Origin of the sequence: Streptomyces dangxiongensis (assembly GCF_003675325.1) — a bacterium.
GTDB classification, from domain to species: domain Bacteria; phylum Actinomycetota; class Actinomycetes; order Streptomycetales; family Streptomycetaceae; genus Streptomyces; species Streptomyces dangxiongensis.
In genome coordinates this window covers 7,285,559-7,398,390 of the sequence record NZ_CP033073.1, presented here as the reverse complement: position 1 = coordinate 7,398,390, position 112,832 = coordinate 7,285,559, and the positions used below count along the sequence as shown (strand labels likewise).

Sequence of the window (112,832 nt, the reverse complement as noted above, 5' to 3'; positions counted from 1 at the left end):
CGACCTCCTGGTCGCGGTCCTGGACCGGCTCGCCGACGTCACGCGGGGCGCCGTCGACCAGCTCAGCGGCGGGGCGGGCGGCGACCTGGTGGAGCAGGCGCGCGAGCTGGACCAGGCGCTGGCCGACCTGCGCGCGGCCACCCAGCCGCTGACCCACCCGATCACCCCGCTGCGCTCCCGGCGGAACACCGCCCGGTACGTGGTCGCCCTGCTGGAGACCTGCGCGTACCACGGGCGTTCCCTGGCGGCCACCGCGGAGCTGCTGCCGACGCATCCGTCGATCGCGGCGGACCCGCGGCTGCGGGGGGCGTGCGGGCGGATCGTGCACAACATCGGGGTTATCGCCGCGCATGTGGGGGACCCGAGGTCCACGGCGGAGATGGAGACCGGCCCCAGCATCGCGTCGATGCTGGAGCCGGGCACCCTGCGACTCCCGCGCTACGGCCGGGTGACCGACCGGGTGCTGCGCCATCTCCAGCGTCTGGACGAGGCGGTCTCCGGCCTGGCGCGGCCGTTGGGCGTCGCCGGTGGTCCGGCGGCGCCGGGCAGGTGAGCCGTCACCGCGGTTCGCCGCCGGGACGGCGGTTGCCGAGCACCTCGTCGCGGACGCGGGCGCAGCTACGGCTGATGAGCCGGGAGACGTGCATCTGGGAGATGCCGAGCCGGTCGGCGATGCGGCTCTGCGTCATGTCCTCGAAGAACCGCATGTACAGGATGGCCCGCTCGCGCTCGGGCAGCCGGCGCAGCCCTTCCTTGGCGGCCTCGCGGTCGACGACGACGTCGTACGAGCTCTCCGTCGCGCCGAGGGTGTCGGCGAGGCTGTAGCCGTCCTCGGCGGCGGAGAGTTCGGCGTCCAGCGACAGGGTGCTGAAACTCTCCAGTGCCTCCATGCCCGCGGACACCTCTTCCTCGGTGAGGCCGGTGTGGGCGGCGATGCCGGCGACGGTGGGCTCGGGGCTGCCGGGGTTCTGGGTGAGTTCGCGCCGGGCCACCCGCACCCGGTTGCGCAGCTCCTGCACCCGGCGCGGCACCCTGAGGGCCCACATCCGGTCGCGGAAGTGCCGCTTCACCTCTCCGGTGATGGTCGGCACCGCGTAGCTCTCGAAAGCTCCGCGGGACGGGTCGAACCGGTCGATCGCCTTCACCAGGCCGAGCGCGGCCACCTGGCGCAGGTCCTCGACGGACTCCCCGCGGTCACGGAACCGGCCGGCGATGCGGTGGGCCATGGGGAGCCACGCGGTGACGAGTTCGTCCCGTACGGCGTCGCGCTCGGGGCCGTCGTCCAGTTCCGCCAGCCGGGTGAAGAGTTCCGCGGTCTCCGGGGCGTCGTCGTGGCTCCGCCGACCGGGCGCCGCGGAGGCACCGGTGGTGGCGGTCGTGCCGGGACGGCTTGTCGACATGTCGGTCAGCATGCGGAATCGCTCCTGAACGGGGTTTCAGGGCACTGCGCCGGAACCTGGTTCCGGATCCTGCCCGAACGGTGGTGTCAGGGGTTCCCGCGGGTGAGCCGCCGGCCCGCCGGAAGCGGGCCCGGGCGGCGGTCGTGATACCCGCCGGGCGCGCGCCTCCAGTCCGAAGCACGAGGTTCCGTCTGCCCCTCGCCCTCACGGGCAAACGCCGCTGAACGGAACTTCGGGAACCGCTTCAGTGCAGCGGCACGACGGCCGTGATGCGCTTGCCGCCGCGGGGCAGCCCCGCCACCCGGATGTCCCGGGCCAGCCGGCACACCAGGGACCAGCCGCGGCCGCCGGGAAGGGCGCGGTCCTGCCGGTCCGTACGGGTCACCGGGAACGCGTCGCTGCGGTCGCTCACCGAGACCCGGACGCCGCCGGGGTCCACGTCGACATCGAAGCCGGTGATGCCGCCGCCGTGCACCAGGGCGTTGGTGGCGAGTTCCGAGGTGACCAGGAGCGCGTCCGCCACCGCCCGCGGCGGACAGGACAGGGAACGGGCACGGCACCGTTCGGCCACCGCGCTCTCGACCGCTCTGCGGGCGTCGGCCGGCCTGCGCGGCAGTCGCCGGGGCGGTTCCGCCAGGGTGACGGAGGTACCGGTGTGACGCTTGTCGAGCATCCTTTTCCTCCCTGATCATGCCCGTTTCGCAGTTGTCGTTCCCTTTTCACCTGACCCTTCGGAGCGACGCCAAACACCCGTCGCACACCTGTCATCTCCGTGCGGTGCGTGGGTATCCGGTGGGCATGACGGATGTGGTGGACGCGGACGAGTTGTTGCGGCGGATCCGGCGGGGCCGGGACTGTGCTGCCGATGAGGAGCGGGCCTGGCGGGAGCGGGCCCAGGGCCTGACGGCCACGGATCCGGAGGGAGCGCGGGAGGCGGCGGTCCGGGCGGAGACGTACGCGGCGGTGCTGCGGGTGCTGGACGAGATCGTGAGTCCGGGCGCGGCCGCGGCGCGGGCGGACGAAGTGAAGCGGGTCACCTGACCTGGTTCCGGCGGGACAGCAGCACCCAAGATGGTTTATTATTCATACATACGTGATGCCGGAGCGGCGCGGAACCGTCCTTCCCCCTCTCCCCGCGTCACCGCATACGGCCCTGGCTGGCCTCCCCCGTCCAGCCAGGGCTTTTTGCTGCCCACGGCGGCGCGGGAACACGCGGATCCCCTCCCTTCGAGGTGCCCGGCGCGGCGCCAGCGGCTGAAATGGGCTTAGCGACATCATCCGAACCGCAACCGCCGCCGGCGAGGAGCCCCGCGTATGACCAAAGCGATCAAACTGCTCACCGCCCTCCCCCAGGCACAGCGCGAGCGACTGATGGAGCTGGCCGAGGAGGTCTCCTTCCCGGAGGACAGGCGCATCTTCGAGGCGGGCGGTACCGCCGACCGGTTCTGGGTGGTCCGTTCGGGCGCGGTCCATCTCGACCAGCAGGTGACCTCCCGGCAGCGGGTGACCGTGGCCACGCTCGGCGCGGGCGACATGCTCGGCTGGTCCTGGCTGTTCCCGCCGTACGAGTGGGACTTCGGGGCCGTGGCGTTCAGCAACGTGCGCGCCTACGAGTTCGACGGGCCGTCGGTGCTCGCGCTGTGCGTGGAGGATCCGCTGCTCGGGCTGTCGCTGGTGCGGACGGTGGCCGAGATCCTCGCCCACCGCCTGGAGACGACCCGCGGAAAGCTGATGGACCAGTACGCGATCCGCCGGCGGGGACCGCTGTAGCCGTCGGCGGTGACGGGGACCGCCGTGAGCGGCCGGCTGGGCGGCCGGCGTCAGACGCGGTAGCGGCGCAGGGCCGGGACCGCTGCCGTCAGCGCGAGCATCGCGACGACGACCAGCGCACCGCCGCCCGCGACGGCGGCCCGCGGGCCGAACGCCGAGCCGGCCGTGCCGTGCAGCACGTCGGCCAGGCGCGGGCCGCCCGCCACGACCACCGTGAACACCCCCTGCATCCGGCCGCGCATCTCGTCGGTCGCGGCGGACAGCAGAATGGCACCGCGGAACACCGTCGAGACCATGTCGGCGACCCCGGCCACGGCGAGGAAGGCCATGGCCACCCACAGGTTGCCGCTCAGCCCGAACCCGGCGATGGCCACGCCCCAGCCGACGACCGCGCCGATGACCATCCAGCCGTGCCGGCGGGCCCGGGAGAACACGCCGGAGAAGAGGCCGCCGAGCACCGCGCCGACCGGTATGCCGGCGAACAGCACACCGAGCGCGAGGCCCGAGCCGTACGAGCCGTACGTCTGCGCGGCCAGCTCGGGGAACAGGGCGCGGGGCATGCCGAGGACCATTGCGACGATGTCGGCGAGGAAGGACAGCAGCAGCACCTTGTGCCGGGCGATGTACCGGAACCCGGCCGCTATCTCGCGCACCCCGGCCCGGCGGGCGGCGGGTCCGCCCAGCGGCGGCAGCCCGGGCAGCCGGAAGACGGCCCGGACGGTCACGCACAGGGCCAGCGCGTCGACGAGGTACAGCGCGGGCAGTCCGATGACCGGGATCAGCGCGCCGGCGAGCAGCGGGCCCGCCACCAGCCCGGTCTGCATCACCGTGGAGCCGAGCGCGTTGGCGGCGGGCAGTTGCTCGATGGGGACGAGCCGGGCGATGGAGGCGCTGCGCGCCGGGGAGTTCAGTCCGAAGAACGCCTGTTGCAGCGCGAGCAGCACCATCAGGACCACGACCGAGTCTAGGCCGGTGACGGCCTGCGCCCAGAACAGCAGCGAGGTCACGGCGATGCCGGTGTTCGTGACCAGCAGCAGCTTGCGGCGGTCCACGGTGTCGGCGACCGCCCCGCCCCACAGCGCGAAGGCCACCATGGGCACGAGGCCCGCGAGGCTCGCGTAGCCGACCCAGGCGGAGGAGTGGGTGATGTCGTAGATCTGCTTGGGTACGGCGACGGCGGTGAGCTGGCTGCCGACGGCGGTGACGATGGTCGACGACCACAGGCGCCGGTAGGCGGGGATCCGCAGGGGGCGGGTGTCCATCGCCCAGCGGCGCCAGCCGCGCCGGGGCGGGGCGGGGGCCGCCGGCGCCTCGCGGTCGGTTCCGGTACTGCTCTCGCTGGTGTCCACGGGTGTCCTGGTTGCTCGTTACATCTTTCTGGCTTCGAGAGCCTGACTATTCCAGGAACTCCCGCGCACGCCGAACGAATTCGGCTCAGGAACCGGCGATCAGGGTCACACCCAGGACCAGCATCGTGACGGCGACCAGGCCGTCCAGCACCCGCCAGGCGCCCGGCCGGGCCAGGAACCGGCCGAGCAGCCGGGCCCCGAAGCCCAGGGAGGCGAACCAGCACACGCTGGCGAGTGCGGCACCGAGCCCGAACGTCCAGCGCAGCGGGCCGCGGTCGGCGGCGAGGGAGCCGAGCAGGAACACGGTGTCCAGGTAGACGTGCGGGTTCAGCCAGGTCATCGCCAGGCAGGTGAGCACCGCCCGGCGCCGCGAGCCGGCCGCCTCGCCCTCCGCCCGCAGCCCCGTCCCGGCCCTGAGCACCCGGCGGGCGGCCAGGGCGCCGTAGCAGAGCAGGAAGGCGCCGCCCACGATCCCCACCGCCCGCAGGGCGCCCGGCCAGGCCACCACGACCGCGCCGACCCCGCCGACCCCGAGCGCGATGAGCAGCGCGTCCGACAGGGCGCAGATGCCGACCACGGTGAGGACGGCGTCGCGGCGCACCCCCTGCCGCAGGACGAAGGCGTTCTGGGCACCGATGGCGACGATCAGGGAGAGGCCGGTGCCGAAGCCGGCGGCAGCGGCGGTCAGGGCGTGGTTCATGCCGTCGACGCTAGACAAGGCCCGGCTGCAAGTACAGCTAAAGATTCTTACGTATCCTTAGCTCCCATGATGAGTGAGCTGCCCCTGGAGCAGGTGCGCACCCTGCTGGCCGTGGTGGACGAGGGCACCTTCGACGCGGCCGCCGCCGCGCTGCACGTGACGCCGTCCGCGGTCAGCCAGCGGGTCAAGGCGCTGGAACAGCGCACCGGCCGGGTGCTGCTCCAGCGCACCAAGCCGGTGCGGCCCACGGAGTCCGGTGCGGTGCTGGTGCGGTTCGCCCGGCAGCTTGCCCGGCTGGAGCGGGACGCGTGGGGCGAGCTGGGGCTCAACGGCACCGGCGAGCCGACCCGGGTGTCCGTCGCGGTGAACGCCGACTCCCTGGCGACCTGGTTCCTGCCGGCGCTGTCCCGGGTCGCGGGCCTCTGCTACGAACTGCACCGGGAGGACGAGGACCACACGGCGGCGCTGCTCCGCGAGGGTCTGGTGATGGCGGCGGTGACCTCGTCCCCCGACCCGGTGCCCGGCTGCACGGTCCGGCCGCTCGGCCGGATGCGCTATCTGCCCGTGGCCGCCCCCGGGTTCGCCGCCACCCACCTGGCCGGGCGGCCCCTGACCGAGGCGCTCCCCCGGGTGCCCGTCGTGGTCTTCGACCGCAAGGACGACTTCCAGGACGGCTTCGTGCGCCGGCTCGGCCGCGGGTCCGCCGGTCCCCACCGGCACCTCGTGCCCACCTCCGAGGGGTTCCTGGACGCGGTCGCCGCGGGGCTCGGCTGGGGCATGATCCCGGAGGCGCAGGCCGGCCCGCTGCTGGAGCAGGGGCGACTGGCCGTGCTCGCCCCCGGCGAGTGGATGGACCTCGCGCTGTACTGGCAGCAGTGGAAGCTCGACTCGCCCGCGCTGGCGGCCCTGGCCGACGCGGTGACGGCCACCGCGGCCGAGGCGCTGCGCCACTGAGACGCTGAGACGCTGAGACACGGCGGCACCGCGGCACCGGATCGCTGAGCCACCGGAGCACCGACACACGGGGACACCGGAGCACCGGGACGCCGGAACATCCGGGCGCCTGGACACCGGGACACCAAGGCGCCGAGGAAATCCACGGGCGGTCATCTGGCGGGCGGGTGGGGCGCCGTGGCGGCACGGACGTGGTCCGGCGATGAGGAGACGGCCGTCGGGCGGCCCGCTTCCCCAGCCCCAACTCCCCTCCCCCGGAGCCTCCTTGGGCGGCCGACGGGCCGCCGCCCCCCGCGGTCCCGCCCGTTGACCACGCACGTCTCCCGGCGGGTCCCCGCGTGCCGCCCGGGCGGCCGGGACGCGTCTGTCGCCCGATCTTCTCCGGTTGTGCCGTTTCACGCCGTCGTGACCGGTCACCCGCATCCCAGCACACTTTCGACAGGCACGGACGACTCCGAGACGACCTCGACCCGAACCAGGAGACTTTGATGGACAACTGGCGCGACCATGCCGCGTGCCGTCAAGAGGACCCCGACCTGTTCTTCCCGATCGGCACGACCGGTCCGGCGCAGGTGCAGGCGCAGCAGGCCAAGGCGGTGTGCGGACACTGCCCGGTCCGGGAGCAGTGCCTCGGATGGGCACTGGACACCGACCAGAGCGTCGGCATCTGGGGTGGCACGACGGAGCTGGAACGCCGGGCGCTGCGCCGCCGCGCCCGCTCCCGGCCCCGCTCGGGGTGACCGGCGGTGACAGCGGGGGCCCGGCGGCCCCCGCAGCCGGGTCGGCGGCCTCGGTGGCCGGTCAGCGGCTCCCGCGGCGCAGGGTGCCCCACTCCCGCTCCTGCCGGGCCACCTCGGCCCTCGCCGCGTCGATCACGTCGCCCGCGATCCAGCTCAGCGGCTCGACATCGGCCACGAGCGGTTCGTTGTCAGGGCCCCCGGCCCGTCTCCCGGCCCGTCAGGACCCAGGGACGGACGCCGGGGCCCTTCTCGTGCGGCAGGTGCGCGTAGTCGTACAGGCGGCGCGCCACCCACAGCTCCCGGGAGCGGTCCTCCCACCAGGTCTCGACGTCGAGCGGGTTGGCGGACAGCCCGGGCATGGGCACGCCGGTCAGCTCGTCGGTGCTGGAAACGCGGTCGAGGTCGGTGGCGGGCCCCCTGGACCACCGCACGTACAGGCGCCGGCGCCGTTCCACCAGGGCGGGCCACCTCGGTGAGCGTGGCCAGGACCGGCAGGCCGTCCGCTGTGCTCATGGCATGACCTCCCTCGGCTGCGCGTGCGCGACCGGAGTACCCCTGGCGCTCGCCGAGAACCGGACCGGGGGCGTCCGGTCGTCAGGCCGCGTCGCCGGGCGGCGGCGCGCCGGGCAGCCGCAGGGTGAACACCGCGCCCGCGCCGTGCTCGCTCGCGGCCTCGGCCGTGCCGCCGTGCGCGGTGACCAGGTGGCGGACGATGGGCAGGCCGAGGCCGCTGCCGCCGGTGCGGCGGCTGCGGGACTTCTCCGCGCGCCAGAACCGGTCGAAGACGCGCGGCAGGTCCTCGGGCGGGATGCCGTGGCCGGTGTCGGTGACGGTGAGGACGACGTCGTCGCCGTCACGGCGGGCGGCCAGCGTGACGGTGCCGCCGACGGGAGTGTGCCGCAACGCGTTGGAGACCAGGTTCCCGAGCGCCTGCCGCATGCGTACCGGGTCGGCGTCCAGCCAGGCCGTGCCGTCGGTGTCGGTGCCGGTGCCGGCGCGCAGCCCGACCCCGGCGGCGCCGGCGGCGACCCGGTGCGCGGCGGCGACCTGGTCGAGCAGGTCACCGGCGCGCAGCGGCTCCCGGTGCAGGCGCAGCGTGCCGGCATCGGCGGCGGCGAGGTCCTGGAGGTCGTCGATGATCCGCTGGAGGACGAGCGCCTCCTCGTGCAGGGAGTCCAGCAGGCCCGGGTCGGGGTCCACGACCCCGTCGCGTACGACCTCCAGCCAGCCGCGGATGTTGGTGAGCGGGCTGCGCAGCTCGTGGGCGATGTCGCTGACCATCGCCCTGCGCTGGGCCTCCAGCCGCTCGCGGCGCTCCGTGAGGCCGTTGAAGGCCTCGGCGAGGATGCCGGTCTCGTCCCGGGTGGTCACCGGTACGCGCACGTGCAGCTCGGGCGGCTGCTGCGCGGCAAGGGTCAGCGCGCGCAGGGGCCGTACCAGGCGGACGGCGACGACGGCGGTCACGGCGACGGTGACGGCGAGGACCAGCCCGGCGACGCCCACCACCTTGGCCTTGTTGGCCGGCGACATGTCGAAGCGGGCCGGGTTCTGGTCGCCGATGCCGAGGAACAGTTCGGCCGCCGGGGCGGCGTAGGGCTCAAGCTGGGTGCGGCGGGCGGCGAGCACGCAGCGCTGGGCCGTCCGCGCGGCGGCGCCCTTGCCCTGTGCGGCGTACTCGGCGAGGAGGTAGCGGGTGCCGAAGGGGTCCTTGCCGCCGGGGTCGAAGGTGGGGAAGGGCCGGCCGCCGAGTTCGGGGGCCGCCTGTCGCAGGCAGGGCCGGGCGAGATCCGACAGCCTGTCCAGGGCCCGCTGTTCCGTGGGCGTGGGGGTGTTGAGCCGGCCGTCCTCGCACACCGACGCGTCGTATCCGGCAGGGTCGGTGCCGTCCCCGGCGGTGACCACCGGCCGCCCGCTCGCCGTGCGGGTGACGGCGGCCCGGCGGCCGTAGCGCTCGTAGCACCGCTCGCGTACGGCGGCCAGCGCGTCCAGTTTCGTCCGCTCCGCGGCCGGGAGCCGGTAGGGGCCCACCACGCGCGGGTCGATGCCGCTGAGCTGGGCGCCGGACTCGGTGTACGTGTCGGTGCGCAGCGGGTCCACGGTGGCGGCCGGCCGGGGCGGCAGCGGGGTGCCGCGGGGCGCGGAGTCCGCGACGAGGGTGCGGTCTGCGGTGGTGAGCGCGATCCGGCGGCCGGTCCGCGCGGCCAGCTCGTGGACGGTGTGCCGGACGCCCGCCCAGTCCGGGTGGGTGGCGGCGTAACCGCTGAGCCGGGCCAGGATGCGGTTGTCGGCGGCCAGGTCCTGGCCCTGCTCCTCCTTCAGCGCGCTCGTGGTGGTGGTCACGGCGAGCCAGGCGGTGGCGGCCACCGAGCAGACGGCGATCAGCGCGGAGCCGAACAGGAGCCGCACGAGAAGCCGCTTGCGCAACGGGATCCGGCGCGTCACGGGCACCCCCCACCCCCCGACGGCGTCACGTCCGGGCGCCGGTCAGCTTGTAGCCGACACCGAACACGGTCAGCAGGCGGGCCGGGCGGCGCGGGTCGGCCTCTGTCTTGCGGCGGAGGTTCATGATGTGCACGTCGACGGCCCGTTCGGTGGACGCCCGGTCGAAGCCTCGGGTGCAATGCAGCAGTTGGCGCCGGGTGAACACCCGCTCCGGCTCGCCGGCCATGGCCAGCAGGATCTGGAACTCGGCCGGCGTGCACTCCACCAGGGCGCCGTCGCAGCGCACCTCGTGCCGCACCGGGTCGACGCTGATCCCGGCGGCCCTCACGACGGGGTCCTCGCCCCGGGCGCCGTCGCCCCGGCCGCTGCGTCTGAGGACCGTACGGATACGGGCCATCAGCTCGCGCGGGCTGTACGGCTTGGTCATGTAGTCGTCGGCGCCGAGGTCGAGGCCGAGCAGCACGTCGTCCTCGGCGGAGCGGGCGGTGAGCATCACCACGGGGATGTCCGGGCCGGCGCCGCCGCGCAGCGCCCGGCAGACGCCGAAGCCGTCGACGACCGGCAGCATCAGGTCGAGGACGAGGAGGTCGGGCCGCAGCCGGCGGGCCGCGTCGAGCGCCGCCGCGCCGTCGTGCACCACCGTGGCGGTGTGCCCCTCGGCCAGCAGGGAGCGGCGGATGAGTTCGGCCTGTTTCTCGTCGTCCTCGGCGACCAGCACATGTGCGCACACGAGTTCGGAGTGTAGGCCGCTCAGCGGGCGAGCCAGTCGGCGTGGCCCATGACGACGACCGGATGCCGGTGCGTTTCGAGCGTGCGCAACAGGGTCTTCATATGGGCCTTGGCGACGCTGACGCAGCCGTGGGTGGGGCCGCCGTGGTCGACGTGCAGCCAGACACCGCCACCGCGTTCCGGGCCGAGGGGCCGGGTCCAGTCCAGCGGTGTGGTGCCGGGCCTGCGGTTGTAGTCGATGGCGATGACGTAGTCGAAGGAGCCCTCGAGCGGCTCGCCGCGGAAGCCGGTGCCGGGCGAGCGGAATCCGCCGGACCGGTGGTACGGGAGTCCGCTGCCGGGGTCCGGGAGCCGGCCGCCGGCGTCGGAGAGGGTGTAGACGCCGAGCGGGGAGCGCAGGTCGCCGGACATGTGGTGGGCGCTCCAGCCGTGCAGCGCGTTGTGGGCGGGCCAGGCGGGGCCCGACTGCCAGCCGTCGGGGGTGCGCTGGTGCAGGACGACGGTGCAGTGCGGGGAGTCGCTGCCGCGTCCGCTGACGACGACGGCCTGCCTACAGCGCGCGGGTATCTCCGCGGACCGTCCGGACCCGAGGCCGGGTATGCTCCGCGGGGCCGGCTGCGTGGACGTCGGGTGGGCGGGCGCCGGCGCCGGACGGCGGGACGGCGTCCGGCGCTCGGTCGCCTCGGCTCCGCCGCCGCAGCCGGTGAGCAGCAGCGGGGAGGCGAGGGCGGCGAGGGCGGATCTGCGTCGGATCATGGGTCGATCTTGCTCGCCGGTTGTGTGGAACTGGTCAGGTTTCAGGCGCTGTCCGGCTTGCCCGGCTCGTACAGCCAGGTGTGGAACAGTTGTTTGAGCTGCTTCCCCGAGGTCTGCTCGGCAAGCCTCACGAACTGTGCCGTCGTCCCGTGTCCCCCGCGGTGCCCGGTCGTCCAGGCGCGCAGGACGCGGCGGAAGTCCTTGTCGCCGACGGCCCGGCGCAGCTCGTGCAGCGCCATGGCGCCGCGGGCGTAGACGGGGGTGCCGAAGATGCGGGCGCCGCTGCCGGGGTCGCCGGGCGGGTAGGCCCACAGTCCGTCGCTCGCGGGGCGGGCGTAGAGGGCGTCGAAGGCCTGCTGGGCGCTGCGGCCGCCGTGCTGCTCGGTGTAGAGCCACTCGGCGTAGGTGGCGAAGCCCTCGTTGAGCCAGATGTCCTGCCAGGCGGTCAGCGAGACCGAGTCGCCGAACCACTGGTGGGCGTTCTCGTGGACGAGGGTGGCGAGGTCGGGTGCGGAGTCGTAGACGGGCCGGGTCTGGGTCTCCAGGGCGTAGCCGACGTCCGGGGCGTGGTCGACGATCGAGCCCGCGGCCCGGAACGGGTACGGCCCGAACAGCGTGCTCTCCCACTCCAGTACGGAGGGGAGTTCGCGCAGGACGGGTGCGGCGGCCCGCGCCTCCCGGGCGTCGACGGCGTTGTACACCTGGATGCCGTCGCGGGTGGTGTACCGCTCGATCTGGAACTTCCCGATGGTGGCGGTGGCCAGGTAGGCGGCCATGGGCCGGGTCTCGCGCCAGCGGAAGGTGGTCCGGCCGTGGGCGGTGCGCCGCCCGAGCAGGACGCCGTTGGCGACGGCGGTGCGTCCCTCGGGCACGGTGATCGTGAAGTCGTACGAGGACTTGTCCTTGGGGTGGTTGTCGGCCGGGAACCAGGTCATCGCGCCCTGCGGCTCGCCCGCGACGAACGCGCCGTCGTCGGTGGGGATCCAGCCGTCGGCCGAGCCGTCGGGATCGGTGACCGGCTCCGGGGTGCCGTGGTAGGCGACCGCGACGCGGAACTCCCGGCCCGGGCGCAGGGCGTGGCGCGGGGTGACGACGAGTTCCTGGCCGTCGCGCCGGAACGCCGCCGTGGCGCGGTCGACGGTGACGGAGGTGACCTTCAGGCCCTTCAGGTCGAGGTCGAAGCGGGTGAGCCGCTGGGTGGCGCGGGCGGTGAGGACGGCGGTGGCGTCCAGGCGGCGTGAGGTCGTGTCGTAGCGCAGCGTCAGGTCGTAATGGCGGACGTGGTATCCGCCGTTGCCGCTGAGCGGGAAGTAGGGGTCACCGGCGCCGGACGCGCCGGTGGTGCCCGGCGCGGCGGGTCCGGCGGCGCCGATGAGGGCCGCGACGGCGACGGGGACGGTGGCGAGGGCGGCGGTACGGCGGCGGGCGGGCTGTCTGCGCGGTGGCGTCACGTGCGTTCCTCCGGGGTGGCCGGTGATCGACTGGCCGCCAGACTAGGCGGGGCGGGGCCGCGGTCTCCCTCTTGTTCCGGTCAAGTCCTGCCGCTCCCCGGGTGAGGCCCGTCGGCCGGGCCGTGTCGCGTCGCCGCGCGGAGCATGCCGCTCCCCCGGGTGAGGCCCTTCGGCCGGTCCGTGTCGCGTCGCCGCGCGGTGGGCGGGGTGCGCCGCAGTACGCTCGCGGGACCGTCCGCGACCCGAGAGGGGCCCCAGCGTGAGCGTGCGCCTGCGCCGGATCTACGAACCGCCCGAGCCGGACGACGGCCTGCGCGTCCTGGTCGACCGGCTGTGGCCGCGCGGCCTCGCCAAGGACGCGGCGCGCGTCGACGAGTGGCCCAAGGCGCTCACCCCGTCCACCGAGCTGCGCCGCTGGTACCACGCCGGCGAGGGCGGGTACGAGGAGTTCCGCCGCCGGTACGAGGCGGAACTGGGGGCCCCGGAGGCCGCCGCGCTGCTCGACGGCCTCCGGGACTCGGCCCGCGGGGGACCTGTGACGCTGCTGACGGCGTCGAAGGCACCCGGGAAGAGCCACGCCCACGTCCTCCTGGACCTGTTGCGGAGCTGATGTTCAGGCCGTGAGCCCGGCGGCGTGCCGGCCCGCCGCCCGGCCCGAGAACAGGCAGCCGCCGAGGAAGGTGCCCTCCAGGGCGTTGTAGCCGTGGACGCCGCCCCCGCCGAACCCCGCCACCTCGCCCGCCGCGTACAGGCCCCCGATCGGTGTGCCGTCGGTGCCGAGGGCGCGGGAGTCGAGGTCGGTCTGGATGCCGCCGAGGGTCTTGCGGGTCAGGACGCGCAGCCGGACCCCGACGAGGGGGCCCGCGGCCGGGTCGAGGATGCGGTGCGGGGCGGCGACCCGGCCGAGCCGGTCGCCGATGTAGCGGCGGGCGTTGCGGATGCCCTGGACCTGGGCGTCCTTGCTGTAGGGGTTGGTGATCTGCAGGTCGCGGGCCTCGATCTGGCGGCGCACCTCGGCCGCGTCGAGCAGGTCCTCGCCGGTGAGCGCGTTCATCCTGGCGACCAGTTGCTCCAGGTTCCCCGCGGTGACGAAGTCGGCGCCGTGGTCGAGGAAGGCCCGCACGGGTCCGGGGGCGCCCTTGCCGAGCAGCCGGTCGCGCAGGACGGCCTTGCGGTCCTTGGCGGTGATGTCGGGGTTCTGCTCGGACCCGGAGAGCGCGAACTCCTTCTCGATGATCTTCCGGGTGAGGACGAACCAGGAGTGGTCGTACGCGGCGATGTCCTCGGTGGTGCGCAGGTGCCGGAGGGTGCCGAGGGTGTCGTAGCCGGGCAGGCAGGGGTCGGGCAGCCGGCGGCCGAGGGCGTCGAGCCAGACGGAGGAGGGGCCGGGCAGGATGCGGATGCCGTGGCCGGGCCAGATGGGGTCCCAGTTCTGCAGGCCCTCGGTGTAGTGCCACATGCGGTCGCGGTTCACGAGCCGTACGCCGGCCTCGGCGCTGATGTCGAGCATGCGGCCGTCGACGTAGGCGGGGACACCGGTGACCATCTCGGCGGGCGGTGTGCCGAGCCGCTCGGGCCAGTACCGGCGGATGATGTCGTGGTCGGCGCCGATGCCGCCGGTGGTGACGACGACGGCCTGGGCGGTCAGTTCGAAGTCGCCGGCCCGGTCGCGGCCGGAGGGGGCACCGCGCGGGGAGTCGTCGGGGGTGAGGACGGTGCCCCGCACTCCGCGGGCCGTGCCGCCCTCGATGAGCAGTTCGTCCACCCGGTGGCGGTGGTGGAAGGTGAGCAGCCCGTCCCGGGCGGCCTGCCGGGCGTGGCGCACGAAGGGCTCGACCACGCCGGTGCCGGTGCCCCAGGCGATGTGGAAGCGCGGTACGGAGTTGCCGTGGCCGTCCGCGCGCAGGTCGCCGCGCTCGGCCCAGCCGACGGTGGGCAGCAGCTCGATGCCGTGCCCCTGGAGCCAGGACCGCTTCTCGCCGGCCGCGAACTCGACGTAGGCGCGGGCCCAGCGTACGGCCCAGGTGTCCTCGTCCTCGAGCCGGTCGAAGCGAGCGCTGCCGTGCCAGTCGTTCCAGGCCAGGTCGAAGGAGTCCTTGATGCCGAGCCGGCGCTGCTCGGGCGAGTCGACGAGGAAGAGCCCGCCGAAGGACCAGAACGCCTGGCCGCCGAGGTTGGCGGCGTTCTCCTGGTCGACCAGGGCCACCCGGCGGCCCCGGCTGGTGAGTTCGTGTGCCGCGACCAGGCCGGCGAGGCCCGCTCCGACGACGATGACGTCCGCGTCCATGACGACTGTGTCCTTCCTTGCGGTGCTCGCAGCCGGTCCGTGCCGGTGTTCAAGCGGGGATGCGGCTGCCGTCCGTGAGCAGCGCGGTGAGGAGTTGCTTGAGCCAGGTCCGGGCGGCCTCGGCGTCCCGGTCCAGGAGAAGCTGGGTGGTGACCCCGTCGTAGGCGGCGACCACGGCGTGCGCTGCGCCGTCCACGTCACCCAGCACGGCGGGGAGTTCGGTGTGGCCCCGGGCCCGCAGGAGCCGGTCGGCGACGGCCCGCCGGAGCCGGGTGCGGTGGTCGAGGAGGGTCCTGGCGACCACCGGGTCCCGGGCCGCGTGCACCAGGAAGTCGGTCTTGACCAGCAGCCAGTCCACGTCGAGCAGCAGTACCTCGGTGACCCGGTCCACGGAGGCGGGGACATCGAGGTCGGGCCCGTCCTGGGCCAGCGCGTCGGCCACCTGGGAGGCGATGAGGTCGGCGCGTTCCCGGTAGAGGGCGAAGAACAGCTCGTCCAGGGTGGCGAAGTTCGAGTAGAAGGCGCCCCTGCTGTACCCGGCCGCCTCGCAGACCTCCTCGATGGCGACCCGCCCGAAGCCCTTGGCCGCGAACACCTGGAAGGCGGCGTCGAGCAGCCGGGCGCGGGTGCGGCCCCGGCGCCGGGTGACGCGGCGTCCGGACGTGTCGTTCTCCATGGGCGGCCCGCCTCCGTTCGATACGCGAATGTATCGGATACATCGATGTATCGAAAGGGGCCGGAGGCGGGCCGCCGCCGGGCCCGGATGATCACATGGGAACGTATTTTCGATTACGGAGTACGCTGGCAGCATGGCCACGCACCTCCAGGGCTCCCTGTTCGACCAGACCGACGAGCTGCGGCTCGGCCCGCTCGGCGGGCTGCGCCGGACCGAGCTGGACGCCGGCGCCTGGATCGACGTCCTGCCCGGCTGGCTGAGCGGGGCCGACACCCTGTTCGAGCGGCTGGCGGCGGACGTGCCCTGGCGGGCGGAGCGCCGCGCGATGTACGACCACGTGGTGGCCGTGCCCCGTCTGCTGGCCTTCTACGGAGCGGCGGACCCGCTCCCCCACCCGGTCCTGGACGAGGCCCGCGCCGCCCTGTCCCGGCACTACGCCGAGGAGCTGGGCGAGCCCTTCACCACCGCGGGGCTGTGCCTGTACCGCGACGGCCGGGACAGCGTGGCCTGGCACGGGGACCGGATCGGACGGGGTGCCCGCGAGGACACCATGGTGGCGATCCTCTCCGTCGGCGCGCCCCGGGACCTGCTGCTGCGCCCGGCCGGCGGAGGCGGCGGCACACTGCGGCGGCCCCTCGGCCACGGCGACCTCATCGTGATGGGCGGCTCCTGCCAGCGCACCTGGGAGCACTGCGTACCCAAGACCACCCGGGCCACGGGACCGCGCATCAGCATCCAGTTCCGGCCGCACGGGGTGCACTGACCTCCCCGGAGCCGGCCCCGCGCGCCCGGCCCTTCCGGTGCGGGGCGCGGCCCGGTCTGGTTGGCTGTCCCCGACGACCGCCGCTCAGGGCTCGGAGAGAACATGCGGGCAGACGTACGCCAAGTCGCCGAAGACACCTACCTGGTGCACGGCCACCACACCAACTGGGTCATCCTCAAGGACGGCGACGCCGTCACCCTGGTCGACACCGGGTACCCGGGGGACCGGCAGGGGCTGCTGGAGTCCCTCGCACAGGTGGGCAGTTCACCGGAGGCGGTCGCGGCCGTCCTGATCACCCACGCGCACAACGACCGCCTGGGTTCGGCCGAGCACCTGCGCACCACGCACGGCACGCCCGTCTATCTGCACCCCGCCGAAGTCCCGCACGCCCGGCGGGACTTCCTGCAACAGGCCACCATCGCCGACGTGGTCCGCAATGCCTGGCGGCCCGGCGTCCTGCCCTGGGCGGCGCACGTCGTCCGCGTCGGCGGCACGGAGCAGCACCCCGTCACCGCGCCCGAGCCGTTCCCGGCCGAGGGCCCGCTCGACCTGCCGGGCCGGCCGGTCCCGGTGCACACCCCCGGGCACACGGACGGCCACTGCGTCTACCACCTGCCGGGAGCGGGCATCGTGATCTCCGGGGACGCCCTGGTCAGCGGGCACGCCACCTCGCGGATCAAGGGCCCGCAGCTACTGCCGGACTTCTTCCACCACGAGCACGCCCGGGCGGTGGCCTCCCTGGACGTGATCGCCGCGCTCGACGGCGACATGCTGCTGCCCGGACACGGGCCCCTCCACCTCGGCCCGGTGCGGGCCGCCGCCGAGCAGGCCGGGGCACGCGCCTCGGGGAACAGGCGTACGGGGCCGTAAGGTTCGTGCCATGGCCTTGCAGATCAACGCCACGAACCCGGAGCACCCCGCGCTGCTGCTCGCCCTGCCCTGGGACACGCCCCTGGAGGAGTGGCCCGAGGAGTACCTCGTGCCACTCCCCCGCGGCATTTCCCGGCACGTCGTGCGCTACGCCCGCGCCGGCGACGAGGTGATCGCCGTCAAGGAACTGGCCGAACGGCCCGCGCTGCGCGAGTACGAGCTGCTGCGCGACCTGGACCGGCTCGGCATCCCCGCCGTCGACCCGCTGGCCGTCGTCACCGGGCGCACCGGCTGCTCGGGCGCCCCGCTGGAGTCCGTGCTGGTCACCCGGCACCTGCGCGGCTCGCTGCCGTACCGGTCGATGTTCGAGACGACCATGCGCCCGGCGACCATGCACCGGCTGATGGACGCCCTCGCCGTGCTGCTGGTGCGGCTGCATCTCGCCGGGTTCGCCTGGGGTGACTGCTCGCTGTCCAACACCCTGTTCCGGCGGGACGCCGGCGCCTACGCGGCCTACCTGGTCGACGCCGAGACCGGCGACCTGCACCCCCGGCTCAGCCCGGGGCAGCGGGAGTACGACCTCGACCTGGCCCGGGTCAACATCAGCGGCGAGCTGCTGGACCTGGAGGCGTCCGGCGCGCTCCACCCCTCCGTCGACCCGGTCGACTTCGGCCACGAGATCTGCACCCGCTACCAGGGTCTGTGGCGGGAGCTGACCCGCACCTCGGTGTACCCGGCGGGCAAGTACCACTACATCGAGCGCCGCATCCGCCGGCTGAACGACCTGGGCTTCGACGTGGCCGAGATGCAGATCGAGCACTCCTCCACCGGCGACACCGTCACCTTCGTGCCGAAGGTCGTCGACGCCGGTCACCACCAGCGGCAGTTGCTGCGGCTGACGGGGCTGGACGCCGAGGAGAACCAGGCGCGGCGGCTGCTGAACGACCTGGAGAGCTGGATGGCCACCCAGGACGACCACGCCCCGGCCGATCCCCTCGCCGCCCGCCCGGAGGTGCTGGCCCACCGCTGGGTGCGGGACGTCTTCCGGCCCACCGTGCGGGCGGTGCCGCCGGAGCTGCGCGGCTCCATGGACCCGGCCGAGATCTACCACGAACTCCTCGAACACCGCTGGTACCTGTCCGAGCGCGCCCAGCACGACATAGGCCTCGACACCGCAGTCGAGGACTACATCGACCGCGTGCTGCCCAGGGCCCGGGCCACGCTGGAGCCGACGGACCCCGAGTAGCCCGGTGGCTCAGGCGTGCGGGACCACGGCCACCGGGCAGTCCGCGTGGTGCAGCACGCCGTGCGCGACCGAGCCGATCCGGGCGCCGACGGCCGTACGGTGCGCCCGGCGCCCGACGACCACCAGTTGGGCCCGCCCGGTCAGCGACAGCAGGACATGGCCCGCGCTGCCCATCTCGACGTGCTCCGCCACGGGCACCTCGGGGAACCGCTCCCGCCACGGCTGGAGGGCCTCGGCCAGAGACTGCCTCTCGTACGGTTCGAGGCCGCCCGCGTCGTCGAGCAGCCTCAGCGAGCCGGGGCTGTAGGCGAACACCGGCGGCAGGGTCCACGCCCGGACGGCCCGGACGGTCGCACCGCGGGCCGCCGCCGTCTCGAAGGCGAACCGCAGCGCCGCCGCGCTGTCCTCGGGCGCGCCGTCCTGGCCGACCACGACGTCCCGCCCGGCGGCCTCGGCCGTGGTCTCGGCCTCCGCGCGCACCAGCACCACGGGCCGGGCCGCCTCCGCGATGACCTGCTGGCCGACCGAGCCGAGCAGGAAGCCGACCACGGGTCCGTGCCCGCGCGAGCCCAGCACCAGCATCTCGGCGTCGGCCGCCGCGCCGGCCAGCGCCTGAGCGGCCCCGTCCTCCACCACGTCGACGCTCACGGTCAGGTCCGGGTGCCGCCCGGCGGCGGCACGCACGGCCTGTGACACGCCCCGGGACACCCAGCCGTGCTGGGTGTCCCGGTCGGCGGCGGCGAGCGTCTCGGCGTAACGCCACGCGTGGACCACGCGCAGCGGCAGCCCCCGGCGGACGGCCTCCCGGGCCGCCCAGTCCAGCGCGGCCAGACTCTCCTCCGTACCGTCCACCCCTGCCGTGATCGGGCGTGTCATCCCTGGGCCTCCTCGTCGCCGGTCCTCGTGGTGCTGGTGCCCACTATCAGGCACGGGAGCGCACGGGCACGATGATCGCGTGGCCGGGCCGTCCGCCCCGCACCGGGTACGCCCCGTACACCTGAGCGGACCCGGGCGATCGAACATACGATGGCTTCGAACCGGTGCGGTGGTCCCCACGACACCGCCCCGTGGAACCGACACCCGGGGTGGGAGACGTATGGCACAGGCCGCCGACGCAGCGCGGACCGTCATCCTGACCGTGGACGACGACCCGGGGGTCTCCCGGGCCGTCGCCCGCGATCTCAGGCGGCGCTACGGCGCGTCGTACCGGATCGTCCGCGCCGAGTCCGGGGAGTCCGCGCTGGAGGCGCTGCGCGAGCTGAAGCTGCGCGGCGACCTGGTGGCCGTGATCCTGGCCGACTACCGGATGCCGCAGATGAACGGCATCGAGTTCCTGGAGCAGGCGCTCGACGTCTATCCGGGCGCGCGCCGCGTACTGCTGACCGCGTACGCCGACACCGACGCGGCGATCGACGCGATCAACGTGGTCGACCTGGACCACTACCTGCTCAAGCCGTGGGACCCGCCGGAGGAGAAGCTCTACCCCGTCCTGGACGACCTGCTGGAGGCCTGGCGCACCCGCGCCTACCGGCCGGTGCCCAGCACGAAGATCGTGGGCCACCGCTGGTCGGCGCGCTCCTCGGACGTGCGCGAGTTCCTGGCCCGCAACCAGGTGCCCTACCGCTGGTACTCGGTGGAGGAACCGGAGGGGCGGCGGCTGCTGGCGGCGGCCGGGCAGGACGGGCAGCGGCTCCCGCTGGTGATCACCCCGGACGGCAGCGCCCTGGTCGAGCCGGAGGCACCCGAACTGGCGGCGCGGGTGGGCCTGGCGACGACGCCGACGTCCGAGTTCTACGACCTCGTCGTGATCGGCGGCGGACCCGCCGGGCTCGGCGCCGCCGTGTACGGGGCGTCGGAGGGCCTGCGGACCGTGCTGGTGGAGCGGTCGGCGACCGGCGGGCAGGCGGGGCAGAGCTCCCGCATCGAGAACTACCTCGGCTTCCCCGACGGCGTCTCCGGCGCCCAGCTCACCGACCGGGCGCGGCGGCAGGCGGCCAGGTTCGGCGCCGAGATCCTGACCGCGCGCGAGGTGACCGGGCTGGAGGCCTGCGGCGCCGCGCGGGTCGTCCGGTTCGCGGACGGCTCGGCGATCGCCGCGCACAGCGTGATCCTGGCGACCGGGGTGCAGTACCGGCAGCTGGACGCCGCGGGCTGCACCGACCTCACCGGCTGCGGGGTGTTCTACGGCTCGGCGCTGACCGAGGCGGCCTCCTGCCAGGGCCAGGACGTGTACATCGTCGGCGGTGCCAACTCGGCGGGCCAGGCGGCGATGTACCTGTCCCGGGGCGCGAAGTCGGTGACGCTGCTGGTGCGCGGCCCGGACCTGTCGGCGTCCATGTCGTACTACCTGATCCAGCAGATCGGCGAGGCCCCGAACATCTCGGTGCGCTGCCACACGGTCGTCGAGGAGGCGCACGGCTCCGGCCGGCTGGAGCGGCTGACGCTGCGTCACATGGTGACCGGGGAGACCGAACAGGTCGACGCGCAGTGGATGTTCGTCTTCATCGGCGCCGCCCCGCTGACCGACTGGCTGGGCGAGGCGGTGCTGCGCGACGGGCGCGGCTTCATCCTGTCCGGCCCCGACCTGACCGCCGACGGACGCCCGCCGGCCGGCTGGGAGCTGGACCGGCCGCCGTACCACCTGGAGACCAGTGTTCCCGGCGTGTTCGTGGCGGGCGACGCCCGCGCCGAGTCCGCCAAGCGGGTCGCGTCCGCCGTCGGAGAGGGAGCCATGGCCGTGATGCTCGTCCACCGGTATCTGGAGCAGTCATGAGCGGGCAGGTCATGCCGTGCAGCCCGGGGGAGATCGGCTCGCTGTTCCTCTTCGAGAAGCTGAGTGGGCAGCAACTGGGCCGGCTGTGCGGCGCGGGACGGGTGGAGCTGTTCCAGGCCGGACCCGTGTACACCGAGGGCGACCCCGCCACCTGCTTCTTCGTGATGGTGGAGGGCACGGTCGTGCTGTCCCGCCGGGTCGGCGGCGACGACGTGGAGGTCACCCGGACCTCCCAGCCCGGGGTGTACGCGGGCGCGATGCAGGCCTACCTCGGCGACCGGGTGCCGCAGGTCTACAACAACTCGATGCGGGTGACGGAGCCGACCCGGTTCTTCGTGCTGCCGGCGGACCTCTTCGCGGAGGTGATGCGCGAGTGGTTCCCGATGGCCGTGCACCTGCTGGAGGGGCTGTTCTTCGGCTCGAAGAACACGCAGGCCATGATCGGGCAGCGGGAACGGCTGCTCGCCCTCGGCTCGTTGTCGGCCGGGCTCACGCACGAGCTGAACAACCCGGCGGCGGCGGCCGTGCGGGCCACCTCGGCCCTGCGGGAACGGGTCGCGAAGATGCGGCACAAGCTCGGCGTGATCGCCGGGGGGCCGTTCTCCCGTGACGTGCTGGCGAGCCTGATCGAGATCCAGGAGCGCACCGCCGAACGGGTGGCGAAGGCGCCGGTGCTCGGCCCGCTGGAGGCGTCCGACCGGGAGGACCGGCTCACCGACTGGCTGGCGGACCACGGCTTCGAGCAGGGCTGGCAGGTGGCGCCCACGTTCGTGCAGGCCGGACTCGACGTCGACTGGCTGGAGCAGGTCGCGGCGGCCGTCGACGAGGAGATCCTGCCCAACGCGGTCGGATGGCTGAACTACACCATCGAGACCGAGCTGTTGATGAGCGAGATCGAGGACTCCACCACCCGCGTCTCGCACCTGGTCGACGCGGCCAAGCAGTACGCGCAGTTGGACCGGGCGCCGTACCGCGAGGTGGATGTCCACGAACTCCTCGACAGCACGCTGCTGATGCTGTCCGGGAAGATCGGCCCGGGCATCGGGGTCGTCAAGGAGTACGACCGTACGCTCCCGCCGGTGCCGGCCTATCCGGCGGAGCTGAACCAGGTGTGGACGAACCTGATCGACAACGCCGTCTCGGCCGTCCGGAGCGCCGGCGGGGAGGGCACGCTGACCGTACGGACCGCGCTCGACCACGAGCGGCTGCTGGTGGAGTTCCGGGACACCGGGCCCGGCGTGCCAACGGAGATCAGGGACCGGATCTTCGACCCGTTCTTCACCACCAAGCCGGTCGGCGAGGGCACCGGGCTCGGCCTGGACATCTCCTGGCGGATCGTCGTCAACAAGCACCACGGCACCCTGCGGGTGGAGTCGGAGCCCGGCGACACCCGCTTCCAGGTGCTGCTGCCCCTGACCGCCGAGACGCACGACGAGGAGCAGGAATGAACGACGTCGAAGGAATCGACCCCCGGGTCCCGCCGAGCGGCACGGGCTGCGTGGAGTGCGAGGAGGCCGGCGGCTGGTGGTTCCACCTGCGCCGGTGCGCGCGGTGTGGCCACATCGGCTGCTGCGACGACTCCCCCGGCCGGCACGCCACCGCCCACTACCGGGAGACGGGTCACCCGGTGATCCGCAGCTTCGAGCCGGGCGAGGCCTGGTTCTGGAACTTCGCCACGGAGGAGCTGTACGGCTCCGGGCCCGAACTCGCTCCCCCGGCCGGCCACCCCGCCGACCAGCCGGCGCCCGGTCCGGCGGGCCGGGTCCCGGCGGACTGGGCGCAGACCCTGCGCTGAGCCGCCGCCCCCTGACGGCGCCGGGCCGTCCGCGCGGGGCGGGGAACACGGATGCCCCGCGCGGGGCGGGGCATCCGGTACTGCGGGGTGTGCTGCCGTCCGTCAGTGGCGGGCGGCCGGCGTGTTGGCGGCGGTGACGTTGACCGCCGACCACGACCTGTCCACCGTCTTGTACTCGGTGCTGTTCGCGCCGTACAGGTCCTTGGCCGCCTTCAGCGTCGCGAGGCGCGCCTGGTGGAAGTCGGTGTCGGAGACCATGTAGCGGGTGAGCGCACGGTAGTAGACGGCGGTCGCCTTGGTGCGGCCGATCCCCTTGACCGTGAGGTTGTGGTACGTCGGCGAGTTGTAGGCGACGCCGCCGATCGTCTTCTTGCCGCTGCCCTCGGCGAGGAGGTAGTAGGCGTGCGAGGAGACACCCGAACCGGCGTGCACCTCGGTGCCGTACACCTCCGGCTTCCAGTAGTCGATGGTGCCTTCGAGCTTGTCGAGCGACGGGTGGTCCAGGCGGCGCAGGAACTTCTGCGCGAGGCCCAGCTTCTCGCCGATCAGGTAATCCGGCGTGTCCTTCGTGTTCTTGGCGTAGAACTCGACGTTCGAGCCGAAGATGTCCGCGAGGGACTCGTTGAGCGAGCCGGGCTCGCCGTACTGGTTGCCGTACTTGTCGACGATCGTCGGCTGGAGGTTGGCGGTCGCCTCCACCACGCCGTGGGTCAGCTCGTGGCCGGTGACGTCGAGGACGACGAGCGGCTTCTTGAACATGTCGCCGTCGCCGTCGCCGTACAGCATGCAGTTGCAGGTCGGGTCCCAGAAGGCGTTGCCGACCTTCTTGCCCCAGTGGACCATCGCCTGGGCGGCCTTGCTGTTGTTGGCGATGCCCTTGCGCCCGAACGTGCCCTTGTAGAAGTCCAGCGTCTTGGTGATGCCGTACTGGGCGTCGGCGGCGGCGCTGACCCGGCTGGTGGTCTTGCCGTTGCCCCACACGTCGGTCGTGTTGGTGAACTTCGTGCCGGCGCTGAACTTCTCCGTCTCCGAGCCCTTGGCGTCCCGGGTCTCGGTGCCGTACCGGTTCGGGTCCTTGAGCTGGAAGTGGCCGCGCGAGGTCTGCGTGGTGGTGAGACCGACCGTGCCCACGAAGAGCGTCTTGCCGGGGCCCTTGGCGGCCGACGGGTAGTGCGTGACGCCGGAGGCGCCCGAGCCGAGCAGGCCGGACGCGCCGGAGGCGGAGCCGCTGCCGGTCACCGGGTCGGCGCTCTCGCCACGCTCGCGCAGGGTGTCGACCAGCTTCGGCGACAGGAACTCGTCCCGCACGGGCGTGTTGCTGCGCACCTTGCCGGTGACCGCGTCCACGACGACCGTGTGGGGGTTGCCCCCGGCGGTGACGGTGACCTGGTAGGCGAGCGCGGAGGCGCCGCCCCGGGCGTCCAGCACGAGCTGGACACCGCCCGCGTCGCCCTTGGCGGCCTCGGCGGCCTTGGCGGCGGCCTGGGCCGGGGTCAGCCTGGCCTCGGCGGCCGGCTTGACGGTGTGGTCGGCCGCGCGGGTCACGCCCGTGTAGCCGAGCCCCCGGTCGAGGTGGACGATGAGGTCGCCGCCGAGTACCGGCAGGCCGTCGTGCGTGCGGACGAAGCGGACGTGCCGGGCACCCTCCGGGTCGAGCAGGACGTCCTGGGCGTGCAGTGCGTCGCCCTTGGAGACGCCGGTCGCCGAGGCGTGCGTGAAGGCCGCTGTGCGCGCCGCCTCCACCACCACCGTGGCGTTCGAGGCGGCGGAGGCGGCGGTCCGCTCCACCCCCGTGGAGGGACCCGCGAAGGCCGTACCGGCCAGGCCCGTGGCAGCCGTCGTCACCGCGATGGCGATCGCCACGGAGCGTATGTGCGCTCTACGCAATCTGATCAGGGTTCCTTCGTTCGAAGGCGGCCGGGGTCACCAACCGCCTTGAGAAATGGCGCAGTTGGCGCCATAGGGACTCGTCTGACGCCCCCGGTGGACAACCCTGTCGGATCAGTCATGTGCACGTAAAGCCGGAATGATCCATTTCGCGAACTTCTATGGCAATCCTTTGCAAACGGGCGCCACAGAGTGATCGCCGGACCACCAACTGTGTGTCGACTGTGGAGACGTTGCCTCGATCCCCTAGGTTCCCAGGGCGGAATGTGACCGATATCGCATCAGGAACCGAACCGATGGGAGTGGGTACCGGATGGTCTCAGCAACGGTGGTCCGGGGAGCGGTCCTCGGGGCGGTCGCGCTGTCGCTCCTCGCGGTGCCGGCGCGGGCCGTGGCCGGGGAGCACGACACCCCGGCGGCAGCGGCGCTCCCGGCACCGGACACGGCGGGACTGGCCTCGGTGCTGCGGTCGGTGGTGGCCCAGGGCGCACCGGGCGCGCTGGCCCGGATCGACGACCACGGGCGGACGTACCGGGTCACGCACGGGGTCGCCGACCGGAGCAGCGCACGGGCCATCAGCACGGAGGACCGCTTCCGGGTCGGCAGCATCACCAAGACCTTCTCGGCCGTCGTCCTGCTCCAGCTCGTCGACGAGCACCGGCTCTCGCTCGACGCGCCGGTCAACCGGTACCTGCCGAAGCTGCTGCCCGACGACCGGATCACGGTCCGTCAGGTACTCGGCCACCGCAGCGGACTGTACGACTACACGAACGACATGTTCGCCCACAGCGTCTCCGGCTTCGAGGCGGTGCGGAACAAGGTCTTCACCTACCGCCAACTGGTCGCCCTCTCCCTGAAGAAGCCCCGCACCAACGCGCCGGGCGCCGCCTACGCGTACTCCAACACCAACTTCGTCGTCGCCGGCCTGCTCATCGAGAAGCTCACGGGACAGCCCGTGGCGACGGCCTACCGGAACCGCGTCATCGGGCCGCTGGGACTGGGCGACACGTTCTACGTCCACCCGAGCACGGCGATCCCGGGGCGGTACGCCCGCGGGTACCTCACCCCGGACACGGCGGGCGCCGCGCCGGTCGACGCGACCGCCCAGACCGTGTCCTGGGCGCAGAGCGCGGGTGCGGTCATCTCCAGCGCGCGGGACCTCGACACGTTCTACGGCGCGCTGCTCGGCGGGAAGCTGATGTCCGCCGCACGGCTCGCCGAGATGGAGCGGTTCACCCCGGTCAACAGCACGACGGCGTACGGGCTGGGGCTGCGGCGGCGGGACCTGTCCTGCGGGATCTCGGTGTACGGGCACACGGGAGCCGTGCAGGGGTACTACACCTACGCGTTCGCCACGAAGGACGGCGGGCGCAGCCTCACGGCGATGGCCGACACGTCGAACAACGGGAAGGTGCTCGACACGCTGGCGGGCGCCCTGGACTCGGCGTTCTGCGGCAAGGCGAGGACGGTCGAGCCGTAGGGGGCTCTTCCGTGGCCGAACCGGCACGTTCCGTGATCTTGGCGGAACGCTGCCGTCCGGGACACGATGCCCCCCATGAAGGGTGATCTTTTCTCCAGTCAGCATGTGGTGCAGCCGGCCGTCGAGCCGGGGATGTCCGTCGAGAACGCCAAGTGCCTCAGGTACGCGGTGAACGGCGAGATGTACGCCCGGCAGGGCGCCATGGTCGCCTACCGCGGCGGCCTGAAGTTCGAGCGCAAGGGGCAGGGCGTCGGCGGCATGCTCAAGCGTGCGGTCACCGGTGAGGGACTGCCCCTCATGGCGGTGCGCGGGCAGGGCGAGGCCTGGTTCGCGCACGAGGCGCAGAACTGTTTCATCGTCGAGGTGGAGGCCGGTGACCGGTTCACGGTCAACGGCCGCAACGTGCTGTGTTTCGACGCCTCGTTGTCGTACGAGATCAAGACGGTGAAGGGGTCGGGCATCGCCGGCGGCGGCCTGTTCAACAGCGTGTTCAGCGGACAGGGCCGGCTCGGCCTGGTCTGCGACGGCAACCCGCTGGTGATACCCGTGACCGCGCAGGCGCCGGTGTACGTCGACACGGACGCGGTGGTGGGCTGGACCGCGCACCTGGAGACCTCGCTGCACCGCTCGCAGTCGCTCGGCTCGATGCTGCGCGGCGGTTCGGGTGAGGCCGTGCAGCTTATGCTCCAGGGCGAGGGGTACGTGGTGGTACGGCCGAGCGAGCTGACGCCCCAGAAGGCACAGCAGCACTGAACCTTCACAAGTGAGCCGCGCCGCCAGGGCAACCCCCGACGCCGTACCGGCGTCTTGACCGGCAACAGACCGAGCCCCGGCCCCCTCGGGCCGGGGCACTTTTCCGAGACGCTATGCACACCGTGTATACACCCTGTGTATAGAAGGGTACGCATGTACGGCAAGGCTTTCGCCCCGGAGTACCAGGGCGCCCTGACCACCCTGTCCGTGAACTCCTCGCTGGTCGACGTGCTGGCCGAGGGCACCGAGCGGCTGCGCGAGGCCGAGCGGGCCGGACTGCCCGGCGAGGCGGCGCGCTGCGGGCTCGCCGTCGCCGAGGCGCACCGCCGGCTCGGCCATGTGCGGGACGCCGACCGGGCCTGGAAGGCGAGTTACCGCGCCGCCCGGGAGGCCGGCGACACCGCCGCGATGGCCTGGGCGCTGTGGAGCGGCGGCACTCTGGCCCGCCAGCGCGGGGCGTTCCCGCTGGCCCGGCGACTGCTGAAGCTCGCCGCCGACCTCGGCGAGCGCGGCGGGGACGTCGTCGTCCGCGGCTACTCGCTGGCCGGCCTCGCGGAGACCGGCCGCATCCAGGGCGACTACGCGGCGGTCGGCCGGCTGCACGAGCAACTGCTGGCCGAGGCGCGCAGCCGGGGAGAGGCCCGGCACACCGTGTGGGCGCTGGAGGGCATCGCCCAGATGCACCGCAACACCGGCGACCTCGACCGCGCGTACGCGCTGTTCGAGGAGGCGGCACAGATAGCCGGCCGGGCCGACGACCGGCGCGGGTACGCCTGGGCGCTGCGCGGACTCGCGGACGTCCTCTCCGTGCGTGACGGCGCCACCGCACGGGCCCTGGAGCTGCTGGCCGAGGCGGAGGCCACCTGCCGCGAGATGAACCTGTCCAGCGCGCTCGCCTACAACCACAAGATGCAGGGCAACGTCCTCTACCGCGCCGGGCGCCACGCCGAGGCCCGGGACCGCTACGAGCTGGCACTCGCGGAGTTCCGCACGATGAGCGAGCCGCGCGGCGAGGCGCTGTCCCGGCTCGGCCTGGCCAAGTCCCTCGCCCACCTCGGCCGCGACCGCGCCGAGACGGCCGCCGAACTCGCCGAGCTGGCCCGGACCCTGGAGCGCAGCGGGCTGCGGCACGCCCGGGAGACGGTGGCCCGGGCCCAGCGGGAGTTCGGCCTCGACGCGGAAGCCGCCCGGTGACGGCGCTCGGCTCGCCGGTGCAGGACCCGGCCCTGCTCACCCTCACCCGCTGCCGGAAGCTGGTACGGCCCGCGCTGGAGGACGCGGTGGGGCGGCTGCACCCGTGGATGGCCGAGATGGCCGCCTACTCCTTCGGCTGGTGCGAGGTCGGCGGGGCGCCCGCCGCCGCCCCGGGCGGCAAGGGCGTACGGCAGGCGCTGGCCGTGCTGGGCTCCGAGGCCGCGGGCGCCGACGGCCGGGCCGGGGTGCCCGCCGCGGTCGCGGTGGAGCTGGTGCACGTCTTCTCGCTGCTGCACGACGACATCATGGACGGGGACGCCGTCCGGCGTGGCCGCCCCACCGTGTGGCGGGCGTACGGCACGGGTCCGGCCGTACTGGCCGGCGACGCCCTGTTCGCGCTGGCGGTGGATGTCCTCGCCGCGGCCCCCGAGGGCCCCGGCGCGGTACGGCTGCTCTCGTCGGCCCTCGCCGATCTGGTGCGCGGGCAGGCCGACGACCTGCTGTTCGCCACCCGGCCGTGGACCGGGCCGGAACGGGTGACGGCCCCGGAGTACCGGGCGATGGCGGAGGGCAAGACCGGCGCGCTGCTGGGCTGTGCCGCCGCCCTGGGCGCCGCGCTCGCCGGGGCGCCCAGGGCCGCGGTCGGCGCCCTGGACCGGGCCGGGCGGCACCTCGGGGTCGCCTTCCAGTTGGTCGACGACGTGCTGGGCATCTGGGGCGATCCGGCCGTCACCGGGAAGCCGGTGGGCGGCGACCTGCGGGAGCGGAAGAAGACGTATCCGGTGCTGGCCGCGCTCGGTTCCCCGGCGGCCCGGCACCTGCCCGCGCTGCTGGACTCCCCCGGACGGGCCAAAGAGGCCGCCGCGCTGGTAGAGGCGGCGGGCGGCCGGGCGGCGGCCCTGGCCGAGGCCCGCGGCCACACGGCCGCCGCGCGGACGCTGCTCGCCGACGCGCCCCTGGCCGGCGGGGCCGCCCGGGACCTGGCACGGCTGCTGGACCTGTTGGCGGACCGCGCACGGTAACCACCATCCGATACGGCGTTGACCTGGGACGTCCCGACGGGCCAAGGTCCGTTCCGGCGCGGTTCCCGATCCGCGCCGGAAGGGTGGAGCACCGTGATCGGCATCTCGGACATCGAAGCCGCCGCGCAGCGGATCGCCGGACACATCGTCAGGACGCCGACGGTGGCGAGTCCCGGTCTCGGCGCGCTGCTCGGCGTCCCGGTCACCGCCAAGCTCGAACTGCTCCAGCGGACCGGCTCGTTCAAGGCCCGCGGGGCGACGGCCAAGCTGCTGTCGTTGAGCGCGGCGGAGCGCGCGGCGGGGGTGGTCGCCGTCAGCGGCGGCAACCACGGTGTCGCGCTCGCGGTGATGGCGGCGGCCCTCGACGTGAAGGCGACCGTGGTGATGCCGCGGACCGCGCCCGCGCGTTCCCTCGCGCTCGCCGAGGACGCCGGGGCGTCGGTCCGGCTCACCGACGGCATGGACAGTGCCTTCCAACTGGTGACGCGGTTGCGGGACGAGGGCCTCACCCTGGTCCATCCGTTCGACGACCCGGTGGTGATCGCCGGGCAGGGCACCGTGGGACTGGAACTGGCCGAGGACGCCGGGGAGCTGACGGACGTCGTCGTCAGCGTCGGCGGCGGTGGTCTGATCGCCGGGGTCGCGGCGGCCCTGCGCGACCGGCGGCCGGGAGTGCGGGTGTGGGGCGTGGAGACCGAGGGCGCGGAGGCGATGTCCGGCGCGCTGAAGGCCGGCGGACCGGTGCCGGTGCCGCTGTCCTCCCTGGTCACCACGCTGAGCGCGCCCTCGGTGGCGCAGTTGACGTACGACCATGTGTCCGCGCTCGTCGAGGACGTCCTGGTGGTCCCGGACCGGGACGCCGTGCGGGGCTGCCTGGACCTCGCCGACCACGCCAAGGTGTGGGCGGAGCCGGCCGCGGGATGTCTGCTGCCGGCGGCCCGGCAGGTGGCGGCGCGGGCCGGTGCCGGCGCCCGGATCGGGCTCGTGGTCTGCGGGGGCAACACGACCCCCCGGGAGATCCACGGCTGGGCGGAGCGGTTCGGCCTGCTGTGACACGGCTGCCGTGAGACGTGACGGCCGTTGCGACACCGTACGGGCCTTCGAACGCATGAATGAAAGGCGGGACGGGGGCGCGAATCGAGGATTCGCTGAACGCACCCCCGCGCGCCCCGCGTACCTCTGGGAAAGACGCGGCAGGGGCTTCAGCGAGGGATGACCATGGTCGAGGCGCACGTCTCCGCACACGAGTGGATCGCCGGGCGGTACCGGCTTCTGGAGGTCTTCGCCCGGGAGACGAACCGTCTGTGGTGGTACGCCGAGGACACGGCGGCCGGGCAGCCCCGCCTGGTGACGCAGACGGCCCTGCCGGAACCCGTCACCGAGGACACCGCGCGCCGCGTCACGGCCCGGGTCGTGCGCACCGGGGAGACCATGCGGCTGCTCTGCCCCGGCCAGGTCGCCGCGGTCGTCGACGCCGTGGTGGAGGCCGGCACCCTGTGGACGGTCACCGAGTGGATCGACGGCACACCGCTCGGCGAACTCCTCGCCCGGGAGGGCCCCTTCCACCCGGTGCGCGCCGCACGCACCGGCCTGGACCTGCTCGACGTACTGCGGTCGGCGCACGACGAGGGCATCACGCACGGGGAACTGAGCCCCGGCCAGGTCTTCGTGCGGGACGGCGGCCCGGTCGTCGTCACCGGGTTCGGGCTCGCCGGCGCGACCCTGGTGCCGCGGCTCACGGCACCCTCGTACGCCTCGCCCGAGCAGGCCCGCGACGAACGCGTCGGCCCCGCCGCCGACCTGTGGGCCCTGGGAGCCCTGCTGTACACGATGGTCGAGGGCCGGCCGCCGTTCCGGGACCGCGGCCGGCCCGACGCCACGCTGAAGGCCGTCGACCGGCTGCCGTTGCGCACCCCGCTGCGCGCCGGCCCGCTCACCCGGGCCGTGCAGGGGCTGCTGCGCAAGGACGCACGGGAACGGCTGACCCGGCCGGTGGTCCGTCAGGCCCTGACCAGGGCACTGACCGAGGACACGGACGCGGACCACGAGCCCGCGCCCACGCCCCGGATGCGCGGCGCGTCCCGGTTCGCCGCCGCCGGTCCCCGGCACGGCCGGCGGCTCCTGGCCGTCGGCGCCGCGCTCGCCGTGGCCGCCGTCGCCGCCGCGGTGCTGGCCGCGGCCGGCGCGCTGCCGGGCACGGACAGCGCCGGGCCGCGGCGCCGGGCCACCACCCCGGCCGCCCCGTCCGACCGGCACACCGGCCGCGCCGGCACGCCCGTCCCGACCGCGTCGGCCTCCCCCGCCCTGCCGCCCGGCTACCACCGGTACACCGCCCCGGAGGGCTTCTCGGTGGCGCTGCCCGACGGCTGGCGGCGGCTGACCACCTCCCGGGTGGCCGGCCTCGCCTACCGGGTCACCTTCGGCCGCGGCGGGGACTCGACCACCCTCGCCGTCACCTACAGCGAGCGCGTCGGCCCCGATCCGGTCGCCGTCTGGCGGGACGACGTCGAGCCCGGGCTGGCGCGGCTGGCCGGCTATCACCGCGTCGGAGCCGTCCGGGCCACCACCTACCAGGGCCGCAGGGCCGCCGACCTGGAGTGGCTGACGGGATCGGGGCGCTCGCGGACCCACACCTTCGGGCGGGGCTTCCTGCTGGGCGGGGCCCGGGGGTTCTCCCTGCGCTTCACCACCCCGGCCGGGGTCTGGGGGAACGCGGCCGGCCGGCTGGCGCTGCGGACGTTCCTCGGGACCTTCCGTGCGCCGAAGGACTGACAGGGCGGCCGCCGGCCGTTTTCCGGCGGCCGAGCCGGGGACTCGCTTCCCATGGTGCAAATCGGATACACGATGATGACCGAGCAGGCCGGCCCCCGGGACCTGGTGAACCACCTGGTGCAGGCCGAGGAGGCCGGGTTCGACTTCTCGGTGACCTCGGACCACTACTTCCCGTGGCTGCGCTCGCAGGGACACGCCTCGTACGCGTGGAGTGTGCTCGGCGCCGCCGCCCAGGCCACCTCGCGGATCCCGCTGATGACCTACGTCACCTGTCCCATCCTGCGCTACCACCCGGCGATCGTGGCGCAGAAGGCGGCGACGGTGCAGCTCCTGTCCGAGGGCAGGTTCCGGCTGGGCCTGGGCGCCGGCGAGAACCTGAACGAGCACGTGGTGGGCGGCGGCTGGCCGCCGGTGGACGTACGCCACGAGATGCTCGAGGAGGCCGTGCAGATCATCCGCGCGCTGTTCGAGGGCGGCCATGTGACGCATCACGGGCAGCACTACGACGTGGAGTCGGCCCGGCTGTGGGACCTGCCGCAGGAGGCGCCGCCGATCGGTCTCGCCGTCTCCGGCGAACAGTCGTGCAGGCTCGCCGGGCACCTCGCCGACCTGGTCATCGCGACGGAGCCGAAGCCGGGTCTGCTGGAGGCCTTCGACCGGCACGGCGGCAGCGGCAAGCCCCGGGTCGGCCAACTGCCGGTGTGCTTCGACACCGACCGGGAGAGGGCGGTCAAGCGCGCACACTCCCAGTTCCGCTGGTTCGGCCTGGGCTGGAAGGTGAACGCCGAGCTGCCGCACCCCGACTCCTTCGAGGCCGCGACCCAGTTCGTCACCGAGGACGACGTCGCCTCCGCGATCCCGTGCGGCGACGACCCGGAGGCGTTCGTGGAGGCCGTACGGCCCTACGTGGAGGCCGGGTTCGGGGAGGTCGCCCTCGTGCAGATCGGCGGCGACTCCCAGCAGGAGTTCATCGACTGGTCGGCGAAGACCCTGCTGCCGGCCCTGCGGGAGGCCTTCGCCTGACAGCCGCCGGGGCGACCGGTCCGGCCGCGTCGCGCACGGTCCACGGCAATCGGCCACTCGGATGAGCATCTCGGGCGCTACGGGGGTACTAGAGGGCTCTACGCCGATTGTCCCCGGAGGCCCACGCGTGAACCCGTTCGTGCACAAGACCTTGGTGGTGCAGCTCCTTGCGCACGGTACCGGCCGCTGTCCGGTGCTGGCCCACCTCAGCTACGACGCCGACGACCCGTTCGCCGTCACCGCCGTCTTCGCGCACGACGGCCATGTGCTGGCCTCCTGGCGGCTGGATCGGCAGATGCTCTCCGACGGCCTGGCCGGGCCGGTCGGGGTCGGTGATGTGCGGATGCGGCCGGAGGCCACCGGCCTGTGGCACGAACTGCGGCTGGAGTTCCTCGGGGACGTGCGGCCGGACGGCGGCCGGCACCACGCGGTGGTGTTCGCCTGGGCGCCCGCGATCGCCTCCTTCCTGCGCGAGACCTACCAGGTCCTCCCGCCGGGCCAGGAGCGCGTCCGGGTGGACGAACTGCTGGAGGAGATCCTCTCCGCGGCTGAGTAGCCGTACTCATGTCCGCGGTCCCGGCCCGGCGCCACGATGGGCTCCCCCGACGCCCCGCAGGCAAGGAGCCCGCCGTGACCGCAGCACCGTCCCTCCCGCTCCGCGCGCCGCGCCGCGTGCCGCCCGCCCTCCTCGCCGCCGTGGCGGCGGGGGGCCTGGCGGCGTCCGCGTGGGGCGCGCGCGACCGCGCCACCTGGTTCCTGGAGACGGTGTGGGCGCTGGCCGGGCTGCCCCTGGTCGTGCTGACCCGGCGGCGCTTCCCGCTGACGGGGCTGCTGTACGGGCTGCTGACCGCGCACGCGCTGGTCCTCGCGGTCGGCGGGCACTACACCTACGCGCAGGTACCGGTGGGCGACTGGGTGCGCGACGCCTTCGGCCTGGACCGCAACCCGTACGACCGCTTCGGGCATCTGATGCAGGGCTTCGTACCGGCCGGCCGTGCTGGTCGGGAACTGCTCAGCCGCACCTCGCCGTTGCGCGGCAGCCGCTGGCTGGCCCCGCTCACCGTGTGCGCCTGCCTGGCGTTCAGCGCCTGTTTCGAGCTGCTGGAGTGGCTGGCGGCGGAGGTCGGGGGGCACGGCGCGGACGCGTTCCTCGCCACCCAGGGCGACGTGTGGGACACCCAGTGGGACATGTGCTGCGCGCTGATCGGGTCCGTGCTGTCCCTGCTGCTGCTCAGCCGGGTCCACGACCGTCAGCTCCGCGCGCTGTGACGACAATTCGGTGGCGGACCGGGGCCGCCGCGGACCACCATGCGAGCCATGAGCGACCGACCCGCACGATGGACCCGGGCGACCGTCTACCCCGACATGTGGGCCGACCCGGCCGACGACCCCCGCGACAACGGTGCCGCCCCGGAGGGCGAGCCGGCGACCCTGTCGGACTTCCTGACGAACTACCGCATCACCCTGCGGATGAAGTGCGAGGACCTGGACCCCGAGCAGCTCGCCCGGCGCTCGGTCCCGCCGTCGACGATGTCACTCCTCGGCCTGCTCAGGCACCTCGCCGAGGTGGAACGCGACTGGCGCAACTGGATCACTGAGAGCGACCCGCTGCCGAAGCTGTACGGCGACGGGGACGCGGACTTCGAGGGAGCGGTCGCCGAACAGGCCGCGGTCGACGCCGCGTACGCCGATCTGGAGCGCGAGCAGGCCGCGACGGACGCCGTACTGGCCGGGCTCCCGGACCTCGGGGAGCGGGTGGGAAGAGAGCGGATCGCGGTCCGGGAGCTGATGGTGCACAGGATCGAGGAGTACGCCCGGCACTGCGGCCACGCCGACCTGCTGCGCGAGTGCGTCGACGGGCGGGTGGGCCAGTGACCGGCCGGGCGGGCCCTAGTCGTCCGAGCGGTCCGTGTGCTTGCGGCGGGCCCACAGGGGCAGGCCGTACCAGCACACGAGGTACCAGGCGACGACGCCCGAGACCAGGTAGGGCACGTAGCCGTCGTGCGTGGCCACCCGGAGGATCAGCAGCAGCGACGACGTCATCGTGGCGAGCAGCAGCACCAGGCCGACGAACGTCAGCCGGGAGGCCAGCCGCACGGCCTGCGGCTTGACCCGGCGGCCGGAGACCAGGCGATGCAGGGAGACCGGTCCGATGAGGGCGCCGGTCGCGCAGGCGCCCAGGACGACGGTCACGATGTAGATGACCTGATTCGTGTCCGTGAGCCGCACGTACTTCGGCTGGAAGACGACGGTCAGCAGGAAGCCGAACAGGATCTGCACGCCGGTCTGCGCCACCCGGACCTCTTGGATGAGTTCACCCCACTTCCGGTCCGCCTGCTCCTCCTCGGTCTCGTCGCGGCCTGTACGCCGTGCTGCCTCCGTCATGCGGTGCGTGTAACCGCACAGCCGTTCGTTCAAACGGTCCGCGTACGGGGGCCTACCAGTGGTGTTCGACCTGGTCGCTGATCCGGCGCTCGTACAGCTCCCGGATCGCGGTGGACGTCTCGGGCGGCAGCGGCGGCAGCTTGGCCGCCGCCGCGTTGGCGCGGGCCTGCTCCGGGTTGCGCGCGCCGGGGATCACCGTGGTGACGCCCTCCTGCTCGATGATCCAGCGCAGCGCCAACTGGGCCGGGGTGTACCCCTCGGGGGCGAGCCCGGCGAACTCGGCGGCGGCCTCCACGCCAGTGGCGTAGTCGACGCCGGAGAAGGTCTCGCCCTGGTCGAAGGCCTCGCCGTGGCGATTGAAGGAGCGGTGGTCGTTGGCCGCGAACACCGTGTCCCGCGTGTACTTGCCGGACAGCAGCCCGGAGGCGAGGGGCACGCGCGCGATGATGCCGACGCCGGCCTCGCGGGCGGCGGGCAGCACCTCGTACAGGGGCTTCATACGGAACGGGTTGAGGATGATCTGCACGCTCGCCACGTTCGGCCGGGCGATCGCGGTGAGCGCCTCCGCGCAGGTCTCCACGCTCACCCCGTACGCGGCGACGCGCTCCTCCTCGACCAGGGTGTCCAGGGCGTCGAACACCGCCTCGGAGGAGTAGACCGGGGTGGGCGGGCAGTGCAACTGGATCAGGTCGATGCGGTCGACACCCAGGTTGCGGCGCGAGCGGTCGTTCCAGGCGCGGAAGTTGTCCAGGACGTAGTTCTCGGGGAGCTGCCCGACCCGGCGGCCCATCTTGGTGGCCACCAGCACGTGCAGGTCGGGACGGCCGCGCAGGAACGAGGCGATGGTCTCCTCGCTGCGCCCGTCGCCGTACACGTCGGCCGTGTCGAAGAACGTGACTCCCGACTCGGCCGCCGCCTCCAGGACGGACAGGGCCTCCTTGTCGTCCACGTCGCCCCAGTCCGCGCCTAGCTGCCATGTGCCGAGACCGATCACCGACGCCCACTGACCCGACCTGCCGATTACGCGTTCGTCCATGGCGTCAGTGTGACATCCGGCACGGCGTCCCGCGGAACGGGCCGCTCCGGCGGGACACCGCGGCGCGGACGACCCTGGCCGGCGGGCCGCGCCGGCTCAGCGGCCGGGCGTGAGCTGGGCCTGTACGGCGAGCCCGTAGCGGTCGGCGACGGTGTCGGCGGCGGTCTCGCGCACCGGTGACTCCCTGACCGCCCGCCAGGTCGCCGTGACGCCGAGCGCACCGAGCGCGCTGGTCAGCCAGAACATCGTGTGCCAGCCGGCGTACTGCACGACCAGCGCGGCGAGCGGCAGGCCGAGGACGGGGGTGAGGACGGCGCCGGAGAGCAGGGTCGCGGTGACCATCCAGGAGACGGCGGCCGGTGACGAGCCGGTGAGCCGGGGCAGGTCCGGCAGGAGCGGTACGACCACGGTCTGCATGACCGCCATGAGGATGCCGCCCGACGCGAGCACCGGGATGGCGAACCGGTCGCGCGGCCGGGGCGGCGTGCCGGTGCCGGGCGGCAGGGGTATGGCGGCGGGCCGGTCCATCGGGGCTCCTGCGGGCAGCACGGCGGCGAGGTGAACAGCGATTCACCGTATCGGGTGAATGGCCATTCACCGACGTCCTCCGCCCTGACGTGCGCCGGTGACGGGATGCCGGGCCGGCGGGGGTCAGTCCCGGCGGGCCGTGGAGCGGGCGTGCAGGGCACGGGCGGCGCGGGGGCCGAGCCAGCGCTTGAGCCGGCGCAGCGCCTCCAGCCGTCCGGCGGCCCGGTCCAGCCCGTAGTAGAGCTGCGGGGGGACGTACGGCAGCAGGGGCGAGTGGCGCTGGCCGAGCAGGGCGAACATCCGGTGCGGGGGCAGGTGGATGTAGCGGGGCAGGTTCTCGTACCACTGGGCGCTGTAGCGGGCCGCGCTCTGCACGGACAGCAGCTCGGCCTGGCGCCGGCGCTCGTAGGCGGCGAGGGCGTCGGGCAGGGCGGCGTGCTCCCGCAGGGCGCCGGCCAGGCACATGGCGTCCTCCAGGGCGAGGGTGGTGCCGGCGCCGATGGAGTAGTGGGTGGTGTGGGCGGCGTCGCCGAGCAGGACGAGGTTGCCGTGGTGCCAGGTGCGGTTGGTGAGGGTGCGGAAGGTCAGCCAGGAGGCGCCGGGGCGGGCGATGAGGGGGTGGCCGTCGAGGACGCCGGCGAAGAGCTTCTCCAGCAGCACGAGGCCCTCGGCCCGGTCCGCCCGGTCCAGGCCGAGGCCGGTGAAGGTCTCCGGGGAGCACTCGACGACGCAGGTGCTGTGGCCGTCGCCGTAGCCGTAGCCGTAGGCCCAGATCCAGCCGTGCGCGGTCTCGGTGAAGGCGAAGGTGAAGGCGTCGAAGACCTTGGTGGTGCCGAGCCAGATGTAGTGGTTGCGGCCGGAGGAGGTCCGGGTGCCGAAGTGCTCGGCGCGCCGGGTGCGCAGGGCGCTGTGCACGCCGTCGGCCGCGACGACGAGGTCGGCTCCGGCGGGCGGTTCACCGATGTCGCTCCGGTACTCCAGGCGGACGCCGAGGGCGCGGGCCCGGCCGGCGAGCAGCTCGAGCAGCCGGTGCCGGCCGATGCCGAAGCCCTCGTCCCCGTGGTGGCGGGCGGCCAGGTCCCGGACGTGGGCGACACCCTCGTTCCAGCGGACGGAGTGCTCCTCGACCGCACGCGCCGACTCGGGGTCGTGCTCCTGGAGTCTGTCGAGGAGGCCGCGCCAGTACGTCACGCCCCAGCCGTAGGTGGAGCCCTCGGGGTCGCGTTCGTGGACGGTGATGTCGTGGGACGGGTTCTGCCGCTTGAGCAGGATGGCGAGGTACAGGCCCGCGGGCCCGCCTCCGACACAGACGACCTTCACGTGCACACCCCTGACTGTCACCGGACGTGGTCGATCGGCACCGGACGGTAGCAGTCCCGGCGACCCGCTCGATCGCGTCAGCCTGGTGTGGTGAGCCGCGCCACTCGGACGGGCGGCCCCCGGGAAGGATCACGGGGAAGCGGGACGACCCGGCAAGGAATTCCCCGTTCCGCAGCGGATCGACACCCGGTCACAGCAAGATCATCTTGGTCCAACTCTGTACGTCATGTGGCTAATTGTCCGGATCACAGCCAACCCGTTCCGAGTGATTTCCTCCTTTCCCGTAACGCCCGATAGGCATGCGTCGTCACACTCCACCACTCCCGAGGAGGACCCGCATGCCCGGCATCACCCGGCGCCGTGCGCTCACCGCCGCAGCCGCCGTCGCCACGACGGCCGCGGCCGCCACCCTCGCCGCGCCCGCCGCGTCCGCCGCGTCCGCCGCCGGCCGCCACGAGCCCGCCGCGCCCGAGTCCTTCGACGAGGTCTACAAGGGCCGCCGAATACAGGGCCGTCCGTCGAGCGGCGGTGGACACCACCACGAACACGGCGGTGGCTACGCGGTGTTCGTCGACGGCGTGCAGTTGCACGTGATGCGCAACGCCGACGGTAGCTGGATCAGCGTCGTCAGCCACTACGCCCCGGTGGCCACCCCGCGCGCCGCCGCCCGGGCCGCGGTGGACGAGCTCCAGGGCGCCGCGCTGCTGCCGTTCCCCGCCAACTGACCGCCCCCGCACGGAATCCCGGAGCACCCCGCACCATGACGGTACGCAAGAACCAGGCCGCCCTGACCGCCGACGAGAAGCGGCGGTTCGTCGCCGCCGTCCTCGAACTGAAGCGCAGCGGACGCTACGACGACTTCGTCCGCACGCACAACGAGTTCATCATGGCGGACACCGACTCGGGCGAGCGGACCGGCCACCGCTCGCCCTCCTTCCTGCCCTGGCACCGCAGATTCCTGCTCGACTTCGAGCAGGCGCTCCAGGCCGTGGACTCCACGGTCGCCCTGCCGTACTGGGACTGGAGCACCGACCGCACGGTGCGGGCCTCCCTGTGGGCGCCGGACTTCCTCGGCGGCACCGGGCGCAGCACCGACGGGCGGGTGACGGACGGCCCGTTCGCCGCGTCCGCCGGGAACTGGCCGGTCAACGTGCGGGTGGACGGCCGTACCTTCCTGCGCCGTTCGCTCGGCACGTCCGTGAGCGAGCTGCCGACGCGCCCCGAGGTCGAGTCGGTGCTGTCCATGGCGACGTACGACATGGCACCGTACAACAGCGCATCGGACGGCTTCCGCAACCACCTGGAAGGCTGGCGGGGGGTCAACCTGCACAACCGGGTCCACCGCTGGGTCGGCGGGCACATGGCCACCGGGGTCTCCCCCAACGACCCGGTGTTCTGGCTGCACCACGCCTACGTCGACAAGCTGTGGGCGGAGTGGCAGCGGCGCCACCCGGGCGTCGGTTACGTGCCGACGGGCGGCACGCCGGACGTGGTGGACCTGGACGACACCATGAAGCCGTGGAACACCGTGCGCCCGGCGGACATGCTGGACCACACCGCGTTCTACACGTTCGACGCCTGATCAGGACCCGGCGGTACGGCACTCCGGGTGGCCCCAGCCCTGCGCGTTCTTGGCGATCTTCTCGCCGGCCGCGTAGGACCGGCCGCACGGACAGCGGCCGGGGAACTTCGCCTTGATGGTGCGGGCGGACACGGCGCCGCCGGTGCGCCGCGGCGTCTTCCGGCGCGGCGCACCGGCCGCCACCGGGGTGTCCGGCGACGGCGGGGGCTCCGGCGAACCCAGCTCGCTGCCGGCGGGTTCCTGCACGACGGCCGCCTGGCTGGCCGCGCGGTCGGCGAAGTCGTTCAGCGGGTCGCCGTCGGCCTGGTGGGCGGGCACGTAGCGGAACTCCACGGACCGGCCGCCGAGGAGTTCGTCGATGCGGACGACCAGGTCCTGGTTGGCGACGGGCTTGCCGGCGGCGGTCTTCCAGCCGTTGCGCTTCCAGCCCGGCAGCCAGGTGGTGACGGCCTTCATCGCGTACTGGGAGTCCATGCGGATCTCCAGCGGCACGTCCGGGTCGACGGCCGTGAGCAGCCGCTCCAGGGCGGTCAGTTCGGCGACGTTGTTGGTGGCCCGGCCGAGCGGGCCCGCCGCCCAGCCGACGGGGGTCCGCTCGTCGTCGTCCGAGATGACCCACGCCCATCCGGCCGGTCCGGGGTTGCCCTTCGAAGCCCCGTCGCACGCGGCCACCACACGTTCACGCATGCACACGATCATGCCATGACCGGGGAGGCGGCCGGACGGAGCCGGGTCAGACGTCCCTGATCCTCGGCATCCCGCCCTCGGTGGTCGTGACGTCGATCACCGAGAAGTTGGCGCCCTGCGGGTCGGTGAGCGCGGCGAACCGGCCGAAGGGGCTGGTCATCGGGCCGAAGCGGAGGGTGGCGCCGAGCGCGGTGGCCCGGGCGACGGCCGCGTCGCAGTGGTCCACGGTGAAGTAGACGTTGATGTACGAGGGGACCTCGGGCGGGAAGTCGTCGGTCATCCGCATCCTGCCGAGGACGGTGTCCTCACCGACCTCGAACATCCGGAAATCCACCGCCTCGTCGTCGATCTCCTTCATCCGGTACGGGAACACGGCGGACAGGAAGGCGTCCGACCGCTCGGGTTCCCGGGTGAAGACCTCCGCCCAGCAGTAGGCGCCGGGCGTGGCCGTCGCCTCGAAGCCCTCGTGCCGGCCGGCCTGCCACACACCGAACACGGCCCCGCTGGGCTCCCGGCCCAGACACAGCGTGCCCAGGTCGCCGACCTGCATCGGCCCCATCAGCACCTCGCCGCCGTTGTCCCGGATCCGCTCCGCGGTGGCGGCGGCGTCCGGCGAGGCGAGGTACAGGCACCACTGCGACCGGCCCTCCTGGCCGGGCATCGGCGGGACCACGGCGGCCACCGCCCTGCCGTCCGCGTAGGCCTGCGTGTAGTTGCCGTACTTCGACGACGACTCGCCGAAGGTCCAGCCGAGCACGTCGGCGTAGAACCGTTTGGCGCCCTCGATGTCACTGAACATCGCATCGGCCCAACAGGGCGTTCCCTCGGGCTGCACGGCCATGGTCCCGACCCTCCCGGTGTGGTGTGTCCCGGTTGTTCACGCTAACCATGCGGGGCCGGGCCCGCGCGTCGAGCCCGGCAGGGGGCCGGTCACTCCCCCGCGTACGCCTTCTCCAGCGCGGCGGCGTCCAGCTTGCCCATGGCCATCATGGCCCGGGTGGCACGCGCGGCCTTCTCCGGGTCCGGGTCGCCGATCATGTCGAGCAGCCGGGCGTAGACCACCTGCCAGGAGACGCCGTACCGGTCCTTGAGCCAGCCGCAGGGGCCGCCCTCGCCGCCGTTCTCGGTGAGCTTCGTCCAGTAGTGGTCGATCTCCTGCTGGTCGGAGCAGAGGATCTGGAAGGAGACCGCCTCGTTGAACCGGAACTCGGGCCCGCCGTTGAGCGCGAGGAACTTCTGGCCGTTGGCCGTGAACTCCACGGTCAGCACGGAGCCGGCCGTGCCGGGCCCGGCCTCGGTGTGGCGCACGACGCGTCCGACACCCGAGTTCTCGAAGACGGACACGTAGTGGTGCGCGGCCTCCTCCGCCCGGCCGTCGAACCAGAGACACGTGACGAAACCGTCGGTGGTCATGAGTACCTCCCGGGGCGTGGAACGCGGTCATCTGTACCGACCGTCGCACGCCGCGAAACTCATCGGCCGCCCGTCAGGCCGCGAGACAGAGGCCGCGGTGCGACAGGTGCGACCGGTTCGGCGCGGCGACCGGCCGCCGCCGCGCGGCCGACAGGGGGCGCGAGGCCGACCGCAGGGCCGGCTCTCCGTGGGGCGGCGCGCTCCGGACCAGCTCGCCGTGGACCAGCGACAGCAGGTCCCCGAGCCCCAGGCCGAGCGCGCGGGCCGCGGCGGCGAGGACCTCGGAGGAGGCCTCCTTGCGGCCACGCTCGATCTCGGACAGGTACGGCAGCGAGATCCGGGCCACGTCGGCCACCTGCCTGAGCGTGCGCCGCTGGGCCCGCCGCTCCCGGCGCAGCACCGCGCCGACCAGCTCGCGCCACAGCGGCTCCCGCGGCGCGGGCTGCGGGCCCTCCGTCGGGGCGGGCTGCGGCGCGTCCGTCGGGGCGGGTACCGGCCGCCCGGGGGCCTCGCGGGCCTCTTCGCTCACCTGGCTGCTCATCCCGTCAGCGTAGGAGCGGTCCGGCCGGGGACAAGGGTCCGGCGTTCCGCCCTGAGGGAAATGCCTGACCGACGCGGGCGGACCGGTTGTTTCAGGCCGGTACGGCCGGGTGGGTGCATGCGCCGGGTCACCATGGGTACCCGCAGGGTGAAGAGTTCCGCAGGTACGCATGATTCTCCGGATACCGGGTACCCGCACTGCCACATCTTCATGGACGGGACTCGGGCACACAGAGGCCGCCAAGGCAGACGTCGCACCTGACTTTTCGTGGGAGAGGCAATGAAGACCGCCGCCGGGATCCGGTCACAAGCAGAGGTCGCCGAGAGGACCGAGCAGGACAGGACGGGCGAGGGATCACTGCCTGGGATCGCGGCTCCGGGGTCCGTCGCCCCGCGCGACGCACGGGAGCTGTCCCGTCAGTTCTTCCGCCGGCTCGCCGAGCTGGAGGAGGGCACGCACGAGTACCAGTACGCGCGCAACACCCTCATCGAGATGAACATGTCGCTGGTGCGGTTCGCCGCGGGACGGTTCCGCAGCCGCGGCGACGACATGGACGACATCGTGCAGACCGGCATGATCGGCCTCATCAAGGCCATCGACCGGTTCGAACTGTCCCGCGAGGTCGAGTTCACCTCCTTCGCGCTGCCGTACATCGTGGGGGAGATCAAGCGGTTCTTCCGCGACACCACCTGGGCGGTCCACGTCCCGCGTCGGCTCCAGGAACTGCGGGTGGAACTGGCCAAGGCACGCGAGGAGCTGTCCAGCCGGCTGGACCGGGACCCCACGGTCGCCGAACTGGCCACGCTGATGAACATCTCCCGGGCCGAGGTCGTCGAGGCCCAGATCGCCTCCAACGGCTACAACACCGCCTCTCTGGACGCCGCGCTCACCGGTGACGGCCCCGAGGACGGCGAGGCCGTGCTCGCCGACTTCATCGGTGTGGAGGAGGAGGGGCTGCGGCTCGTCGAGGACTTCCACGCGCTGGCCCCGCTGATGGCGGAGCTGAGCGACCGCGACCGGCAGATCCTCCACATGCGGTTCGTCGAGGAGGCCACCCAGGCGGAGATCGGTGAGCGGCTCGGCTGCTCCCAGATGCACGTCTCCCGGCTGATCAAGCGGATCATCGCCCGGCTGCGCCAGGGGATGCTCGGCGAACTCGGCTGCGCCTGACCCGCCGCTGATCCGAGGCAGTGGCGCCCGCACCGCGAGCGCTGCCGAGGTCAGCGTACGAGTTCGAAACGGGCGCGTACCCGCTTGCCCACCGGTACGCGCTCCACGGTGACCTCCGAGGCCAGGGCGTGCACGATCTCCAGACCGTGCCGTCCGACGCGCTGGGGGTCCTTGGGGTAGCGGCGGGGCAGGGCGGTGCTGCTGTCGTACACGGACACGGCCACCGTGCTCTTCGTGCCCTCCAGCTCCAGGATGTAGGGGCCGCGGCTGTGCCGGTCCGCGTTGGTCACCAGCTCGCTCACCACCAGGAGCAGCTCGCCGTCCGCGCGGCTGTCGGCGGGGGCGCACCATTCGGTCCGCAACTGCTGCAGGAACCGGGCCGCGAACGCGCGCGCCTCAGCGATGCATCCGGGTTCGCCGGTGTAGTGGGCCGCGCGCCGCAACGGCTCCACGGGTACGTCGAAGCCAGTCGGTATCACTGCCCCGCCCAGGTGCTCGGTCATGCTGTCTCTCTCGAAAAGCCCGGTACGGCCGGTGTCGCACCAGTCCTCGTACCCCGAGCCCGGCCCGCCAGTCCACCGTATGCGTATCCCCACCGCGCACGGTGGCCGAGGTCGGACTGTACTCCGAAAGAGGAGATCCGCGACCGCTCACGACCACGGAGCGTTCTACTGACCCTGCTGGTTCTGCTGCTGGTCCTGCTGGTTCTGGTCCTGCTGGTTCTGCTGGTTCTGGTCCTGCTGGTTCTGCTGGCCGGAGCTCTGTCCGGGCTGTTGCGGCTGCTGGGAGGTCTGGTCCTGCTTCCCGGACTTCTCGGGGGACGCCGGCTCGGAGCCGCCCGAGGACGGGGGCGCGGCGGAGGAGTTCTGCGCAGACGAGGAGCCCCGTGACGGCTCCGACGGCTTGTCGGACGGTGCCTCCTTGGACGGGGACGACTTCTCCGACGACGGCTCGGGGGACGACCGGGACCCGGACGGCGACTTCGAGGAGTCGGACGACGACGGCTTGGCAGGTTTCGCGGGCTCCGAGGACTTCGAGGGTTCGGACGACTTCGACGACGGCTCGGACGACGGCTTGGACGACTTCGAGGACGCCGAGGACGACGGCTTGGACGGTTTCGCGGACTCCGAGGACTTCGAGGGCTTCGAGGACGACGGCTTGGACGGCTTCGCGGACTCCGAGGGCTTCGAGGGCTTCGAGGGCTTCGAGGACGACGGCTTCGACGACGAGGACGACGGTGGCTTCGAGGACGACGACGAGGGCCTGGACGACTGGGACGACGGCGGCTTCGAAGACGGCGAGAGCGACGAGGACCTCGGCGGGAGGGTCGTGAACGAGGTCGACGGGCAGGACTTCGACGAGGAGTCCGGCTTGCCGGTCGTCCCCGGGGTCATCGAGCAGGGCGTCGGCCGGCTCCACGGCTGCGGGTGCGCCGGCGGCGCGGTGTGCTGGTCGTGGCGGCCGTGCGTGTCGCCGCGGGGGCGGCGCAGCCACTCGTCGTGGTGCGGGTCGTAGATCACGAAGGTCTTGACGACCTTCGGCGCCGGTGTCACCACGACGACGTCGGAGGGCCGGTACGCGGGCCAGCCGTGCCCCTCCACGTCCGGGGTGGTGCGCTGGACGACCGGCGAGGCCAGCGGGTTGCCGCAGGCGCAGCGCACCCGGGGCACGCCGTGCCCGTCGACCAGGACGGCGGTACCGGCCTGGAGCACGGACTGGTAGCTGGTGGCGGCGCCGTCGCGGTAGCCGTGATTGGTCACCCAGGTGTCCGTGCGCAGCTGCACCGGGGTGAGCGAGCGCAGGTAGGCGGGGACGCCGGAGGGCCGGACGCCGACCGTCGCGGCGAACGCCCGGTTCTTGCCCTGGTCGGCCCGCAGGTATCTGATCTGCTTCTCGACGTCGCAACTGGCCGTCTGCCGGGTGCCGCCGTACAGCCCTGCCGCCCCGCCCTGTACACCGCGGACCTGGTCGGCGACCCCTGCGGTCGCGGTGGAGGCGGACGGTGCCGGCACCGTGGCGACCACCTGCGCGGTCGACCGGGTGAAGGGGTCCTCGCCCGCGCTGCCGGCGGACTGGAGGAAGATCTTGCCGGCCTTGGCGGAGGAGCCACCGCCGCCCGGACGGGTGAAGACCAGGGCGAGCGCCACGGCGGCCACCAGGGCGGCGGTGAGCGCTGCCACCCGGGGCACCGACTTCCACCAGGGCCTATGCGGCTCCCCGGGGTCCGAGCCGCCGGCCGGCGGCTGTGTGGGGGGCGGTCCCGAGGGGGGCCGGGAGGAGCCGGACAAGGGGCCGGACGGGGGTCCTGAGGGCCGGCCGGATGACGGAGGTTCGACGCTCACGAGCCCTTCTTCCCGTCGCACATGCGCGGCTTTGCTGAGTTGAACCCGCCACAACCCGGTGTGATGCATTCGGATGCACTTTGTTCCATTGTGTGCCGCGGTACGGTACGGCCCGCAAGCCGACGCCGACGGCCCTTCCCGGGGGGCGGGGAGTCCGGCGACTGCTTAGCGTGGCAAGGGTGAGCGCTCCGACCGTCCTCGCACGGCCCGCCGCCCGCCACGGCTGGGCGCAGGCCGTGGCCGCGGTACTGACCGGGCTGGCCGTCATGGTCCTGGTGGCGGCGCCGGGGCTGTGGGCGGCCGGCGCGTCGGGCCTGCCGGCCGGCGCGTTCCCACGGGTGGTGGCCGCGACGCTGGTCACGGCGGTCGGCGGCAGCGTGGAGGTGTCGGGCGACGCCGGGGTGTTCGCCGGGTCGCGGGCCGGTCTCACCGTGCTGCCGCTGTCGGTGACGCTCGCCGGTGCCCTGGTGCTCGGCGACGGTTTCCTGCGCCCGCTCAGGCACCGGGCGGTGGCCTCGGCCGGGGAGCTGGCGGGCTGGGCGGCCCGGATCGCGGTGTTGTGGCTGCTGGCGCTGACCGGTCTGGCCTTCGCCGCCCGGCAGACCTTCGCGGTGGACGAGGGCAGCGGCACCCTCGGCGACCTGGCCGACCTGCTCGACGCCTCACCGAGGGTCGGGTTCACCACCGACGTGCCGCTGACGGTGCTGTTCGGGCTGCTGTGGCTGGCCGGTGTGCTGCTGCTGGCCCTGCTGGTCGCGCGCGGGGCTCCGCTGCCGGGGCGGTTGCTGCGCTTCCAGGAGTCGGTGCGTCCGGCGGCGCACGCGATGGTGGTGCTGCTCCTCGCCTGCGTCGCCCTCGGGCTCGGCACCGCACTGGTCTCGGCGGCCACGCGCGGGCACGCCCCCGCGACCTTCGCGCTGATCCTGCTCGGTCTGCCCAACGTGTCCTGGCTGGGCCTGACCCTGGGTCTCGGCGCGACCTGGGACGGCCGCGTGAGCGGCCCGTTCGGCCTGCCGATGCCGCACGTCCTGGACAGGGTCCTGCGCGTCCCGCACACTTCCGAACTCGATATGCGGGCACTCACCGATTACGACGGCCGGATGTGGTGGCTGGTGGTCGCCGTCGCCGTCCTGCTGCTCGCCGTTGCCTTCCTGATGGCCGTGCGTTCACCGGCCCGCGTCCGGCTCTGGCAGCACGCCGTGCACCTGGCCGTCGCACTCGCCCTGACGGTCCTGATGATCTGCCTGACGTGCCGTGTCTCGGCACACTTCGGCTTCTCCGTGCTCGGCATCGGCGACCTGGGCGGCGGCCTGTCGGGAGAACTGTTCCTCAGGCCCCGGCTGTGGCAGACGGTGGGGCTGGGGGCGCTGTGGGGACTGCTGGCCGGCTTCCTGGGCGGCCTGCTGGCCCGCCGGGTCCACCGCGGGGGCCGGGTGAGCGGGCCCGCCCGGTCCGGCTAGGGCCCGAACACCGGCTCCGCCCAGCGCGGGGGTCGCAGGGCCTCGGCGGGCGGGGGGCGGCCGGACCCGGTGCCCCCTCGGCTCACCGGTCCGGCGGGCACGGGTTCGGGGATCGCGGGTCCGGATGCCGACCGTCCGGCGGCCGGGGTTCTGGCGGCCGGGGGTGCGGAGGCCACGTAACCCGGGGGCGCGGGTCCGGGGGGCGCGGGTCCCGGGGTCATGGCCGTGCGCAGGGCGGCGACGAAGCCGAGGCAGGTGTCGTAGCGGGCGTCCGGGCTCTTGGCCAGGGCTCTGGCGAAGACGGGATCGACGGCCGGGCTGATATCTGGCCGGGCCTCGCTCGCCGGGGGCGGCTCGTCGTACTGGTGGGCCCACAGCAGGGCCATGTCGTCCTCGCGCTGGAAGGGCGGACGGCCGGCGAGGATCTCGTAGACCACGCAGGCGAGGCCGTAGACGTCGCAGCGGCCGTCGACCGGGCGCCCGGAGATCTGCTCGGGGGACACGTAGTCGAGGGTGCCCACGAACTGGCCGACGCTGGTGAAGCCGGTCAGGGAGAGCGACTTCTTCGTCAGCCCGAAGTCGGTGAGGTACACGTGCTCCGGATGGTCGCTGTCGGTGCCCTGGGCGACCAGGATGTTACCGGGCTTGACGTCGCGGTGGACCAGGCCGTGCCCGTGGGCGGCGTCGAGTGCGGAGGCGACCTGCGCGGTGATCCGTACGGCGTCCGGCAGGGACAGCGGTCCGCGCGCGTCGAGGAGATGGCGCAGGTCGCTGCCGGGAACGTAGCGCATGGCGATGTAGAGCACCCCGTCGGTCTCGCCCGCCTCGAACACCGGCACGATATGCGGATGGTCGATCGCGGCGGCCACCTGGGACTCGTGGGTGAACCGCTTGCGGAAGGTGTCGTTGCGGGCCAGTTCCGGGGCGAGCAGCTTGAGGGCGACCGTGCGGTCCAGGCGCAGGTCGCGGGCGCGGTAGACGACGGCCATGCCGCCGCGGCCGATCTCGCTCTCGATCAGGTAGCTCGCCACCCTGCGGCCCACCAGTTCCGAGGGACGGCCGGAGAACAGGCTGCTCCGGTTCGCCATCAGCGCTCACCCTCGGGCGCGACCAGCCGGGTCGGCGCGTGCCCGGTGTCCTCCGTGCCGGTGACCGCGCGGTCGGTGGCGAAGGTGTTCACCAGCCGTCCGTCGCCGTACACCCACCTCCCCTCTCGCGGGTCGTACAGCCACATGGACTCCCCGTCGATGACGATCCCGATCCGCAGGCCCTCGGTGCGGGTGCGGAAGGCCTCTCCGTCCAGGCCGGCCGCCGCCAGTGCCTCCACGGCGGCCCGGTAGTCGCCCAGCGCCTGTTCGGCGCGCGCCAGCAGGGGCCGCGGGTCGGCGGTGCCGTCGGGGCTGCCCGCCGCCGGCGGGTCCTGGGGTACGGCGACCAGCCGGCGGCCGTCGACCCAGGCGCCCCAGCCGTTGGCGCAGCGGATGTACCCCCAGTCGCCGCGCCGCTCCACGAGCTGCACCGGCAGCAGCGGGTCCAGCGGCATGGTGGGCCGGGCCGGGTCCGGGGCCTCCCAGGCGGGCAGGCCGCGCGGGGGGACGACGTGCGTGGGCCGGAATCCGGGCGGGGTCGGGGTCATCGGGGGGGTGCACCTACTTCCGCATCACGGCCGGCTCCTGCCGGCGCAGCAGCCGGGCGACCGCGAACCCGCAGAGCGCGGACAGCACCAGCAGCATGCCCAGGTCGAGCAGCCAACTGCCCGCGGTGTGCCGGAGCAGGCGGTCGGTGGCCTGTGCGGCGGGCATGACCCGGGCCGGTCCCACGGTGCCGACCATGGCGCCGAACGCCCAGCGGGAGGGGACGAGCCAGGACAGCGGTGCCAGGCCGGGCGTGCCGTTCAGGTGGAGCAGGGCGCCGCAGAAGACGACCTGGACGATGGCGAGCAGTACCAGCAACGGCATCGTCACCTCCTCCTTGGGCACCAGCGCGGAGACCACCAGGCCGAGCATCATCGCCGTGAACGCCAGCAGGGCGACGGCCAGGGTGATCTCGGCGAGCGGCGGCAGCAGGACGCCCCTGCCGCCGGGGGCGTTCAGGGGGATGCCGAGCAGGGCGACCAGGGTGAGCACGACGGCCTGGGCGACCGTGACCGTGCCGAGCACCACCACCTTGGACATCACGTAGGCGGATCTGGACAGGCCGACGGCGCGTTCGCGCCGGTAGACGACGCGTTCCTTGACCAGTTCGCGCACCGCGTTGGCGGCGCCGGTGAGCACGGCGCCGACGCACAGGATGAGCAGCACGTTGGTGGCGGTGCTCCGGGTGAGTGCGCCTTCGCTCAGGGCGCGGGCCATGGCGCCCATCACGAACGGCAGGGCGATCATGACGAACAGGAAGGTGCGGTCGGCGCTCAGGACGGCCGTGTACCGGCGGATCAGGGTGCCGAGCTGGGCGCTCCGGCTGCGCGGGCGGGGCGGCGGCGACGGGGTGAGGGTGGTCGGGCCGGGGTGGTGGGGCTGGGCGGTGGCCTCGGTGACGTAGCGGCGGTGGAGCGGCGACTCGCGGTACTCCCCGGCCCAGTCCCGGTCCGGGTCGCGGTCGAACGCCTCGAAGGCCTCCGGCCACTGGTCGGCACCGAGGAAGGCGAGGGTGCCGCCGGGCGGCCCGTAGTAGGCCACCCGGCCGCCCGGGGCGAGGACGAGGAGCCGGTCGCAGACGTCGAGGCTCAGGACGCTGTGCGTGACCACGATGACGGTGCGGCCGTCGTCGGCGAGGTCGCGCAGCATGTGCATCACCGAGCGGTCCATGCCGGGGTCCAGGCCGGAGGTCGGCTCGTCCAGGAAGAGCAGGGACGGCTTGGTGAGCAGCTCCAGGGCCACGCTGACGCGTTTGCGCTGCCCGCCGGAGAGGCTGTGCACGGGCTGGCCGGCGCGCTGCTCCAGGCCGAGTTCCCGCATGACCTCGTCCACCCGGGCGCGCCGCTCGCTCCGCACGGTGTCCTCGGGGAAGCGCAGTTCGGCGGCGTAGCCGAGAGCGGCCCGGACGGAGAGCTGGGGGTGCAGGATGTCGTCCTGCGGGACCAGCCCGATGCGCTGGCGCAGTTCCGCGTAGTCGCGGTACAGGTCGCGGCCGTCGTACAGGACGGTGCCGCGGTCGGCGGGGCGCTGCCCGGTCAGGGCGCCCAGCAGCGTGGACTTGCCGGCGCCGCTCGGTCCTACGACGGCGAGCAGGCACTTCTCCCCCACCGGGAAGGACACGTTGTCCAGCAGGACCTTGCGGCCGCGGTCGACGGTGACGGTGAGGTCCTGGACGTCGAGGGAGACCTCGCCGGTGTCGACGTACTCCTGGAGTTCGCCGCCGACCAGGCAGAACGCGGAGTGACCGATGCCGATGATGTCCCCGGGGCCGACGGGGGCCCGGGTGACGGGCCGGCCGTTGAGGTAGGTGCCGTTGTGGCTGCCGAGGTCGGCGATCTCGTACGTGCCGTCCGCGCGGGCGCGCAGTTCGGCGTGCCGGCGGGAGACGATCAGGTCGTGCACGACCTGGTCGTTGTCGGGGGCCCGGCCGATGCGGATGGTGCGTTCGGGCAGCGGGCGGACGCCGGCGGGCCGGCGGAAGGTGCCGGTCAGCTCGGGCAGGGACACCGCGGAGGGGCGGTCCGGATCGGGTTCCGGGGGGCGGACCAGGTGGGCCCGGGGGCCGTCGGCGGGGTTGCCGAAGCGGATCTCGTCGCCGGGCCGGATCCCGCACTCCTGGATCCGGCGGCCCTCGGTGTAGGTGCCGTTGGTGCTGTGCTCGTCGGCCAGGGTCCAGTGACCGTCGTCGGCCCGGAGCACGGCGTGGTGCCATGAGACCCGGGCATCGTCAAGGACGATGTCGCTCAAGGGGTCGCGTCCGACGTGGTAGTCGTGGCCCGGACTCATCACCGTGGAGCCGGTGTCGGTCTCCAGGACGATGTCGGGCGCAGTCGGACCGACCGGCCGCTCCACCATGACCTGAATTCTACCGATTCGCCCATCTGGGCGCGCCTCGACGTGGGCGGCCGGGGGGGGCGCGGACACGTGTCAGGCGACGGGCAGGACGAGTCCCGGGCCGGCGCGCTGCATCCGCAGGGCGTCGACGGACTCGGCGAGCAGCTCGTACTCCGTGGTGTCGTCACTCGCGGCGATCCGGACCAGCCGGCCGTCCGCCAGTTCGTCGGCGGCCCGCTCCTGACGGGCGTCGTCGGCGCACCAGGAGCGCAGCAGGGCCGGGACGTCGGCCACCGTGACCGCGACCGGCACCAGCGCGCCCGCGGGGAAGGCGGGGTCCTGCGGGCTCGGGTCCAGCCGCTCGGCGATCCAGGACGCCCGGTCCCGAAGCCACCACAGCGCCAGCGCCAGCGTCGGCGCCCGGTAGGTGCCGAGCGGTACGCCGATGCGCCGCCCGTCACAGATTCCGTACGCCGTGACATGGCACAGGAACTCGTCGTGCACGTCTCACTCCCCGGTCGCCTCGCTGACTGCCGGTCCGGCCTCTCGCTCCCCGTGCGGCTCCTGTGCGGTGAAGTGCCCCCTGACCTTCGAGTATCGCCACTCCCAAAACACTGTCACCATGCCTTTCCGGCCAGTCTGTTGGCATATTCACCGTCCGTTTCGGCCGGAATGAGCCGGGCTGTACGGCGGCGACGGTATGACTCCGGAGGTAATCGACCCCTCCCCCGGTCCCGCGGCATGGTGGTCACACCGGATCGGCGAATCCCGGATCCGGGACCTGACCAGCACAGACGACCTCGATGGAGGACGCTTCGCCATGACCGTGCACACCGACCGTCACGAGAACGCCGCCGCCCGTTACTTCGAGGCCTGGAACGCCACCGGGCCGGAGGCCGTCGAGAAGGCCGTCGCCGCCGCGTGGGCCGTGGACGGCGGCTACACCGACCCCCTCACCGACGTCCGCGGGCACGAGGGGATCGCGGCCGTGATCGCGGCGGCCCACTCGCAGTTCCCCGGCTTCGTGTTCCGCCCGCTCGGAGCGGTCGACGGCCACCACGACACCGCGCGCTTCGCCTGGGAGCTGGTGAACGAGGCCGACGGCTCGGCACCGGTGGCCGGGTTCGACGTGATCACGCTGGACGACGAGGGCCGCATCCGGCAGGTGCTGGGGTTCCTGGACCGGGTGCCGGCCGCCGCCTGACGCCACCGGCGCACGGGAACGGCCCGCACCGACGGGGTCGGTGCGGGCCGGCGTCCGGCGGGTGCGGGCCGCGTACGGCGGGGCGCCGGGGGGCGAGTGGTGGGGCGTCCGCGCGAACGGCTCGGCCGTCGCCGCGGCCCTCCCCCGGCCCCGCGTTACGGCCGGACGATCGCGTCGATCCGGGCCAGTTCCGCCGCGTCGAAGTCCAGGTTCCGGATGGCGCCGACGCTGTCCTCGAGCTGCCGCGGGCTGCTCGCGCCGACCAGTGCGGAGGTGACCCGGCCGCCGCGCAGCACCCAGGCCAGGGCGAGCTGGGCCAGGGTCTGTCCGCGGGAGGCGGCGATCTCGTTCAGCGCGCGCAGCCGGGCGACGAGGTCCTCGGTGACCGCGTCGGAGTTCAGGAAGGGGCTGTCGCTCGCGGCCCGGGAGTCCTCGGGGATGCCGTCGAGGTAGCGGCCCGTGAGCAGGCCCTGCTCCAGCGGGGAGTACGCGATGGAGCCGGCCCGGATCTCGTCCAGGGCGTCGAACAGCCCCTCGTCCTCGGGACGCCGGTCGAGCATCGAGTAGCGCGGCTGGTGGATGAGGAGCGGGGTGCCGAGGCCGGCCAGGATGCGGGCGGCCTCGCGGGTCTGCTCGGCGGAGTAGTTGGAGATGCCGACGTAGAGCGCCTTGCCCTGCTGCACCGCCGTGTGCAGGGCGCCCATCGTCTCCTCCAGCGGAGTGTCCGGGTCGGGGCGGTGCGAGTAGAAGATGTCGACGTGGTCCAGGCCCAGGCGCGTCAGACTCTGGTCCAGCGAGGACAGCAGGTACTTGCGCGAGCCCCACTCGCCGTACGGGCCGGGCCACATCAGATAGCCGGCCTTGGTGGAGATCACCAGTTCGTCGCGGTACGGCGCGAGATCCGCCCGGAGGGCCTCGCCGAGCGCGGACTCGGCGGCGCCGGGCGGCGGGCCGTAGTTGTTGGCCAGGTCGAAGTGGGTGACGCCGAGGTCGAAGGCGCGGCGCAGGATGGCGCGCTGGGTCTCGACGGGACGGTCGGGCCCGAAGTTGTGCCACAGGCCGAGCGACAGCGCGGGGAGTTTCAGGCCGCTGCGTCCGGTGCGCCGGTAGGGCATGTCGGCGTAACGGTCGGGGTGTGCGGTGTACAACGCGACTCCAGAGGGGTTGGCAAGAGATCTACCGGCTCCCACTCTTGCCCGGGGTCCGGGCAGCGGTCCAACAGAAGAATCCGATGGGATTCAGCGGCTAGGCTGCTCAATCATGGAACTGCGCCATCTCCAGCACTTCGTCGCGGTCGCCGAGGACCAGCACTTCACCCGGGCCGCCGAACGTCTGATGGTCTCCCAGTCGGGTCTGTCGGCGTCGATCAGGGCGCTGGAGCGGGAACTGCGGGCGCCGCTGTTCGTGCGCACCACCCGCCGGGTCACCCTGACGGAGGCCGGGCGCGCACTGCTGGCGGAGGCCGAGCGGATCCTGGCGCAGGTGCGCTCAGCGCACGAGGCGGTGGCGGCGGTGCAGGGCGTGCTGCGCGGCACGCTGGCGCTCGGCACCGAGCAGTGCATCGCCGGGGTGCATGTGGCCGGGCTGCTCGCCGCCTTCCGGGGCCGCCACCCCGATGTGGAGATCCGGCTGCGGCAGGCCGGCTCGGGGGCGCTGGCCGAGGAGGTCGCGGCCGGGCGGCTCGACCTGGCGTTCGCCTACCGCACTCAGGCCGACACCGACCAGCTCCGTTCGGTGTCCCTGACCAGCGAGCCGATGACCGTGCTGTGCCACCCCAGCCACCGGCTCGCCCCGGCCGGGGCCGTGCCGGGCCCCGCCGATCTCGCCGGCGAGGTCTTCGTCGACTTCCACCCCGACTGGGGGCCGCGCCGCACCACCGACACCGCGTTCGCCGCGGCCGGCGTCCGGCGCACGGTCGCACTGGAGGTCAACGACGTGCACAGTCTGCTGGACCTGGTGGACGAGAACCTCGGCGTCGCCGTCGTCCCCCGGCACTTCCGGCACAAGCGGCCGGCGCTCGCCGCGCTGCCGCTGAAGGGTGTGGGCGACACGCGGTACGAGACCGTCGCGCTGCTGCCGCCGGAAGGGGCCACCAGTCCCGCCGCCCGCGCCCTGGTCACCCTCCTGGAGACGGGCGAGCCGGCTCCGTCCGTGGACGGGTTCCGGCCGGGCTGACCGGTGACCGGCTCACCGGGCGGCCACGGAAGCGGCATTCGGCACGCGCGGGCGGCGGTGATTTGCGAGGGTGGACGGTATGCATGCCAAGGACATCCTCATCGACGGCTACGGCCGCGTCCGGGAAGAAGTCCATGCCGTCCTCGACGGTCTCGGCCCGGACGAGCTGCACCACCGGCCGGCCCCGGACGCCAACACCGTCGCCTGGCTCGTCTGGCACCTGACCCGGGTGCAGGACGACCACGTGGCCGACGCCTTCGGCCTCGACCAGGTGTGGCTCTCCCAGGACTGGGAGAAGCGGTTCGGCCTCGGTCTGCCCCGGCACGACACCGGCTACGGGCACAGCCCCGCCGAGGTCGCGAAGGTACGGGTCGAGTCGGCCGGACTGCTCACCGGGTACTACGACGCCGTCCACGCGCAGACCCTCGACGCCCTGCGCTCCCTGGCCGCCAAGGACCTGGAACGGGTCGTGGACGAGCGCTGGGACCCCCCGGTGACACTCGGGACCCGCCTGGTGAGCGTCCTGTCCGACGATCTCCAGCACGTCGGACAGGCCGCCTACCTCAAGGGGATGCTTCAGAGCGCGGCCGCGTAACCCGGCAGGACCACGTCCTCGATGAGGGCCTTGCGCTCGTCGAACGGGATGAACGCGCTCTTGAGGGCGTTCACCGTGACCGTGCGCAGGTCCTCGACGGTCCAGCCGGCCTGCTCGACCAGCAGGGCCATCTCGCGGGTCATCGTCGTACCCGACACCAGACGGTTGTCGGTGTTCAGGGTGACCCGGAAGCCCAGGTCCTTCAGGACGGTGATCGGGTGCTCGGCGATCGAGGTGGCGCAGCCGGTCTGGAGGTTGGAGGTGGGGCACATCTCCAGCGCGATCCGGCGGTCGCGGACCCAGGAGGCGAGGCGGCCGAGCTTGCCGTCCACGATGTCCTCGGTGAGGCGCACACCGTGGCCGATGCGCTGGGCGCCGCACACCTGGAGGGCCTGGTGGATGCTGGGCAGGCCGTGCGCCTCGCCGGCGTGGATGGTGAAGGGCACGCTCTCGCGGCGCAGGTGCTCGAAGGCGGCGAGGTGGTCGGCGGGCGGGAAGCCGTCCTCCGCGCCGGCGATGTCGAAGCCGACGACACCGGCGTCGCGGTAGGCGACGGCCAGGTCGGCGGCCTCGCGGACCCGGTCGAACATCCGCATGCCGCACAGCAGGGTGCCGACGCGGACCGGGGTGCCGGCCGCGGCGGCCTTGGCCATACCGGCGGCCAGGCCCTCCTGCACCGTCTCCACGACCTCCGGCAGCTTCAGGCCGCCGTTCACGTTCAGCTCGGGCGCGTAGCGCACCTCGGCGTAGACCACACCGTCGGCGGCCAGGTCGAGGACGTACTCCTCGGCGGTGCGCAGCAGGCCCTCACGGGTCTGCATGACGGCGAGGGTGTGCTCGAAGGTGGCTATGTAGCGGACCAGGTCACCGGAGTTGGCGGCGTCGAAGTACCAGGCGGCCAGCTCCTCGGGGTCGGTGGTGGGCAGGGTGTGGCCGACCGCCTCCGCGAGTTCGACGACGGTGGCGGGGCGCAGGCCGCCGTCGAGGTGGTCGTGCAGGACGGCCTTGGGCAGCCGGCGGAGGGTCTCGGTGTCGACAGGGGACGCGGTCATGGCAGGGCTTTCCTCGGCAGGTGGTTCGACAGGGAGGCGGGAGGGTCGCGCGGCGCCTGGAGCAGGCCCCAGCGGTCGCGGGAGGATCAGGCGGCGGGCTGGAGCAGGTCCCAGCGGTTGCCGTACAGGTCCTGGAAGACCGCGACCGTGCCGTACGGCTCGTGGCGAGGCTCCTCCAGGAAGGTCACACCGGCGGCGGCCATCCGGGCGTGGTCGCGGGCGAAGTCGTCGGTGTGCAGGAAGAAACCGACGCGTCCGCCGGTCTGGTCGCCGACCCGGGCCTGCTGCTCGTCGTCCTTGGCGCGGGCCAGGAGCAGCCCGGTGCCGGGTCCGTCGCCGCCGGGTTCCACGACGACCCAGCGGGAGCCGTCGGGGCGCGGGGCGTCCTCGGCGAGACGGAAGCCCAGGGCCCCGGTGTAGAAGCGGACGGCCTCGTCGTAGTCGTCGACGACGAGGGTGACCAGGGCGAGGCGGCGCATCGTGACCTTCCGGCGGGGGGTGGTTAGCGGGTGAGGTTATACGTAAAACGCGACGGACGCCAGTCTCTGTTCTACGCGCGTCACCGCAGGCCCGGCGCCGCCTGTCGGCGCGGTCCGCACCCACCGCGCGGGCCGCGCCGAGTGAACCGGTACCGGCGCCGGCCGTCAGTGGCCCGGAACCCGCCGGCCGTCGAGGGAGTGGCGGTTCCGTACGGCGGCCACGGGTGCGATCCCCAGCGCCCCGGTCAGGGGCCGGAGGCGTGCGCGGTGGCTGCGTCGGTGATCACCGCGGGGTTTCGCACCCGTCCGGCCCGAAGGGGCGTTCAGCCGAGCGGCTTGGCGAGGACCGCCTTGCGGTGGCTGAACGTCTCGATGGAGTATCGGCCGTGGTAGCTGCCCGTCCCACTCTCCCCCACCCCGCCGAACGGCAGGTCGGAGACGGTGAGGTGGGCCAGGGGCAGGCCGTGTCCGAGACCGCCGGAGGAGGTTTCGGCTGCGATGCGCCGGCGGGTCGCGTCGGACTCGCTGAAGACGTACAGGGCGAGCGGCTTGTCGCGGTCGTTGATGAAAGCGATGGCCTCGTCGAGACCGGCCACGGTGACGAGGGGAAGGATCGGACCGAAGATCTCCTCCTGCATGACGGGCGCCTTCGGGTCGACGTCGGCGAGGACGGTGGGCGCGATGTACCTGGCCGCCCGGTCGTGGGTGCCGCCCACCGCGACGCGGCCCGAGCCGAGCAGGGCGGACAGCCGGTCGAAGTGCCGCTCGTTGATGATCCGGCCGTACTCCGGCGAGAGCGCCGGATCGGCGCCGAACAGCGCCTCGACGGCGCGGACCAGCGCGGCCTCCAGCGCGGCGGCCGTCTCCGGGTCGGCCAGGACGTAGTCGGGGGCGACGCAGGTCTGGCCGGCGTTGAGGAACTTGCCGCGGGCGAGCCGGTCCGCGACCACGTCCAGGTCGGTGCCGCGGTCCACGAACACCGGTGACTTGCCGCCGAGTTCGAGGGTGACCGGGGTGAGGTGCTCGGCGGCGGCCCGCAGGACGACGCGGCCGACGGCGCCGTTGCCGGTGTAGAAGATGTGGTCGAAGCGCTCCGCCAGCAAGGCCGTGGTCTCCGGGACGCCACCCTCGACGACGGCGACCGCGTCGGTGTCCAGGTAGGCCGGGATCAGCTCGGCCAGCGCGGCCGAGGTGGCGGGCGCCACCTCGCTCGGCTTGGCGACGACCGCGTTGCCCGAGGCCAGGGCGCCGACCACGGGGGCGAGCAGCAACTGCGCCGGATAGTTCCAGGGGGCGATGACGAGGACCACGCCGAGCGGGTCGTACTGCGTCCAGGCGGTGGCGTCGTCGCCGAGGTGCGCGGGGACGGGCGCGGGCTCCGGGCGCAGCCACTCGTCGAGGTGGGCCAGGGTGTGGTCGATCTCGCGGACCGTGAAGTCGATCTCGGTGCGGTAGGCCTCGGTGGCGCTCTTGCCGAGGTCGGCGTGGAGGGCGGCGGCGAGATCGGCACCGCGCTCGGTGAGCATCGCGCGCAGCCGGCGCAACTGGCCGGTGCGCCACTCGACGGACTTGGTGCGGCCGGTTGCGAAGGTGGCGCGCAGCCGGGCCACGACGTCGGCGGGCTGCTCGGGCAGGGACTGGTTCACGGGTGCCTCGCTGGGGTGCACGGGCCGGTGCGGCCCGGACCGGCTCTCACCGGGTTCGGATGCGGTTCAGATGTATAGACCAACCTTTCATGACCTGAAATTCATTCCGCTCCCGCCCGACCATGACGAGGGTCACATCGCCGTACGGTCCGTCTTGCGCGGTCCCTCCGGAACGGCCGGCCCGGGACCGCGCCCGCTCGCGCCCGCTCGGTGCGGGCGAGGCCGGCGACCGGCGGGGGCACCGGGTCGCCGTCGGCGCGGCTGCGGTCTCAGTGCTGGTCCACGAAGGCGCGTACCTCGATGGGCAGGGTGGTCGCCAGGGCGGCCTTGCGGCCCCACTCCAGGGCCTCGTCCAGGTCGCCGGCCCGGATGAGGCACAGTCCGCCCAGGTACTCCCCGCCCTCGGCGTAGGGGCCGTCGGTGACGCGCACGGCACCGTTCTCCGGGCGCAGTACGGTCGCGGTCTCCGGGCCGTGCAGACCGCCCGCGAAGACCCAGGCACCGGCCGCGCGCAGTTCGTCGTTGAAGGCCTCGACGTCGTGCATGATCCCGGTGAGGGCCTCGGGTCCGGGCGGCGTGCCGCCGGCCGGCTGGACCACGCTGAGCAGGTAGTGCTTCATGACGTCCTCCAAGGCGTCGGGCCCCTGACGGGCTCTGTGTCACCCCTACACGAACGTCGGGGCCGCGACCCGGCACCGCGCGCCGCCGTCATGGAAAAATTCCGGAGGAGTCTTCCCCGGGGCCCTCACCCGCAGCCGCTCGCCGGTGGACCACGGCGGCTCGGGTGCGCCGCCGGCCGTACCGCGGGAGACCACGGAGATCCTGGCGGGGGCGTACTGCTCCACGTGCTCCCCGCGGACACGGCACCACAGCCGGTGCGGATGCCGGCGGCGGGCGGCCAGCCGGTCCTATGCCGGAGGCGGGCGGCCAGCCCATGCCATACCGGCGGCGGGCGGCCGCCTGTGCGGGAGCGGCTGCCGGGCCGCTGTCCCGGGGGAGCCGTCGTCCGGGGTTCGGGGTGCCCGGCCGGGCAGGGCCGGTGCTCAGCCTGCGAAGGGTACCTGTGCCGCGGAGACGGCCCGGCTGCCGTCGGGGTGCGCCCACAGGCCCTGTGCGGCGAGCCGCGGCAGTACTCCCTCGCCGAACCAGTACGCCTCCTCCAGGTGCGGGTAGCCGGAGAGGACGAACTCGTCGATGCCGAGGGCGTGGTACTCCTTGACTCGCTCGGCGACCTCGTCGTGGCTGCCGACCAGGGCCGTGCCCGCCCCGCCGCGCACCAGCCCGATGCCGGCCCACAGGTTGGGGTGGATCTCCAGGCTGTCCCGGCTGCCGCCGTGCAGGGCGAGCATGCGCCGCTGGCCCTCCGACTCGCTGCGGGCGAGGCCCGTCTGGACGGCCCGTACGGTCTCCGGGTCGAAGCCGTCGAGCAGCCGGTCCGCCTCCGCCCAGGCCTGCCGTGCGGTGTCCCGGGTGATGACGTGCAGCCGGATGCCGAAGCGGAGGGTACGGCCGTGCTCCGCGGCCAGCTTCCGGATCCAGGCGATCTTCCCGGCGACCTGCGCCGGTGGTTCGCCCCAGGTCAGGTACACGTCGGCGTACCGGGCCGCGACCTCACCGGCGGCGGGCGAGGAGCCGCCGAAGTACACCTCGGGCACCGGGTCGGGCACCCGGCTGAGCTTCGCCCCTTCCACCCGCAGGTGCTCCCCGTCCAGGTCGACGCTCTTGCCGTCCCACAACTGCCGCACGATGTGCAGGAACTCGCCGGTACGGCGGTAACGGGCGTCCTTGTCGAGGAAGTCGCCGTAGGCCCGCTGCTCGTGGCTCTCGCCGCCGGTGACGACGTTGAGGAGCAGCCGTCCGCCGCTCTGGCGCTGGAAGGTGGACGCCATCTGGGCGGCGAGCGTCGGGGAGACCGAGCCGGGCCGGAAGGCGACCAGGAACTTCAGCCGTTCGGAGTTCTGGCTGACCATGGCGGTGGTCAGCCACGCGTCCTCGCACCAGGCGCCGGTCGGGGTGAGCGCGCCGGTGAAGCCGAGGTCCTCGGCGGCGCGGGCGATCTGGCTCAGGTAGGCGACCGTGGGCGGCCGGTCCCGGCCGGAGGCGGTCGCCGGGGTGCCGTGGCCGCCGCCGACGACATGGCGGCTGTCGCCGTTGGTGGGCAGGAACCAGTGGAAGGTGAGGGACACGAGGGGTCTCCGATCAGAGCAGGCCGTGCCGGGGCGGCCGGGTTCCGTTGAGCACGTACCGGCCGATGTGCTGGATCTTCCAGCGGACGGGGTCGTGCAGCGTGTGGGTGCGGGCGTCCCGCCAGTGGCGGTGCAGGTTGAGGGAGTCGAGGGCCGCGCGGGTGCCGGCCACCTCGAACAGGGCGCTCGCCACCTCCACCGCGGCCTGCGCGGCCCGCACCTTGGCGGCGGCGACCGCGATGGACGCCTCGGCCGCGGAGTCGTCGGTGAGGCGGGCGCGGGCCGCGTCGACGGCTCGGGCGGCCTCGCGCAGCAGTGCCTCGGCGGCCCGTAGTTCGAGGGCGAGTTCACCGAAGCGCTGGACGAGCAGCGGGTCCTCGGCTGCGGTCCCCGTTCCGCTCTCGAACCAGGGGCGGCTCATGGTGCGGACGAACTCCGCCGCCTCCGCCAGAGCTCCGCCGGCGATGCCGGTGTCGATGGCCGCGTGCAGCAACTGGGCGATGGCGCCGTGGAGTTGCGGTCCCTCGAAGGTGAGGTGATGGGGCAGGACCCGGTTCGCGGGCACGGGGACCCCGTCGAGGCGGACGGTGCCGCTGGCGGTCGTCCGCTGTCCCATGCCGTCCCAGTCGTCGACGACGGCGAGGCCGGGGGCGTCCCGGGGGACGTAGGCGACGTACAGCTTGTCGTCCTCGGCGCGGGCCAGCACCGGGATCCAGTCGGCGAACAGGGCGCCGGTGCTGTAGTGCTTGACGCCCCGCAGGACGTACGACCCGTCCGGACGGGGGTGCAGGCGGGTGCGGATGTCCTGGACGTGCCGGGTGCCGGCCTCGGACTGGGCGTTGCCGAAGCGGCGGCCGGCGAGCAGCTCCGCGAAGAAGAACCGCCGCTGCTCGTCGGTGCCCTGACGCCGGATCACATTGACGTACACGAAGTGGCTCTGCGGGATCTGGGCGAGGCTGCCGTCGGCGGAGCCGAGCAGCCGGAAGATCTCCGCGAGGGTCCGGGCGCTGACGTCCGCGCCGCCGTGCTCGGCGGGCACGGTGACGGCCAGCAGGCCGGACGCGGAGAGCCGGTCCAGTTCGGCGCGCGGGAGCCGGCGCTCGGCGTCCCGTCCGGCGGCCCCGGCGCGGAACTCGCCGGCCAGGGCCTCGGCGACGGCGAGCGCCTCCGCCTCGTCGGCGATGACGTGTGCGGTCATGGGGGTCAGCCCGCCGCCGCCAGCACCGGGGTGCGGCCCAGCGCGGCGGCGAACTGGTCCACCACCTGCCCCAGGGCCCGCTCGGTGGCGGGCGCGACGGCCACCGAGCCGTCCTCCCGTACGGTGATGTCCTTGTCGAGGGTGAACCAGCCCTGGACTATGTGCGCGGCACCCATGGAGTTGAGCACCGGGCGCAGGGCGTAGTCGATGGCGAGGACATGGGCGGTGGAGCCGCCGGTGGCGAGCGGCAGCACGGTCTTGCCGGTGAGCGCGTACTGCGGGAGCAGGTCCAGCAGCGCCTTGAGGACGCCGGAGTAGGACGCCTTGTAGACGGGTGTGCCGACCACGACACCGTCGGCGCGGGCGAACAGCTCGGTGGCCTCGACGATGGCGGGGTGCCGGAAGTCGGCGCCGAGCAGGGCCTCGGGCGGCACGGTGCGGACGTCGAGCGGGATCACCTCGTGGCCCCGGGCCGTGAGCCGCTGGTCCAGGTGGCGCAGCAGGCGGCCGGTGCGCGAGGAGGCGGAGGGGCTGCCGGAGACGGACAGGACGGTGGCCATGCGTGCCTCGTTTCTGGGGTGCGCCGGGCGCCCGCGCGGGGGCGGGCGCCCGGAGGGGAGGTCGGTCAGGAGTACCAGGTGGGTTCGGGCAGTTCGCCTTCGAGGACCCAGCGGCCGACCTCGCGGCGCTTGTAGGCGACCGGGTCGTGCAGGGTGTGCGTGCGGACGTTGCGCCAGAAGCGGTCGAGTCCCTCGGCGGCGGCGGTGGAGCGGGCGCCGGTGACCTCGAAGATGCGGGTGGTGATCTCCAGGGCGACGTCCGTGGCGCGGGCCTTGACCGCGGCGACCCGGACCTCGAACTCGCCGCGGCTTTGCTCGGTGACGGCGTCGGGGTCGTCGTGCAGCGTCCGGCCCTCGGCGGCGACGGCGTCGGCGAGCGCCTCGGCCGCCCAGAGCTTGGCGGTGAGGTCGCCGTAGGTGTCGATGACGTACGGCTCGTCGACCGCCCGCTCGTGGCCGCCGTGCAGCCAGGGCCGGGTCTTGGTACGGGTGTAGGTGGCGGCCGTCTCCAGCGCGCCGGCCGCGATGCCGAGGTAGAAGTTGACGAAGACGAGCTGGATGGTGGGCACGTTGAGGGTGTTGTAGACGCGCGGCCGGAACCGCTTGTCGACGTACCCGGCGGCCGAGGACCACGGGGTACGGACGCCGTCGAGGGTGACGCCGCCGCTCTCCGTGAGCCGCTGGCCGATGTTGTCCCAGTCGTCGTGGAAGGCGAGCCCGTCGCTGCCGGAGGGAACGATGGCGAAGACGTGCTGGTCGGTGCCCCGCAGGACGCCTTCCAGGACCGTGACGTCGGAGACCTTGCTGCCGGTGGAGAAGGACTTGCGGCCGGTGAAGACCAGGTCGTCGCCGTCCTCGGTGACGGTGACGTCCTCGTCGCGCGGGTTGACGGCCCCGCCGAAGAACCAGCGGTTGCGGGAGGCCTCGGCCTCCACGTGCTCCCACTGTTCGCGGGTGCCGACCAGACGGGCGGCCCAGAACCACAGGTAGTGGTAGCCGAGGAGCTGGCCGATCGACCCATCGGCCTTGGCGACCTCCCGGACGACCCGGTAGGCGGTCGGCCAGTCCTGGCCGGCGCCGCCGTGCTCGGCGGGGCCGAGGAGGGTGACGAGGCCGGAGTCCTTCAGCAGCCGGATCTCGGCGTACGGGGTGGCGCCGGCCCGGTCGCGGGCGGCGGCGTCGGTGGCGAGGACGGCGGCCACCTCGGTGGCGCGGGCGATCCAGTCCTGGGCGGTGCGCGGGGCGGGGCCGGTGGTCCAGTCGGTGTGCGGGACGGTGCTCATGCTGCGGCGACCTCTTTCGCGGTGCGGTGCGGAAGGCGGGGACGGTCAGACGTGCGCGGGCACGGAGTCGGGCCCGTCGGCCGTCTCGGGCAGCCGGGCCTCGAGTTCGCGTACGAGGGGCAGCACGCGCTCGCCGAAGTACTCGACCTCCTCGTGGTAGTGCAGGAAGCCGAGGAGGAAGAGGTCGACGCCGAGCTTCCCGTAGGCGACGATGCGTTCGGCGATCTGCTCGGGGGTACCGATGAGCCCGGTGCGGAAGCCGTCGTTGTACTGGACCAGGTCCTCGAACGTGGAGTCCTGCCACATGCCCTTGCCGTCGGACGTGGACCGTCCGGCCTGGCGTACGGCCGCGCCGAAGCCCTCGACCGCCTCGGTGTCCGCCCCGGCGACGATCTCGCGCAGGGTCTCGCGGGCCTCGGCCTCGGTGTCGCGGGCGATGAGGAAGGCGTTGAGCCCGAACTTCGGTGCCCGGCGGCCGGCTTCGGCGGCGGACGCCCGGACGTCCCGGAGCTGTTCGGTGACCCCGTCGAAGTCCTTGCCGTTGGAGAAGTACCAGTCGGAGACGCGGCCGGCCATCCGCCGGGCGGCGGTGGAGTTGCCGCCCTGGAAGATCTCGGGGTGCGGACGTTCCGGGGTGTTGAGCGGCTTGGGCTTGAGGGAGAAGTCGCGCAGCCGGTAGAAGTCACCGGCGAGTTCGGCGTGGTCCTCGGTCCAGATCCTGCGCAGGGCGGTGATGAACTCCTCGGAGCGGCGGTAGCGTTCGTCGTGCTCCAGCCAGGGCTCGCCGAGCGCCGTGAACTCGTCCTTGAACCAGCCGGAGACGACGTTGACGGCGAAGCGGCCGTGGGACAGGTGGTCGGCGGTGGCGCCGAGTTTGGCGAGGACCCCCGGGTGCCACAGGCCGGGGTGGACGGCGGCGATCACCTTCAGCCGCTCGGTGGCCAGCAGCAGGGCGAGGCTGAAGCTGGTCGACTCGTGCTGGTACTCGGCGCCGTAACTGGCCATGTACCGGACCTGGCTGAGCGCGTACTCGAATCCGTTGTTCTCGGCGAGCACGGCGAGCCGGCGGTTGTAGTCGTATCCCCAGTCGGTGCGCTGTTCGATCGTGCTGGTGACGAGTCCCCCACTGACGTTGGGGACCCAGTAGGCGAATTTCACGGGCGCTGCGGGCATGCGGAACTCCTGTTGCGGGGAATGCGCGAGGACTTTCGGGCACACGGAATTCCGAGCGGGAAAGGGGCGGGAATTGGGGCGTGCCGGAGACGTCCGGTGGGGCGGGAGAGACGCGGCGGATCAGGCCGCGGGGCAACAGGAGGCGCTGGAGACGCGCGCGAGGTCGACATGGCGTCGCCGCGTGAGGTCCAGTCGCATCGTCATGCCGTCGATCGTGGCAGCAGCCGGATATGGCCGTCAAGGTAAACCCGACCGGTCTCGTATCGCGGACCATTGAATTTAACGAGGGCGTGACAGGAAAACCCTTGAACCGGCCGCCGTCGACCGCGCATTCTGCGGCGGTGCGGACCGAACAGCTAGAATACATCGCGGCCGTGACCCGGCTGGGCTCGCTGCGCCGGGCGGCCGACGAACTGCGCCTGTCGCAGCCGGCGTTGAGCGAGACCGTGCGGAATCTGGAGCGGGAACTCGGCGTCGACCTGCTGGAGCGCAAGCGGTCGGGCGCGACGATGAGCGGGGCGGGCCGGGAGCTGCTGCCGCACATCGTGAGTGTGCTGGAGGCGGTGGACCGGTTGCGGGCGGCGGCCGGTGAGCAGCACCGCATCAGCCGTATGGTGCGCGTCGGCACGGTCAATGCGGCGACCGTGCCGCTCGTGATCCCCGTGCTGCGGGAGTTCCGCGCCACGCATCCGGTGACCCAGGTGGAGGTGGTGGGCGCCCAGCAGACCGACATCCAGCGCGGGCTGGCGGAGGGCGGCTTCGATCTCGGCCTCGTCAACCATCTGGAGGGCGACGACGTCCCGGCGGGCATGGAGGGCACCGAACTGCTCCGCGGGCGGCCGGTGGTGTGCCTGCGCCCGGACAGCCCGCTGGCGGCGCTGCGGGTGATCGGCGCCGACGACCTGCTCGGTGTCCCGCTGATCGCGATGCGGGCCGGGTATGTGATGCACCGCTATGTGCACCGGCTGCTGGCGGGCCGCAGCGTGGTGTTCTCGTACTCGACCGACGGCGCGGAGATGGGCAAGCTGATGGTCGCGGAGGGGCTCGGGGCGACCGTGCTGCCGGACTTCAGCGTCGCCGGGGACCCGTTGGAGCGGTCCGGCACGATCACGTACCGGCCGCTCGCCGGGGAGAGCACCCGGGTGCTGCTGGTGCTCCAGCGCCGGCGCGCGGAGTCGGTGCCGCAGGCCGCCCAGGACCTGCACACCGCGTTCGTGCGGCGGGCGCGGGAGCTGGCCCGGGAGTGACGGCCGTGCCTCAGGCGCGGCCGTCGTCCTCCTGTCCGTCGACGACGACGAGGAAGGCGTCCGACTTGAGGTCCATCACCACGGTGGCCGGTTCGCCCTCGGCGCGCCGGGCCGCCGCGTACTCCTCCGCCGGCCACGATCCCCGCGGAGACCCTGCGGGGAAACGCTCCAACACCTTGGCGCTCATCACGGCGGCCACCTCCTGCGTCGCTGACCCGAACGGAATGTACATGTTGTACCGCTTCTGTTGCCCCGGATCAGCGCAGGCATGTCACCGCATCTCGTCCGCCGTCCGTGGCGTCCGCGGCGCCTTGGGCGCGTCGGGGCGCCGGCCGAGCCGGCCCGGCCACCAGGCGAGGCGGCCGATGTCGCGCACCAGGGCCGGCACCAGCAGGGAGCGCACCACCAGCGTGTCGAGCAGGACCCCGGAGGCGGCGATGCACGCGATCCGCGCGAGGAAGGCCGGCGGGATGACCCGGGTGGATCCGGCGCTGCGCGGCAGGAAGGCGGCCTGGTCGTTGGTGGAGACCTCGCCGAGGCGCCCGGCGAACGGTCCCAGGAAGCCGCCGACGGCCAGCCAGACCGGGAGCAGGGCGAACGGGAGGAGCAGGCGGGCGGTGCGGAGGGAAGGGGGCGGCCTCTCCTGGCTCGGAACGGAGGCGGTCAGCTCAATGACCGACCACCTCAATCATCGGGTCATGTGGTTGCCGTGATCGCACGGCGGACACCTGCTGCCGGTCCGAAGGGGCCGGCGGACGCGGGACCGTCCCCGGCGGGCCGGCGGACGCGGCCCGTACCGGGGTCAGCGTATGCGGGAGAGTTCCTCGTTGAGCGCGGTCAGGGAACGCAGCGCCGCCGACAGTTCCTCCGGCGCGAACCGCGACCGGGCCGCCTCCGTCGCCTCCGCGAGCGGCCGGAACTGGCTCCGGGCCGGCGCGCGGGCACCGTCGGCGTAGTACAGGTGGACCACACGCCGGTCGGCGCTCTCCCGGACCCGGCGGACGTGGCCGGCGCGTTCCAGCCGGTCCGGACACGCGGTGACCGCGCCGGAGGTCAGGCCCGGATGCGCGCGCAGACGGCTCGGCGTCATCGGCTCCTCCCCGTCCGGCACGGCCGCCAGGGCCCGGACGTCGGTGGCGTGCAGCCCGTGGGCCCCGGCGAACGCGTGCACCAGCCGGTTGACCCCACCGTTCGTCCGGCGCAGGTGCACGGCGAAGGACCGCAGGTCCGGCGCCGGATCGTGCGGCGGTCCGGCGCGTCGTTCCCGGTCGTCCGCTGTCACCACGTGATCAGCCTATAGAAGGACACGCATCCGCGGACGCGGCACGACGGGAAGGCATGTACCGGGGGGCCACCGACGCGGAGGACCTGGAAGCGATGAACGACGACGACCCGGCGGGCGGTCTCCGCTGTCTGGTGACGGGAGCCACGGGCTACATCGGCGGCCGGCTCGTACCCGAACTGCTCGCGGCCGGGCACCGGGTGCGCTGCCTGGCCCGCTCCCCCGGCAAACTGCGCGACCATCCGTGGGCGGGCGACGCGGAGGTGGTGCGGGGCGACGTCACCGACGCCGCCTCGGTCGCCGAGGCGATGCGGGACATCGACGTGGCCTACTACCTGGTGCACGCGCTGGGCAGCGGCAGCGGCTTCGAGGAGACCGACCGCCGCGCCGCCCGCGTCTTCGGGGAGCAGGCCGAGGCCGCCGGTGTGCGCCGCATCGTGTACCTCGGCGGGCTCGCACCGGCCGGGGTGCCCGAGGACCGGCTCTCCCCGCACCTGAGGAGCCGCACGGAGGTCGGCCGGATCCTGCTGGCCTCGGGCGTGCCGACCGCCGTGCTGCGCGCCGCCGTCATCATCGGCTCGGGATCGGCCTCCTTCGAGATGCTGCGCTACCTCACCGAGCGGCTGCCGGTGATGATCACGCCGAGCTGGGTGAACACCCGGATCCAGCCCGTCGCCGTACGGGACGTGCTGCGTCTGCTGGCCGGCAGCGCGGGCCTGCCGGACGACGTCAACCGCACCTTCGACATCGGCGGGCCGGACATCCTGACCTATCGGGAGATGATGCAGCGGTACGCGCGCGCCGCGGGCCTGCCCCGGCGGCTCATCGTGGCCGTGCCGGTCCTCACCCCCGGCCTGTCCAGCCACTGGGTGGGGCTCGTCACGCCCGTCCCCGCGTCCCTCGCGCGCCCGCTGACCGAGTCGCTGCGCCACGAGGTGATCTGCCACGAGCACGACATCGAGCGGTACGTGCCCGGCCCGCCGGGGCATCCGCTCGGTTTCGACGAGGCGGCACGGCTGGCCCTGCGCCGGGTGCGCGAGGCGCGGGTGACCACCCGCTGGTCGTCCGCCGCCGTGTCCGGCGCGCCCAGCGATCCGCTGCCCACCGACCCCGACTGGGCCGGCGGCAGCCTGTACACCGACCGACGCGAGGCGGCGGTCGACGCCCCGGCGCACGAGCTGTGGCGGGTGATCGAGGGCGTGGGCGGGGAGAACGGCTGGTACTCCTTCCCGCTCGCCTGGAGCCTGCGCGGCTGGCTGGACCGGCTGGTCGGCGGGGTCGGACTGCGCCGCGGCCGGCGGGACGCCCAGCGGCTGCGGGCGGGCGACTCGCTGGACTTCTGGCGGGTGGAGGAGATCGAACCCGGTCACCTGCTGCGGCTGCGGGCGGAGATGCGGCTGCCGGGACTGGCCTGGCTGGAGATGTCCGCGGAACCCGACGGCAACGGGCGCAGCCGGTACCGCCAGCGGGCCCTGTTCCACCCGCACGGGCTGCTCGGCCACGCCTACTGGTGGGGCGTCTCCCCCTTCCACGCCGTGGTCTTCGGCGGGATGGCCCGCAACATCGCGCGGGCGGCGGCCCGGCAGACCTCCGCGTTCCCCCGCTGACACCGCATCCGCCGCGCCCGCCGCGCCGGAACTGCCCAGCGTCCGCATCCCTCGCCCCGGAGCCGCGCCATGTACGTCTCGGTCGTCCTGTTCACCGCCGACCTGCGCCTGTACGACCATCCGCCCCTGCGGGCCGCACTGGAGGGCGCACGTCAGGTCGTCCCGCTGTTCGTACGGGACACCGGAGTGACCGGCGCGGGCTTCGCCACCCCCAACCGGCTGGCGTTCCTCGCCGACTGCCTGCGGGACCTGGACGCGGGCCTGCGCCGACGCGGTGGGCGCCTGGTGGTGCGCTCAGGCGACGTCGTGGAGGAGGTGTGCCGGGTGGCCACCGAGGCGGACGCCGACGAGGTGCACCTGGCGGCCGACGTGAGCGCCTACGCCCACCGGCGGGAACAGCGGCTGCGGCGCGCCCTGGAGGCCGACGGGCGGCGGCTGCACGTCCACGACACCGTGACCACCGTGGTGACACCGGGCGCGGTGACCCCGGCCTCCTCCGACCACTTCGCCGTGTTCACGCCCTACTTCCGGCAGTGGTCGGCGCAGCACGTGCGGGACGTGCGCGACGCGCCGCGCGCGGTCCGCGTCCCGCCGGGCATCGGGTCCGAGGAACTGCCGTCCCGGGCCGCGCTGTCCGGGCTGTCGCCGGGGCTGGCCGAGGGCGGCGAGACGGCGGGCCGCGAACGGCTCGCCGCCTGGCTGCGTTCCGGCGTCGCCGCCTACGAGGACCGGCACGACGACCTGGCCGGGGACGCGACCTCCCGGCTCTCGCCGCACCTGCACTTCGGCACCCTGTCCCCCGTCGAGGTGGTGCGGCGGGCGCGCCTGACGGGCGGGCCGGGCGCGGAGGCGTTCGTACGGCAGATCGCCTGGCGGGACTTCCACCGCCAACTGCTGGCCGCGCGGCCCGCCGCGGCCGGCGCCGACTACCGCACCAAGCACGACCACTGGCGGTCCGAGCGGACGGCGTGGGACGACATCGAGGCGTGGCGCCAGGGCCGCACCGGCTATCCGGTGGTCGACGCGGCGATGCGCCAGTTGCTGCACGAGGGGTGGATGCACAACCGCGCCCGCCTGCTCACGGCGAGCTTCCTCGCCAAGACGCTGTACGTCGACTGGCGCGTCGGCGCCCGGCACTTCCTGCGGCTGCTGGTCGACGGGGACGTGGCCAACAACCAGCTCAACTGGCAGTGGGTGGCGGGCACCGGCACCGACACCCGCCCGAACCGGGTCCTCAACCCCCTCGCCCAGGCCGGGAGGCACGACCCCGACGGCGCGTACGTGCGGCGCTGGGTGCCGGAGCTGCGGGACATCGCGGGCCCGGCGGTGCACGAGCCGTGGAAGCTGGGCGCCGCGGACCGGGCACGCACCGGTGACTACCCGGACCCGGTCATCGGCCTCGCCGAGGGCCTCTCCCGCTTCCGCCAGGCCCGCGCCCGCGACACCGACGACGACTGAGGCACGACGGACCGGCCACCGCCCGCCCACGTCCCGGGCCAGGGCCGGGAACCAGGGACGGCCGCCGAGGTCGGCACCGGCAGCCGAGGTCGGAACCGGGGACCGGGGCCGGCGGCCGGGGACCGGGTCCGGGGCCGACGGCCGGGAACCAGGGACGGCGGCCGAGGTCGGCACCGGCAGCCGAGGCCGGGGACCGGGAACCGGGAACCGGCGGCCGGGGACCGGGAATCGGGGACGGGCCGGGGACCGGGTCCGGGGCCGGGGCCAGCGGCCGGGAACCGGGACGGGCCGGGCACCGGGGACGGTGGCCGGGGGCGGGCACCCCGCTGTCCGGGCCGCTCCGGCCGGCCTCGGGGGCCGGGCTGAACGCCTCGCGGCCCCGCCCGCACCCGGCGCCGCCGGGGCCGCGCCGACGACGGGCGCGGGTGGGCGTCAGTGGGGCGAGGTGGGCGGGGCGCCGGCCGCCGGTCGGACGGGTTCGGCAGCGCCGTAGGCGATGACCAGGGCGGCGAGGGCCTCGGTCAGGGCGGCCGGGCGGAGCATGCCGGGGGCGGGCCGGCCCGCCCAGCCGGGGCCGCCGAGCATCACCAGCGGCTGCGCACGGGCCCCCTTGACGCCCCATTCCATGGCGGCCACGTGCTCGGCGAGCGGCAGGCTCGCGGTGGAGCGGGCCTGCGCCCACAGCACCACGGCGGCCGGGCCCAGCCGCCGTACCGCCGCGACGAGCGCGTCCGCCGGCACCGCCGCACCGAACATGCGGGTCGCGATGCCGAGCTGGCTCAGTGCCGCGTTGAGTGCCTCCAGCGGAAGGGTGTGCTGCTCGCCGGGGACGCAGGCCAGCAGCACGGGGCCCGCACCTGTGGGGCCCGCCGTCGCCACGGGACGGCGGGTGTGACCGCGCAGGGTGGTGGACACCTGCCAGGACAGCAGGTGCTCCACCTCGACGTACCGGTCCCCCGACGACTCCCATCGGCGGCCCACCGCGTGCAGGGTCGGCAGCATCACGTCCTGCCAGGCGGCCACGACGCCGTACCGGTCCACCGCGGCCTCCAGCCGCTCCCCGACGGCCGCCGCGTCGAGCCGGACTGCGGCCCGGGCCAGGCCCCGGCCCTCCTGCCGGGCGGCACCGGGAGACGGGGCGCCGACGGTGGGGGACGGGGCGCCGACGGTGGGAGACGGGGCGCCGGCGGCGGGCGCCGCGGGGTCGGCCGGGGCGGCGAGGGCAGGCGGCGCGGCGGCGGGCGGCGCGGCGGCGGGGGTGGGCGCGCCGTCGGCCGGGGGGCGGGGGGCCGCCGGGTACGCCCGCTCTTTCGCGGCCCGGGCGGCGTCGGCGGGCGGCACCCCGGACGCGGTCAGCCGGCACATCGTCTCCAGCATGGTCACGTCCCGGGGCGTCCACCGGCGGTGCCGGCCGTCGACGCGGGCGGCGGGTCCCATTCCGTAACGGCGGTCCCAGGACCGCAGGGTGGTGGGCGAGACGCCCAGCCGGCGGGCCAGCGCGCCGGTGGTCAGCCCCGGCTCCGCGGCCCCGGCGGAGCCGGCCCGGCCGCTCTCCGGCACCCGGCCGCTCCCCGGCATCCCCGCAGGGTCGGTCGCCTTCATACGACGACCCTACGACAGTGATACGACGCAGAACCGATGCAAGTTGTCCCGCCGGTCCGCGGACTCGCACGATGAACGCCCGGAGCGCGCCCCGGAACACGCGGTGCGCAGGGACGTCACGGCCGGTCCGGCCCACTCGTCCCGTCCGACGCGAAGGAGCCGTCGTCATGAGCCCGTATTCGACCGCCGTCGCGCCCCGTACCGCCGCCCCGGCCGACCGGCCCGCCGGCCCGCCGCCGTGGCCGCCCGCCGGGGAGCAGTTCACCGACGAGGAACTCGCACGCGGCCTGACGGCCGGTGACGAGGCCTGCCTCGCCGCCGTCCACCGCCGCTGGGCGGGGCTGGTGCACTCGCTGGCGTGGCGCACGCTGGGCGACGCCGCGGAGGCCGAGGACGTCACCCAGCAGGTGTTTCTCGGCGTCTGGCGGGGCCGCGCCGGTTTCCGGCCCGAGCGCGGGACGGTGGCCGGATGGATCGTCGGCATCACCCGCCGCAAGATCGCCGATGCCCTCTCCGCCCGCACGCGCCGCGTCGAGCTGGTCGCGGCGGCGGGCGCGGCCCTGCCGCCGGACGAGTCCGCCGCCGAGCGGCCCGAGGCCGCCCTGGACCGCGTGCTCGTGGGGCACGAACTGGCCCGGCTGCCCGCGCCCCAGCAGCACGTCCTGCGTCTCGCCTACTACGAGGACCTCACCCAGACCCAGATCGCCGAGCGGACCGGGTGGCCGCTGGGCACGGTCAAGAGTTACGCGCGCCGAGGGCTGCATCGCTTGCGCAGCAGTCTGGAACAGCAGGCCGGGTAGGGCGGCGACCGGACCGAACATCTCTGCAATAAAGGGAAAACAGCCGACGAGCATGGCGAACGTGTCGCACAGGGGTGACATGAGGAGTCACCCCGCTTCCGCACGTCAACCCGCGCTCGCCTCCAAGGCGTCGTACTCCTCGCTGATCTCCTTCGCGCCGAACGGCCACACCCGTTCCCGCCACGCCCAGACCAGGAAGGCCGCGCAGCCGAGGGCGAGCCAGGCGAGCGACCACTCGACGGGGCGGCGGCCCGGGGAGTTGCGGTCGGCGTATGCGTAGATCACGCACCAGCCGGCGAAGGCGATGACGGCCGGCAGCGGATAGAGCCCCATCCGGTACGGGCGGTGCAGGTCCGGCTGCCGGCGGCGCAGGACGCTCAGCGCGACGATCTGGGCGAGCGCCTGGACGATGACCATCACGGTGGTGAGCAACTGGATGAGGGTCAGCAGGTCCGTATGACGGCCGATCAGGAAGCCGACGGAGGTGATCACGCCCATCGTCGCGAGACCGAGCGCGGGGAAGCGGTGCCGGGGATGGAGTCGCGCGTACGGCCGGAAGAAGGCGCCGTCGCGGGCCGCGTCGCAGGGCACCCGTGAGCCGCCCAGCAGCCCGGTGAACACGGAGGCGAACGCGGTGACCAGGATGAGCACGGTCACCGCGTCGGCGGCGCCGCTGCCCCACGTCTCCTCCAGCACCGCGGAGGCGACCGAGGTGGAGGCGATGTCGTGGGGGTCGGTCATCCGGTGCCAGTCGACGACGCCGAGGGTGCCGATCTGGAGCAGCAGGTAGATCGCCATGATGCCGAGGATCGACAGGACGATGGAGCGCGGCAGGGTGCGGCCCGGGTCCTTGACCTCGGCGCCCAGGTAGGCGGTGGTGTTGTAGCCGAGGTAGTCGTAGACGCCGATGGTCAGGCCGGCGGCGAAGCCCGGCCAGAAGTGACCGCTCGTCGGGTCGAAGGCGTGCGCCGGGTAGGTGAAGGCGAGGTGCGGGCTGAAACCGGTCGCGGCGGCGGTGATCACCAGGACCACCGAGGCGATCATCACGGCCCACATGACGAGCGTGATGCGGGCGATGTGCTCGATGCCGCGCCAGAGCAGCAGGACCACCAGGGCGATGACGCCGAGGCCGGTCAGATCGCCGGCGGTCCGTCCGAGGCCGGGGGCGAGATAGCCCAGGTACTGCACGAAGCCGACCATGCCCGTGGACAGGATCAGCGGGATGAACAGCATCGCCGTCCACACGAACAGGAACGGCACGAGGCGGCCGGTGCGGTACTGGAAGGCCTGGCGCAGATACACGTAACTGCCGCCGGAGCCGGGCATGGAGGCGCCCAGCTCCGCCCAGACCAGCCCGTCGCACAGCGCCAGGACCGCACCCGCGACGAACCCGGTGACCGCCTGGGGGCCGCCGAACGCGGCGACCATCAGCGGGATCGTCACGAACGGTCCGATGCCGCACATCTGGCTCATGTTGATCGCCGTGGCCTGCAACAGGCCGACGCGACGGACGAAACCACCCGTGGGTGGCGGGCTGCCGGACATGGGGACTCCTGACGCCACGGGAACACGCCGCACCCGGCGGGGCCGACGGGCCGACAAAGTTAAGGAGCCTTACGAGAGGCGTCAAGTATGCGCCGGGCATGCACGAGAATGGTGTGATGCCCGCCAGTGACGTCACGGAGCCGCAGGACCAGCCCTGGAGCCGCCGGCGCCTGCGCAGCGCCAACGAACGGCTGCTCCTGGACCGGCTGCGCGCCCTCGGTGCCGCTTCACGCGCCCAACTGGCCCGCGACACCGGCCTGTCGAAGCCGACGGTCTCCAGCGCGCTGGCCTCGCTGGAGTCGGCCGGCCTGGTGCGCGAGGCCGGCACGCACACCCCCGAGCGCGGTCGCACCGCCGTGCTGTACGCCCCCGACCCGGCCGCCGGGTACGCGCTCGGCGTGGACATCGGCCGGGGCCGGCTGCGCGTGGCGGTGGCCGACCTGGACGGCGCGGTCGTCGCACGGACCGACGTGCGCAACCCGGCCCGTACCTCCGCCGCCCTGGCCGCCCTCGTCGTGGACACCGCCCGCCTGGCGATCGCGCGGTCGGGCGCGGACCCGGCCGAGGTGGCGCACGGGGTGCTCGGCACGCCCGGGGTGTACGACGAGCGGCACCGGCGGGTCCGGTACGCGACGCATCTGCCGGGCTGGGGGCGCGCGGGCCTCGTGGACCGGATGCGCGAGGAACTGGGCGTCCCGCTCGAGGTGCACAACGACGCCAATCTGGCCGCGCTCGGCGAGTACGCGTACGGCGCCGGCGCGGGCAGCCGGCTCTTCGCATACCTCCTGATAGGCACCGGCCTCGGCATGGGTGTCGTCAGCGAGGGGCGGCTGTTCACCGGCGCGCACGGGCTGGCCGGCGAGATAGGCTTCCTGCCCTGGCCCGGCCGCGGAAAACCGCAGCGGCTGGAGGACGCGGTGGCCGGGGTGGCCGTGGTCGAGTCCGCCCGGCGGTTCGGGATGAGCGGCCGGCCGACGGCGAAGGCCGTGTTCGACGCGGCCCGGCAGGGGCAGCCGGCCGCCGTGCGGGCCGTGGAGCTGGAGGCCGAGCGGATCGCGCACACGGTGGCGTCCGCCGCCGCCGTACTCGACCCGGACCTCGTCGTCCTCGGCGGCGGGCTCGGCCACAGCGCCGGGCTGCTGCTCCGGCCGGTCCGTGAGCGGCTGCGCACGCTCACCCCGCTGCGCCCGCGGATAGCGCCGAGCCGGCTCGGCACGGACGCGGTGCTGCTCGGCGCGGTGGCCACGGCGCTGGACACGGCCCGGAACGTGGTGTTCGAACGCCGGACGGCCGGAACCTGACCCGTTCAACGCCCACGACGGCGAGGGTCGTTGACAGGACCCGGAGGCCGCCCTAGCGTGACCGGCGTTTGTAAAGTTTCCTAACTTTACGAGGCTGGAGTCCGCCGTGTTCCCTCGCACCGCCCGCCGGCTTCCCAGGGCCGTCGCGCTGCTCGCCCTGGCCGGCACCGTCACCGCCGGCGCCTGGGCCGGCCCTCGGGACAGGACGGACCCCGAACCCCACCGGTCCGCCCGGATCACGCACGTGCCCGCCGCCGCCGGCACCAGCACCCCGCTCGCCGGCTACGCCGTCCGGTCCACGGCGCAGGTGACCGACTCCGCGGCGGCCGTCTCCTCCCCCGGCTACCCGGCTGCGGGCTGGTACCGGACGGGCCCCCGCGCCACCGTGCTGGCCGCGCTGCTGGCGAACGGCGTGTACGCCGACCCGTTCCGCTCCACCAACCAGCAGAAGATGGCGAGGGCCGACTTTCAGGTCCCCTGGTGGTACCGCTCCGACTTCACCGTCGAGGACACCGCGCGGCGCACCTTCCTGGACTTCAGCGGGGTCGTCTCGGCGGCCGACGTCTACGTGAACGGCCGGCGGGTGGCCGAGGCCGCGGATGTCACCGGCGCCTACACCCGCCACGAACTGGACATCACCCCGCTGGTCGGGTCCGGCACGAACACGGTGGCCTTCCGGGTCCGGCCCAACGACCCGAACAGCGACCTCACCATGGGCTGGCTCGACTGGCTGCAGCCCCCGCCCGACCGGAACATGGGCCTCGTCCGTGACGTCCTGGTCCGGCGGGGCGGCCCGGTCGCCCTGCGTGACGCGCACGTGGTGACGGAGCTGGCCGTGCCGTCGCTGGCCACGGCCCGCCTGACGGTGAAGGCCCGGGCGCGCAACGACTCCGGCACGCCGGTGACCGCCGAGATCTCCGGCAGCGTCGCCGGCACGCGCCTCACCCGTACCGTGCCGCTCGCCGCCCACGAGACGAGGACCGTCACCTTCACCCCCGAGGACACCCCGGGCCTGCGCCTCACCGCGCCGAAGGTGTGGTGGCCGGCCGGGATGGGCGGGCAGCCGCTGTACGACCTCGCCCTGACCGCGTCCGTCGCCGGCACGGTCTCGGACACCGCCGCCGAGACCTTCGGCATCCGGGACGTGCGGGCCCCGTTGAACGCGGACGGCGCCCGGCAGTACCGGATCAACGGCCGCAGGCTGCTGGTCCGGGGCGGCGGCTGGTCCCCGGACGAGTTCCTGCGCTGGGACCGCGCCTACGCCGAGGACCGGCTGAAGTACGCCGTCGACCTCGGCCTGAACACCCTCCGCCTGGAGGGTCATCTGGAGCCGGACGAGTTCTTCGCCCTGGCCGACCGCTACGGCGTCCTCACCCTGCCGGGCTGGGAGTGCTGCGACAAGTGGGAGGGCGACGTCAACCCCAGCGGGTCCGGGAAGAAGTGGACCGACGCCGACCATCTCGTCGCCAGGGCGTCCATGGCCGCCGAGGCCGCCCGGCTGCGCGACCATCCCAGCGTCCTGTCCTTCCTGATCGGCAGCGACTCCGCCCCCGACGCGACCATCGAGCGGGAGTATCTCGACGCCCTGAGGGCCGCCGACTTCACCGCCCCGGTCGTGCCCGCCGCCTCCGACGACTCCACCCCGCAGCTCGGCCGTTCCGGCATGAAGATGAGCGGCCCGTACGACTGGGTGCCGCCCGGCTACTGGTACGCCAAACGCGAGGGCGGAGCCACCGGCTTCAACTCCGAGACCAGCGCGGGCCCGAGCATCCCCACCCTGGACACCCTGCGCCGGATGCTGACACCCGCCGAACTCGACACCCTCTGGCGGGATCCGGATGCCCGGCAGTACCACCGCTCACCGTCCGCCACCTTCGGCACCCTCGCCCTCTACGACCACGCCCTGGCCGGCCGTTACGGCGCCCCCACGGGCCTCACCGACTACGTCCGCAAGGCCCAGCTCACCCAGTACGAGAACGTCCGCGCCCAGTTCGAGGCGTACGGGCGCAACGCCACGGACGCCGAGGAACCCGCCACCGGGGTCGTGCACTGGATGTTCAACAGCGGCTGGACGTCCCTGCACTGGCAGTTGACGGACCGCTACCTCGATCAGAACGGCGCCTACTTCGGGGCGAAGAAGGCGAACGAACCGCTGCACGCGCAGTACTCCTACGACGACCGGTCGGTCGTCGTGGTGAACAACCGGCACACCGGGGAGCACGGTCTCACCGTGCGGGCCACGCTCTTCGACCCGGACGGCACACGCAGGTGGGACAGGACCGTCACCGGGACGGCCGTCGACGGCGACGGCGCCCGCACGACCGCCCTCACCCTGCCGGCCTCGGTGAGCGGTCCCGCGCGCACCCATCTGCTCCGGCTGGTGCTCACCGACGCCGGGGGCACGGAGGTGAGCCGGAACGTGTACTGGCTCTCCACCGTGCCGGACACCCTCGACTGGGACGACACCGACTGGTACCACACCCCGACCACGGGATACGCCGACCTCGGCGGGCTCACCTCGATGGGGCGGGTGCCGGTGACGGCGACGGCGGTCACCCGCTCGGCGGGAGGCACCTCGACCACGACGGTGACCCTGCGGAACGCCGGGACCGGTAGGACCCCGGCGCTGTTCACGGACGTCCGTGTCGTGGACGCGCAGGACCGGCCGGTGCTGCCGGTGCGCTGGTCGGACAACGAGGTGAGCCTGTGGCCCGGCGAGGAACTGACCCTGACCGCCACCTACCGGACCGGCGATCTGCGCGGATCGGCGCCACGGGTGCGGGTCTCCGGCTGGAACGCGCCGGAGCGGACGGTGCCGTCCGCCTGACGCGCCCCGTTCCCCGGCTCAGCCGACCTGGAGCGCGGTGTCGTCCACGACGAACGACGTCTGGTACTTGGAGCCCTCGGTGCCGGTGAACCTCAGGGTGACGGTCTGCCCGGCGTAGCCGCCGAGGTCGAAGGTGCGCTGGGTGTACCCGGACGCGGCGTCGAGGTTGGAATAGGCCGCCAGGGTGGCGAGGACCGTGCCCGAACCGTTCACGACCTGGACCTTCAGGGTGTCGTAGGCCGTGCTGGTGGTGGTCTCCGCCGTGTCGACGTGCAGGGCGAAGCCGAGCGTGGCCGGGCAGCCGGACGGGATGGTCACCGACTGGGCGAGCGTGTCGGTGGTGGCGGTGCCGTTTCCGTCGAGCCAGGCGTAGTACGAGCCGGAACGGGCCTTCTCACCGGTCGAGTTGGTGATGACACCGCTCGTGGCGCTCCACACCGTGCTGCCGGACTCGAAGCCGCTGTTGCCGAGGAGCTGGGCGGCGGTGCAGGACGTCGAGCCGCCGCCGGTGCCGCCGCCGCCCGCGCCGGACAGCCACGCGGTGGCGTTGAGGGCGAGGGCCGCGTCGGTGGCGCCGGAGTCGTTCCAGCCGTCGTACAGGGTGTTGCCGGACTGGCCGGTGCCGTCGTCGATCGGGGAGCTGTCTCCCCAGAACGCGACCCGGCCGCTGCCGAAGGTGCTGGTGGCGAAGAACGCGCCGGTGTTGCCGGAGTAACCGGTGCGGTACAGCAGGCCCTTGACACCGGGGTTGTCGGCGGGCTTGAGCGTGGCGGTCGTCCCGCTGGCGATCAGGCTCTTGGTGACGGTGCCGAAGGAGCCGTGCAGGACCGGGTCGGTGCTGTCGTTGACCGCGGCGGGGTGGTCGGAGCTGATGCTCAGCGAGTCGATGGAGAAGCCGAAGGGGTCGGTTGAGTCGACGCTGTTGTTCGTCATCAGGTCGTTGAAGATCTCGACCGCGTCCTCGCCGTCGTTGTTGCGGTCGGCTCCGGTGTGGTCGGAGATCATGAACAGACCGCCGCCGTTCTTCACGAAATTCATGATCGCCGTCTTCTCTGCGGCCGTGAACAACGTGTTCGGTTCCGGCAGGACCAGCGTGTCGACGTTGGACAGGTCGGTCGCGGACGTGCCGCCGTAGCTGAGGGCGGAGCCCTGCGGCAGCGTCTTCAGGCTGTAGGAGCCGGTCTTCTCCAGCGCGACGCCCCACGAGGACAGGGCGCCGGTCCAGTCGGTCTCGGCGGACGGGGAGGAGTCCTGGCCGAGCGGGTCGGGCTGGCTGGTGGAGATGATCCAGTCGGCGTTGCCGGCCGTCTCGGCGTGGGCGTTGTCGAACAGGATGCGGTGCTGGGCCGCCGCATGGGCGGGGGCCCCGGTGCCGAGCTGGAAGGCGGCTCCGCCGAGGAGCAGCCCGAGGCCGGCCAGGGCGGTGGTGAGTCTGCGGCGGGAACTCCTGGTTCCGGGCATCCGGCGAACCTCCGTGTGGGGTGGGGAGAGGCGGTGCGGGCGCGGTCTGCGCGCGTAGAGCCTGGTCGAGAGTTCTACACGCGTCGATTGATTGAAAGGTACATGGCATTAAGGGGCGGTGAACAGAGGCGCCCCGCACACCGAGGGACCCGGCGGGATCGAGTGGCCGGCCGGATCGTTTCGGCGGCGGGTGGGGGTGGGGTGGCCGTGCCGTGCCGGGCCGGACCGGACCGGGGCTCGGTCAGGCGGCGGGGGTGCGGCTGCGCCGGAACGGGACCGGACCCGGCCGGTGGGTCAGACTCCGTAGAGGTAGGGCGTCGTGGTGCTCAGCGCGTGGAGGCCGAGACGTGCCAGGATCGGGCGGCTCAGGGGTGAGGCGTCGACCTGGAGGTAGCGGTAGCCCTGGGCGGCGGCGACGCGGGCCCGGTGGGCCACCAGGGCCCGGTAGACGCCCCGGCCCCGCCAGGCCTCGACGGTACCGCCGCCCCACAGCCCGGCGAACCGGGTGCCGGGCACCAGTTCCGTGCGGGCGGCGCCGACGGGCTCCGCCCCGGCCAGCGCGACCACGGCGACGAGCGTGCCGGGGTCGGCGGCCAGCCGTGCGAGCAGCCGGTGCCGAAGCCGGGTGCCGTCGGTGCCGAAGGCCCTCTCGTGGACGTCCACCACGAGGTCCACGCCGGCCGGATCGGTGGCCCGCACCAACCGGACACCGGCAGGGGGCTCGGCGGCCGACACCGGCCCGGCGGCCTCGCCGATCATCAGCGTCTCCTCCGGCTCGGCCCGAAAGCCGGCGGCGAGGAGCCGGTCACCGAGGTCCGCCGGCTCGTCGTGGCCGTACACCTTCCACTCGAAGTCCCGGCCCAGGCCCGTGAAGCGGTCGATCTGGTCGCGGATCGCCAGGTCGGCGCCCGCCGCGTCCGGCCGGGACCAGAGCACGCCGTTCCACCCTTGCGCGTCGGCGACCTGACGCACGACGGCACCGGCCCGCTCGATCCGGGCCCCGGGCCCGTCGGGGCGGGCGTTCTCGCGCATCTCACGGTCGTACAGGGCGAGCACGGCAGCATGATCCATGCGGCTCACCCCAGCACGAGCGGCTGGACCCGGCAACGGGATTACCGGCCGCCCGGCCGGACGGACGGGGAACGGCGGACGGCGGACGGCGGGTCGGCCGGATTCATCCCGGCAGTCAGACCCTCAACTCCTCTTCGTTTCAGCCGAGTTCGAGGGTGGTGACCCCGAACACGCGCTCCCGGGCGTGGTCGCGGACCGGGCCGGTGTACATGCGGGCGGTCTCGAACGAGGGGCGCAGTCCCGCCTCCTGTGCGAGGGCGACACCGGCCGTGTTCGGCTCGGGCACGTCGATCGCGACCTCACGGCCGACCACGTCGGCGGTCAGGGCGGCGAAGAGAGCCCGGGCGTCGTCGGCGGTGTCGGCGAAGAGGGGGCCGACGCGCAGGGTGTCGTAACCGGGGCGGATCACGCCGTAGCCGGTGAGGCGCCCGCCGTCCTCCCGTACGACGGCACGGTGGCCGGGTGCGGTGAGCCATTCGGCGAGGAACCGCGGGCGGTCCGCGGGACAGCAGGCGCCGTCGTAGGCAGTGAGCGCGGCCAGGTCGGCGGAGGCGGCCGGACGGACGCCGGCGGGTACTCCACCGACGGGGGCGGTGCCGGTGAACCGGATCGTCCGATGGGCGAGTTCGAAGCCGGACTGACGGTAGTTGTCCTGCTGGGCGACGACTCCGTCGAGGCCGACGGTCCGGCTGCCCGCGTGGGCCAGGGCGGTCTTCCAGGTGGTGAGGCCATGTCCGTGGCCGCGCAGGTCGGGGCGGACGAGATAGCAGCCGAGGAAGGCGTAGTCGGGGCCGTAGGTGACGACGGAGACGGCCGACACCGGCTCGCCGTCGATCCGGCCGAGGAAGAAGCCGTCGGGGTCCTGGGCGAAGAACGCGGGTCCGTCGGACAGCCCGGGATTCCAGCCCTCCGCCGCCGCCCATCCGCTGATCACCGGCCAGTCGGCGAGGGTGGCCTGCGTGACGACGAGGTCGTGGGGGGCCGCAGAGGTCATGGGTGTGCTCCGTATCCGTCGGGGAAACCGCCGCACAGCATCCTTCCGGAGCAACGGGGGCCGCGCCACGGGAAGATCAGCCGACGCACGCCAGAGCTGACGCCGACGCCGCTGTGCGAGCGGGGAGTCGGGCCGGGCTGCCGGAATCAGCGCCCTGCGGGTTCGGAGAACGTGGCGTCCCCGCGCGGGGGTCGAGGCATGCCCACGGGGCTGCCCCAGCGGGCCGGCACCCGCCCCGGCGCGCCCGAGTCGCAAGCGCCCGCTCCCCGGCCCCCGCCCCGGCGGGGCCGAGTCACGGACTCCTGGTCGCCGGCCGGTAGCGCGGACGGCACGACCCCGCCGGGCCGGGGCCGGCGGGGCCGTGGGCGCGGTGCGGCCTTAGGCACGCTGGCCCGTAGCGCGCTGCTGACGCAAGCACGGTGCTGACGCAGGCGCGCTGGCCCGTAGCGCGCTGCTGACGCAAGCGCGGCGGGCCGTAGCGCGGTGGGCCATAGCGCGCTGCGTGCCGTAAGCGTGGTCAGGCCCGGGTGCCGTGGGTCAGCCGGTGCCGCCCGGTCGGAAGCGGCGGTACAGGATCACGCCGGTGAGGACGAGCGCGGCGCTGCCGGCCACGGCCGGGGCCGTCATGTCCGCTCCCGTGTGCGCCAGGCTGGACGCCACCGGACGCGGGGTGTTCGGGGCGGGGTGGTGGGCCCGGGGCGCGGCCGGGGGCTTCGGGGTGCGGTGTTCCGGGGCCGGGGTGTGCGGGGGGCGCCGAACCCGGTCGCCGGGACCGTTGACCGACCGGTTGCCCGTCGCCGGATTGCCCACGCCGACCACGTCGACACTGTTGCCGCTGATGTTGACCGGCACGTGGACGGGGAGCTGGAGGCCGTTGCCGGAGATCACGCCGGGCGAGTCGGTGGCGGCGCCCTGCGCGGACGCGCCGCCGGCCGCGGCCGTCTCCTTCCGCGTCCCGGTTCGCTCGTTCGCGCAGGTGTTGCCCGCGGCCGGGTTGAGCAGTCCCACCACGTTCACGGTGTTGCCGCACACGTTCACCGGCACGTGTACGGGGAGCTGGACGGTGTTGCCGGAGATCAGCCCGGGCGAACCGGCCGCGGTGCCCTGGGCGCCGGCCCCGTCGGCCGCGAAGGCGGCGGACACCGGCAGCGCCACGGCCATCGCACCGGACGCGGCGGCGACGGCGAACACACCGTTTCGGGTAGCCCGTCTCATAGTTCCCTGCCTTCCAGACGTGGTCGCGGGCACTCACCCGCACCTCAGGAGAACGCGGACGAACCACCGGAGTTATGGCTCATCGGCCTTTCACCCCATCGAGTGGCACCGATATCGAACCGCGGGCAAAGCCGCTCGGTGACCATCCGGGAGCGCTGGGCGCGCAGGATACGGCGGCGGTCGCCGCCCCGCTCGTCCGGAGGCGAGTGCTCCGGGGCGCGCCTATGGTGATCCGAGGGCGCCGACCCGGTCCGCGGCAGGCGCCCCGGGAGGCGACGATGCTGGCCAAGCTGTCCACGCTCGCCGTGCGGCGCTGCGCGGGTGCCTCGGCCCTCGCCCTGGCACTGCTCGGGGCCGGGCTGCCCGCGGCTGCCGCCGACGGGCCGCAGCCCGACCTGTCCCGGTTCTACCGGCAGAGGGTGACGTGGCAGGCCTGCGACGCGCCGGACATGCCGGACGACCTGCAGTGCGCCAAGGTCACCGTCCCCCTCGACTACGCGCGGCCACGCGCCGGCACCCTGGACGTCGCGCTGGCCCGCTACCGCGCCACCGGGCAGTCCCGGGGCTCGGTGCTGCTCAACTTCGGTGGTCCCGGGGGTGCCGGCATCCCGGAACTGGCCGCGGACGGCCGGCGGTTCATGGACCTGACCAACGGCTACGACGTGGTCACCTTCGATCCGCGCGGCGTCGGCCGCTCCTCCCCCGTAAGCTGCGGCGAGGGCGGTGAGGGAGCCTTCTCCGTGACCGGGGAGGACGCCGGCCTCGGCCGGCCCGCGGAGCTGCTCCGGCAGTTGCGCGAGGCCGCCGACCAGTGCGCCCGGCACTCCGGTCCGGTCCTGCCCCACATAGGCACCGTGAACGCCTCACGCGACCTGGACGTCATCCGCCAGGCGCTCGGTGACAAGAAGCTCGACTACCTCGGTTTCTCCTACGGCACCCGGCTCGGCTCGGTGTACGCGGCGCAGTTCCCGGGCAAGGTCGGCCGGATCGTGCTCGACGGCGTGGACACGCTGACCGAGCCGCTGTCCGAGCAGGGCCTGGCGGGCGCCGAGGGCCAGCAGACCGCGCTGGACGACTTCCTGGACTGGTGTACGGCGGATCTCTCCTGCCCGTTCGGGCAGGACCGGCGGGCGGCCGGGGACGAGGTGGTCCGGCTGGTGCGCTCGCTCGACCGGAACCCGGTGCCCACGGACTTCGGCGGCTCGTTCACCGGCCAGGACCTGGTCGGCGCCATCGGGCAGGCCCTCTACGGCAAGGAGCTGTGGCCCTCGCTGGAGCGCGCGCTGGCCTCGCTGATCGAGGACGGCGACACCCGGCGCGTCCTGGCCTTCTCGTCGGGCGGCATCGACGGGCCCCGCGGCCGGCTCCGCACGGACGGCGGGCTGACCGACGTCCAGGATGTCCCGATGGACAACCTGCCGGCCGCCCTGATGGCGATCAACTGCGCGGACGACCCCGACCGGCCCACCGCGGCGCGCATCACCCGGGACCTTGCGGCTCTGCGGGCCGCGTACGACCGGGCCTCGCCGGTCTTCGGCCGCTACCGGCTCACCCAGCTCCTGCTGTGCTACGGCCGGCCCAGGGGGACCGACTTCATCCGGAACCGGGTCCGGGACGTGCACTCGGCGAAGATGCTGCTGGTGGGCACGCGCGGCGACCCGGCGACGCCGTACCAGTGGACCGTGGAGACGGCCCGGCGGCTCGGCCCGTCGGCCGTGGTCCTCGACAGCAAGGGTGAGGGCCACACCGGCTACGCCTCCTCCGCGTGTGTGCACCGGAAGATCAACGACTTCCTGCTCTACGGCTCGCTGCCCGCGAGCGGCAGTTCCTGTCCGGCGGACGGGGCCGGGGAGACCGGCACCGGGGGCACCGCCGGCTGACCGGTCCGCGCCGTCGGCGGGTGCGGGGTCGGCGCGAACGGGTGACAGGGGCGCTCCTGGGCAACCCCGGGGCCGTCCCGGCCGTCACACTGGGCGGGCGCGCTTCGGCCGCCGTATCCGGAACACGACCGCACAGGGGGCACCGTCATGCAGATCCGCGCCGCCGTCACCGTACCCGCCGCCTCGGTCGCCCTGGCGGCCGTGCTGCTGACCGCACCGCACAGCCAGGCCGCCGCGGGCCACGACCGGCCCACCGCGCCGCACGGCAAGGCCGCCGCAGGGCACGCGGGGCCCGACCGCTGCGCCCGGCAGACGCTGACGGTGCGGGCGAAGGCCGTGGCCGGCGATCCGGCCGTACTGCGGGTCGACGTCACCAACCGCGGCGCCCGCGCCTGCGTCGTCGACCGCGTGCCCACGGTGACCTTCGGGGATCTGGACGGGGCCGCCCTGCCGGTGCCCGAGGGCGGCACCGGCACCTACCGGCTCGCGGCGGGCGGCACGGCCTACGCCGACGTGCGGACCATCGCGGACCCGGCGGACCCCGAGGCCCGCCGGGTGGACACGGTCACCGTGGCCGCGTCGGCCGCGCACGAGGGCCGCTCCTTCAGCGCCGCCCGGCTGGGCACCGGGGCGCGGGTCCTCGTGTGGGAGCCGGTGACGACCTGGTGGCAGCGGTCGGCGGCGGCGGCCGACCGTGCCATCGGGCTCAGCTGAGCACCAGCTCGGGCGTGTACAGGTCCAGCCACTGCGCCAGGTCCAGGGTGCGTTCCAGACCGCGCCGGGCCGCCTGGGTGCTGACCGGTGCGTCGCGGTCGGCTGCCGTGCGGACCCGGTCCCGGTCGACCAGGTCGAAGACCGGGTGCGAGGGCCGGGTGAGCAGGTCCTTGGCCTGTTCCTGGAGGGCGCGGGCGTACTGCGGGTCCTGGGTGGACGGGTACGGGCTCTTCACGCGCTCGTACACCGAGCGCGGCAGGACGTCCGCCGTCGCCTCCCGCAGCAGGCTCTTCTCCCTGCCGTCGAAGGACTTCAGCGCCCACGGGGCGTTGTACACGTACTCGACCAGCCGGTGGTCGCAGAACGGCACCCGGACCTCCAGGCCGACGGCCATGCTCATCCGGTCCTTGCGGTCGAGCAGCATGCGCACGAAGCGGGTGAGGTGGAGGTGGCTGATCTGCCGCATGCGGTACTCGAAGTCACTCTCGCCCTCCAGCCGGTCGATACCGGCGACGGCGGTGCGGTAGCCGTCGCCGACATAGCCCGCCAGGTCCATGGACCTGATGAGGTCGGCGCGCAGCACGTCGGCGTCCTCGCCGAAGTGGCGGCCCATGGTCGCCAGCCAGGGGAAGGTGTCGGCGCGGCGCGCCTCCTCGTCGAAGAACTGGAGGTAACCGCCGAAGACCTCGTCGGCGGACTCGCCGGACAGGGCCACCGTGGACTTCTCCCGGACGGCGCGGAAGAGCAGCAGCAGCGAGGCGTCCATGTCGCCGAGGCCGGCCGGCAGGTCGCGGGCCCGGATGACCTGCTCGCGCACGGCCGGGTCGGCGAGGGACTGGGCGTCCAGGACGATGTCCTGGTGGTCGGTGCCGGCGAGGCGGGCCACGTCGTGCACGAAGGGCGTGTCGGGGGTGCCGCGCAGTTCGTCGGCGACGAAGTGGTCGGCCTGGCCGACGAAGTCGACGGCGAAGCTGCGCACCTTCTCGCCCTGCTCGCCGAGCTGGCGGGCGGCGATCGCGGTCATGGCGGAGGAGTCCAGACCGCCGGAGAGCAGGGTGCAGCGCGGCACGTCGGCGACCAACTGCCGGCGCACGATGTCGTCGAGGAGTGAGCGCACACCGGCGACGGTGGTGTCGCGGTCGTCGGTGTGCGGGCGGGTCTCCAGGCGCCAGTACACGCGGGTGGACAGTCCGGAGCGGTCGACGGTGACGACGGTGCCGGGCTCCACCTCGCGCATGCCGTCCCAGATGGCGTGTCCCGGCGTCTTCACCATGACGAACAGTTCGCGCAGGCCGTCCAGGGTGACGCGGCGCCGGGCCAGCGGGTTGGCGAGGACGGCCTTGGGTTCGGAGCCGAACAGGACGCCGTCGGCGGTGGGGTGGTAGTAGAACGGCTTGATGCCCATACGGTCGCGGATCATGACGAGTTTGTCGTGCCGGCCGTCCCAGACGGCGAACGCGTACATGCCGTTGAGCCGTTCGGCGACCGCGTCGCCCCACTCCAGGTAGCCGTGCAGGACGACCTCGGTGTCGGAGTCGGTGGTGAACCGGTGGCCGCGGTCCCGGAGTTCGCGGCGCAGTTCGGTGAAGTTGTACGCCTCTCCGGAGTAGACCAGGGCGATCGTTCCCCCGGGAGTCGGCAGGGTCATCGGCTGACGGCCGCCGGGGAGGTCGATGATGGCGAGGCGGCGGTGGCCCAGGGCGGCGGGGCCCTCGGTCCAGGTGCCGCGGTCGTCCGGGCCCCGGCAGGCCATCGTCTCGGTCATCGCATGCAATGTGGTGGCCTCGGCGGTCAGGTCGCGGTCGAAGGAGACCCATCCGGTGATGCCGCACATGCGCTACCTCCTGCCTCAGGCTGCCGGTCATCTCCGCGCCGACCTGGTTCTCCTTGGTCGGGGAGGGCGGACCGGCGAACCAGTTGTATCGAGCATCTATATGACGAGCCTCCGTCCTACCCAGGGGGCCGGTCAACGTGGCCGTAACACGGCGCCCCCGCGCGCCCCCACGGTTTCGGCCGCGTTTTGCCTCCGCGAAACCGCGGACGGACGGCCCGCCGGGCCATGACCGTCAGGAACCGGCCACAGGCAAAAACTTCCCCAACCACCGGCACGTCACGGCGTCGCCTCCGCCGACGGCCGTACGACGGGCGCGGTACGGCGGGTACACCGGAGGCCCTCATCAGGCCATGGAGCCTTGGCGCGAGCCCGCGCGCGGACTGTTCGCCCGCGGTGGCGCGGACCGCGATCGTCATGACCCGGATTACCCCGAATGCCGTAAAGGCGAAACCGCCCTATCGTGCTGTCATGGAGCACGCACTGAGTCCCGCGACCCTGACCGAACTGCGGCGCCCGCGGCCCTATCCGGCGGTTTCCGTGCTGACCCCGACGCACCGCCGGGAACGCGGGAGCGGCCAGGACCCGGTCCGGCTGCGCAACATGGTGACCGAGGCGCGCAGACGTCTGGAGTGCGATCCCGGCGTCACCCGGGAGCGGCGCGCCGACGTCGTGGCACAGCTCGACCGCGCGCTGGCCGAGGTGGACCTGACGCACGCCGAGGACGGCCTGGTGATCTTCGCCGCGCCGGGCGAGCACCAGGTCTGGTCGCTGGCCCGGTCCGTCCCCGAGCGGGTGGTGCTCTCGGACACCTTCCTCACCCGCAACCTGGTCGCCGCGCACACGGCCGAGCGGCCCTTCTGGGTGCTGTCCGTCTCCGCGGACCGCGCCACCCTGTGGAGCGGCGGCGCGGACCGGGTCGTCGAGGACCGGTCCGGCGGCTTCCCGCTGACCCGCGACCGGGACAATTTCGACGCCGAACGCCAGCAACGTGTCGGCGATCTGCCGAGCACCTTCCGCGACGAGGACACGCGCCACTTCCTGCGGACGGCCGACACCGCGCTGGGCGCGGTGCTGCGCGGCCGGCCCCGCCCGCTGTACGTCACCGGCGAGCAGGCGGCGCTCGCCCTGCTGGACGAGGCGGGCAGCGTCGCCAGGACGGGTGTGCACGTGCCGCACGGGGGGCTCGCGAACGCCGGCCCCGACGCCGTGTGGCAGGCGGTCCGCCCGATGCTGGAGGCGCGGACGGCCGAGGACGCCGGCTCGGTGGTCCGGGACCTCACCTCGGCGCGCGGCCACCGGACCTTCGCGGCCGGCCTGGACGAGCTGTGGCAGAGCGCCCGGGAGGGCCGGGTCCGGCTGCTGGCCGTGGAGGAGAACTACCGCGCGGCCGTCCGCGATCTGGGCGGCCATCTGGTGCCGGCCGACGCCGCGGATCTCGAGGCCCGCGAGGACATCGTGGACGAGATCGTCGAGCGCTGCCTGGAGACCGGCGCCGACGTCCGCTTCGTCCCCGACGGCGCCCTGGGCGACGCGGACGGCATCGCGGGCGTACTGCGCTACTGACGCCCAGGAGACGCCCAGAACTCCGGCCGCCGCCCAAGGATCAGCCACCGTCAGAGCCCCTGCACGTCGGCGTACGCTACGGCGTGGCCTCGATGAGCACCGTCGAGCACCGACGAGCACCGACAGGCACCGACCGTCGGGAGGGAGCGCGCACATGGGTGACCTGCTGGGGGTGGCGGTACTGGGTGCCGGGCACATGGGGGCCGACCACATACGGCGTCTCGACCGAGTGGTCAGCGGAGCCAGGGTGGCCGCCGTGGCCGATCCCGACCTCATCCGGGCCCGGGAGGCGGCGGCCGGCCTCACCGGCGTCACCGTGCACCCGGACCCGATCGCCGCGCTCGACGCGCCGGGCGTACAGGCGGTCCTCATCGCCTCTCCCGGTCCGGCGCACGAAGAGGCGTTGCTCGGCGCCTTCACCCGCGGGCTGCCGGTGCTGTGCGAGAAACCCATGGTGCCGGACTCCACCGGCGCGCTGCGGGTCATGGAGGCCGAGGCGCGCCTCGGCCGCCGGCTGGCGCAGATCGGCTTCATGCGCCGCTACGACACCGAGTACCGGCGACTGAAGGCACTGCTGGACGGGGGTGGCCTGGGCCGGCCCCTGATGCTGCACTGCACCCACCGCAATGTCTCCTCCCCCGCCGGCTTCACCAGCGCGATGCTGATCAACAGCTCCGTCTCGCACGAGATCGACGCGGCCCGCTGGCTGCTCGGGCAGGAGCTGACGGCGGTCACCGTGCTGCGGCCCACGCCGTCCGCGGGCGCGCCCGGGGACCTGCTCGACCCGCAGTTCGTGCTCTTCGAGACCGAGCGGGGCGCCCTGGTGGACGTCGAGGTCTTCGTGAACTGCGGCTTCGGCTACCAGGTGCGCTGCGAGGCCGTGTGCGAGGCGGGCAGCGCGCGGATCGGTGACGAGCACACCATGGTGGTCACCGCAGGGGGGTGCGCCCGCCAGGAGGTGGCACCGGACTACCTGGTCCGCTTCGCCGACGCCTACGACCGCGAGGTGCAGGCCTGGGTGGACGCGACCCGGCGCGGGGAGGTCACCGGGCCGGGCGCCTGGGACGGCTACGCGGCCTCCGTCGTCGCCGAGGCGGGCGTCCGGGCGCTGGAGACCGGCGCCAGGGTGGCCGTCGATCTCGCCCCGCGCCCCGCCCTGTACGCCGGAGGCGGCCACTGAACCCGGCCTTGTCGCCGCCGTTCGGAGGGATGCCGATCCCAGGAGTTCCCGCACCGGGATGCGAACGGTGGTCGTCGAGGTCCCGGCCCGTGGGGTGAGGCAGGGACGCGGTGAGGTCACAGCCGGGCCGGGGCCGCCCCCGCAGCGCTCCGCCACCGGCTCACACCCCGCCGAACAGCGCGCTCAGGTCCCGTTCCACCACACCGGCCATGTCCTCCCGCCCGCCGGCGACCACCGCGTAGGTGTGCAGCAGGAAGCGGCGCAGCGCCGAGGCCTGGAACTGGAGCAGGGCCATGCCGTGCGGCGAGTGGAACTCCAGGACGGTGCGGCTACGGCCGTACGGCCAGATCTGTACATCGCCGTGGCCGGCCGGGGCGCGCAGCCCCTGGTCGAGCAGGGAGCGGGCGAAGGTCCAGGTGACCTCCTCGCCGTTCAGTGCCGCCTCGGCCGGGAAGTCCACGAAGACGGCGAGGGGATCGTCCGCGGAGTAGCGCAGCGTGGCCGACACCGGCACCTCCCGGTCCTCGGCGGTGATGAGCCGGGCGTGGGCGAGCTGTTCGACGATGATGTCCATGCCATTAAGGAGTCGGCGGAGCGCTGTCGCATGACACCAAATCCGGTCAGAGTTCGGCAGGTACAGGCCCCTGCGTGACAGAAGGGAACAGAGGAGCGTCGAACACACGGCACGGAACGGGGCCGAGCGGGCCGCCTGACTCGATCCGCGTACTCCGCCTACGACTTGGCCGGTGCGGCGCGTACGCTGTTCGTCCGCGCGGACCGGCCGGGGAAGACTCTGACATATGCCGGAAGCACCACCGTATCGTGTGTTGCCGAATCCCTTACAGGGCGTCGCGGGCTGTGTCACAGTCGTAACGGTCCCCCGCCGTCCCCGCCGTACCGTCCCCCCTCATCGGAGTGCGTCATGCCGTCCCCAGTCTCCGCGGACCGCCCAGCCACCCAGCCACCCGGACCCGGCTCGGTCGAGGCACTGATCCGGCAGGCGCGACGGCTCAAGGGCGACGTGGACGCCGTACGGCGGGACACCCGGAGCGACGGAACGGACCCCGAGGAACGCTGGCAGCGCGCCCTGTACGACCTCGCCCTGCACCAGCTCGACGACCTGGACACCCACCTGGCCCAGCTACGGGACGGCCCGGCCCCCGCTCCGGCCGGGCCCGCCGAGGCGCCGCTCCTCCGGCCCGCACCGGTCACCGCCTCGCGCGGCTCGCTGCTCAGCCGGGTCGGCAGCGCCGAGTGGAACCTGCTGACGGACGAGGCGACCTGGTCCGGGGAGCTGTACCAGATCCTCGGCCTCGACCCGGCCCGTCCCGCCCCCACCCTGGACGAACTGCCCGCCCTGGTGCTGGAGGAGGACCGGCCGAAACTCACCGCGATGGTCACGGACTGCCTGATCGACGCCAGGCCGATCGACGGCGAGTTCCGCATCGTACGCCCCGACACCTCCGTACGGACCGTGCACATGATGGGCGAACCCGTACTGGGCCCCGACGGTGGCACCACCTCCATGTGGGCCGTGCTGCGCGACGTCAGCGAACTGCGCCGCGAGCAGCGGACGGTGCGTGAGACCCGTGACTCGCTGCACCGCCACCGCCGGCAGAAGCAGACCGAGCACCGGATCGCGGCCGCATTACAGGAAGCCGTGCTGCCGCCCTGGCGCGGTTCGCTGCGGCTCCCGCGTCAGGGACCGCAGACCCTCGACCTGGCCGCCCACCGGCTGCCGGCCGCGGCCGGCACACCGATCGGCGCGGACTGGTACGACGCGCTGGAACTGTCCGACGGCCGGACGCTGCTCGGCGTCGGCGGCGTGGCCGGACACGGAGTGGCCGTCACCTCGGGCCTGGCGATGCTGCTCGGCGCCGTCCGCGGGATGGCCATGGCCGGCACCGAGCCCGGTGAACTGCTCACCCTGCTCAACCAGTTGATCGACGCGACGGTGCAACCCGCCCTCGGCAGCGCCGTCTGCTGCCGCTACCAGCCCGAGACCCGCACCCTGACCTGGGCCCAGGCGGGACACCCCGCCCCGCTGCTGTACCGCGACGGGACGGGGGGTGCGCTGGACGCACCGGACGGCACCCTCCTCGGCACCTCGGCAGGTGCCGTGTACGGGCAGTCCGCCGTCACCCTGCGGCCGGGCGACCTGCTCCTGCTGCACACCGACGCGCTGCTGCCGGGCCACAGCAGGACGGCGGCCGTGGAACGGCTCCTCGCCCTCGCCCCACGCTTCCGGGCGGCGCGCACCGCGCGGGACTGTGTGCGGACGGTCGTCGAGGAGTTCGGCGGAGCCGGGCGCGAGGACGACGCCTGCGTCCTCGTGGCCAAGGTCGTCGGCTGACCGGTCCGTCCCCCGGACGGCGCCGACTCCCTAAGCGGGGGCGGTGTTGCCGTCCGCCTTGGCCCTCGGCCTGGGCAGGACCAGCCTGATCTCCTCCCGCAGTTCCTGGATCCTCGGGTACTCGGCGTACTGCGCGGTCAGCCGGTACATCTGCCGCAGCCGGTCCCAGGTGCGACGGGAGGAGTTCGAGCCCATCGACATCAGGGCCAGCCGGGCGTACCGGTCGGCCTGTTCGGGGTCGTCGCCGATGAAACAGGCCGAGGCCATGGACAGATGGTCGAAGATCTTCGACCGTTCACGTCCGTCGACGCGCAGGGCGAGAGCCTTCTCGGCGTAGTACCGGGCGTGTGTGGCGGCGCCCGGGTCGAACTCCGCCAGGGAGCGGTAGGCGAGTGCCTGCATGCCGTACAGATCCTCGTCCTTGAAGGTCTGCATCCACTCCGGCTGCTCCACGTCCTGCCCCTCGGAGACGAAGAGGTCCTCCGCCTGTCCGAGTGTCCGGCGCATCGCCTGACCCTTGCCCATCGACGCCTGCGCCCAGGCCTCGATGGTGTGGAACATCGCCTTCGTCCGCGGCTGGAGACGGTCCCCGGCGCCGGACTGGGCGAGCTTCATCAGGTCCAGGGCGTCGTCCGGCCGGCCCAGGTGCACCATCTGCCGGGCCGCCCGCGACAGCGCCTCACCGGCGCGCGGCCGGTCCCCGCCCTCCCTCGCGGCATGGGCGGCGATGACGAAGTACTTCTGCGCCGTGGGCTCCAGGCCGACGTCGTGCGACATCCAGCCCGCGAGCACGGCGAGGTTGGCGGCGACGCCCCACAGGCGCCGCTGGAGGTGCGGCGGATGGCGGTAGGCGAGCATGCCGCCCACCTCGTTGAGCTGGCCCACCACCGCCTTGCGCTGGAGCCCGCCGCCACGGGCCGCGTCCCAGGCGCGGAACACCTCGACCGAGCGCTCCAGCGCCTCGATCTCCTGCCACCCGATGGGGGCGGCCTCGTAGCGGTCGAACCCGGCGGGGTCGGCGTGCAGGGGGTCGTCGAGAACAGGGGCGTCGGCCTTCAGGGCCGGGTCGGTGTGCAGCCACTCGTACATGGCGCTGCTGAGTGTGGATCCCGCGGCGAGCACGGCACCCGCGCCCACCAAGCCGCGTCGGTTGAGCATGAGGTCCATTCCCGTGAATTCGGTGAGGACCGCGGCGGTCCGCTCGGGCGGCCACGGCACACCGTCGGGATGGTCCTTCTTCCCGTCGCCCTGCCGTTTCCCCGCACGCCCGTGCCGTACCAGACCGAGGTCCTCCATGGTCACGACACGGCCGAGACGCTCGGTGAACAGTGCCGCCAGCACCCGCGGCACCGGATCGCGGGGGATCTCCCCCACGTCGATCCACCGCCGCACCCGGGAGGTGTCGGTCGCCAACTGGGGGTGGCCCATGGCCGCCGCCTGCCGGTTGACCAGCCTCGCGAGTTCGCCCTTCGACCAGCCGGCCAGGCCGAACAGGTCCGCAAGGCGGGTGTTGGGTTGTCCGCTCACGTCAAGCCCCCAGGTTCTCGGCTGAGTTGACAGTAGCCCCGTGGAGGTTGCCGGGCGACTATTCGCCAGGGTTCGCCAGGGTCCGCCAGATGGTGTGCCAGTGGGCGTCGGGTGTCAGGTAGGAAAGCGCCACCCCGACCGGTCGCCACCCTCATATGGCGGCCCCATCGCGACATATGACGGGCCCACTCCCCAGGGTGTGTCCGGACGGCCGGGCGGGTGGGCGCACGCTCTCGGGCAGGGCTCGGAGCATGGGTCCGAAGCACGGACCCACAGGCAGGCACCGCAGGCACACGAAGGGATCTGTATCTCCCATGTACGCAGCGTCGTCCTCCGTGTCCGCCCCGCCCCGGCCGCTGCGCTCCCGCCCGGCGGGCGGCGGACCGTACCTCGACCCGGCGGCACGCCCGGGCGTGCCCGTGCTGGGAGCGGGCCGGCCGCGGCGGATCCCGGGCCAGCCCGGGGCGCAACCGCTCAGCGGGAGGCTCGACCTGTCCGGCCCCCAGGGCACGCAGCTACGCGCCGCGATCGCCGCGGTGCACCGGATCTGTCCGGAGTTCGCCCCGGTGCAGGTCCTGCGGCGCAGCGGACGGTCCGTCCTCCTCGTCGGGACGACGGGGCGCAGCACGGCCGTCGCCAAGTGCCTGCTGGACCACTCGCCCGTGTGGGCGGAGCGGAGCCGTCAGGAAATAGCCGCTTACCGCTCGTTCGTCCGGCACCGGCCGCCGGTCCGGGTGCCGAGGCTGATCGCGGCGGACCCGGACAACTGCACCCTGGTGATCGAGCGCATGCCGGGCCGGACGGCGGCGTTCCAGCGGCATCCCGTGGAGGCTCCGCCCCGCGCGGACATCCGGGCCGCGCTCGGCGCGATCTGCCGGGTCAACGGTTGGCGGCCCCCGGCGGGCACCTTCGACATGCCGCTGGACTACGCGGCCCGGATCTCCCGCTATCACGAGCTGGGCCTGCTCACCGACCGCGATCTGGGCGACCTCCAGAAGCTGCTGCACGGCATCGCGCACGAGGTGGGCCGGCACGGGATGCTCCAGTTCTGCCACGGCGACGCCCTGCTGTCGAACGTGCTGCTCTCCCCGGCCGGTCCCGTGCTGGTGGACTGGGAGCACGCGGGCTGGTATCTGCCGGGGTACGACCTCGCGACACTGTGGCTCGTCCTCGGGGACGCGCCGGTGGCCCGGCGGCAGATCGCCCAGATCGCCCAGTCGGCGGGCCCGGCGTCCCGGGACGCCTTCCTGGTGAACCTGATGCTCCTGCTGACCCGGGAGATCCGGACGTACGAGACGGCCGTGCAGCGTTCGATGCACGACCCGGCGCCGGCGGCCCAGGCGGGTGCCCTGACGTCCGGTGAGGAGCAGCGGCTGCTGCTCAGGCGGCTGCACGACGACTGCCAGATGGCCCGCAAGGCCGTCCGGGCGGCGGTCGGCACCCGCTGACCCGGGTGAAGGTCCGCGGTGCGTCCCTCAGCGGCGGCGCGCCGCGGACCTTCGCGCATGTCCGGGCGCGGCGGCCACTGGTCTACGCCAGTGATGCCCCGCAGGCCCGGGCACCATCGCCGCGAAACTCGCCGTAAACCCTTCGTGACGTGGGAAATCACCTTCTGACAGGCATTATTGACGGATCGTCGGCAAGCCGGTACCACTGACCCAGCTCGGCGCCGCACGCCCCGCCACGCTCCGCCCGTCACAGGAGGCCGCATTGCGAGGATCCGCCACCGACCCCACGTCCATGCCCGGTCGCAGACCTCTGCGGCGGACCGCCGTCCCGCTCGCCTCCGCGGCCCTGCTGCTGCCCCTGCTGGGCATGGCCCCCGCCCACCGTGTCACCGACCCCTCGCCGGACCGGCTCCAGCACGCGTTCGCCACCGCGGCGGCCGACTACCACGTGCCGCAGAGCGTCCTGCTGGCCGTCTCCTACCTCCAGTCCCGCTGGGACGGGCACGGGGGCGCGCCCAGCGTCACCGGCGGCTACGGCCCGATGCACCTCACTGACGCCCGGGCCGCGATCGCCGCCTCGGAACACTTCGCCGGGGCGACCGAGGACCCCCGGGGCGACGCCGCACGTACCGCGCTGTTCCCGGCCGCCGGGAAGCCGGCCGCCTCCGCGCTCCCGGCCCGGCTGCGAACCCTGCCGAAGGCGGCGGAGCTGACCGGCATCCCGGCGGGAGAACTGCGCGCCGACGCGGCGGCGAACGTGGCCGGCGGCGCCGCCCTGCTGGCCGCCGCACAGAAGGAGCTGGGCGAGCCGCCGAGCGCCGACCCGGCCGACTGGTACGGCGCGGTGGCCCGGTTCTCCGGCGCCGACGACCAGGCCACCGCGGCGGCGTACGCCGACGACGTGTACGACGTACTGCGGACGGGCGAGGAGCGCACCACCGACGACGGCCAGCGCGTGGTCCTGGCCGCGCAGCCGCGGCTGGCCCCGGACACCGCCCCGCTGCGGCGGGCCGGCCTGCGCACGCTGCCCACGGACGACACCGAGTGCCCGAGGTCGGTTTCCTGCGAATCGGTCCCGGCACCGTACGCGGAGTTCGGGGACAACGACTACGGCAACCACGACCTGGGCGACCGTCCGGCCTCACAGAGCATCAAGTACATCGTCATCCATGACACGGAGGGGGCTTGGGACGGGGTCATGAACCTGATCCAGGACCCGACCTATGTGTCCTGGAACTACACGATCCGCTCCACCGACGGTCTGATCGCCCAGCACGTCAAGGCGAAGGATGTCGCCTGGCACGCGGGCAACTGGTACGTCAACGCGAAGTCGATCGGTATCGAGCACGAGGGCTTCCTCGCCAGCCCGGACGCCTGGTACACGGAGGCGATGTACCGTGCCTCGGCCCGGCTGGTCAGGTACCTGTCCAGGACGTACGACTTCCCGCTGGACCGGCAGCACATCCTGGGCCACGACAACGTGCCGGGACCGACCGCCTCCACCGTCCCGGGCATGCACACGGACCCCGGCCCGTACTGGGACTGGCGGCACTACTTCCAACTGCTGGGCCACCCGTTCCGGCCCACGGCACGCCGGCACTCCCCCGTGGTGACGATCCTGCCGGACTACGACTCCAACCGGCCCACGTACACCGGCTGCACCACCAAGGGCGAGCCCTGCACGGCGCACGGCTCCAGCGAGGTGCGGCTCTACACGGACCACGACACGACCGCCCCGCTGGTCAGGGACATCGGCCTGAGGACGGACCCGACCAACGGGGTGAACGACCTGTCCTCGCGGGTCTCCACCGGCCAGCAGTACGCGGTGGCCGATCGCTGGGGCGACTGGACGGCCATCTGGTACCTGGGGCAGAAGGCCTGGTTCCGGAACCCGCGCGAGGAACCCGCGGCGGTGCCTGCGCGGGGCCTGGTGGTGACCCCGCGGGAGGGCCTGACGAGCGTTCCGGTGTCCGGGCGCGCATACCCGGAGAAGGAGGCCTATCCGGCGGACGTCCCGGCCCAGTCGGTGGTGCCGCTGCCGTACACGATCCCGGCCGGACAGGCGTACGTGGCCGGTGACGAGGTGCCGGGCGAGTACTACTACGCGGTCACCTTCACCACCGGCTCACACCGGGTCGTGGTGGGCGAGGACCTGTACTACGAGATCCAGTACGGCCACCGGGTCGCGTTCGTCCGCGCCGCGGACGTGACGCTCGGGGGCTCGGTCCGCCATTAGCGGCCCACGGTCTCAGCCCTGCTGGAAAAGCTCCGCCGGGAGCGGCTTCAGCAGGGCGTACAGGTCGTCGGTGATGGGACGGTCCCAGGCGGCGATGGTGACGAGGACGCCGTCGCTGCGGTCGAACTGGACGCAGGACACGCGGCTCTCGGACAGCTTCAGGCGCCGCACGATGAGGAGGTTGTCGCCTTGGAGGACCGGCGTGTCCTCGGTCTCGACGACGGTGACCTCCTCGTCGTTCTCCAGCGCCAGCAGTAGCTGGCCCACCTCGAAGGGGATCTCGTCCTCGGCCACGTCGCGGGCCGGGGAGCCCTCCGGCAGATTGCCGATGATCATCGCGGGGCCGCGGCCGCCGAACAGGTCGTAGCGCAGGAACACGCCCTGGCAGGTGCCGTCGGGGGCGGGCAGCAGACCCGCGCCGAGGTTGCCCGGCCAGTCGCCCGGGTCCATGGCCAGCACGTCGAAGTCGGGTCCGGCAGGGGTGGCGCTGCGGCGGCGGAGGAACGACATGCGGCCATGGTACGTGCCCGTGCTGCACCGGGTGACCCGCGGGCGCCGGGCGGCGCACCGGCGGGCGGGGCGCGTCAGCCGAGCGGGCAGCCGGTGAGCAGGGCCTCCGGGTCCGCGCCGGCCGGGCGTGCGACCGTGTGGTCCGCGGGCGGTCGGGCGGCTCCGGCGAGCCAGCGTTCCAGGGCGGTGAACGCGGAGCGGTGGCAGGGGACCATCGGGCGGAGCCTGCCGGGGAAGGCGTCGGCCAGGGAGTCGGTGTGGGTACCGTCCTCGATGCGGTAGTAGCGCAGCAGGGAGCCGCGGCCGGCCCGGTGGACCATGCGCGCGTAGACGTCGGAGTCCTCGTTGATCGGCAGCAGCACGTCGAGGGTGCCCTGGAGGGTGATCAGCGGCTTGCCGATGCGGCCGGTGAGCGCGATGCGGCCGACCGCCCGGTGGACGGCGGCGGGGCGGTCCCGATAGGCGTAGTCGGCGTCGCAGGCGGGGGTGCCGGAGGAGCAGAACGGGGTGCCGGCCTCGGTGGCGCCGTCGTAGCCGGGGTCGGCCTCCTCGCGGTAGATGCGCTGCGTGAGGTCCCAGTAGACCTGGTGGTGGCACGGCCACAGGAACTCGGAGCCGGGCGGGAAGCCCGCCCGGTGCAGCGCCCTCGCGGCCTCGGCTGCTCCGGGGCCGCCGGCGGCGTAGACGGGGTACCGGCGCAGCGCGGTGGGCAGTGAGGTGAGCGGGTTGGGGCCGTCGGCGCTCCAGAGGGTGCCTTCCCAGTCGACTCCCCCGTCGTACAGCTCGGGGTGGTTCTCAAGCTGCCAGCGCACCAGGTAGCCGCCGTTGGACAGGCCGGTGGCGAGGGTGCGGGCCGGGGGCCGGTGGTAGCGCCGGATGACGACGGCGCGGGCGGCGCGGGTGAGCTGGGTGAGGCGGGTGTTCCATTCGGCGATGGCGTCGCCGGGCCGGCGGCCGTCGCGGAAGAAGGCGGTGCCGGTGTTGCCCTTGTCGGTGGCGGCGTAGGCGTAGCCGCGGGCCAGGACCCAGTCGGCGATCGCCCGGTCGTTGGCGTACTGCTCGCGGTTGCCCGGGGTGCCGGTGACCACCAGGCCGCCGTTCCAGTGGTCGGGCAGCCGGATGACGAACTGGGAGTCGTGGTGCCAGCCGTGGTCGGTGTTGGTGGTGGAGGTGTCCGGGAAGTAGCCGTCGATCTGGATGCCGGGGACGCCCGTGGGGGTGGGCAGACCGGCGGGGGTGAGGCCCGCGTAGTCGGCCGGGTCGGTGTGGCCGGAGGAGACGGTACCGGCGGTGGTCAGTTCGTCCAGGCAGTCGGCCTGCTGGCGGGCGGCGCCGGGGACGTGCAGCCGGGTGAGGCCGGCGCAGGGGCCGTCCGGTGTTCCCGGTCCGGTGGGCGCGGCCGTGGCGGGGGTGACCAGCAGTGAGCAGACGGCGGCGAGCGACAGTGCGCCCAGCGCGATGCGCCGGGCCGGGCGGTCTGGCCGGACGGGCCGGGCGGGCGAGGCGGGCGAGGCGGGCGAGGCGGGTGGTGATGTGTGACGGTGAGGCATACGGTTCCTCCGGCGCCTTGGGGAAGCGGGTTGGGGACGCGCTGGAGGCTAGGGGTGGTGTGGTGGCTCCGGACATGTGTGGGGCCGCCATGATGACGGCCCGTAGGGGGTCGTCGGCCACCATGGCGGCCCGTCGCGCCGCCTGACCACGGGTCAGGGACAGGCGGTGTCGGCGAGGGTGAAGTAGCCCGTGGGCGACTCCTTCAGGGTGTGGGTGACGAACGTGTTGTACAGGCCCATGTTCTGGTGTGAGCCGTTGGCGTAGGTGATGCCGCCGCTGGTGGTGGCCCGTCCGGCCTGTACGTGGGCGTAGTTGCTCGCCGTCCAGCAGGCGGTCGTGTCACCGCCGCCGGGGTCCTCGCCGCCCGGGTCGGGCTGCCCCGGGTCGGAGGTGTCCAGGCCGAAGAACCGGGCGATCCAGCGGCTGGAGCAGATCGAGTCGAGGAAGTACGGCGCGCCGGTGCTGCCGCACTGCTCACCGCCCGTGCCCGGGTCGACCGGGGTGCCGTGACCGATGCCCGGGACGCGGTCGACCTCGACGGCGACCGTGCCGTCGGCGGCGAGGTACTGGTCCTGCCGGGTGGCGTCCGGTCCGATCGTCGCCGTACGCGTGGGCGTCTGGGACAGCCCGTGCAGGGCCGTCCACTGGTCGCGCAGCCCGGTGGCGTTGCGCGGTACGACGGTGGTGTCCTGGTCGCCGTACCAGATGGCGGTGCGCGGCCACGGCCCGGTGTACGACGGGTAGGCGTCACGCACCCGCTGGGCCCAGTCGGCCGGGCCGAGGTCGACGCCGGGGTTCATGCAGGTGTAGGGGCTGTTGTCCCGGGTGCAGTCGTAGGGGAGGCCCGCGACGACCGCGCCGGCGGAGAACACGTCGGGGTAGGCGGCGAGCATGACCGCGGTCATGGCGCCGCCCGCGGACAGGCCGGTGACGTAGACCCGCCCGGGGTCGGCGCCGTAGGCGGTGACGGCCTGGCCCACCATCTGCCGGACCGAGGAGGCCTCACCCTGGCCGCGCCGGTTGTCGGTGGACTGGAACCAGTTGAAGCACCGGTTCGGGTTGTTGGCGGTGCCGGTCTCCGCGAGCACCAGCAGGAAGCCGTCGCGGTCGGCGAGCCGGGGCAGCCCGGAGTTGTCGGCGTACGTCTGGGCGTTCTGCGTGCAGCCGTGCAGCGCCACGACGACCGGCGGGTGAGCGGGGAGGGAAGCGGGCCGGTAGACGTACATGGTGAGGGCGCCCGGGTTGGCGCCGAAGTCGCTCACCCTGGTGAGCGTGACGGCGGCGCGGGCCTCGGGCGCGGGGCCGGCGAGTGCGGTGCCGACGACGACGGCGAGGACGGCGAGCAGCCGGGGCAGCAGACGGGACAGTGGGCGGGGCAGCGGCCGGGCACGCGGTGGGGCTCCGGGTGCCTTGCTGAACGGGGGCAGGGGCATGGCGGCTCCTTCGGTGGACACACGTGTCCCGGCCGCTCCCGCACGGGGACGGCGCCTGGAGCGGCGGGTGTTGCGGAACCTTAGGTTCGGGTGTGTCCGGGCACCATGGCGCCACGCACCACAGCCGCCGGGGCGTCAGTCGGCACCGGGCGGATTGCGGGGCGTCGCGCGGTCTGCTAACCGGGGCGGCTGGGGCCGCACTGCTCGATCGAGCGGGGCGGGCGGCCCGCACCACGACCGCGGGGGCCCACTGCCCCGGCGGGGCCGGCGGCACCACCGTGAGCCCACTACTCCGGCGGAGCCGGTGGCACCACCGCGACGGGGCTTGCCGCGTGCAGCAGTACGGCCTGGGTGACCGAGCCCATCATGCGGGCCGGGGCGAGCAACCGCCGCCGGTGCCGGCCGACGACGACCAGGTCGGCGTCCCGGGACGCGGCGACCACATGGCCGGCCGCGTCGCCGGGCAGCACCTCGGCGTCGGCGCGGATCCCTGGGTGCCGCTCGCGGTGCGGGGCCAGGAAGCCTTCGGCGATAGCGCGGATCTCCTGTTCCACGGCCCCCTGGTCGACCGCGGGCGGCACGGGCTGACCGGGCGCGGACCAGGTGTAGGTGGGCCACGGGTAGGCGGCGATCGCGTGCACCCGTGCTCCGCGCCGGGCGGCCTCGGCGAAGGCGAAGGCGAGCACGGCCGTGTCGGGGCTGTCGGCGTGCAGCCCGACGACCACCCGGGGGCCGGGCTCGGCGGACCGGTCGCCGTGCTCCCCTTCCGTACGGACGGCGTGGGCGGCACCCCGGTCGCGGTCCGGCGGCGGCACGACGACCACGGGGCATGTGGCGTCCCTCGCGGTGGCCAGGCCGTTGGAGCCGAGCAGCAGGCCGGCGAAGCCGCCGCGGCCCCGGGAGCCGAGCACGAGCAACTGGGCGTCGGCACCGAGTTCGGGCAGGACGGCGCCCGGGACGCCTTCCAGGGCGACGTACTCCACGGCCGGGCCGCCGGTGCGCTCGGCGAGACGGGTGCGCACGTCGTCGATGACCGGGTCGCCCTCCGCCTCGGGCGGGCCGGCGACCAGTACGTCGGCCTGGCCCCAGGCGGCGTACTGCCGTACGTGCACCACCCGCAGCGGTGCCGCGCGGCGGCGGGCGGCGTCCCAGGCCCAGTCCAGGGCGCGCAGGCCGCCCCCGGAACCGTCGACCGCGGCGATGACCGGCGCAGTACTCGTCTTCCTCACCTCCGCGACACGACCTTCCCCTTGCGGGGGACAGCCTCGCTCAGGTGGGGGCCATGCCGGGCGCTGTCGGTCGCGTGTCCCGGAATCCGCCGGCGACACCCCCGGTTCAGGTGAGGTCGAACTCCCCTTCCCGCGCGCCGGAGACGAAGGCTCCCCATTCCGCCGGGGTGAAGATCAGGGAGGGGCTGTCCGGCCGGCCGCTGTTGCGCATCGCGATGAAGCCCTCGACGAAGGCGATCTGGACATCGCCCCTGCCCTGGCTGCTGGACTGCCACTCGGCCCTGCTGAGGTCCAGCTCGGGCTTGTCCCAGCCCGTGAGCGGCTGCTGCTGGGTGATGGTCTCGGCCACGTACCTGCTCCTCCCGGTTCGTCGTCCGCGGTCAGCCTAGCGACCGGCCGCTATGGCGGACAGGGCACACGGGAGGGACTTCGGGAGTACGGCCGCAGTCCCCCGGCCGGCCAGCCGGCCGGGGCACGGACCCCACGCAGCCACGCAGCCACGCAGCCACGCGGAGGAGAACCGCGAGCCGCCGCCGTGCGCATGGCCGCTTCCTGCGGCACGGTGGCGGCCGACGGATGCGGGCCGTTCAGCGGGCCGGGGTCCGCGGGGTGTCCGCGGGGGTGCCGAGGAAGGCGGCGACCCGACCGCGGAACCACCGCGGGTCGTCCAGCCAGGGGTAGTGTCCGGCGCCGGGCTGGACGGCGACCTCGGCGTCGGGGAGGGCCCGGGCGGTGCGGTGGGCGAGGTCGGGGCACGGTCCGCCGTCGGCTCCGCCCGCGTACACGAGGACCGGCGCGGTCAGGGCGGCGAGGGCGGTCCGGGTGGCATCCGGGTCGAACGCGCCCTCGGCGAAGTAGCGGTCGCCCGCCTCGTCGTTGGTCTGTCCCGGTTCGGCGTCCGCGTGAGCCCGGGCGGTGTCGTTCCAGCGGCCGTAGAAGAACGGCAGGAACGTGTCGTCGAAGTCAGCGCCGTCCGCGAGCCAGGCCCGGAAGGCGGGGTACGCCCGCGCGAACCACGGTTCGTCCGCGCGCAGCCGGGCCGCGGCGAGCCGGTCCTCGGGCGTGGCGCGCATTCCGAGCGGGGACGGGTTGGGGGTGACCAGCACCAGCCGCCGTATCCGGTGCGGGTGGCGGGCGGCGTAGAGCAGCGCCAGGGCGGCTCCGGCCGAGTGCGCGAGCAGATCCATGTGCTCCAGCCCCATGTGGGCCCGCCACGCCTCCACGTCCTCGACCATCCGGTCACAGCGGTACGTCGCCGGGTCGGCCGGCGTCGCCGAGTTCCCGGTGCCCCGCAGGTCCAGCAGGGCCAGCCGGCGGACCGCGGCCAGTCCGCCGAGGTCCCCGAGGTAGGCGGAGGCCCGCATCGGGCCGCCGGGCAGGACGGCGAGGGGCTCGCCGGTTCCGCGCAGGTGGTAGGCGAGCCGGGTGCCGTCGGCTGTACTGAAGGCGGGCATGCGGCGATCATCCCGGCGCCCCGCGCCCGGCCGCAACGCCTTTCCCCGCGGGCCGGTGCGGCCGGTGCCCCGCGCCCACCGTCGACCGGCCCCGGCGCCGGCCCGGCCCGCCACCCGGGCCGGGCCGGGCCGGCGCGGCCGGGAAAAATTCCACCGCCCTCTTGCCTGGAATCCGGACGCCTGAATTACTGATCCCGAAGAGGGCGACCGAATGATCGGTCGTCCGGAATATGAGTCTGGCGAGGGAGGCGTCCCGATGGCGGATGCGAGGGACCTGCTCGACGCGGGCGAACGGCTCGGGCCGGAGGAGCTGCGGGCGTTGCAGCTAGAGCGGCTGCGGGCGTCGCTGCGGCACGCCTACGAGCACGTCCCGTTCTACCGGGAGTCGTTCGACAAGGCCGGTGTCCGCCCGGAGGACTGCCGCTCGCTCGCCGACCTGGCCCAATTCCCCTTGACGACCAAATCCGACCTGCGGGAGAACTACCCGTACGGCATGTTCGCGGTACCGCGCGAGCGGATCCGCCGGCTGCACGCCTCCAGCGGCACCACGGGCCGGCCCACCGTGGTCGGCTACACGGACAACGACCTCTCCATGTGGGCCGACATGGTGGCACGGTCCATCCGCGCGGCCGGCGGGCGACCCGGCGACATCGTGCATGTGGCATACGGCTATGGGTTGTTCACCGGTGGTCTGGGCGCTCACTATGGTGCCGAGCGCCTGGGCTGTACGGTCGTCCCCGCGTCCGGCGGCATGACGGCCCGGCAGGTGCGGCTGATCCGGGACCTGGAACCGTCGGTCGTCATGGTGACCCCGTCCTACATGCTCACGCTGCTGGACGAGTTCGAACGCCAGGGCGTGGACCCGCGCGGCACCTCCCTGCGGGCGGGTGTCTTCGGGGGCGAGCCGTGGACCGAGCAGATGCGGCGGGAGATCGAGGAGCGGTTCGCGATCGACGCGGTCGACATCTACGGGCTGTCCGAGGTGATCGGGCCCGGCGTGGCCCAGGAGTGCGCGGAGACCAAGGACGGCCTCCATGTGTGGGAGGACCACTTCTATCCGGAGGTCGTCGATCCGATCACGGGCGAGGTGCTGCCGGAGGGTGAGCGGGGCGAGCTGGTGTTCACGTCGCTCACCAAGGAGGCCATGCCGATCGTGCGGTACCGGACGCGGGACCTGACGCGGCTGCTGCCCGGGACGGCCCGGGTGTTCCGGCGGATGGAGAAGGTCACCGGGCGCAGCGACGACATGGTGATCCTGCGTGGGGTCAACCTGTTCCCGACCCAGATCGAGGAGATCGTGCTGCGCACGCCCGGCGTGGCGCCGCACTTCCAGCTACGCCTCACCCGGAAGGGCCGGCTGGACGCGCTGACCGTCCGGGCCGAGGCCCGGCCGGGGGCGACGCCGGAGGCACGGGACGCGGCGGCCCGGTCGATCGTCGCGGCGGTCAGGGACGGCGTCGGTGTGTCGGTCGGCGTGGAGATCGTGGAGCCTGAGTCACTGGAGCGGTCGGTGGGGAAGATCCGCCGGATCGTCGACCTGCGGCCACGGGACGCCGGACACGTGTCGACGTGACCCGAACGCCGGCGCCGGCCCGAACCGCGGAGTCCTGACGGGATCTGGTCACCGGGCCGGCGTGCTGCGGCAGCCGGTCCGGGCGGTGCGCTGTCGCCGTCGGTCAGGACGGGGTGCCGTTGCCGTCGGGCCGGGGGCGGGGGTCCCGGTCACGCGGTGAAGCGGTCGCGGAGTTCGCGTTTGAGGATCTTGCCGCTGGCGTTGCGCGGCAGCGCGTCCACGAACAGCACCCGTTTGGGCGCCTTGAACGGTGTCAGCCGCCCTTTCACGTGCGCGATGAGCTGGTCCCCGGTCACCTCGCCGCACGGGACGACGACCGCCGTGACGGCCTCGATCCACCGCTCGTCGGGCAGACCGATCACAGCGGCCTCGGCGACCGCCTCGTGGGTGTGGAGCGCGTCCTCGACCTGGCGCGAGGCCACCAGCACGCCACCGGAGTTGATGACGTCCTTCACCCGGTCCACGATGGTGAAGTAGCCGTCGGAGTCGCGCACGGCGAGGTCGCCGGAGTGGAACCAGCCGTCGCGGAAGGCCTCGGCCGTCTCCTCGGGCCGGTCCCAGTAGCCCTCGCACAACTGCGGTGACCGGTAGACGATTTCACCGGGCGTGCCGTCCGGTACGTCCGCGCCGTCGTCGTCCACGACCCGGGCGTCCACGAACAGCACCGTGCGGCCGCAGGAGTCCAGCCGGCCCTCGTGCTCGTCGGGGCCGAGGACGGTGGCCAGCGGGCCGATCTCGCTCTGCCCGAAGCAGTTGTAGAAGGCGAGGTGGGGCAGGTGCCGTCGCAGCCGCTCCAGCACGGGCACCGGCATGACGGACGCGCCGTAGTACGCCTTGCGCAGGCCGCCGAGGTCGCGGGTGGCGAAGTCGGGCCGGCCGGCCAGGCCGATCCACACCGTGGGCGGCGCGAACAGGCTGTCCACGCGGCCGGTTTCGATGAGGTCGAGCAGCCGGTCCCCGTCGGGCGCGTCCAGGATGACGTTGGTCGCGCCGACGGCGAGGGAGGGCAGCAGGAACACGTGTAGCTGCGCCGAGTGGTAGAGCGGCAGGGCGTGCACCGGGCGGTCGCCGGCGCTGAGGTCGAGGGCCGTGATCGCGCTGAGGTACTCGTGCACCAGGGCCCGGTGGGTCATCATCGCGCCCTTGGGCAGGGCGGTCGTCCCGGAGGTGTACAGCAACTGCGCCAGGTCCTCGGTGCGGGGTTCGGGGCCGTCGTACGGCGGTGCCTGCGGGAGCCGGGTCAGCAGCGAGTCGTCCGTGTCCCGCAGCGCCAGCACCCGCGCGTCCCGCGGGAGCCGGCCGGCCAGGTCCGGGTCGGCGAGCACCAGCGTGCTGCCCGACTCGCCGAGGATGTGGGCCAGGTCGGCTCCGGTGAGGCCGTGGTTGACCGGCACGTGGATCAGGCCCGCGCGGGAGCAGGCGAGGAAGGCGATTAGACAGGCGTCGGAGTTGTGGCCGTAGGAGGCGACCCGGTCGCCGGGTGCGAGGCCCTCGGCGCGCAGGAGGGAGGCCGCGCGGGAGACGGCGTCGTCGAGTTCGCCGTACGTCCAGCCACGCTCGCCGTACTCCACCGCGAGGCGCGCCGGGGTGCGGCGGGCGCTGCGCCGCAGCACCCCGTCGACCGTACTGCCGTGTCCCTGCGTCATGACAGCCGATCCTCGGGCCGCCGGGCGCGCCGGTCAAGCATGCGGGGGCCGGCGTGCCAGGGGCGGCCGGACGCTCGCCCGGCGCTCCGACGCGTCACCACCGGCCCCGCGCCCGTCACCGGCACCGCGACCGCCACCGGGCCCACGACTACCGCGCGCCCGCGACCACCGCCGGGACCTGACCGCCCGACCGGCAGGTTTGCCGCAGTCGCCTCAGGTGTTCGCCTCCAGCACCGCCATCGCCGCGTTGTGTCCCGGTACGCCGCTCACTCCTCCCCCGCGCACCGCGCCCGCCCCGCAGAGCAGGACGCCGGGGTGCCCGGTCTCCACGCCCCAACGGCCCGTCTCCTGCTGGGCGTACGGCCAGGACAGGGCCCGGTGGAAGATGTGGCCGCCGGGCAGTCGCAGGTCCCGTTCGAGGTCGAGCGGGGTCTTCGCCTCGATGCAGGGCCGGCCGTCGGCGTCGGTGGCCACGCAGTCGGCGAGCGGTTCGGCGAGGTGGGCGTCGAGCTGGCCGAGGGTGGACTTCAGCAGCTCCTCGCGCACGGCGTCGTTGTCCCGGTCGAAGAGCCGGGCCGGGGTGTGCAGGCCGAACAGGGTGAGGGTCTGGTAGCCACGTTCCGCCAGGTCCGGGCCGAGGATGGTGGGGTCGGTCAGGGAGTGGCAGTAGATCTCCGAGGGCGGCGCGGCGGGGAGTTCGCCGGCGGCGGCCTGGGCGTGGGCGGTGGCGAGCTGGCGGTAGCCCTCGGCGATGTGGAAGGTGCCGGCGAAGGCCTCGCGGGGGTCGACGCCGGGGTCGCGCAGTCCGGGGAGCCGGGTGAGCAGCATGTTGACCTTGAACTGGGCGCCTTCGGCGGCTTCGGGCGCCGGGTCCCCGGTGAGCGCGGCCAGCTCCCGCGGGGAGGCGTTCACCAGGACGTGCCGGGCGGCGGCGGCGCCCTCGCCGTCCCGGGTGCGGTAGGCGACCTCGGCGGTGTTCCCGTCGGTGTGGATGCGGACGGCCTCGTGGCCGGTCGCGATCTCGGCGCCGGCCGCGCGGGCGGCGGCGGCCAGTGCGCCGGTCAGCGCGCCCATGCCGCCGACGGGCACGTCCCAGGCTCCGGTGCCGCCGCCGACGACGTGGTAGAGGAAGCAGCGGTTCTGGGCGAGGGAGGGGTCGTGGGCGTCGGCGAAGGTGCCGATCAGCGCGTCGGTGAGGACGACACCCCGGACCAGGTCGTCGTGGAAGGTGTCCTCGACGGCGACGCCGACCGGCTCCTCGAACAGGGCCCGCCAGGCGGCCTCGTCATCGATCCGGCGGCGCAGCTCGTCGCGGGTGGGCAGGGGTTCGGTGAGCGTCGGGAAGACCCGCTGGGCGACGCGGCCGGTCATGCCGTAGAAGCGCTGCCAGGCCTCGTACTCGCGGTCGCCGCCGGTCAGCCGGGCGAAGGACTCCCTGGTGCGCTGCTCGCCACCGCCGACGAGGAGTCCGGTCGGCCGCCCGTCCCGCTCGGTGGGGGTGTACGAGGATATGCCGCGGGTGCGGACCCGGAAGTCGAGCCCGAGGTCGCGCACGATCTTGGTCGGGAGCAGGCTGACCAGGTAGGAGTAGCGCGACAGCCGGGCGTCGAGCCCGGTGAACGGGCGGGTGGAGACGGCCGCGCCGCCGGTGTGGTCCAGCCGCTCCAACACCAGTACGGAGCGGCCGGCCCGGGCCAGGTAGGCGGCGGCGACCAGGCCGTTGTGGCCACCGCCGACGATCACGGCGTCGTACGCGCGGGTTCCCTCGTTCGCGGACATGGTCCTTCGTAACACGTGGACGCACGCAGTGGAACGCGTTTCACACGCTGACGTCGATCATGCGCTTGGGACAGGGGCACTCAGTTGAGCATTTCCAGGAAACCCGCGCAGGCATCGGCGCAGCCCCGGCAGACGGCCGCGGCCGGTTCGGCGCCTGGGTGATCGTCGAAGGCGTGCGCGCACTCCAGACACACCGAGCGGCACCACTCCACCCGGACCCGGAGCGTCTCCTCGTCCTGGCGGTTCTCCTCACACAGCACCCGGCAGGTGGCGTCGCACACCTCGGCGCACATGATGCCGATCCGGCGCACGCGCTCCTGGCGCTCGGTGCCGTCCGGCTCGACCAGACTCGCCCGCACCGCGCAGGTCCGGGCGCACTCCGTACATGCCTGCGCACAGGTGAACCGGTCCTCCAGGAACCGATAGAGCTGCTGCTGCGAAGTCGGCGGTGTCACACCGTGCGGGTAGCCGGGGCGCGCGGGCACAAACCAGGTTCCAGGGAGGGCGGGCGCGGACCGAGGTTCCGGGGCCGGCGGATCCTATCCATCCACAGCTATGCCCCTTGTCATGGTTCGCACCTATTCGTGACGGGTACTTTTGTTCTATGAACACCGCATCGATGCAGTTGGCCGCGGCGAGCGGCCTGATGAGCCTCTTCCTGTTCATCGTGGCCGTGGCCCTCCTGGCGCTGCTCGGCGGCGGCTTCTGGATGACCTCCCGCGTCAAGTACCGCGAGCCGCCGCGCCCGCGCCCCGACGAACAGCCCAAGCTGCCGCCGGAGGGCGCAGTCCACGAGGTCCGGCAGAACCGGGAGTCCGCGGAGGTGCCGCAGACCTCCAAGGGCGGTCGCCCGCTCACGCCGTACGAGCTGACCAACATGGACTCCCAGCCCAGCGAGTCGGAGGAACGCCCGCGCTGGAGCAGAGGGTCCAGCGGTTCGTTCGGCGGCGGCGGACTCGGCGCCCACTGAAGTCCCGCTTCACCGCTCCTGACGGAGCCCGGTCCCACCCCGCTCACCGGCCCGGCCCGCGCCGGCCCGTCGCGTGCCCCTAGGAACCCTTCCGGGTGGCGTCCAGACGGCCGACGCGGGCCACGTTCTGCCGGTCCTCCGCGTCCTGGCTGGGTTCCGCGGCGAACCAGGCGTCCAGGATCTCCTTCAGTACCGGCTCGGAGATCAGGCGCAGGCTCAGGGCGAGGACGTTGGCGTCGTTCCAGCGGCGCGCGCCCTCGGCCGTGGCGGCGTCCGTACACAGGGCCGCTCGGACACCCGGCACCTTGTTGGCCGCGATGGAGGCGCCGGTGCCGGTCCAGCAGCACACCACCGCCTGGTCGGCCGCGGCCTCGGCCACGTCCCGGGCGGCGGCCTCCGAGCAGGCTGCCCACCGCGCGTCGGCCCCGGGCCGCAGGGCGCCGTGTTCCCGCACGTCGTGGCCACGGCGCCGTAGCTCCGCCACGAGAAGCCGGGCCACGGGTTCGTCCATGTCGGAGGAGACGGAGATCCGCATACCCGGAGCGTAGCGCCGCGCGTGCCTTGGAACGAGGGTGTCCTCCTGTGGTGCCGCCAAAGTGACCGGCCGGGCACCCGTCGGTTCAACGGTGGGCGGGCTGCCGCACGGCGGGCGCGCCGCCGGTCAGCGTCCTGTGCAGGTGTTCGAGGGCGTGCAGGAGCACCGAGCGGTGGTACCAGCTCAGCCAGTCCGACGTGTCGGCGGCCAGCAGGGCGAGGGTCTCGGCGTGGGCGGCGGCCGGCCGGTGTCCGGCCTCGGGCCAGTGCACGGTGATCACGCCGGCGCACGAGCCGGTGGGAGACAGCACGGGGATGCTGTGGAGGGCACGGACGCCGGAGGTCAGCAGGGCGCCCCGGAAGTCGTCGCGGAGCAGCGGCTCGGTGGCGACGTCGGGCACGCTCACGGGACGGTTCCCGGTGCGGACGGCCGTGTCGGGGTCGGCGCCGCCGCGCACGAGGTGGTCCAGGAACGTTTCCGTGCAGCCGTGGTGGGCCTCCAGGGTCAGCGCGTTGACCGCCGGGTCCAGGCACCGCACGTACCCGGCGGGTGCCCGCCCCACGGCCAGCGCCTCGCGGAGCACGGCGTCGATCATCCGGCGCCGGCAGCGCGGGTCGCGACCGTCGCGGGCCAGGATCCGCGGTTGCGGCACGGGCAGGGGGCGACGGCCGGGGAACCACACCTCGCGGTCCGGGGGCGGTGCGACGACCACGGCGGAGGCCAGGACGCGCAGCGGCACGTTGAACCGCTGGGAGGCCTCCCGGAGCACCCGGAAGACGCTGCCGGGATCCGGCAGGCCGTAGCGGACCATGAGCGCGCCCTGCGCCATGCCGATCACCGGCGCCGTGCGCACCCGGGCGCGCAGCGCGCGGACCTCCTGGTGCAGGTCCTCGTAGGAGGGCCGCAGCGGGTCCGCCAGTTGCGAGCGCCAGGCGGGCAACGTCTCGGCCCCGGGGGCGGCGGCGCGCCAGGCGGACAGGTCCTCCGTCCCGGAGGCGGTGCGGGCCGGTTCGCGCAGGGCCTCGTCGAGGGTGGCGTACAGCCGGACGCCGTTCAGGCGGGCCAGGTGCACCGCCTCGCGCACACCGGGCCGGGCACGGACGATGATCAGCTCCGGGCGTCCGGTGCGGGCGCGGGCCGTCTCGCTGAGCGCGCGCAGCACGGCGGCGCCGCGCCATCTGCACGTGGGCCATGTCGAGGACGGGACGCAGCCCGGCGCGGTCCGCCCGCTCCAGGTGGCCGCGCAGCGCGTCCGACCAGGCCTCGGCTCCGTCGGCGTCCAGTGTGCCCGACATGCGGAGCAACAGGGCCCCCTCGGCGGACGGGCCCTCCACGACGGAGGACTCGATGACGAGGGGAGCCGGGGCGGCCGGCCGGGCGGAAGAGGGTTTCATGGCATCCCCCAGAAAGGACGTCATTCAGGGACAGTCCGGCCTCTTCCTGACCGTTGCACCACCTTGCACGCCAACCCTCCGGCCCTCAACCGCACCGGCCTCCGCCCGGGGCACGGGCACCGGCTCGGGCGCTACGTCGGGTCCCCGGGCTCCGCGCCGGCCGTTTCCCGGTCCGCCGGGGGATGCGCGGGATGCGGCTGTCGCGGAGCGTGCAGGGCGTGCAGGGCGGAGACCAGCGTGGCGTGCACGCGGACGCCCGGCAGGCCGGCGTTCGACAGGGCCTCCCGTACGTGCGGGCGGGGTTGTACGACGGCCAGCGCGCGGCCCGCACGGGCGAGGGGCCCGGTCGCGCGCTCCAGGCAGCGCACGGCGGCGGCGCAGGCGAAGTACACCTCGGTCAGGTCCAGCAGAGGGTGTTCCGCGGCCTGACCGGCGTGGCCGACGTGCTCGGCGAGGGCCTCGGCGAACTGCCGGGCGTTGGAGTCGTCCACCGTGCCCCGGGCCTTCAGGACGCTGATGGCACCCAGTCCGGGGCGGTGCTCGTGCACGGTCTGGAGGAGCAGCGGGGCGGGACCGCCGGGGCGGACGCGGGCCGGGGGCGGCTGACCGCTGTCCGTGAGTGATCGGGATTCCATGGGGACCGGGCTTCCTGGGCGGGGCGGAGGGATCGGCCGGTCGCGTCCTGACCGGGGGATTCACTGTGCCCGCGCCCGTCGGCGGGCGCAACGACGTCACCCTGGCGTGTCGTACCGTCGCGAATCTCAGCCGACGTACCGCCGTGCGGGTGAGTCCCTGCGC

103 protein-coding genes and 4 pseudogenes (2 of these 107 running past the window's edge) are annotated in these 112,832 nt (G+C 73.6%); 44 read left to right on the top strand and 63 right to left on the bottom strand.

The annotated features are described in order from the left end of the window. Positions 1-553, top strand: the end of a protein-coding gene (locus D9753_RS33330) for an FUSC family protein (RefSeq protein WP_240468511.1). It extends 1,703 nt beyond the left edge of the window; the window shows 553 of its 2,256 coding nt (coding positions 1,704-2,256); the start codon falls outside the window, past its left edge; its stop codon occupies positions 551-553. Positions 554-557: 4 nt separating this feature from the next. On the opposite strand, the gene D9753_RS33325 is transcribed toward D9753_RS33330, so the two are convergent. Both D9753_RS33325 and D9753_RS33320 read right to left on the bottom strand, forming a co-directional pair. After that, a complete protein-coding gene (locus tag D9753_RS33325) occupies positions 558-1,412 on the bottom strand; it encodes a SigB/SigF/SigG family RNA polymerase sigma factor (RefSeq protein WP_121790384.1) in 855 nt (284 codons plus the stop codon). A 232-nt stretch (positions 1,413-1,644) separates the two neighbouring features. Beyond that, positions 1,645-2,073, bottom strand: a complete 429-nt coding sequence (locus D9753_RS33320; RefSeq protein WP_121790383.1) for an ATP-binding protein — start codon at positions 2,071-2,073, stop codon at positions 1,645-1,647. A 125-nt stretch (positions 2,074-2,198) separates the two neighbouring features. On the opposite strand from D9753_RS33320, the gene D9753_RS33315 reads away from it, so the two are divergent. Together D9753_RS33315 and D9753_RS33310 are read left to right on the top strand one after the other, a co-directional pair. After that, complete coding sequence (locus tag D9753_RS33315; RefSeq protein ID WP_121791422.1) at positions 2,199-2,441, top strand: hypothetical protein; 243 nt, start codon at positions 2,199-2,201, stop codon at positions 2,439-2,441. 273 nt (positions 2,442-2,714) lie between these two features. Further along, on the top strand, positions 2,715-3,170 hold the full coding sequence (locus D9753_RS33310) for a cyclic nucleotide-binding domain-containing protein (protein WP_121790382.1): 456 nt from the start codon (positions 2,715-2,717) through the stop codon (positions 3,168-3,170). A gap of 50 nt (positions 3,171-3,220) precedes the next feature. Here D9753_RS33310 and D9753_RS33305 read toward each other — a convergent pair whose 3' ends face one another. Both D9753_RS33305 and D9753_RS33300 read right to left on the bottom strand, forming a co-directional pair. Beyond that, entirely contained in the window at positions 3,221-4,519 is a 1,299-nt protein-coding gene (locus tag D9753_RS33305; RefSeq protein ID WP_121790381.1) for an MFS transporter, read from the bottom strand. A gap of 85 nt (positions 4,520-4,604) precedes the next feature. Continuing rightward, positions 4,605-5,219, bottom strand: a complete 615-nt coding sequence (locus D9753_RS33300; protein ID WP_121790380.1) for a LysE/ArgO family amino acid transporter — start codon at positions 5,217-5,219, stop codon at positions 4,605-4,607. 66 nt (positions 5,220-5,285) lie between these two features. Between D9753_RS33300 and D9753_RS33295 the strand changes: the two genes are divergently transcribed. Together D9753_RS33295 and D9753_RS33290 are read left to right on the top strand one after the other, a co-directional pair. Next, positions 5,286-6,173, top strand: a complete 888-nt coding sequence (locus tag D9753_RS33295) for a LysR family transcriptional regulator ArgP (RefSeq protein ID WP_121790379.1) — start codon at positions 5,286-5,288, stop codon at positions 6,171-6,173. 488 nt (positions 6,174-6,661) lie between these two features. Continuing rightward, on the top strand, positions 6,662-6,913 hold the full coding sequence (locus D9753_RS33290) for a WhiB family transcriptional regulator (protein ID WP_121790378.1): 252 nt from the start codon (positions 6,662-6,664) through the stop codon (positions 6,911-6,913). 61 nt (positions 6,914-6,974) lie between these two features. Here D9753_RS33290 and D9753_RS33285 read toward each other — a convergent pair. The 5 genes and pseudogenes from D9753_RS33285 to D9753_RS33265 form a co-directional block, all read right to left on the bottom strand. Continuing rightward, positions 6,975-7,426: pseudogene (locus D9753_RS33285) on the bottom strand (DUF6098 family protein). Between the two features lie 81 nt (positions 7,427-7,507). After that, positions 7,508-9,355, bottom strand: a complete 1,848-nt coding sequence (locus D9753_RS33280; RefSeq protein WP_121790377.1) for a sensor histidine kinase — start codon at positions 9,353-9,355, stop codon at positions 7,508-7,510. Positions 9,356-9,380: 25 nt separating this feature from the next. Continuing rightward, a complete protein-coding gene (locus D9753_RS33275; RefSeq protein WP_121790376.1) occupies positions 9,381-10,085 on the bottom strand; it encodes a response regulator transcription factor in 705 nt (234 codons plus the stop codon). A gap of 20 nt (positions 10,086-10,105) precedes the next feature. Further along, complete coding sequence (locus D9753_RS33270) at positions 10,106-10,840, bottom strand: L,D-transpeptidase family protein (RefSeq protein WP_121790375.1); 735 nt, start codon at positions 10,838-10,840, stop codon at positions 10,106-10,108. A 41-nt stretch (positions 10,841-10,881) separates the two neighbouring features. Beyond that, positions 10,882-12,291, bottom strand: coding sequence for a M1 family metallopeptidase (locus D9753_RS33265; protein ID WP_121790374.1), 1,410 nt, complete (start codon positions 12,289-12,291; stop codon positions 10,882-10,884). A gap of 259 nt (positions 12,292-12,550) precedes the next feature. Between D9753_RS33265 and D9753_RS33260 the strand changes: the two genes are divergently transcribed. Then, positions 12,551-12,901: a DUF488 domain-containing protein gene (locus D9753_RS33260; protein ID WP_121790373.1), complete on the top strand. Its 351-nt coding sequence runs from the start codon at positions 12,551-12,553 to the stop codon at positions 12,899-12,901. 3 nt (positions 12,902-12,904) lie between these two features. Here D9753_RS33260 and D9753_RS33255 read toward each other — a convergent pair whose 3' ends face one another. After that, entirely contained in the window at positions 12,905-14,578 is a 1,674-nt protein-coding gene (locus tag D9753_RS33255; RefSeq protein WP_121790372.1) for an FAD-binding dehydrogenase, read from the bottom strand. Positions 14,579-14,627: 49 nt separating this feature from the next. Further along, the gene (locus D9753_RS33250; RefSeq protein ID WP_121790371.1) at positions 14,628-15,254 is read right to left on the bottom strand and encodes a TetR/AcrR family transcriptional regulator; all 627 of its coding nucleotides are present in this window, start codon (positions 15,252-15,254) and stop codon (positions 14,628-14,630) included. A gap of 133 nt (positions 15,255-15,387) precedes the next feature. Here D9753_RS33250 and D9753_RS33245 point away from each other — a divergent pair, with 133 nt between their 5' ends. The 3 genes from D9753_RS33245 to D9753_RS33235 all read left to right on the top strand — a co-directional run bounded on the left by D9753_RS33245 (position 15,388) and on the right by D9753_RS33235 (position 18,133). After that, positions 15,388-16,017 carry an alpha-ketoglutarate-dependent dioxygenase AlkB gene (locus tag D9753_RS33245; protein WP_121790370.1) on the top strand — a complete coding sequence of 210 codons (630 nt, stop codon included), beginning with the start codon at positions 15,388-15,390 and terminating at the stop codon, positions 16,015-16,017. Between the two features lie 102 nt (positions 16,018-16,119). Continuing rightward, a complete protein-coding gene (locus tag D9753_RS33240) occupies positions 16,120-16,887 on the top strand; it encodes an MBL fold metallo-hydrolase (RefSeq protein WP_121790369.1) in 768 nt (255 codons plus the stop codon). Between the two features lie 10 nt (positions 16,888-16,897). Further along, on the top strand, positions 16,898-18,133 hold the full coding sequence (locus tag D9753_RS33235) for a DUF4032 domain-containing protein (RefSeq protein ID WP_121790368.1): 1,236 nt from the start codon (positions 16,898-16,900) through the stop codon (positions 18,131-18,133). A 9-nt stretch (positions 18,134-18,142) separates the two neighbouring features. On the opposite strand, the gene D9753_RS33230 is transcribed toward D9753_RS33235, so the two are convergent. Then, positions 18,143-19,009 (bottom strand): universal stress protein, encoded by an 867-nt coding sequence (locus D9753_RS33230; RefSeq protein WP_121790367.1) that lies wholly within the window; start codon positions 19,007-19,009, stop codon positions 18,143-18,145. Between the two features lie 220 nt (positions 19,010-19,229). On the opposite strand from D9753_RS33230, the gene D9753_RS33225 reads away from it, so the two are divergent. Genes D9753_RS33225 through D9753_RS33215 form a run of 3 tightly spaced genes read left to right on the top strand, consistent with a single transcriptional unit; the run spans position 19,230 to position 22,701 of the window. Beyond that, the gene (locus D9753_RS33225; protein WP_121790366.1) at positions 19,230-20,906 is read left to right on the top strand and encodes an FAD-dependent oxidoreductase; all 1,677 of its coding nucleotides are present in this window, start codon (positions 19,230-19,232) and stop codon (positions 20,904-20,906) included. Further along, the gene (locus D9753_RS33220) at positions 20,903-22,354 is read left to right on the top strand and encodes an ATP-binding protein (RefSeq protein ID WP_121790365.1); all 1,452 of its coding nucleotides are present in this window, start codon (positions 20,903-20,905) and stop codon (positions 22,352-22,354) included. The genes D9753_RS33225 and D9753_RS33220 overlap by 4 nt, the downstream gene beginning before the upstream one ends. Further along, on the top strand, positions 22,351-22,701 hold the full coding sequence (locus D9753_RS33215) for a UBP-type zinc finger domain-containing protein (RefSeq protein ID WP_121790364.1): 351 nt from the start codon (positions 22,351-22,353) through the stop codon (positions 22,699-22,701). The genes D9753_RS33220 and D9753_RS33215 overlap by 4 nt, the downstream gene beginning before the upstream one ends. A 102-nt stretch (positions 22,702-22,803) precedes the next feature. On the opposite strand, the gene D9753_RS33210 is transcribed toward D9753_RS33215, so the two are convergent. Then, positions 22,804-24,564 (bottom strand): M4 family metallopeptidase, encoded by a 1,761-nt coding sequence (locus tag D9753_RS33210; protein WP_121790363.1) that lies wholly within the window; start codon positions 24,562-24,564, stop codon positions 22,804-22,806. A gap of 337 nt (positions 24,565-24,901) precedes the next feature. Here D9753_RS33210 and D9753_RS33205 point away from each other — a divergent pair, with 337 nt between their 5' ends. From D9753_RS33205 to D9753_RS33160, 10 genes are all read left to right on the top strand, one after another. Continuing rightward, positions 24,902-26,068, top strand: a complete 1,167-nt coding sequence (locus D9753_RS33205) for a serine hydrolase domain-containing protein (protein ID WP_121790362.1) — start codon at positions 24,902-24,904, stop codon at positions 26,066-26,068. A gap of 75 nt (positions 26,069-26,143) precedes the next feature. Continuing rightward, complete coding sequence (locus tag D9753_RS33200; protein WP_121790361.1) at positions 26,144-26,821, top strand: AIM24 family protein; 678 nt, start codon at positions 26,144-26,146, stop codon at positions 26,819-26,821. A 153-nt stretch (positions 26,822-26,974) separates the two neighbouring features. Next, on the top strand, positions 26,975-28,015 hold the full coding sequence (locus tag D9753_RS33195) for a tetratricopeptide repeat protein (protein WP_121790360.1): 1,041 nt from the start codon (positions 26,975-26,977) through the stop codon (positions 28,013-28,015). After that, the gene (locus D9753_RS33190; RefSeq protein WP_121790359.1) at positions 28,012-29,037 is read left to right on the top strand and encodes a polyprenyl synthetase family protein; all 1,026 of its coding nucleotides are present in this window, start codon (positions 28,012-28,014) and stop codon (positions 29,035-29,037) included. Before D9753_RS33195 ends, D9753_RS33190 begins: the two co-directional genes overlap by 4 nt. Before the next feature lie 93 nt (positions 29,038-29,130). After that, the gene (locus tag D9753_RS33185) at positions 29,131-30,090 is read left to right on the top strand and encodes a threonine/serine dehydratase (RefSeq protein ID WP_121790358.1); all 960 of its coding nucleotides are present in this window, start codon (positions 29,131-29,133) and stop codon (positions 30,088-30,090) included. Positions 30,091-30,249: 159 nt separating this feature from the next. After that, positions 30,250-31,809, top strand: a complete 1,560-nt coding sequence (locus tag D9753_RS33180) for a serine/threonine protein kinase (protein WP_121790357.1) — start codon at positions 30,250-30,252, stop codon at positions 31,807-31,809. Positions 31,810-31,860: 51 nt separating this feature from the next. After that, positions 31,861-32,832 carry an LLM class F420-dependent oxidoreductase gene (locus D9753_RS33175; protein WP_121790356.1) on the top strand — a complete coding sequence of 324 codons (972 nt, stop codon included), beginning with the start codon at positions 31,861-31,863 and terminating at the stop codon, positions 32,830-32,832. A gap of 127 nt (positions 32,833-32,959) precedes the next feature. Continuing rightward, complete coding sequence (locus D9753_RS33170; RefSeq protein ID WP_121790355.1) at positions 32,960-33,388, top strand: SsgA family sporulation/cell division regulator; 429 nt, start codon at positions 32,960-32,962, stop codon at positions 33,386-33,388. Positions 33,389-33,504: 116 nt separating this feature from the next. Then, entirely contained in the window at positions 33,505-34,101 is a 597-nt protein-coding gene (locus D9753_RS33165; RefSeq protein WP_121791421.1) for a DUF2238 domain-containing protein, read from the top strand. A 39-nt stretch (positions 34,102-34,140) separates the two neighbouring features. Further along, a complete protein-coding gene (locus D9753_RS33160) occupies positions 34,141-34,707 on the top strand; it encodes a DinB family protein (RefSeq protein ID WP_121790354.1) in 567 nt (188 codons plus the stop codon). Between the two features lie 15 nt (positions 34,708-34,722). Here D9753_RS33160 and D9753_RS33155 read toward each other — a convergent pair whose 3' ends face one another. The 4 genes and pseudogenes from D9753_RS33155 to D9753_RS33140 form a co-directional block, all read right to left on the bottom strand. Continuing rightward, positions 34,723-35,217, bottom strand: a complete 495-nt coding sequence (locus D9753_RS33155) for a DUF6328 family protein (RefSeq protein WP_121791420.1) — start codon at positions 35,215-35,217, stop codon at positions 34,723-34,725. Between the two features lie 52 nt (positions 35,218-35,269). Beyond that, a complete protein-coding gene (locus tag D9753_RS33150) occupies positions 35,270-36,253 on the bottom strand; it encodes an aldo/keto reductase (protein ID WP_121790353.1) in 984 nt (327 codons plus the stop codon). A gap of 126 nt (positions 36,254-36,379) precedes the next feature. Next, a pseudogene (locus tag D9753_RS33145) lies at positions 36,380-36,781 on the bottom strand (hypothetical protein); the annotation flags it as partial. Between the two features lie 123 nt (positions 36,782-36,904). After that, positions 36,905-38,107, bottom strand: coding sequence for an FAD-dependent monooxygenase (locus D9753_RS33140; RefSeq protein WP_121790352.1), 1,203 nt, complete (start codon positions 38,105-38,107; stop codon positions 36,905-36,907). A 332-nt stretch (positions 38,108-38,439) separates the two neighbouring features. Between D9753_RS33140 and melC1 the strand changes: the two genes are divergently transcribed. After that, positions 38,440-38,826 (top strand): apotyrosinase chaperone MelC1, encoded by a 387-nt coding sequence (gene melC1 / locus D9753_RS33135; protein WP_121790351.1) that lies wholly within the window; start codon positions 38,440-38,442, stop codon positions 38,824-38,826. A gap of 35 nt (positions 38,827-38,861) precedes the next feature. After that, positions 38,862-39,683: a tyrosinase MelC2 gene (melC2, locus tag D9753_RS33130; RefSeq protein WP_121790350.1), complete on the top strand. Its 822-nt coding sequence runs from the start codon at positions 38,862-38,864 to the stop codon at positions 39,681-39,683. Here the strand turns inward: melC2 and D9753_RS33125 are convergent, their stop codons facing one another. The 4 genes from D9753_RS33125 to D9753_RS33110 form a co-directional block, all read right to left on the bottom strand. Then, positions 39,684-40,382 (bottom strand): ribonuclease H family protein, encoded by a 699-nt coding sequence (locus D9753_RS33125; RefSeq protein ID WP_121790349.1) that lies wholly within the window; start codon positions 40,380-40,382, stop codon positions 39,684-39,686. Between the two features lie 34 nt (positions 40,383-40,416). Next, on the bottom strand, positions 40,417-41,211 hold the full coding sequence (locus D9753_RS33120) for a VOC family protein (protein WP_121790348.1): 795 nt from the start codon (positions 41,209-41,211) through the stop codon (positions 40,417-40,419). Positions 41,212-41,300: 89 nt separating this feature from the next. After that, positions 41,301-41,783 (bottom strand): VOC family protein, encoded by a 483-nt coding sequence (locus D9753_RS33115; protein ID WP_121790347.1) that lies wholly within the window; start codon positions 41,781-41,783, stop codon positions 41,301-41,303. A 73-nt stretch (positions 41,784-41,856) separates the two neighbouring features. Continuing rightward, complete coding sequence (locus D9753_RS33110; protein WP_121790346.1) at positions 41,857-42,324, bottom strand: helix-turn-helix domain-containing protein; 468 nt, start codon at positions 42,322-42,324, stop codon at positions 41,857-41,859. A gap of 279 nt (positions 42,325-42,603) precedes the next feature. Between D9753_RS33110 and D9753_RS33105 the strand changes: the two genes are divergently transcribed. Beyond that, entirely contained in the window at positions 42,604-43,494 is an 891-nt protein-coding gene (locus D9753_RS33105) for an RNA polymerase sigma factor SigF (RefSeq protein ID WP_121790345.1), read from the top strand. 50 nt (positions 43,495-43,544) lie between these two features. On the opposite strand, the gene D9753_RS33100 is transcribed toward D9753_RS33105, so the two are convergent. Both D9753_RS33100 and D9753_RS39120 read right to left on the bottom strand, forming a co-directional pair. Beyond that, a complete protein-coding gene (locus tag D9753_RS33100) occupies positions 43,545-43,997 on the bottom strand; it encodes an ATP-binding protein (RefSeq protein ID WP_121790344.1) in 453 nt (150 codons plus the stop codon). 636 nt (positions 43,998-44,633) lie between these two features. After that, positions 44,634-45,836, bottom strand: a pseudogene (locus D9753_RS39120) (DUF6777 domain-containing protein); the annotation flags it as partial. 179 nt (positions 45,837-46,015) lie between these two features. Here D9753_RS39120 and D9753_RS33090 point away from each other — a divergent pair. Next, complete coding sequence (locus D9753_RS33090; protein ID WP_121790343.1) at positions 46,016-47,296, top strand: streptophobe family protein; 1,281 nt, start codon at positions 46,016-46,018, stop codon at positions 47,294-47,296. On the opposite strand, the gene D9753_RS33085 is transcribed toward D9753_RS33090, so the two are convergent. The 4 genes from D9753_RS33085 to D9753_RS33070 all read right to left on the bottom strand — a co-directional run bounded on the left by D9753_RS33085 (position 47,293) and on the right by D9753_RS33070 (position 51,768). Further along, complete coding sequence (locus tag D9753_RS33085) at positions 47,293-48,384, bottom strand: serine/threonine-protein kinase (RefSeq protein ID WP_121790342.1); 1,092 nt, start codon at positions 48,382-48,384, stop codon at positions 47,293-47,295. The genes D9753_RS33090 and D9753_RS33085 overlap by 4 nt on opposite strands. After that, positions 48,384-48,932, bottom strand: a complete 549-nt coding sequence (locus tag D9753_RS33080) for a hypothetical protein (protein WP_121790341.1) — start codon at positions 48,930-48,932, stop codon at positions 48,384-48,386. The genes D9753_RS33085 and D9753_RS33080 overlap by 1 nt, the downstream gene beginning before the upstream one ends. Before the next feature lie 13 nt (positions 48,933-48,945). Beyond that, the gene (locus D9753_RS33075) at positions 48,946-51,285 is read right to left on the bottom strand and encodes an FHA domain-containing protein (protein WP_121790340.1); all 2,340 of its coding nucleotides are present in this window, start codon (positions 51,283-51,285) and stop codon (positions 48,946-48,948) included. 72 nt (positions 51,286-51,357) lie between these two features. Further along, on the bottom strand, positions 51,358-51,768 hold the full coding sequence (locus D9753_RS33070) for a hypothetical protein (RefSeq protein WP_121790339.1): 411 nt from the start codon (positions 51,766-51,768) through the stop codon (positions 51,358-51,360). A gap of 316 nt (positions 51,769-52,084) precedes the next feature. Here D9753_RS33070 and D9753_RS33065 point away from each other — a divergent pair, with 316 nt between their 5' ends. Beyond that, on the top strand, positions 52,085-52,468 hold the full coding sequence (locus tag D9753_RS33065; RefSeq protein ID WP_121790338.1) for a nuclear transport factor 2 family protein: 384 nt from the start codon (positions 52,085-52,087) through the stop codon (positions 52,466-52,468). A 155-nt stretch (positions 52,469-52,623) separates the two neighbouring features. Here D9753_RS33065 and mgrA read toward each other — a convergent pair whose 3' ends face one another. Beyond that, on the bottom strand, positions 52,624-53,616 hold the full coding sequence (mgrA, locus tag D9753_RS33060) for an L-glyceraldehyde 3-phosphate reductase (RefSeq protein ID WP_121790337.1): 993 nt from the start codon (positions 53,614-53,616) through the stop codon (positions 52,624-52,626). A 112-nt stretch (positions 53,617-53,728) separates the two neighbouring features. Here mgrA and D9753_RS33055 point away from each other — a divergent pair, with 112 nt between their 5' ends. Continuing rightward, positions 53,729-54,643 (top strand): LysR substrate-binding domain-containing protein, encoded by a 915-nt coding sequence (locus D9753_RS33055; protein ID WP_121790336.1) that lies wholly within the window; start codon positions 53,729-53,731, stop codon positions 54,641-54,643. A 79-nt stretch (positions 54,644-54,722) separates the two neighbouring features. Then, complete coding sequence (locus D9753_RS33050; protein WP_121790335.1) at positions 54,723-55,238, top strand: mycothiol transferase; 516 nt, start codon at positions 54,723-54,725, stop codon at positions 55,236-55,238. Here D9753_RS33050 and D9753_RS33045 read toward each other — a convergent pair. The 10 genes from D9753_RS33045 to D9753_RS39555 all read right to left on the bottom strand — a co-directional run bounded on the left by D9753_RS33045 (position 55,220) and on the right by D9753_RS39555 (position 65,013). Next, a complete protein-coding gene (locus D9753_RS33045; protein WP_121790334.1) occupies positions 55,220-56,290 on the bottom strand; it encodes an adenosine deaminase in 1,071 nt (356 codons plus the stop codon). The genes D9753_RS33050 and D9753_RS33045 overlap by 19 nt on opposite strands. An 86-nt stretch (positions 56,291-56,376) precedes the next feature. Continuing rightward, complete coding sequence (locus D9753_RS33040; protein ID WP_121790333.1) at positions 56,377-56,769, bottom strand: VOC family protein; 393 nt, start codon at positions 56,767-56,769, stop codon at positions 56,377-56,379. A 323-nt stretch (positions 56,770-57,092) separates the two neighbouring features. Further along, positions 57,093-58,415: an aldehyde dehydrogenase family protein gene (locus D9753_RS33035; protein ID WP_121790332.1), complete on the bottom strand. Its 1,323-nt coding sequence runs from the start codon at positions 58,413-58,415 to the stop codon at positions 57,093-57,095. A 269-nt stretch (positions 58,416-58,684) separates the two neighbouring features. Beyond that, entirely contained in the window at positions 58,685-59,035 is a 351-nt protein-coding gene (locus D9753_RS33030) for a YciI family protein (protein ID WP_121790331.1), read from the bottom strand. A gap of 423 nt (positions 59,036-59,458) precedes the next feature. After that, positions 59,459-60,601: an LLM class flavin-dependent oxidoreductase gene (locus tag D9753_RS33025; RefSeq protein WP_121790330.1), complete on the bottom strand. Its 1,143-nt coding sequence runs from the start codon at positions 60,599-60,601 to the stop codon at positions 59,459-59,461. A 13-nt stretch (positions 60,602-60,614) separates the two neighbouring features. Continuing rightward, positions 60,615-61,799, bottom strand: coding sequence for an SfnB family sulfur acquisition oxidoreductase (locus D9753_RS33020; RefSeq protein WP_121790329.1), 1,185 nt, complete (start codon positions 61,797-61,799; stop codon positions 60,615-60,617). A gap of 5 nt (positions 61,800-61,804) precedes the next feature. Next, on the bottom strand, positions 61,805-62,359 hold the full coding sequence (gene ssuE, locus D9753_RS33015; RefSeq protein ID WP_121790328.1) for an NADPH-dependent FMN reductase: 555 nt from the start codon (positions 62,357-62,359) through the stop codon (positions 61,805-61,807). Positions 62,360-62,424: 65 nt separating this feature from the next. Beyond that, the gene (locus tag D9753_RS33010) at positions 62,425-63,642 is read right to left on the bottom strand and encodes an acyl-CoA dehydrogenase family protein (RefSeq protein ID WP_121790327.1); all 1,218 of its coding nucleotides are present in this window, start codon (positions 63,640-63,642) and stop codon (positions 62,425-62,427) included. 45 nt (positions 63,643-63,687) lie between these two features. After that, positions 63,688-64,815: a dimethylsulfone monooxygenase SfnG gene (sfnG, locus tag D9753_RS33005; protein WP_121790326.1), complete on the bottom strand. Its 1,128-nt coding sequence runs from the start codon at positions 64,813-64,815 to the stop codon at positions 63,688-63,690. Between the two features lie 120 nt (positions 64,816-64,935). Beyond that, positions 64,936-65,013 carry a putative leader peptide gene (locus D9753_RS39555; protein WP_353962852.1) on the bottom strand — a complete coding sequence of 26 codons (78 nt, stop codon included), beginning with the start codon at positions 65,011-65,013 and terminating at the stop codon, positions 64,936-64,938. A gap of 143 nt (positions 65,014-65,156) precedes the next feature. Between D9753_RS39555 and D9753_RS32995 the strand changes: the two genes are divergently transcribed. Then, complete coding sequence (locus D9753_RS32995; protein ID WP_205614324.1) at positions 65,157-66,062, top strand: LysR family transcriptional regulator; 906 nt, start codon at positions 65,157-65,159, stop codon at positions 66,060-66,062. 10 nt (positions 66,063-66,072) lie between these two features. Here D9753_RS32995 and D9753_RS32990 read toward each other — a convergent pair whose 3' ends face one another. From D9753_RS32990 to D9753_RS32980, 3 genes are all read right to left on the bottom strand, one after another. Further along, positions 66,073-66,249: a hypothetical protein gene (locus D9753_RS32990; RefSeq protein WP_205614323.1), complete on the bottom strand. Its 177-nt coding sequence runs from the start codon at positions 66,247-66,249 to the stop codon at positions 66,073-66,075. An 84-nt stretch (positions 66,250-66,333) separates the two neighbouring features. Continuing rightward, positions 66,334-66,729, bottom strand: coding sequence for an MMPL family transporter (locus tag D9753_RS38410; protein WP_240468510.1), 396 nt, complete (start codon positions 66,727-66,729; stop codon positions 66,334-66,336). A gap of 135 nt (positions 66,730-66,864) precedes the next feature. Further along, entirely contained in the window at positions 66,865-67,347 is a 483-nt protein-coding gene (locus D9753_RS32980; RefSeq protein WP_121790323.1) for a MarR family winged helix-turn-helix transcriptional regulator, read from the bottom strand. 92 nt (positions 67,348-67,439) lie between these two features. Here D9753_RS32980 and D9753_RS32975 point away from each other — a divergent pair, with 92 nt between their 5' ends. Further along, entirely contained in the window at positions 67,440-68,951 is a 1,512-nt protein-coding gene (locus tag D9753_RS32975; protein WP_121791419.1) for an SDR family oxidoreductase, read from the top strand. A 69-nt stretch (positions 68,952-69,020) separates the two neighbouring features. Then, positions 69,021-70,409 carry a cryptochrome/photolyase family protein gene (locus D9753_RS32970; protein WP_121790322.1) on the top strand — a complete coding sequence of 463 codons (1,389 nt, stop codon included), beginning with the start codon at positions 69,021-69,023 and terminating at the stop codon, positions 70,407-70,409. Between the two features lie 432 nt (positions 70,410-70,841). Here the strand turns inward: D9753_RS32970 and D9753_RS32965 are convergent, their stop codons facing one another. Next, positions 70,842-72,011: a MerR family transcriptional regulator gene (locus tag D9753_RS32965; protein ID WP_394346783.1), complete on the bottom strand. Its 1,170-nt coding sequence runs from the start codon at positions 72,009-72,011 to the stop codon at positions 70,842-70,844. A 167-nt stretch (positions 72,012-72,178) separates the two neighbouring features. On the opposite strand from D9753_RS32965, the gene D9753_RS32960 reads away from it, so the two are divergent. Further along, entirely contained in the window at positions 72,179-72,811 is a 633-nt protein-coding gene (locus D9753_RS32960) for a sigma-70 family RNA polymerase sigma factor (protein WP_121790320.1), read from the top strand. A 105-nt stretch (positions 72,812-72,916) separates the two neighbouring features. On the opposite strand, the gene D9753_RS32955 is transcribed toward D9753_RS32960, so the two are convergent. Further along, a complete protein-coding gene (locus tag D9753_RS32955) occupies positions 72,917-74,356 on the bottom strand; it encodes an APC family permease (RefSeq protein WP_121790319.1) in 1,440 nt (479 codons plus the stop codon). Between the two features lie 116 nt (positions 74,357-74,472). Here D9753_RS32955 and D9753_RS32950 point away from each other — a divergent pair, with 116 nt between their 5' ends. Both D9753_RS32950 and D9753_RS32945 read left to right on the top strand, forming a co-directional pair. Continuing rightward, on the top strand, positions 74,473-75,657 hold the full coding sequence (locus D9753_RS32950) for an ROK family transcriptional regulator (RefSeq protein ID WP_121791418.1): 1,185 nt from the start codon (positions 74,473-74,475) through the stop codon (positions 75,655-75,657). Positions 75,658-75,763: 106 nt separating this feature from the next. Then, positions 75,764-78,484 carry a glycoside hydrolase family 2 protein gene (locus D9753_RS32945; protein WP_121790318.1) on the top strand — a complete coding sequence of 907 codons (2,721 nt, stop codon included), beginning with the start codon at positions 75,764-75,766 and terminating at the stop codon, positions 78,482-78,484. An 18-nt stretch (positions 78,485-78,502) separates the two neighbouring features. Here the strand turns inward: D9753_RS32945 and D9753_RS32940 are convergent, their stop codons facing one another. The 4 genes from D9753_RS32940 to D9753_RS32925 all read right to left on the bottom strand — a co-directional run bounded on the left by D9753_RS32940 (position 78,503) and on the right by D9753_RS32925 (position 83,225). Then, positions 78,503-79,945, bottom strand: coding sequence for a M6 family metallopeptidase (locus D9753_RS32940; protein WP_121790317.1), 1,443 nt, complete (start codon positions 79,943-79,945; stop codon positions 78,503-78,505). A gap of 294 nt (positions 79,946-80,239) precedes the next feature. Further along, positions 80,240-81,016: a GNAT family N-acetyltransferase gene (locus D9753_RS32935; protein WP_205614322.1), complete on the bottom strand. Its 777-nt coding sequence runs from the start codon at positions 81,014-81,016 to the stop codon at positions 80,240-80,242. Between the two features lie 139 nt (positions 81,017-81,155). Next, entirely contained in the window at positions 81,156-82,010 is an 855-nt protein-coding gene (locus D9753_RS32930; RefSeq protein WP_121790316.1) for a GNAT family N-acetyltransferase, read from the bottom strand. A 537-nt stretch (positions 82,011-82,547) separates the two neighbouring features. Further along, the gene (locus D9753_RS32925) at positions 82,548-83,225 is read right to left on the bottom strand and encodes a chaplin (RefSeq protein ID WP_205614321.1); all 678 of its coding nucleotides are present in this window, start codon (positions 83,223-83,225) and stop codon (positions 82,548-82,550) included. Between the two features lie 278 nt (positions 83,226-83,503). On the opposite strand from D9753_RS32925, the gene D9753_RS32920 reads away from it, so the two are divergent. Further along, positions 83,504-85,105: an alpha/beta hydrolase gene (locus tag D9753_RS32920; RefSeq protein WP_121790314.1), complete on the top strand. Its 1,602-nt coding sequence runs from the start codon at positions 83,504-83,506 to the stop codon at positions 85,103-85,105. 147 nt (positions 85,106-85,252) lie between these two features. Then, positions 85,253-85,819, top strand: coding sequence for a DUF4232 domain-containing protein (locus tag D9753_RS32915; protein WP_121790313.1), 567 nt, complete (start codon positions 85,253-85,255; stop codon positions 85,817-85,819). Here D9753_RS32915 and asnB read toward each other — a convergent pair. Further along, on the bottom strand, positions 85,812-87,653 hold the full coding sequence (asnB, locus tag D9753_RS32910) for an asparagine synthase (glutamine-hydrolyzing) (RefSeq protein ID WP_121790312.1): 1,842 nt from the start codon (positions 87,651-87,653) through the stop codon (positions 85,812-85,814). The genes D9753_RS32915 and asnB overlap by 8 nt on opposite strands. Before the next feature lie 468 nt (positions 87,654-88,121). Here asnB and D9753_RS32905 point away from each other — a divergent pair, with 468 nt between their 5' ends. After that, positions 88,122-89,216, top strand: coding sequence for a baeRF3 domain-containing protein (locus tag D9753_RS32905; RefSeq protein WP_121790311.1), 1,095 nt, complete (start codon positions 88,122-88,124; stop codon positions 89,214-89,216). A gap of 154 nt (positions 89,217-89,370) precedes the next feature. Further along, entirely contained in the window at positions 89,371-90,396 is a 1,026-nt protein-coding gene (locus D9753_RS32900) for a Gfo/Idh/MocA family protein (RefSeq protein WP_121790310.1), read from the top strand. 160 nt (positions 90,397-90,556) lie between these two features. Here D9753_RS32900 and D9753_RS32895 read toward each other — a convergent pair whose 3' ends face one another. Continuing rightward, positions 90,557-90,970: an SsgA family sporulation/cell division regulator gene (locus D9753_RS32895; protein WP_121790309.1), complete on the bottom strand. Its 414-nt coding sequence runs from the start codon at positions 90,968-90,970 to the stop codon at positions 90,557-90,559. A gap of 348 nt (positions 90,971-91,318) precedes the next feature. Between D9753_RS32895 and D9753_RS32890 the strand changes: the two genes are divergently transcribed. Continuing rightward, the gene (locus D9753_RS32890; RefSeq protein ID WP_121790308.1) at positions 91,319-92,749 is read left to right on the top strand and encodes a PP2C family protein-serine/threonine phosphatase; all 1,431 of its coding nucleotides are present in this window, start codon (positions 91,319-91,321) and stop codon (positions 92,747-92,749) included. A gap of 30 nt (positions 92,750-92,779) precedes the next feature. Here D9753_RS32890 and D9753_RS32885 read toward each other — a convergent pair whose 3' ends face one another. After that, entirely contained in the window at positions 92,780-94,276 is a 1,497-nt protein-coding gene (locus D9753_RS32885) for a DNA-binding protein NsdB (protein WP_121790307.1), read from the bottom strand. A gap of 314 nt (positions 94,277-94,590) precedes the next feature. On the opposite strand from D9753_RS32885, the gene D9753_RS32880 reads away from it, so the two are divergent. Both D9753_RS32880 and D9753_RS32875 read left to right on the top strand, forming a co-directional pair. Then, positions 94,591-95,724, top strand: a complete 1,134-nt coding sequence (locus D9753_RS32880; protein ID WP_121790306.1) for an aminoglycoside phosphotransferase family protein — start codon at positions 94,591-94,593, stop codon at positions 95,722-95,724. A gap of 262 nt (positions 95,725-95,986) precedes the next feature. Further along, positions 95,987-97,960 (top strand): N-acetylmuramoyl-L-alanine amidase, encoded by a 1,974-nt coding sequence (locus D9753_RS32875; RefSeq protein ID WP_163010855.1) that lies wholly within the window; start codon positions 95,987-95,989, stop codon positions 97,958-97,960. A 12-nt stretch (positions 97,961-97,972) separates the two neighbouring features. Here the strand turns inward: D9753_RS32875 and D9753_RS32870 are convergent, their stop codons facing one another. From D9753_RS32870 to D9753_RS32845, 6 genes are all read right to left on the bottom strand, one after another. Further along, positions 97,973-98,470 (bottom strand): hypothetical protein, encoded by a 498-nt coding sequence (locus D9753_RS32870; RefSeq protein ID WP_121790304.1) that lies wholly within the window; start codon positions 98,468-98,470, stop codon positions 97,973-97,975. 74 nt (positions 98,471-98,544) lie between these two features. Continuing rightward, positions 98,545-100,020 (bottom strand): 3-hydroxybutyrate oligomer hydrolase family protein, encoded by a 1,476-nt coding sequence (locus tag D9753_RS32865; protein WP_121790303.1) that lies wholly within the window; start codon positions 100,018-100,020, stop codon positions 98,545-98,547. Positions 100,021-100,173: 153 nt separating this feature from the next. Continuing rightward, positions 100,174-101,454 carry an extracellular catalytic domain type 1 short-chain-length polyhydroxyalkanoate depolymerase gene (locus D9753_RS32860; RefSeq protein WP_121790302.1) on the bottom strand — a complete coding sequence of 427 codons (1,281 nt, stop codon included), beginning with the start codon at positions 101,452-101,454 and terminating at the stop codon, positions 100,174-100,176. Positions 101,455-101,741: 287 nt separating this feature from the next. Next, positions 101,742-102,683 carry a universal stress protein gene (locus tag D9753_RS32855; RefSeq protein ID WP_121790301.1) on the bottom strand — a complete coding sequence of 314 codons (942 nt, stop codon included), beginning with the start codon at positions 102,681-102,683 and terminating at the stop codon, positions 101,742-101,744. A 106-nt stretch (positions 102,684-102,789) separates the two neighbouring features. Further along, the gene (locus tag D9753_RS32850; RefSeq protein ID WP_121790300.1) at positions 102,790-103,032 is read right to left on the bottom strand and encodes a DUF397 domain-containing protein; all 243 of its coding nucleotides are present in this window, start codon (positions 103,030-103,032) and stop codon (positions 102,790-102,792) included. 238 nt (positions 103,033-103,270) lie between these two features. Then, positions 103,271-104,137: an alpha/beta fold hydrolase gene (locus tag D9753_RS32845; RefSeq protein WP_121790299.1), complete on the bottom strand. Its 867-nt coding sequence runs from the start codon at positions 104,135-104,137 to the stop codon at positions 103,271-103,273. 256 nt (positions 104,138-104,393) lie between these two features. On the opposite strand from D9753_RS32845, the gene paaK reads away from it, so the two are divergent. Then, complete coding sequence (gene paaK / locus D9753_RS32840; RefSeq protein ID WP_121790298.1) at positions 104,394-105,710, top strand: phenylacetate--CoA ligase PaaK; 1,317 nt, start codon at positions 104,394-104,396, stop codon at positions 105,708-105,710. 149 nt (positions 105,711-105,859) lie between these two features. Here paaK and D9753_RS32835 read toward each other — a convergent pair whose 3' ends face one another. The 3 genes from D9753_RS32835 to D9753_RS32825 form a co-directional block, all read right to left on the bottom strand. After that, on the bottom strand, positions 105,860-107,356 hold the full coding sequence (locus tag D9753_RS32835; RefSeq protein ID WP_121790297.1) for an acyl-CoA synthetase: 1,497 nt from the start codon (positions 107,354-107,356) through the stop codon (positions 105,860-105,862). 213 nt (positions 107,357-107,569) lie between these two features. Then, the gene (locus D9753_RS32830; protein ID WP_121790296.1) at positions 107,570-109,135 is read right to left on the bottom strand and encodes a phytoene desaturase family protein; all 1,566 of its coding nucleotides are present in this window, start codon (positions 109,133-109,135) and stop codon (positions 107,570-107,572) included. An 80-nt stretch (positions 109,136-109,215) separates the two neighbouring features. Then, positions 109,216-109,590, bottom strand: coding sequence for a ferredoxin (locus D9753_RS32825; RefSeq protein ID WP_121791416.1), 375 nt, complete (start codon positions 109,588-109,590; stop codon positions 109,216-109,218). Between the two features lie 149 nt (positions 109,591-109,739). Between D9753_RS32825 and D9753_RS32820 the strand changes: the two genes are divergently transcribed. Beyond that, a complete protein-coding gene (locus D9753_RS32820; RefSeq protein ID WP_240468350.1) occupies positions 109,740-110,105 on the top strand; it encodes a DUF6479 family protein in 366 nt (121 codons plus the stop codon). Between the two features lie 79 nt (positions 110,106-110,184). Here the strand turns inward: D9753_RS32820 and D9753_RS32815 are convergent, their stop codons facing one another. From D9753_RS32815 to D9753_RS32800, 4 genes and pseudogenes are all read right to left on the bottom strand, one after another. Further along, positions 110,185-110,640 (bottom strand): RpiB/LacA/LacB family sugar-phosphate isomerase, encoded by a 456-nt coding sequence (locus tag D9753_RS32815; RefSeq protein ID WP_121790294.1) that lies wholly within the window; start codon positions 110,638-110,640, stop codon positions 110,185-110,187. Between the two features lie 85 nt (positions 110,641-110,725). Continuing rightward, positions 110,726-111,802: a GAF and ANTAR domain-containing protein gene (locus D9753_RS32810; RefSeq protein WP_240468349.1), complete on the bottom strand. Its 1,077-nt coding sequence runs from the start codon at positions 111,800-111,802 to the stop codon at positions 110,726-110,728. Positions 111,803-112,165: 363 nt separating this feature from the next. Further along, positions 112,166-112,582, bottom strand: coding sequence for an STAS domain-containing protein (locus tag D9753_RS32805; RefSeq protein WP_240468509.1), 417 nt, complete (start codon positions 112,580-112,582; stop codon positions 112,166-112,168). 213 nt (positions 112,583-112,795) lie between these two features. Beyond that, positions 112,796-112,832: pseudogene (locus D9753_RS32800) on the bottom strand (glycosyltransferase family 2 protein); it runs 901 nt beyond the window's last position.

Bases quoted from the DNA above. Each gene is read 5' to 3' on its own strand.
- D9753_RS33295 (WP_121790379.1), top strand. From the start codon at position 5,286: ATGATGAGTGAGCTGCCCCTGGAGCAGGTGCGCACCCTGCTGGCCGTG.
- D9753_RS33205 (WP_121790362.1), top strand. From the start codon at position 24,902: ATGGTCTCAGCAACGGTGGTCCGGGGAGCGGTCCTCGGGGCGGTCGCG.
- D9753_RS33040 (WP_121790333.1), bottom strand. From the start codon at position 56,769: ATGCGCCGCCTCGCCCTGGTCACCCTCGTCGTCGACGACTACGACGAG.
- D9753_RS33175 (WP_121790356.1), top strand. From the start codon at position 31,861: ATGGTGCAAATCGGATACACGATGATGACCGAGCAGGCCGGCCCCCGG.
- D9753_RS39555 (WP_353962852.1), bottom strand. From the start codon at position 65,013: ATGCGACTGGACCTCACGCGGCGACGCCATGTCGACCTCGCGCGCGTC.
- D9753_RS32905 (WP_121790311.1), top strand. From the start codon at position 88,122: ATGGAGCACGCACTGAGTCCCGCGACCCTGACCGAACTGCGGCGCCCG.
- D9753_RS33120 (WP_121790348.1), bottom strand. From the start codon at position 41,211: ATGGCCGTGCAGCCCGAGGGAACGCCCTGTTGGGCCGATGCGATGTTC.
- D9753_RS33195 (WP_121790360.1), top strand. From the start codon at position 26,975: ATGTACGGCAAGGCTTTCGCCCCGGAGTACCAGGGCGCCCTGACCACC.
- D9753_RS32890 (WP_121790308.1), top strand. From the start codon at position 91,319: ATGCCGTCCCCAGTCTCCGCGGACCGCCCAGCCACCCAGCCACCCGGA.
- D9753_RS32925 (WP_205614321.1), bottom strand. From the start codon at position 83,225: ATGAGACGGGCTACCCGAAACGGTGTGTTCGCCGTCGCCGCCGCGTCC.
- D9753_RS33255 (WP_121790372.1), bottom strand. From the start codon at position 14,578: ATGGACGCGGACGTCATCGTCGTCGGAGCGGGCCTCGCCGGCCTGGTC.
- D9753_RS33155 (WP_121791420.1), bottom strand. From the start codon at position 35,217: ATGACGGAGGCAGCACGGCGTACAGGCCGCGACGAGACCGAGGAGGAG.
- sfnG (WP_121790326.1), bottom strand. From the start codon at position 64,815: ATGCCCGCAGCGCCCGTGAAATTCGCCTACTGGGTCCCCAACGTCAGT.
- D9753_RS32860 (WP_121790302.1), bottom strand. From the start codon at position 101,454: ATGCCCCTGCCCCCGTTCAGCAAGGCACCCGGAGCCCCACCGCGTGCC.
- D9753_RS33325 (WP_121790384.1), bottom strand. From the start codon at position 1,412: ATGCTGACCGACATGTCGACAAGCCGTCCCGGCACGACCGCCACCACC.
- D9753_RS32895 (WP_121790309.1), bottom strand. From the start codon at position 90,970: ATGGACATCATCGTCGAACAGCTCGCCCACGCCCGGCTCATCACCGCC.
- D9753_RS32815 (WP_121790294.1), bottom strand. From the start codon at position 110,640: ATGCGGATCTCCGTCTCCTCCGACATGGACGAACCCGTGGCCCGGCTT.
- melC1 (WP_121790351.1), top strand. From the start codon at position 38,440: ATGCCCGGCATCACCCGGCGCCGTGCGCTCACCGCCGCAGCCGCCGTC.
- D9753_RS33105 (WP_121790345.1), top strand. From the start codon at position 42,604: ATGAAGACCGCCGCCGGGATCCGGTCACAAGCAGAGGTCGCCGAGAGG.
- D9753_RS33020 (WP_121790329.1), bottom strand. From the start codon at position 61,799: ATGACCGCACACGTCATCGCCGACGAGGCGGAGGCGCTCGCCGTCGCC.
- D9753_RS32930 (WP_121790316.1), bottom strand. From the start codon at position 82,010: ATGACCTCTGCGGCCCCCCACGACCTCGTCGTCACGCAGGCCACCCTC.
- D9753_RS33180 (WP_121790357.1), top strand. From the start codon at position 30,250: ATGACCATGGTCGAGGCGCACGTCTCCGCACACGAGTGGATCGCCGGG.
- D9753_RS33055 (WP_121790336.1), top strand. From the start codon at position 53,729: ATGGAACTGCGCCATCTCCAGCACTTCGTCGCGGTCGCCGAGGACCAG.
- D9753_RS33085 (WP_121790342.1), bottom strand. From the start codon at position 48,384: ATGGCGAACCGGAGCAGCCTGTTCTCCGGCCGTCCCTCGGAACTGGTG.
- D9753_RS33240 (WP_121790369.1), top strand. From the start codon at position 16,120: ATGCGGGCAGACGTACGCCAAGTCGCCGAAGACACCTACCTGGTGCAC.
- D9753_RS32970 (WP_121790322.1), top strand. From the start codon at position 69,021: ATGTACGTCTCGGTCGTCCTGTTCACCGCCGACCTGCGCCTGTACGAC.
- D9753_RS33250 (WP_121790371.1), bottom strand. From the start codon at position 15,254: ATGGAGAACGACACGTCCGGACGCCGCGTCACCCGGCGCCGGGGCCGC.
- D9753_RS33030 (WP_121790331.1), bottom strand. From the start codon at position 59,035: ATGAAGCACTACCTGCTCAGCGTGGTCCAGCCGGCCGGCGGCACGCCG.
- D9753_RS32845 (WP_121790299.1), bottom strand. From the start codon at position 104,137: ATGCCCGCCTTCAGTACAGCCGACGGCACCCGGCTCGCCTACCACCTG.
- D9753_RS33320 (WP_121790383.1), bottom strand. From the start codon at position 2,073: ATGCTCGACAAGCGTCACACCGGTACCTCCGTCACCCTGGCGGAACCG.
- D9753_RS33100 (WP_121790344.1), bottom strand. From the start codon at position 43,997: ATGACCGAGCACCTGGGCGGGGCAGTGATACCGACTGGCTTCGACGTA.
- D9753_RS33160 (WP_121790354.1), top strand. From the start codon at position 34,141: ATGCGAGCCATGAGCGACCGACCCGCACGATGGACCCGGGCGACCGTC.
- D9753_RS33075 (WP_121790340.1), bottom strand. From the start codon at position 51,285: ATGGTGGAGCGGCCGGTCGGTCCGACTGCGCCCGACATCGTCCTGGAG.
- D9753_RS32820 (WP_240468350.1), top strand. From the start codon at position 109,740: ATGAACACCGCATCGATGCAGTTGGCCGCGGCGAGCGGCCTGATGAGC.
- D9753_RS32880 (WP_121790306.1), top strand. From the start codon at position 94,591: ATGTACGCAGCGTCGTCCTCCGTGTCCGCCCCGCCCCGGCCGCTGCGC.
- D9753_RS33080 (WP_121790341.1), bottom strand. From the start codon at position 48,932: ATGACCCCGACCCCGCCCGGATTCCGGCCCACGCACGTCGTCCCCCCG.
- D9753_RS33200 (WP_121790361.1), top strand. From the start codon at position 26,144: ATGAAGGGTGATCTTTTCTCCAGTCAGCATGTGGTGCAGCCGGCCGTC.
- D9753_RS33045 (WP_121790334.1), bottom strand. From the start codon at position 56,290: ATGACCGCGTCCCCTGTCGACACCGAGACCCTCCGCCGGCTGCCCAAG.
- D9753_RS33245 (WP_121790370.1), top strand. From the start codon at position 15,388: ATGGCCACGCACCTCCAGGGCTCCCTGTTCGACCAGACCGACGAGCTG.
- D9753_RS32830 (WP_121790296.1), bottom strand. From the start codon at position 109,135: ATGTCCGCGAACGAGGGAACCCGCGCGTACGACGCCGTGATCGTCGGC.
- D9753_RS33065 (WP_121790338.1), top strand. From the start codon at position 52,085: ATGACCGTGCACACCGACCGTCACGAGAACGCCGCCGCCCGTTACTTC.
- D9753_RS33050 (WP_121790335.1), top strand. From the start codon at position 54,723: ATGCATGCCAAGGACATCCTCATCGACGGCTACGGCCGCGTCCGGGAA.
- D9753_RS32965 (WP_394346783.1), bottom strand. From the start codon at position 72,011: ATGAAGGCGACCGACCCTGCGGGGATGCCGGGGAGCGGCCGGGTGCCG.
- D9753_RS32990 (WP_205614323.1), bottom strand. From the start codon at position 66,249: ATGAGCGCCAAGGTGTTGGAGCGTTTCCCCGCAGGGTCTCCGCGGGGA.
- D9753_RS33115 (WP_121790347.1), bottom strand. From the start codon at position 41,783: ATGACCACCGACGGTTTCGTCACGTGTCTCTGGTTCGACGGCCGGGCG.
- D9753_RS33290 (WP_121790378.1), top strand. From the start codon at position 6,662: ATGGACAACTGGCGCGACCATGCCGCGTGCCGTCAAGAGGACCCCGAC.
- D9753_RS32835 (WP_121790297.1), bottom strand. From the start codon at position 107,356: ATGACGCAGGGACACGGCAGTACGGTCGACGGGGTGCTGCGGCGCAGC.
- D9753_RS32865 (WP_121790303.1), bottom strand. From the start codon at position 100,020: ATGCCTCACCGTCACACATCACCACCCGCCTCGCCCGCCTCGCCCGCC.
- D9753_RS32940 (WP_121790317.1), bottom strand. From the start codon at position 79,945: ATGCCCGGAACCAGGAGTTCCCGCCGCAGACTCACCACCGCCCTGGCC.
- D9753_RS32870 (WP_121790304.1), bottom strand. From the start codon at position 98,470: ATGTCGTTCCTCCGCCGCCGCAGCGCCACCCCTGCCGGACCCGACTTC.
- D9753_RS32935 (WP_205614322.1), bottom strand. From the start codon at position 81,016: ATGGATCATGCTGCCGTGCTCGCCCTGTACGACCGTGAGATGCGCGAG.
- paaK (WP_121790298.1), top strand. From the start codon at position 104,394: ATGGCGGATGCGAGGGACCTGCTCGACGCGGGCGAACGGCTCGGGCCG.
- ssuE (WP_121790328.1), bottom strand. From the start codon at position 62,359: ATGGCCACCGTCCTGTCCGTCTCCGGCAGCCCCTCCGCCTCCTCGCGC.
- D9753_RS33225 (WP_121790366.1), top strand. From the start codon at position 19,230: ATGGCACAGGCCGCCGACGCAGCGCGGACCGTCATCCTGACCGTGGAC.
- D9753_RS32900 (WP_121790310.1), top strand. From the start codon at position 89,371: ATGGGTGACCTGCTGGGGGTGGCGGTACTGGGTGCCGGGCACATGGGG.
- D9753_RS33310 (WP_121790382.1), top strand. From the start codon at position 2,715: ATGACCAAAGCGATCAAACTGCTCACCGCCCTCCCCCAGGCACAGCGC.
- D9753_RS32950 (WP_121791418.1), top strand. From the start codon at position 74,473: ATGCCCGCCAGTGACGTCACGGAGCCGCAGGACCAGCCCTGGAGCCGC.
- D9753_RS32920 (WP_121790314.1), top strand. From the start codon at position 83,504: ATGCTGGCCAAGCTGTCCACGCTCGCCGTGCGGCGCTGCGCGGGTGCC.
- D9753_RS33215 (WP_121790364.1), top strand. From the start codon at position 22,351: ATGAACGACGTCGAAGGAATCGACCCCCGGGTCCCGCCGAGCGGCACG.
- D9753_RS32955 (WP_121790319.1), bottom strand. From the start codon at position 74,356: ATGTCCGGCAGCCCGCCACCCACGGGTGGTTTCGTCCGTCGCGTCGGC.
- D9753_RS33300 (WP_121790380.1), bottom strand. From the start codon at position 5,219: ATGAACCACGCCCTGACCGCCGCTGCCGCCGGCTTCGGCACCGGCCTC.
- D9753_RS33150 (WP_121790353.1), bottom strand. From the start codon at position 36,253: ATGGACGAACGCGTAATCGGCAGGTCGGGTCAGTGGGCGTCGGTGATC.
- D9753_RS33270 (WP_121790375.1), bottom strand. From the start codon at position 10,840: ATGATCCGACGCAGATCCGCCCTCGCCGCCCTCGCCTCCCCGCTGCTG.
- D9753_RS32975 (WP_121791419.1), top strand. From the start codon at position 67,440: ATGAACGACGACGACCCGGCGGGCGGTCTCCGCTGTCTGGTGACGGGA.
- asnB (WP_121790312.1), bottom strand. From the start codon at position 87,653: ATGTGCGGCATCACCGGATGGGTCTCCTTCGACCGCGACCTGACCGCC.
- D9753_RS33315 (WP_121791422.1), top strand. From the start codon at position 2,199: ATGACGGATGTGGTGGACGCGGACGAGTTGTTGCGGCGGATCCGGCGG.
- melC2 (WP_121790350.1), top strand. From the start codon at position 38,862: ATGACGGTACGCAAGAACCAGGCCGCCCTGACCGCCGACGAGAAGCGG.
- D9753_RS33235 (WP_121790368.1), top strand. From the start codon at position 16,898: ATGGCCTTGCAGATCAACGCCACGAACCCGGAGCACCCCGCGCTGCTG.
- D9753_RS33125 (WP_121790349.1), bottom strand. From the start codon at position 40,382: ATGATCGTGTGCATGCGTGAACGTGTGGTGGCCGCGTGCGACGGGGCT.
- D9753_RS33230 (WP_121790367.1), bottom strand. From the start codon at position 19,009: ATGACACGCCCGATCACGGCAGGGGTGGACGGTACGGAGGAGAGTCTG.
- D9753_RS33110 (WP_121790346.1), bottom strand. From the start codon at position 42,324: ATGAGCAGCCAGGTGAGCGAAGAGGCCCGCGAGGCCCCCGGGCGGCCG.
- D9753_RS33220 (WP_121790365.1), top strand. From the start codon at position 20,903: ATGAGCGGGCAGGTCATGCCGTGCAGCCCGGGGGAGATCGGCTCGCTG.
- D9753_RS32915 (WP_121790313.1), top strand. From the start codon at position 85,253: ATGCAGATCCGCGCCGCCGTCACCGTACCCGCCGCCTCGGTCGCCCTG.
- D9753_RS33010 (WP_121790327.1), bottom strand. From the start codon at position 63,642: ATGAGCACCGTCCCGCACACCGACTGGACCACCGGCCCCGCCCCGCGC.
- D9753_RS32960 (WP_121790320.1), top strand. From the start codon at position 72,179: ATGAGCCCGTATTCGACCGCCGTCGCGCCCCGTACCGCCGCCCCGGCC.